Here is a 115,343-nt window from a genome sequence, read left to right as displayed (position 1 = left end):
GCCAAATGGGTGAGGGATGGAGAGGAATACCGAGCTGAACTGACAGAGGCCGGTCTTAGAGTTCTTAACTCGAATTGAAACTTGGCGGAGGGGTGATTAACGGCTTACCGAAATTAGTAGAGAAAACGGTCAATAACAAAAAGGTCAATATCGTAGTGTCTTATATGTTCCCGTTTTCTAAGGTGGATCGGTGGGAAGGATGAATTGAACATGGGGTGGAAGACGTTTAAGCAGTATTTTGGAATTAAGCATCAAGTATGTGTGCGGAATGGGAGGATCATTATTGGTTCTCCTTTTGTAAGTGATATTGCTTCAGTAGATATGAATACAGGATGTGTTTCGTGCTCCCAGACTTTCCCGGATTTTCTCCGCAAGAATTATCCCTCTCTTGCAAATGCTGACCCGGCTGAAATTTTAGAGTGTATTCTGGCGGAAGATGTTTTTGAGAAGTCGGTGCGAATTTATGTTTTGGAGGGACATGACGTTGTCGAAAAATTCTGCGAGAAGCCTTGCTACCCCAACGTGACGCATGATGGCGTCTTGATTTATGATCGCGATTTTTTTTCCGTTGATCGGGATGTTGTTGTTCGTGCAGCTAGGGCTTATTTCGATCGTCGGTGTGAGAGTGCGGCCGAGATTATTGAGAAGAGAAGGGCCGAAATAGCTGAGCAGGAGAGATCTATCGCTGAGTGGAAGATTGCCAGAGATAAGTTGTCGGGCGTGTCGTGAAAGCTGGGTAAAGATGCGGACGTGTAGCGGCTGCTTTTTTAGAAGATTACCGGATGCGCCGTAAAGCCCCGTCATTCATGGCGGGGATATAAGGCGCTGTGGTATTGTCGGCCAGGCCCCCCATAACCCTTAATGCATCCTCTCAGGGCTGAGAGGTTCAGAGCTTGCAGGCCTGAAAAACGGGTCAGGGTGCTGGAGCTTCTAACTCCGTCGATGGTGCCTGCTCTGGATCCTCTATCTTATCTTCAAGGTCCCCAGGCTCAATCGTGGCATCTTCACACAACCATCCGCCACTTGACCAGCTCTGCACATACCATTTAGTGCCATCACCTGGAACTCGGCGTTCCAGTTGCACGATGCTTCCATCAGATGTCTTAAAAAACTGGCCGGGCTCAAGTTCATTCCGACGCTCATACCAGTCTGGCCGGGCTGTACCATTTTCCATCCCGTTCTGATCGTAGGACCAAGTGTCAGCTATGTCTGAACTTCCAGGGGGGAAGCGGATGCCAAAATAGCCTTTCACCGTATCTCCATCACCATCGGGTAGGAATACTGTTCGGCGCAACTCATTGCCTTCGCTTTCCCATCCTGAGGCCCCTTCAGGGATAACCTCGAAGCGAAAATTCTCGTAAACCCATTCCGCCGTATCTCTCCGCTCTCCTTCCAATTCAGGAGATGCACCAATAGAGGACCACGCATCTCGTGATTCTTGAGTGATCAAGGCGGAAGTTTTTCTCCCTGCTTCTACGATTTCATCATGGGTCATGGGCTTGTAGCCGCGGCTTGCGTGCATCCTATGAGTCTCCTGTGTATTCTTCTCCCAAGAATGTTAACATGTGCATATGCAAGCTAGGGTGGCATCTCAAAGCTTCGGCCCCCCCACATTGTTTGACGGCATAAAAGCATGTCTTCGCCTCATTGCCATAGCTTGATGGTAACCAATCCTTTTTTCTACACTCGCTATCTCTTCTGGCACCCCATGGGGGAGAGGGAATCTCTTTTTCCCCGACCACCCTACTGCTCTGCGAGCATAGTTTTCCTCAGCGGTCTCTGCGTTACCGTGCCCGACCATGGCTGATATCTCAGTCTCAGGAATTCCGGCCATTTTCCAGTTGGCAATGGCCTGATGCCGGGCACAGTAGAGCGAATAATTTTTTTTGGAGATTTTTTTACCTTCTCCAGCAGAGGTGTCAGGCCATAGCACCTTAACAGCGTACTCAAGGACATTGCTTATCTGGTTTTTCAGCCGTTTGAACTCACCTCTTTCTTGGTAGGATCTGCCGGTCTCAGATGCCCTCTGGATTAGATTGATTTGAGCATCAGAGAAATTGGTAATGTCTAAGGTCCGAACGATGCCGTTGCCTCTATTATTTGTCGTTTTGGCACTCATAACGAGCAGCCAGACCTTATGATTCCTGCCTGATTTGGATGCTGGGGGAGGTGTATGTTGAGGCAGTGGCTGCTGGATAGGCTGACTGGACGGGCTCTGAACGACGCATACCTCAGTCATTTTCCACTCATCAGGACGTAAGGCTGTCATAATACCAGCCGCAAAAAAGTCAGCAGTGGTATTGGCCATCCGTGAGCGACTTGCTCTCCTCAGATAAGTGATGAGGGTTTCATAGTCTTTATAAGGCACGCGCTTAGGGGATGCGGCGGAAGTTTTTTCGGTCCCATCTCTCTTTTTGCGTGTAGAGTTTTTTTCCCCGACATTGTGGACACGGTTGTGAATGTCAGATGCGATGATCTGCAGGGCCTTATGCGTATTGTCATGGGGCCATTCTTGAAGGAAATATTGGAGTGCGCAGCGATAGACGCGCCATGACGCACTGAGTAATTCTTTTTTCCCGGCCATCATCCAAAGAGTGAAGTCAACTGGGTCAATTAATTCCAGAGGGGTGGGGAGAGGTATACAATTCTCAACCTTATATGTGTCGATCTTTGAAAGCGTTCTGCGCCTGTAATCTGCCAGAGTTTCAGGATTGATGAATTTTTTCTGCCCGGTCGTCTTTTCATATTCAGGGGAAGAGAGAGCAGGTATAGAACCCTCGGTCGGCCTGACTGCTCCATCTGAAGAAAGGAGCTCATCCTTCAGTTGCTTTCTGATGGTCCGGTCATGGTCAGAGATATGTCTTTCTAATTTATCGTGACCTGCTTGCAATGGGTTAATAGGATCTGTTTTGTATGACACCGGACAATTCCTGTTTCACCAATTTTGTGGTCTTAACAAAGGCATCCCTCTACCTCTTCCAGGGGGGCGGAGAATGCCAACGTAATTGAAGTCCAATCTGAATTAGATAGTTAGACCTTCAATGCATGTCTTTTGGCGAAGAGAAGGGCGGAGGGCACATTTCTTTTACAGCATTCACGAATAATTTGCAGACATTTATCCCTTGGAATGCCGCGAGATTGATCCATCAGCCCCCTGATTGCCATTATAGTTCGAGCTCCTAAGTGGCCTTTATCTGAAGCTTCCTTATAAAGTGTGTCAGCTTCTAGTTGGCTTGCTGGGTCATTCGTTTGAGACGCCTTAAAATCAGCTAAAAATGCCGAAGCTTCTATATGGTTCTGCCTTATCGACTTTCTAAGGAGGCTTTCACCTTTACTGATTTCCTTCTCTACAAGGATTAAATGCTTACCGAAGAGATAAAGGCCGTCCGAATTACCTTTTTCGGCAGCAAACTTCATGTAAGGCAGGGGGTCTCCGGTTATAGATCCTGCGAGAATAAGCTTGGCCATACATACACTGGAAAGAGGGGCAGGTTCGCCCCTTTGCAGCCAATAGGCAATAGCGTCCTCTTTTGTTTTGCCTTGCAGGGCCACCTCCTTCGAAGCCTTGCAGGCAAGGATCATTACCATACGAGCCCAGTCATCTTCTTCATTCTGGGCAGCAAGAGAACAGGCCTCAAGGAAAAGGGTATCGTCAGTAGTATTACCTGGTCTGGCTATTTTCTGAAGAATTTTAGCCTTGAGTGACAGGCACCCATGGACTTTATGGATAACTCCGCGGTCAGCTAATGATAGAGCTCTATCGAGATTTGGAATTTCGGTATCGAGAAACCTTTTTTCATACGGACGTGAAGCAAATACAAAATGTAATTCTGCAAGGTCACGAAGGCTTTCATTGTCCCCGCCGGCGATAGCTTGATTAAACCAGAAACAGGCTGGAAAAAAAGCGGAAGACACTGCGTAGATCTGAGCTAGTTTCCGTGCAGCGATAGGATCACCTCTTGAAGCTTGATAGGCAGCGGCACCCATTAGTTTTTTGTCATAGATCTCTTTAGCTGCCATCGCTGAGAAGTCGTATTTGGTTTGGCGGCGGTCATAAATCTTCTCCAGAAACCATCCCAACATTCAAACTAACCTCATGACACCATATTCAGCTTCGGGTGTGTAAAGCCTTTCACAGACCCTACATCTGCACTTAAGATAGCGAACACTAATCATTTTTCTTAGATTTTTTCTCCTTAACAACTCATCTGAAACCCCTGCTTATAAGAGTAATCGTGAGGTTAATATGGATTATCTGGCAGACTGTAATGATCGCATTTTCATATTTCTCCATACTGAAATATCTAGACCTACAGAAACACCCAATAAATATACTGAAGAAGATCTCAAATCAGTCTTAGAGTTAATTCAAAAAATATCTGCTCATCATGCAGAGGCGAGAATTTGCATCATAGTGCCAGAAGACCTCTCCGTCTGGAGGGATATTACGCCGGAAGATCAGGTTTTATTCTTGGATGCGATCTCACAAGCAGGCAAATCAGATCAGGTGGAGGTGTTGCGGACAGAGGCCTGCCCAAGTTGGTTCATTGACAGTTTTAAAAGAACTATCCGAGTGTCTGATGCCCTGGAAGACCGGGTGGGAATTCTTGGATATACTAATGCCGAGTGTTTTTTGCGTTCGAGGATGCTGAATAAGGCATTGCTGGAATTATCTCAAAAAGAAAGTGAGCTCATGAGCAGGGATAATGACCAGGAATTTCCTTATCCCTTATTTTGCAAAGACTTACTCGATGAAGATCAATTCCGAAGGAAGCGGGATTTCCAATTTCCTTGGGAGAAAAAAAATAAAAAGAGGGGACATTCCAAAAAGTGCAAAAAATCTAGACGCTGATTTCGAAGATAAATTCTTAGATAATTGTTTCGGTTTGCTACATTGATTGGTGGAACGCAATAAAGAGTACCATCGCACATTGAACGCTGGGAGAAGATCAATGGCCTGTGCCGCTATGGTTGCGCAATATTTTAGAGGTCTAACAAAGGGTCCTTCCCCAGCAACGATTAGCTTACCTATGTCTCAAGGTCGGAAGCGGGAATTTAGAATTGAAATATTAAATTTTGATGGTTCTACAATAGTTGCCAATCTAATCTGGGCAGAAGTTGATAGTTCAGGGAAGAGGGTCAGAAATACCACTGGCGAACATAAAATGATCGTCAAGGATGTATCTGAAGCTTCAAATGCATCTGAGGCCCTCACGATGATCATTTTCGGATCTAAAGATGCCTCTAATGGCTTATTAAGTGGCGGAGGGAGTGGGGAAGGAGGCTATAGTAGAAAGGATAATTGCGGCTCTTGCCTGGAAAGCGTGACAAAAGACCTTAGGTGTCTAGCGAGTGGTAAAGGGCTAGGACCAACCGACATGGCGCCAAACAATGAAAGCGCTCTTGCTGCTCTTACTTACTTCGAAGTGAACAGTACACTGCGTCCACCTGAGTTGTTTTCGAATGATAAAGGGGTCGTTCGTGCGAGATGGAAGAATGTGGCAAAAGGGTTAAACTTCTGGCTCAGCTTCATAAAGCCAGGTCAAGTAACGTGGTCGTTTACTTTTCCTGATCCGCGATCTATTTCGGCCTCTGCTCTCCCCGCTGGATTGATACGGGGAAGAGGAAAGAATGCTGGGAAAGCCCCATCATTGAAATCCCAAAAGAACACTTGTCGGGTTGATGGACGTATCATCAAAGGCAATGGAACGGCTGTCGATCCGGTCATGCTCGCTAGAACTATGGGGATTGATGTTTAGATAGCGAGGAGGGCATCCCGCCTGACAGGCGGGATTTTTGTGGGATGATGCGTCTATTTTTCTCTGAAGATAATAGGGATCGCTTTATTTATCGCCTTAGAAAACATCTCATCAGAATCATTTGTATCAATAATTTTATCGCTAAGATCAACGCTATCTAAGGCACGTAAAAGGTCAGACAGGATGCCTGGAAAAGCCTTGAGGTATTGATTTACAATATCATTGATTTCTGAAGATTTTTCATTCGATGTGGCTGCATTTTCAGCGTACCAATGCATTGCCATTTTTTCGATGGTAATCCCTGAAATTGCATCACTTAGCTTGATATACATTTCATTGGAAATAGCCCCTACCTGCCAAAGCCGTGAGATGAGAAGCCGAGCATATACACCTAAAGTTATTGCCCGAAGTCTTCTTCTGTTAATTTTCAGGATATGGGGGTCTGATGGGATTGGTAGTGTGTCTAAAAACCAAGAAGCCACATCAAAGCAGGCTGATAACATCCCGATTTCGGATGAATCTTTTTCTGAGCATTCTTCGAGCATTTGCTCTGGAATGAATGAGATAATAATTTCTTCGTAGTGGGTGGGTGGAGGAGTTGGAAGATGTTTGACAATGTTATTGTAGATATCGTCGTTGCCTGTTCCATCTTCTTTGGTCATTAGGAAACGCCGCCATTTCCCAGACATTGATCCAGGTTTCTTCGGTTTATCGAACGGCCATTTGCCTTTAACGATAACCGGGATCACCCTTAAACCCATACCAACAAGACCAGTAGCCTCAAGGTATGAATGGATCACAAGTTTCGTTTTTTTCTGAATAGATTTTGGATGGTAGACTTCCACCCGTTTGGTCTCACCATCAATAGAAAACAGCATTATCTCATTCTCAATTTTGTTAACCCATGCATTGACCACCAAGAGGAAGGAAACTGAAGAATATATTGGATGGTATTCCCACCCTATATATTCCACCCACAATAACATCCCTTTACAGGAATGAAATTGTGAGGTCTCCCTACGACTTGAAGATCAAAACCTGACCATTCCATTCTATATATATTCCTAAGAAAAGTACATGATATGAATCATTGTTGGTGCAAAATAATTGGTATATGGCATCTTACCAAACATGGTTTGCACCTGAAATTTTATCCCTATTTTGAACAAAGTGGGAAAAAGTATCCTCCATTAAAATAAATCATGCCAGTTCAGTTCTATCTGTGTTCTGTGGAATAATAATTCCTGAAGAAGAGAGAGTTTCCCCGTCTTCTAAGAAGTTATCAATTCCCTCAGATAGGTCGGAATAGGCTTTTTCCAGACCCTCCGCTTCCACATCATCCATCGAAGATCTATTCTGGTTCTGGATATCTCCGATCTTATCATATTTGAAGTATGTCGTATGAGTATCAACATTTTTAGTCGTCGTTGAATTTGCAAATATCTGGGGTATTTGTACTTCCGCTTCAGGTATCTTTATCAGCCTCGCTATTCTTTTTTTGTCGGTTGCTGGAGCCACATAGTTCGACCAGCTTTTATGTGTTTTAGGGAAATCGATATTGAAGTGTCCCGAATTTAGCAGTCTCCTGCGCCAGATTGTCATATAGTCATTCATCATATTAAAAATATCATGTATGGAATGGCCATCTATTTTGAATGTGTTATCTCCTGAGCGTAATTTATTTATTGCTTCCTGATCTATTCCGTGAAGCCATGCAACTGACTTACGACAAATTTCCATCATTCTGTCTGACAACATGTCTTCTGACAGGAAAGTCCTGATACGAACAACTGGCGCCAATACACCCGGATCACGTGGCGTAATTGCCATGCTGGCGTGCACATCTTTTCTAGGACGAAGATGCCATTCCAATTCGTTTCCAATTTCAGTCGTGGCGATGATTTCGGATCCTCCTGCGATAACACCTCCAGGCACAGGAATCATAAAATCGAAAGGCTTAATTATTTTTGGAGGATCAGGTTCTGTTTTTTTATCAATCTCTGATCGATTTGGAATGTTAGGGCCTTCACGCTCTTTAAATGTTTCAAATGCGACCGATTGCAGGGCATACAAAAGAGGGGCGGCGTGATGGATTGCTTGGCAGATGTCTATATCTTCGACAGATTTTGGGCGCCTTGAAAACCACCGGGCGAGGCAACATTGATCAACTATAACATGACTGTTCATAGCCCTATACGACACCTTGCCTCCATAATGACTAAATGAGTCTCCGGCCATTACGAAAGATGTTGAGCGTCTGTGTTCACCTGGGGAAGTCAGATGATAAATTTCCCTTCTTGTGAATCCGAATATGGATAAGCCGCCATAATTAGATGTACTTGAAGGCCCTGATTTGCTGGTGAATTTTTTTTCAATTGATGGATCGTTAGGTAGCTGATTGAGAAGGGATTTCAGTCTTGCATTCATCATGCCTACACGCACTTTCTTGGCATTCCCTGTCTGCGCGTTGCAGGATGACATAAAAATTTCTTGGGAGTTCTGATAAATTATTCGTCTACATTTATCGTATTCATTGCTCGCGTGTAAGGCGTATCTTCGCGCTATTCCATAAGCTGACGAAATATCAATTAGCATTGCAATCATCCATAGATTTGAGGCCACTCCATAATAACAAGATATCTCTTTTGGCATCAACAATCTGACAAGGTTTAATTCAGAAATGGCCTTTGAGATGTCTATATGAATAGAAGAAATCCATCCCCCAAGGCCAACTGATCAAAATTAAAGGCGCCCAATTCATTAAGCTCGCCTATATGTCAACGCCAACGACTGACCTTCATGCCACCTGAAAGCCTTATGGCATCAATTAAGGAGTGGTGACCCAAACTTGTTGGGGAACAGTTCCCATATGGACCCATAATTATTAAGGAGTGGCCCAAGCTCATTTCGTAACCCACTTTGGCGGGTTCAATTGTGCGATGTGGGGGAAGCGTGCTGGTACAGGCGGCGATGGTTATCGGGTGTCGAATAGATCTTGGTCTCGAATTGGGCCTAGAGGGCTTTTCGTCTTAAAAGGTCGCCGTGATTTCTTCTGCTTCAAATTAAGGAGTGGCGGCGCCTTGCCGGAGCTGTGCTTCGGTTCGAGGTTGTTAGCGGCCGGGCAGGTGGGTGCTCGTCTTTTAAGGTGGTCTCTCTTCCTTGGCTGTTTGGCGGCTTTCTGCTGATGATTTGCCGTCTGGATGCGGTATGAGGCCGCGGATGGGGCATGATGGTTTGCCTTGGTTGTCTTAGTTGGCTAATCGGCTGTGGTAGGCGTAAGAGGGCGGGCACCGCGCCGGCGCTCTTGGTTTTCTGCGGATTTTAAGGCGCCTCTCTTGTCTGTTTCCTCTTCTTGTATGTCGTCTGCATCTGGCAGTCGGGGGGCTAGTCGGGGGGCTTGTCTCTGCATTAGGGTGCCTATCTTTTTTATGGTGCCAGAGATACGAGCAGATCTCGGGGCGTGTTTGAGGCTGGCTTTAGTTCTTGTGCGGTGTCGGATCCGATTGGTTGCCAGTCGCGGTGTTAGTTGGCTTTTTTTAGTTTAGATTGGTGCCCGGCACTGGTGATAGAGGCCGGTTAGGGGTTGGGTGGCTACCAGTTAGTGGTGCCTGGTTTATGTGGCAGGCATAAGGAAAGAAGGCCGCCTTCTGGGGCGTTTTTGCCCGCCAAAATCAGTTTTGGGGCCGAACAGTAGGCGGTCGCCAATATTGGTTGAGGCACCCATGGGGGGCTTGCCCCCCCCATAACTACCAAAAAAAAGTTACGCACCCTCCGAATTTTGGTAACGCACTGTCCCGAATTTGCAGATTCCTGGGATTGGGTTTTTTGGAATTCAAAATATCTCGGTCAATTGGGTGGCTATGATAGTCGGGAAAATCTCTCTTTTTTGTGTGTTTAGGAGAGGTGAAAAAATCATGATATCCAAACATAAAAATACTATATTCCAATAATTTAGGGTCATATTGGTTACGCACCTTCCGAAAAATTGGTAACGCATTGGCGTTTTTTGGTAACGCATTCGAGGCGTTTTCTCTCCACATCTTTCGATTTTGTGTGCGAGTTGCCCTTATGGCCTCTGATTTTGCCTTCAGTGTTTGCTCAATGTGTAGCACATATCGCGCTAGGAATGGATAATGTACCGTACATCACGGTACAGCACTCCAAGGACGAATGGGGCTAGTATTGATCTCGTGGGTAGAGGAAAAACACGCATCCTCTGTGTTTTTAGGCGCCGGAAATCGCATTTTTCTGGGCCTTGGAAAGATAGTTCCAGTCTGACCTTTTGTACTGTGGGGAACAGTACAGTACTCCATTGCGTCAATTTTTTAGGTATCGCTCTCAGATCAGGAAGATCTCGGGGATCATTTGCTCACACTGTTCCAAAGCGCCTCAGGATGCCGAGGTCTATGGATTTATTCATTCCCCACTTGGCTAGTTGGTGCAGCATGTATGACTGGATAAAGTGACATTGTACAGTACAGGAACAAGTGAAACGGGTAATGAAAGGGTCTGGACAATGTCATTATTCGGTATCTGACCTTATCAGGTCATACAGTACAGTACGACTTAGCAGACAAATCCCGAATTAAAGACGCATAACCTTTTTGGGTCTGGCCTATAAACCTGGTTGGTGGATGGAGACTGTTCGCGAGCAATTTAACCTTGCCCAAAAGTCTATGCGCAGAATTTTGGCCTGTACTGTTATATGTCGTACAGCGAGATATTTTATCTGGCCTTTCTCTTGTGCGTTTAAGCTGCATTTAAGCCTTGAATTTATGTCTTTTGGACTGTTTCCTTGAGGTTGAAATAACCATAATCATTGCAATGGAATTCAGAGGCCATGCCGTTTTTGAAATCTCGTTTTTTCCATATGGCCGCCGCTTTATCTTTTACGAGTTTCTTGGCTGGATGTGGGGGAGAAAAGTACGAAACTTACCGCGCCCCATCACCCATTGATGTCCCATATTCCCCGGAAATAAGAGAAGAAGCGGATCAAATGCTGGCAGAATCCGCAGCAAGAGTTAAAGACGCTCAGACGAAATTGGCGATGGTTGCTGCTGCCAGAACCCCACCTCCGGCATCTAGTGTTGATGAGTCTTCCTTGCCGCCAGAACTGCAAAGTAAAACCACAGTGGACTTTACCGGGCCGGGATACGAGATAGCTAAAAGTCTGGCACAGAGTATTGGTTATGGGTTTATTATGACCGGAGGTGATCCTCTTATTCCTGGCATTGTAACAGTTCAAATGCAGGATATGTCCGTGGCAAAGGTTCTGGAGGATGTCGGGCTCCAAGTTCAGCAGTACGCCACACTTATTGTCGATCCATCTCAAAAAAGGATCGAATACAGAAATGAATCTGCCCGGCGCAAAGACTACCCTTCAAGCGCACCGAAGCCGCAAGCCAGACCGGTTAAAAAGGGCATCGCCAAAAGAAAGTCGGTTACAAGATTCAAACCTGCTGATTGTAAGTCATTGTCGACTTCTAGCTCCTTGCCGGCCGGATTTGTCGCGGCAGGTGGAGGAAACTGAATGCATCATCGCCGCCTAATCCCAGCTTATGCTGTTGCCGCAGTCTCTCTATTTTTTTGCGCTCCTGCTTTTGCTGATTCCGGTGACGCTCCTGAAGATATTTATAGTGTTGATGGCTCAGGCCGACCGTTGCCAATCAACCCCACCTATAGGCCGGGTCAGTTAAATCAGAGGCCAGTGGCTCTTCCAAGTCTGCACGATTTGGAAGGTCTTAAAGGTGGCTCTACTGATAAAATGTCTCAGAAAGAGCAATTGCATATGGGGGCAATGCGCGATGCTGCGATCTCATATGGATCTAGAGTTGGGCATGCCTGGGGATCTCAACAGGTCAATGCGATGCTTGATTCAAAAGCCGGCGACTTGTCAGTCATATTCGATTTTAACCGTCTTATTGTAGTTCAACCTGGCGGTGTCGCAATTCTTCCCCCCGTTATTTCGGAAAGTCAGGACACTTTTGAACAATCTGATGCCGGGGCGTCTGTGCGTGTTGCAGACAGATATTACAGAATACTGTCACCTGCTAGACTAGGTAAGACAGCCCCAACATGGGCAAGCTATCTGCGTCAGCATGTTCCCCAGAAAGCGCCTGCACTCCCCTCTGAAGAACTGCTTCCAAAGAATGATTCAGAAAGAAGTTTATGGAAAGCTTATGTCCATCAGGGATGGGATGAGGGCCAGCACCTCGCCTTTATGAATTACAAAAGAAGTCTTGCGCGCCTGGAACGCGATTATAAGGGAATGGTGCGGTACAAGCTTCTTCTGGAAGAAAATAAAGTGAGCGCGCCGAATGTCGCCACAGGTGATCTTGGTGTCACCGGCACAGGCATGGATATGCGTGAGAATGACCGTACCTATCGCATCACGGCACCTTCTCTTCTCAATGTAAGGCATCCTGAAAATGAAAGAGCGGTACCGTCACAAGATCCACCTGAAGCCGCGGCTATCCCTCCGGGCCATGTGAGCATGGAGAACCTGCCAGATCAGAATAAAGATCCTTGGCCTGAAGCAACTCCATAATGAGTTAAGTGAACCTGCGAAAATGTCTGATATTGAAGATGATGAATCTCTCCAGATAGCTAAAGCCATCGAAGCCGAAAAGACGAAAAATTTATTTTCAAAGGGAGCAAGCATCGGCTTTTTCCCGGATTTCCCGCCACTTCTCATCGGAGAAGATATCGACACTGTTTTGGATTGGTGCATCCAGAACCAGGTTAAAGATACAACGATTGAGACGGGAAAACAGATCTGGGTGCTCGTTGGCGGGCGCCGAGAGGCCATAACCCATCGACGTCTTGATGCCGATGAAGTGGCAGGAATTCTCAATTATTTATACAATGCAGATAATGCCGCCGGTATGGTCGCTGGCGGTGACCCCATTGATTTTGGTTACAATGTCAAAATCGGGAAAGATAAAAAAAAGAAAATCAATCTACGTGTAAATGCGACCGGAGGGCGCTTTTCTAAGACTGGAGGTGTGGCGCTACAAATCACACTGAGGTCGACATCTGATAAGCCCATTCCTCTCGATTACCTTAATGTTCCTCCCGATATTCCGCGCTATTTTAGAGCTGCCCAAGGCCTTAATATTATAGCCGGGCCAACTGGTTCAGGTAAGTCTGTCTTGATGTCTTCTCTCATTGATTGGAGGTGTAGGCAGAAGGGGGCATATGAGAAAGTAATCGAATATGCGGAACCGATTGAGACTTCATATCCAGACAATGAATACCCGGATAGCGAAGTGTTCCAGAGTGAAGTCGGTAAGCACATCACTATCAAGGGGAAGATAAACCCAGACCCTGCGCTAATGTGGGCGGCAGCAACAGCCAATGCCGTGCGTAGGGGGCCATCTATCATTGTTGTTGGCGAAGCCCGCGGCTACGTGACGATGGATGCCATGCTGCGTGCTGCCCAAACTGGACATCTTGTGACATCAACTGTTCATACAATTGGCGTCGCAGAAACGATTAGTCGTATCGTCATGGAGTTCCCGATAGAAAGTCGGAGAACTGCAGCTCTCGATCTATTGGCAGCTCTTAATTTAGTCGTCTGTCAGTTGCTCGTCCCTAGAATTGGTGGGGGTGTTGTAGCAGTTCGCGAGTACATGCTCTTTGATGATCGCATCAAATCAATCTTGCTGGCTTCGGACTATGCTGATTGGGCATCCATTATCAGAGAGGTTCTCAAAAGCGGGCGAGCTATAGGTCAGACCATGGCGCAGGACGCCTCTAAACTCATGTCCGAAGGCTTGATAACCTGGGATGTATGTGAGTCAGTTTCGGCGCGAACAAGTACTGACACACCGATAGAGAGATTAGCTCGTGCTCCAAATATTTTAGAGAGGATTGAGGAAAGAGAAAAAAAACCATCGGCTGATAGCTCTTCCGATAGCTTGGATATGATCCGGTTTTTGAAGAGGCTTCAGGATGACAAGGCCGATGATCTCATACTTAACGTAGGTATTCCCGCGAAGCTAAAAGGGGCTAAAGGAACCTTCAATATTTCCTCCTCTCATTTAACTGACAAAGCGATGGATACTATGGCCGGGAGTATGCTTCTGGCCTCTCATTTGTCATCATTTATCAAAACAAAAGAGTTCAATCGTTCACTGGAATTGCCGGGAATAGGTCGTTTCCGTGTGAATATGTTCGTGCAACTCGACCACACTGGGATGGCTATTCGTCGTATCAGTACGGAAATGCCGACATGTGAACAACTTCACTTACCGGAGATTTTAAGACAGATTGCGTTAATGCGACGCGGGATATTCCTCGTAACTGGTGAGACAGGTTCAGGTAAATCCACCACTTTGGCAGCACAGATTAATTGGCGAAATAGACATGCCGAGGGTGAGCATATCATCTGTGTCGAGAACCCTGTTGAATATGTCCACAAGCCAATAAACTGCATCATTACTCAGCGCGAAGTAGGACGTGACACGGAATCTTTCGAGGCTGCGATTGTCGCGGCTTTGAGACAAAACCCTGATTGCCTGCAGATTGGTGAAATCAGGACCCTGGAAGTGATGAGGCAGGCTCTCATCGGATCCGATACAGGTCATCCAGTCTTTGGTACCCTGCATGCAAATGCTGCTGACGTGGCAATAAATCGTATTATTGCTCTCTTCCCTTATCAGGAAAGAGAGATGGTTTTTCTAACCCTTTCCTTGAATCTTAAAGGGATTATGACACAACGCTTGTTGAAAAGAGCAGATGGTGAGGGTCGCGTTCTTGCATCAGAAATGCTGCTGAACAAAGGCAAGGTGACTGAACTGATCCGCAAGGGGAAAATACACAAGATCAGGGAAGTTATGCGTCACTCAGATGAGATGTGGACCCTTGAGCAATCCATGGCAGATCTCGTTAAAGCAGGTCTGGTAAATCTAGAAGATGCCCTTGCCGAAAGCGATTGGCCGGAGGAACTGATGTCTCTGGTCTCACCCTCCGCCACCGACAAAACTAACACTCATATTCCGTTAGAGATCTCAGACGATAATACTCATGCAGATCAAAATGGCGATGAGGATGAGTTAGGCGAGCCAGTGATTTAAGGGGACTGTAAGAGTGCTGCTGCCTGTGCGGCAGTAAAAGACAAGATATGAGTCCTTCTATCCGTCTCTAAGCTGCCTGTGCGGCAGAAGTGCCTTTTTGTATCAGAATGGCTCAGGGCTTTCAGCTTCTATTTCAGGATCGGTTTCATCGGAAGTCGGGATAAAATGGTTGGGCAAGATGACCTTATTAGGGTTCTTGTTAAGGAAATTTTCCGATATCTGGACGTTGTCGCATCCTAGGAGGTCAATATAGTCCCCGACATCAATGGTATCAGGGATTTTTTCCAAATTCTTGCAATCTTGCAGACTTAGCCACTTTGTAACGTAAAGGTCTTCTGGCAATGAAGTCAGTTCATTGCATTTTCGTGCGACTAGCCATCCGTCTATCTTCAGCCCTTCAGGCAGAGACATGATGGAAGTTTCACTGATATTGATTCCTCTTTTGACCGAAATATCTGCAGGCAAATGTTGAAGGCTATGGCACCGAATTAGATTGATTGAGAAGGCTTTGATGCCATTATCCAAATGCTGAAGTGAAAAGCAATCACTGGCCTCTAATGACGCTCCAACGTGGACGCGCGAGATGGATTTCAGAGATCGACACCCGCTTAAGGAGAGATGCCCTGGAATTATGCCAGGAACATCAAATACCACCTCGTTGAGTTTGGTGCAGCAATCTAGAGATAAATTCTCTCCAACGACCATTTTATCCGCCACGAAAGACGTCAGTCCGTTGCAGTGAGAAAAATCGGCAGATCCCCCAACAAGTATGTTCGGGCCAATATGGCTGAGTGAACCGCAACCCTTGAAGGTCACATTGCCATTTACCCGGAGGTCTTGGATCGATTTAAGGCCCTGACACCCCCTCATATCCAGATCGCCATTCACTACAAGGCCAGGGGGCAGGGACTCAATTAAGTCGCTGTTCGCTTTGGTACCGTCCAATATAATGCTTCCGTCCTTGCGGAAGGCTTCAGGGAATAAAGCACGGAACTCTTCTATGGTTTCCAGGCGCATTGATGCCCACCCCTATTTAATTAGGATTTTGGGCACAATTAATTCTGCCCTTCATGGGAAGGGTAAGGAGCGTTCATGCAAGGCACAAAGGAGCGGAAGCCTTGTGCACTCAGGATTGAGCACTGATCTGCTAACCTGCCTCCAGGCCCTTAGTTAGCCTGGAATTTCTCCTGCCTCTTGGCTTATCAGGGCGTATTAGCGTGAGGCCCTGCTCCTGCACTTCCCTCCGGCTCATACGGAGGGAAGGAGGGGCTTAGCATTAGGTGGAACACTGAGTTTCAGTCATCACTGGATAGCAATTTTTCCACCTCTGCGAGATTCTCTGGATCTAAGTTTAACTCAAAGTTTTTATGTGCCGTCATGATGGCCTTCACCTTATCAAGGTGCTGGCGGTATTTTTCGTTCCCAACACTCGTTACCTCGACAAGCTCAAGTGAGTGAATCCGGTTTGAGGGGTCTGTCGTTTTTTCCGCATTCAGATTAATGCCGAGAATGCAAAAAGCCTTCATAATCAACCCAAGCTCGGCTGAATCATTGCCTTTTTCGGTGCGGATTACCCATTGCCTCGTAACATCCATTCGTTCGGCAAACTTGGCCTGTGTCCATCCTTTGGCTTTCCGTGCCTCCCGGATGCAGATTCCAGCTTCATAAGATGACTTCATTTGCACGTCATCTCTCCATTATGTTGAGAATCATTGACCGTGATCGTGTAACCTATTCTGAACATTCATCTGATGTAATCTAAAACGAACATTAGTGCAATGTTCTATTTGTATTACATCCACTACAAAGCTACATAGAAACTCCGCGAATGGGAAAGGTATCCGATGATGGTCGATTTGGCAGTTCTCGTTTCAGGAAAGGTGTGCGCCCGCGCGACAGATAAGGGGGGATCACCACGGATTTTCTATGACATGGATTCAGAAGGGGTTCGAGAAGGGCATTCTCTCTCTCTTTCGATGCCACCACAAAAAGAAGCTTATGGTGGAGGTGTGGTTGTAAATTGGCTTAGGAACCTACTGCCTGAAAGCAAACAAGATTTAAGGGCGATCGCTCAGGATGAAACGGGTGATCTACCGGTTTGCTCAGTGAATAATCCTCTTAGATTGCTTGAAAAGATAGGTGAGGATTGTGCTGGTGCTGTGCAAGTCGTGCAGGAAGATCGTATCGCTAAAGTGAGGGAGGAAGGGGGAATTATTCCGGTTTCTGAAGATGAAGTAGAAAAGATGATTCATGATATCCGTTCTGGCAGATCTGTAGCTGGTAGGATACCCGAACACAACAATGGTCGATTTAGTTTGGCTGGGGCACAAAAGAAAACTGCGCTGAGAAGATTGCCAGATGGGTCATGGGGCATTCCCTATGGTAAAGAGCCTACAACGCATATCATGAAGCCGCCTATGCCTGATATGAAAGGTCAAGTCGAGGCTGAGCACTTCTGCCTCACATTATGCCGCGGGATAGGGCTTTCGGCTGCAAAAAGTGAGGTTCTTCAATTCGGAAGCGAGAAAGTTATTTGCGTTGAAAGGTTTGACAGGTGGCGTGACGAAAAAGGTGATGTGCATCGCCTTCATGTCGAGGATATGTGTCAGGCTCTAGGCATTGATCCGGCTCGAAAGTACCAGAGTGAAGGCGGCCCAGGAACTACCGATATTAGTGGGCAAGTGTTGAGCCGGTCTATGGACCCTGATGTGGATCGGGAGGCTCTGATGCGCGCGATGGTTGTTAATTGGGTACTGATGGGTACGGATGCTCATGCAAAAAATTATTCGATTTACATTCACCCATTGGAAACATTGCAATCGGAACAAAAGGTGAGTTTGGCGCCTTTATATGATGTCAATACGTTTGCACCATATGAAGGAGCTTCCTGGTCCACCAATTCAATGTCTATGTCGGTAGATGGGAAATACGTGTTCTCAAAAATCCATAAAAGACATTGGCAGATGGCTTGTGAAAGAGCAGGGTTTTACCCTCCTGATGGACACGATAAGTGGCTGGAACAGACTGTGCGCAGTATCAGGGATGTTGTTCCAAGTGTTCTAGGCATAATGCTTAAGGAGGGGCTTGATCCTGAATGGATGGCGAAGATATCTAAATTGACGCAAAATCGGGCCGACATGATCCTTAATGATATGTTTCGTTCATCCTCGACATGAGAGGTAGCCCTGAATGCCGTTAAAATCAGAGATCGTTAATGCCCTACAAGGCCGTAACAGAATTTCTAAAGAAAGAGAAGAAAGGCAGTGGAAGGCCTTGCAGCATGCAATCTCACGCCTGTCTGCATTGGCAGGCAGACAGGAGGGTAGAGATCTAAGCTTTATGGTCATCAGTCACATTGTGTCTGAGACCGGAATGGAGTTTTTGCCAGATGAGATTGTGCCTATAATTGGAGAGCTTGTTCGCCGCAAAATTCTCAAACCGAAACCTTGGATATCTCAAGATTCTTCAGAAGAAATTTATCTGGAGCAGGGACAAAGTTATAACTCGCTAATTGATGTTCTGTCCGGCAAAGAGTGCGCGGTGAACCCTGAAACAGGATTGTTCATCCGATCTGAAGATATCTTTTTAACATTTGAAGTGTGTTCAAAGGATCAGTAAAGGTAGTCAACCTCTGTTTCCTGGACTACAGCGCCATCAGGAATGTCCACCCCGGCAAAAGGTGAGGCTAAAGGTAAAGGCTCACCACCTGGGACATAACCAAATTCCTGTCTGCTGGCATCATAGACGCCAGAATGGACAGTATCCCATGTTTTTGTGCGGATATAGTAAGCAACGAGACCTGAGAAGTTGACTGGGTAATTTGCGTCTATCGCATCTGGTGTCCAGTAGGTAACAAGCCATTTCCCATCAGTTACACTGGTAAAAGTGCCTTCATAGGAGATGGACTGACCCATTTCTAGAGATGCAATGTCAGGTGTGACTATTCCTGAGGGGCACTTATTAGCCTTGACTGTGCTTCCAGTGGTAACTGGCCAGCATTTTTCGAGACTAAGGCTATGGTAGTGCTCCATCTGGAGGGCAACAACAGATGCCCTCCGATCGGCTTCTTCTTCTGAACTTGCGTCCGTTAACGGCTTCATCGAAAAAATGGCCATTAACATGAACAGCAAGATGTAGAAGATATACATTCAATATACTAAGAATAGAGGAAGAAGCCGGATTAGTTACCCGGCTTCATTACATAAACGAATGTGAATGTGGTGCTGTCATTTCCGCTTGCAGCGCATGCCCCTTCAGCTTCGTTTGCAGTCATAGCTGGCTGTGCGCCTTGCGTGCCGTTGACTGACAAACTGATAATATCACCGCCAAGGTGCTTTGTGGCGAGTGATTCACATGCACCTGCTGTAACGCCAGGTACGGTGATAGTAAGAGAGTCATTGGACTGATCGGTCGTTGCAGGTTCAATTGTGACCGAAGAGTTGAACGGGGAAATGATCTGATCTTGGTTGGTGTCCGTGTAGGTTTTGGACAAGCCATCCTTGGCAATGGCGCCAACGTCAATGTTACAGCCGTTCCCAGAACCATAGTCACCATTAGGGCAGAGATCTGCCGCAGATTGGTTAATCTGGGCCAGCATCGTAAGTGTGGACTGCACTTTCTGGCGCGTAAACATCGTGCCGATTTCAGTCACAGCGAGGCCAACAAGAAGGGCCACCACCAGAAGGCCTGCGCCAATCTGAAGGGGGGTGTAACCTGCCTGATCCTTGCGAGAAGAAAGATTGTTCTGGTGGTTGCCCAGCAGTCTTTGCATTACGCTCGGCACGACAGCACTTCGGCTACTTGTGGAAATGTAATGTCCATGACTGCCGGTGGAAATGGAATGTCCATTTTTTCCCTCCAGACAGATTGCTCCTTCTGCATCGACATCATACATAGACGTACATCCTAGATATTTGCCCCATCCTGACGATGATGAGCCGGTATAGGTTACGGGATAACCGGCACGAGCAAGATCAAGTAAGACGTGGCCGGCATTACTTTATAGATGTTAAGGAGAAATAAGGCCGGAATCCAAGATAAAATGGCCTTGTTAGTTTTGCGTCATGAGTTGTAGTTCAAGCAAGGATAGTACAGCCCCAAAGAAGGCGATGACACCGTAAAAGAAAAGTTGGATTATCACTCCAAGGGTAGAAATTGTGTTTTGTGTTTTTTGAACCCCGTCCTTGAGCCATTCTCTTCCAACGATTTCTAGCTTTTCGTCAAAAGTGGAAGGGTTTCTGGCGTAGGCCCGGAGCACGATCGTTGTGTCTTTGGAAGGGAATTCCAGTCCAGATTCATAAAGAGCATCGCCGAGATTTTTGTTACCAAGCGCAAGGATATGACGTGTTGCCATGATGCGCTCCATAAGCCATGGGCTTGCACCTTTGGTGAGTAAGGTCAGGATATTGTTGTCAGAAACCCCCGACCTTTTAAGGGATGAATAAGTGAGTAGGAAGCTTCCGCCAATAAGGATGCGGTACACAGACCAAGGTGGGATATTATCAAAAGTAACTCGTATCCGCCCTGTCCATCGAGGAATAGAAAAAATTATCGCGATAATAATAAAAATCATGATGAAGACGGCAGGGATAAATGTCTGAGCAAGATGCTCACTTAGCCAGAGAGCCACATAGGGAAGTCCACCCCATTTATCCTCTGGCAAAATTGTTTTGAATTGTGGAATAACGTCTGTCGCAAAGACGTAATACAGTGCAAAGGACATGACCAAATACATGGCCGGCTCCTTAAGAGCGCCTTTAATAGCGGACTTAATAGCCTGTTCGCCTTTCATGATAAAAATTACATCACGTAAAGCTGCTGCGATATTCCCAGTTTTGCCGCTTGCAGAAATAGCCATTCTCTCACGGGCAGGAACCCATTCGGCCACAGCATCAGAAAGAGGCACGGTTCCTCTAATTTGGTCGTACCAATCCTTTGTAATGTAGGCGAGGAGTTTATTAGGCTTCTTTCCGTCTTCTGAGGTGATTTCATATACGAGGGCCAAGGCATCATTGATTGAGTTGCCTTGAGACGTAAGGCTTTCCAACATCTCATAGACTTTGATGCGCTTGCCAGCATTAAATCTAATCTTACGGTATTGGAGCATCATAGATGCAATATCTATATGCAGGCCAAAAGGAAGATTGAGGTTTAATGCCATTAGTAAGGTTTACCTGTTAGATTGTCAGATCACTGAATTGAAGCGCCATACCATTTTTCGGCTTTCTCACTTAAAAGCCGGGACGTTCTCGCCAGGTCAATTTCATTCGGTGATTCCACAACCCCAAGAAGATCGCGAGGATCGATAAGGCCAAAGCAAGCTTTGAAAAGGCAGTTTTCGGCGAGAGATGTGCCATTAAGTTTTTCTAGCCAATATTTTTCAGCGTCTTTGTCTTGCCCTTTTCTCAGCAATTCCATGAACTCCTGATCTGGCTCAATGACCTCCGCGATGATAGTCGCCCCGGATTGTCCATATCGGCATCCTCGCTTCCCGCAGCCATAAAGCCTTTCAGCCATATCAGGGTTCACCATTTTAAGCTTAGGGAAGTATTCTTCAGGAACAAAGTTTTTGACGCTTTCGCATTCAAATTTCGTTCTTTTATTCAGTCTTATACCTTCTTCATAAGATAAACCGCAATGTGGACAAATTACCCCTACGAGCCTTTGAGAGACCCATAGCTTCATTATTGATCCGTCCAGTACATTCAGCCGATCCACTCCCATATCTATGATACGTCTTGGAATGGTTAATGCCCTACTGCAATGTGTAGTGGTCATCATCAGATGACCTGTTCTGGCCGCCTGAATGGCCTGATCAGAGGATGGCCCGTCACGCATTTCCGACACTACAAGAACATCAGGATCTGAGCGCACCATGGCTTTCAGGCCATCTTTGTATTTTGAACTCGGAACGGAGGTCTGACAGGCGCCAATGATTGGTTGTTCAACGGGATCTTCGAGAGTGTTAATTGCTATGCGCGTATCGCGCTCATAATAAAGGATTGTCGCATTCATTGTCAGGGTGGTGGTCTTACCTGAACCAGTCGGCCCAGATAGGATAAGCATTCCATCCTTTTTCTGTCTGAAACGTCTGAAAGCATCATCCTGATCTGGAGTGAAGCCAGCCTTTAGGAATGGAGCGTCTTCAATTCGGATCCTTTTTGGTTCCTTATTAAGACGAATGACGACCTGTCTGCCTTCATCGGATAGGGGGTTCCAATGAAGGCGTAGGCTTTCGATACCTCTGGGGAGCGTAAACTCACCAGGCCGCATATTTTTATCCTGAAACTGTGAGGTGTCGTAATGGCTATCGCCTTCCGTAGCTACAATCGCGGCGATGTGGTTCAGCCTTAAACCTGTTTCATATGTCTCGTGTTGGAAGGGACGAATTTCGCCGTAAATGCGGAAACTGATACTCGTACCCGCTTTCGTTGCGTCTATATGAATATCGGATGCGCCGGCTTTTGCTGCCTCATCATATATCTGGAACAGTTTCTTTTGGATGCTATTGAGTTCTTCGCCTGTAAGGCTCTGGCCTCCAGCTTCACCCATCAACTGTGATGTGCCAAGACTGTTGATTATGGCGATCGTCTTGATCGGAACAGTGACGTCACCAGTAATTATATAGCCGCTCTGTTCGATGAGGGTTTTAGCTTCAACGACGATTGGATCAAAACGTTTTTTGTCTGGATAGATAAATTGCCCTTTTTTGTCGTTCCCATCCCCTGCATCCAGCACGAAAGCTGCCATTTCCCGGTGTCGGTTTTCAAACCCGGAAACCGGGGTGCCTAGGCCAGTGATAATGGTGCGATCTTCCTCTTTGATATTATCAATCAGAGAGTCGACGTCTGTCTGGGATTCAATTTTACGCAGTAGGGTCTTGGTTTCTGTATTCTGGTCGCTGCCCTGTGCAATGTGAGGTGTTCTTCGGCGTGTGCGAGCTTCTTTTTTTTTAGTCGATGTGTTGTTTTGCGGCTTTGTATCTGTTGTGAGCCAAGCGATGGCGGCGTTAATCCGCTGCATCCAGCCCTGGATTACATTCCCATTTTTCTTTTTTGAACTCTTCTTTGATTTTGAGTTCTTATTTTTTTTCTTAGGCATGAATAATCATCCATTATTTGTGGATGAGCCTTGCCGATCAAAGGATTTATCCATTGAACGGTGGTGCCAATGGAGGGGCGAGACTTGGCTGATAAGCATGATTGTTTTGAGTATGGGTTTTCTTGCTTGTCCGGTTTCCACCTGTCGATTGGGATGAGGCTTTGTCATTGTTTTCAGCAGTTTCCGGGGAAGGTCGTTCTCTCGGTACAGAATCTCCCCAGGCCAAAGGAATAATACGACCGGAGTGTGAATCCTTGATGGTCACTGTTTTTCCAGAAATGCTGTTGATAGTCACACCATCCTGCACCATGTCACCGGTCGAGACTTTCATCTCACCGGAATAGGGGACAAGAATATTAGCTTCCATCCCTCCGTCATATGTGGCGTTAGTGCTTGTAACTACAGGGTAAGGATCTTGCTGCTGGCTTTTTATGCCTACAGAGCCTTTATTGGCAGTTTCCAAGGATTGCTTGAGGGATGCTATTTCGCTCTTCAAAGTCTCCAGATCATGATCATTGTCGGCATTTCCATGATCTGAACCCTGAGATTGACTTTCTCCCATACCTTTTTTGGCATCAATTGTTTCGCCAGCGGCTGCTTGTTCTTTGTGAGGGTCAAAAGCTTCGGCCCACGTTTCGATAGCGACTTTAAGGCGCCGTTTTCTGGCGTCCAAAAGTTTGATCTGTTTTTCTTCTTCAGTCAGTTGATCAATCAGGGTTTTGTCTGATGGACTTAGCTTGGTCGGCTTAAGGTCCCCATCGCCTATAGAAAGACCTTTCAGGCGGTCTGAAATCTGGCCATTCATACGATTTAGAGTTGCTTCTACCCTGCCATTTTCCTGAGATATGGGCTGACTGGCCAGAGGGAGAGAAGGGGGCGGAGCGGGGCGCGGTTTGCCTCGGCCACTATCAACAGACATAAGACTGGCGAAGGGCACTCCAGCGTTAGGCTCTGCAGTGGCGAAATTTTCGTTGTTTGATGTATGCTGTGCTCCAGTCTGTTTATCGTCAATCGAAGCAGCCGACGCAAATGATGAAGCGCTAACAATAGCCCCTCCCGCGAGGAGAATAATCAGACCACTCGACAAGATTTTATTGGGCACCACTGTTCACTCCTGACTTACTGGCTGACTTCATTCCACTGGAATTGGGTACTGGAGCCTGATTTTTACTTTCAGTAGGAGCACCACCTCCAGCTTCACTCTTCTTGATTTTTAGTTTTGCCCTATGTTCTTCTAAACTCTCCTGAGCGAAAATTACCCCTGAGATAACTGGTATAGGTAGTCTTTCGTAAGCCGTTGCCGAAATTTTCCATGTTAAAGTATTTGGGTCAAATGAGACCTCATCCGCCCTAAGGGCCGGAATTGGTGCGATATATTGGTACAAGTCTACAGGATCAAAGGATGTTTCAAAGGAAAAAGAGACATGCTTTTCTATGCTAAAGCGATCCGTTCTCCCGTGTGTTCCCGGCTTACGGTAAGTCGTTCCCACGATTGTATCTGAAGTGATTGGGACACCACGTTCTTCGAAGTTTTCAATAAGGTGACGCCTAATAACGATTGTTGAATCAGTTTTTATGTCGTGGCCCATGACATTTTGCTTGGGAAAGTGAAAATGAACAGGTCTCGACACAACGAAGTTTTTGCCAGCCTCTTTTATGCTTGGATGCGCATTGCCGACATTAAATTCATAGGGGAGCCAAGAAATAGAGCCATATGTTCGATCCAGAATGGATTGGATCTCCCAGAGGTTGTCGGAAGGATCAGTGTCATTGACCGGTCGACAAGAGATAACCTTGGTGTTCCATCCTGCCAGAACAATCGGGGTCTCTTTGATCGCCTCAATGCAGGCATCTATCGGGTAAATTCCATGCACAACTCCCTCCCAGGGGAATACTGGCAGGGGGACAATAACTCCGACCTTCTTGTGTTTTTGCTTGGCCTTCATTTCAGCTAAAATTGCTGCTTTTCGCTTACTCTCCTCGTGACGTTCGTACATCCAATAGATGCCGCCGATAACCACGCCGAGGATTACGGTTGCTGTGAGATAATTTACGAAGTTGCTGCTGTCCGCAGATTTAAGAGTGATGCTGAATTTTTTTACATCGGAGAACAGGTCTAGGAGAGTGGTCGTCGTCAGTTCGGCGTCTTCTGCCATCGAGATTTCAGAGGAGATGTCCTCGAATTCTTGACTGACAATGATCTGATCCCACTCAACCTCGTCAGAAAGAAGTTCAGCCAGTGCGGAACGAGCTGCGTCAAGGCCGTTGATCAAGCCATCATGAGATGACAGGATCGCACCTTCTCGTATTGCGACCAGGTAGAACTCGTCATCTGCCCCTTGGTCTGTATTGAGACAGGCGAGGATATTGCTTCCATCAGCGACCTGTAGGAAGGCGGTCGCCAGTGGTGGCATCTTCGGCTTCTGGTGATCCGCTGTAGAGCCAAGGCCGCACTGAATTGAGGATCCGTCAACGTATTTGTTCAGACAGTATAAGTCGCATCCCGTAGCGTGGGCTTGACGTTTGGCGCTTTCCTTGGCTCGTTCATGGGGAATGAAATACCAGGTTAGGCCAATAGCGAACTGTTTCCCTCCGACATCGAGGAAACTGCCACGGTGCTCGGTGTTGTCTCCCGAATTCAATGAAGCATAGGCGTCAGCCATTTAATCCTCCAGATTAGTAGGAAAGGGCTGGTTCGTCTTTGCCGTCCCCATCGGAGGTTATCGTTTTGGGGGCATCAGAGAAGATAACCGGTGTAACGAGCACAAGATAAAGGGTCTGCACATGCTTGCCGACCTGCGAGCCACCTAATCCAAGGAAGTTAGCACTTCCGACACCGCTGGCTGATGTATTGTTCGCATCCTGCATGAACCCGGCCATTACTTCGGTGCTACCAGACGGTATCCTTACCTGATTGACGCTATCCTTATAGTCTACGTCCTTCAGCATCAGGGATACTGACTTGTCAGGGGTTGTATAATCATCGAAGCCATAATTATCGGAGCCGGTACGCTCAGAAAGGTTTGTAGCGAACTGCAGGAGAACATGGTCCCCATCCCCAGTTATCCGCGGCAGTACCATCATAGAAAAGCCAGTTGTCAGATCATCCACGTTAACCTGAGTTCTCTGTGTGCCGCTAAGGTCACTGCTTGAGGTTGTGGAGTCAGAAACCTGCATATCCTTGACGTAGCTCTGTGTGTGAGCAACCTGCAGGGGGGCTGGCATTCCATTAAGGGTCAAGACGGTGCCCATGGATCTTGTCCGTACTCGGGCTTGCGTTCTTACTGCTGATGCGATGGCTTCACTAGCATTGAATTTCGAGTTCGGGTTTGTCATCGACACAGTAAAGGAGCTGATACCTTCTACTGCTGCGGCGGTGGGAGATGAGTAAGACAATCCATATTTAGATGCCTTGTCGAGGATGCCTTTGAGGTTAACACTGGTATCATCTGAATCTGTAAAGGTAAGGGCCATCAATTCCACTGATATGCCGATTTCCTTACTCAAGCGTGCATTCTGGCCTTCAAGAAACCGCTCTACCTCCGCCATAACGGAAGGTGGCGCAGAAACCGTAATCGTGCCTGTACTCATTGTCGGAGAGACACGGCCGTAATCTGAAACTATAGAGCCCAGCGTCTTGGTGATTTCATCCCATACGGCAATCGATATTTTAGAGGAGAGGGTGTCAGTGGTGGCAGCATTCTGGCCACCAGAACTCGACCCACTTGAAGATGAACCGCCAGAATTCATGGCGCTGTTCAATTCATTGGCGGAGGGAAGCGCGTGAACAGTAAATGTTCTGGTGATCATCCTGAAAAATCTGATCTGACCTTCATCAAATTCCCAGGATACTGAAAAGTGAGACGCGACAGATGAAAGGAAATCGTCAAGAGAGCCGGAGTAATTGCTAATGCTCATCGTGACGGGAGATTGATGTTCCTCTGTTATCGCCCCTCCCATTCCCATATCAGAGAGAAGGGAGTTCATTCCCTGATTGTTTACAGGGGTCGGAGCCATTGAGACGGTAGGCATCATCCCGCCGCCTTTTCCGCTGCTCCCTGACCCTCCACTTTTAGGAGTAACACCTTGAGCCATATCTAGGATTTCAGGTGCGAATGTTACGGGGATATGCGTTTGCTCAGTAACAAGTGCGGCGATCTGGTAGAGGGGGATGGCTTTAGGATGGTTGTATTTAAATGCCCCTGGCTTCAGCCAACGGCGAGGCAGAGGCACCCCATGCTCAGATCTTACGACCTTTGTGCCAACATATGCCCCTTGCATATAGTGGGACGCCTCAGAGTCATCATCACCACCTCTCAGGGCGTTGTGCATAATTTCAGTTGAATCTTTGATCGTGGCGGAAGAAGCCCGGTTCCCTTGCTCTACCGTGTACAGTCCAGAACAACCCGTTAGAGTTAGGGCTGATGAAGAAAGGAGCACTACGGACAGGAACGTGGAGAAATGCTGCCGCAAATTCTGCTTTAATGAGCGCATATTTTAATCCTGTAGTCCTCTGTGCGTGACAATGACTGCTGTTCGGTTTTTCCAGAAGTAGATATCTGGGAAAGGTTTTTCCGCCCCGGCCATTTTGATCTGCTGCTGGATCTGATGGATCATAGTCCAGGCTGCATGGGGAAACGTGCCTTCAAAGTCGCTGTCAGCACTGACCTCATAGAGCATCCGAGTGTCGTAAACGACTTGCCAGCCGGCCTTCTCGCCCCATTCTTCAATGATGTCAGAGAGATATTTCCCGCCTGTTGCATGCCATATCTGGGAAGGCGAACTATTGTTGTCCGCCATCTCAGTTGATTTTGAACTCCCAGTGCTCGATCCATCAGGTGAATAATCTTCCCCGCCTGAAGGATTGATTGGAGACAGGGAAGGGCTATCTACCTGATGAGCCAAACTGGAGGATGAAGCTCTCAAGTCGATTGGCTTTTGTGGTGCCTGAGTAGCAGCTACTGCGTACGGCTTATTTGACGGCTGAATAATTGGGGTAGGAGATGATATCGGTGGTGGAGAAGGCGGGGCAGTAAGGAATGTTACGCCCGGCGCCCGAATGGCGGCACTTCCTCCAAAAACTATGGGCTGCGGTTTAGAAGGTGAGTAGGATGATGAGGCGGTGGTGGTCGGGCCGCTGGCACTATCTGCCGCGGCGTTTAGGTTTCTAACTGAAACTTCATATCCACTTACGTTGAAGCCGTAGTCAGCTCCACTTTCTGAATGGATTGAATTAAGCGTCTGTCGCCAATCTGCGGATCCAGTCCATGACACCTTATCAGAAGGATCAACTCCCCCTGTGATGGCAATGTTGTATCCAGAAGGCACAATCAATTTTATCGCATCATACAGAGGGACTGAATGACCAAACCCATGCGAACCGCTGGAACGCGCAAATGCCTGGGAAGAATTAAGTGGCGCATAGATGGCTGTGCTCACAAAAAGGCTAAAAGCCAATAGTTTACCATTAAGCCCCATTCGAGATTTCCGCCTTCGCAATCATCCAGTCTTATCAAGGCCTATGATAACGAAAAATAGCCTTGATTCCCTATTGAAAGAATTCCGATCAGAGACCTTAAAATCAAGGTTAAAAGACTTGTCGGTGTAAGAATTCATAAAGGACGAATGATGAGTATTGAAATTAGTCTTCAGAACAAAGCAAAAAATTGATTGGAGAACCAGTTTTCACTTCCTGAAGGGAGAAAATCTCTAAAAGTCAATGATGCGGTAGTATCGAAAGTTACGACTGATGCCATCACCCCACTTGTGATGTCACTTACTTCATTGTCTGTGGGAATTCTGCGAGATGAACTGTATTTTATGGAAGGGTAATCACTTTTATTTTCATTAGATTTATACGCACTATTAGACAAAAACTGATCAAAATGGTTCGAGTTTCTGCCTAATATCTAGCTCAATATGGGATTAAATTAAAAGGCAGCCTGATAAAGATCGAATTGCTCTTTCTTAAAGCCTACTCTTGCTACAGTTTGCCTGATTTTAGCTTTCCAGTTTGGGTTTGATTTGGCTTTAGGGTGATCAGCCACAAAGCCATATAGGTCTGCCATAGAGAAGCTCTTCTTCTTCATGCTTTGCACGGCATCGATAATTACTTCTCGCCACGTAGGAATAAATGATTGATCATTTTCCGTATCATTGGATGATCCAGAAATGGCATAGAGCATTGTGACACGGTTAAGGGGAATAGCTGCTCCAGGCAGCACGCCATCAAGCAGCAATTCCGCATCGCTTTCTCCATAAGAGACCAATGCAAGTGGAGCGCCACAATTCTCCTTTGATACTGTGCCATCACCGTGATGAAAGTGAGGACGGCCCTTGAGAAAAAGGATAGCTGATGCCTCACTCCAGATGGTTTTGAAATAAACTTCAGTTTCAACGCGAGCGAATAGCAGAGCCAACCCATGATTATGGTGAGCCATTTTGCTCATCCATTTCATGAGGCCGGAATTTGTATATGGCGGATTAAGCCAGATCCGTCCGAACCAAGGTAAAAGAAGGCCATCCTGCTTTGGGGCTGTGTAGTGTGTTTCTGCCGTAGGCCACAGGTTAGGATCGGGTGCAGAGCAGGGGTCGAGGTCAAATTTACCTAGAGGCTCAAGGATATCCCTTGGCGTTAACCAGGTTGTTGTTCCAGGAGCAGATGAGTGGTGAGAGCTCATACCCCTTTTTCTAGGGGACTTCTTCGGGTTTAAATCAGGACTTGCAGAAAGATTTGGGGTTTTTGGGGCTGCTAGAAATGTCTTTTGACTTGCCATCGTAAAACTCTACACAAAAAAAATGTGGTTGGTAGGCTAATTGAGCCTGCCAACCACATAAACATCATGCGAGGAAGTGGTGCTGATAAGATTTATCAGCCTCGACAACCTGTCGCAGGGCATGAAGACGGTTGGGGGGCGCCATCGCGGGTGATTTCACCATCATGTATTTTAAATTTTACTATCTTATTGAGTTCCTGACGGTCACGCACTAACGGCATTTGAATGGTAAATGTTTCCGTTTCTTTGTCGAAGGTGGTGCTTTTTGCATCAGCACAGGTTCCGAAAAACGCTGTGGGATGAGCGCCAGATGCATCGACTGACGCGATGGCATAACGAGAGGGGCATCCTTCGCCACCAATGGATTTGAGAACAGCGTAATCCTTGTTATCATGGCCTTGATAGATGGCTGAAATTTCCAAATGGTTATTGCCCTTTGCAGAAGGCTTACTTTCTTTGCCATCCAGATACAAATGGTTCGGTGGCAGCGAACCGCCGTAATCAGATGTAGTCAGTTGCCCAAAGCGGGTCTCTTTGTGGGAATATACACCATTTTCGGCATGACTGGAGGGACTGGTAGCGGCGACAAAAGACGCCAGAGTGCCAAATGCCAATAGTGAGCGGAATAGGGCCTGAATTTTCATTCGATTTATCCTTCATCAAAAACTTGATGAGGTTATTTTGGCATGTATTTAAAAGGCTATTCAACCCATCTAATTAGATATCAAATACGAAAAAGTATGTGTGTATATATAGGACAAAGTGTGCTAGGCAAAATCTATACTGCCATAAAATGATCTTATCGATACTAAGCTCGCAACTCTATTTTTGAGATAGATCGCTTTCAGCTAACATTTCATCAATTGCCTTTACAATTGTCATTGCAGAAAATGGTCTCCAACGGTTTTCCGTGCACAATGACCTTATTTCCCCCAAACTGTCCTCAACCCCCTTCTTGTAAATGGCCTTATCATGTAAATTCATTTCTTCAGGAGATAGGATCGGCCCCTCATAAGTAATTTTCTGATTATCTACTGATATTGGGGACGCTTTTTCTGGGTCGGATGAATCCATATATTGCTTTGATGCAGCTCGCCAAAACGCCGCCATTTTCTCAGTATTTATTCCCTTCTGCATGCTCAAAACATGCCATCCATTAAATGCAGCCCAATGGCCAGAAGGTTCGATGCTTTCATCACATCTACCTAAAGGGGAAGATTGAAAGTCTGTGGCGATTTTCTTGAAGTGTGAGTTCTTGGCAAGCAATCCTAAGGTGGACGCTACCTCTGGAATGTTGTTCTTTTCGCCGGGGTTATTTGAATTGACGTTACCGCATTGTATTGCGGCTGCAGACTTAAGTGCCTTTTGAAGGATGTCTTTAATAGATGATATTTTCTTGTCTGTTGAGGGTTCAGAACCTGTGCAGATGCTAATGGCAAGATCAGCAGCAAGAATGAGGCGGCATATTATTTCATCGCAGTCTTGGCTTTCTGCCAGGGTTCTAACCCTACCTGCGTAATTGGCCACTTCAGATAGAGCCTCAGGCGTGACGGCGTTACCATTGATGTGCCAGACCTGTTTGATCTGGTCGTAACGTGCTGGGTATATCTCTAAAGACCCATGCTCATTGCCCATTTCTTCGGGGAATGTGATCCAAAAGAATTCATTGGATTGATTTCCCTGACACTCGGCCAGATGGGAAGGAATCCCGCTCCATTCTTTGTGGGATATGCCATTCAACATGAGTGGATACACCTTAATTCAGAGGGGTATTTATCCCCTCCCTCTCATATTGTTGCAGGAGAGGGAGGGGCGGCCGGGAAACAGGTGAAAGAGAAAAAATTTAGTGGGAGGCGGTTGGCTGGGCCTGCCCGCCGTTTGGTTGGCCAGCCTGCAAGGCACGGATCTGGCTTGCCAGTTTTGCGATTTCTGTACGAGTTTTAATGCCCTGATGGATTTGATCAGGCGTAAGGAGATTGTGGATTTTCGCTGTGGCTTCGACCTGAACGCTATCAATCTTATTATGGATTGCCTCTTCCTGATGGACGATATCCTGAAGATGGGCAATATCGATTTTGGCCGTGGACTCAAGATTTGAGTTGATCTCTTGTCTCAGTTTGGCCACTTGATCGCGAGTGCCTACAATTTTTGACCGGGCTTCCCGCAAAATCTTTACTACTTCGTCCTTTTGATTTTGAGTCAGGGAAATCCCCTCAAGCATTGGCACTCTGAAAACTTCCCGTTGTAGAGAAGATGGGTCGCCACCGGCTTTGTTGGATGCTTTCGACTGGCTCGGCGCAGTTGTTGGTGTGCTGCCCTGAGAATTGGCTGCGGCTGTGGAGGGAATTTTTGCTGAAAGTGCTGGGATCTCACTTGCTATCGCCTGAGGTGCAGAGAGCCGAAAGCCTGGAATGGCCAAGGAGATCGTCAACAGGCCGACTAAGGCTGCCCCAGTGGTGAACGCTATTTTTTGGGTTTTCAGAGACATGAGGTGCTAATCCAATTACCTTGTTTCAGGATGAGACAAATCAAGCGCAATCTGTGCTTCAGAAGGAGCTTCTTCCTCAACAAGTTGCTCTTTGCAGGACTCTGGAATGGGTGGCGAGATTGGTAGCCAACCTCCAGTCCAGGTTTCTTGATCATGCTTCCTTTCGAATACATACCAAGAATATGGTATTTTGCCGCCGGTCGGTTTCATGTCACTTTTACCTGGCGGCAAAGAAACTCTTTTGGAGAATTGCCAGAACCGCGCAAGTTTCTTTGTGGAGAGATACCAAGAAAGACGGTTTTGGCCTTCCAAAAATCGAGAGGGCAGGAGGAGATAGACGATTTCTGTGTCCACATCCCACGCCGCATCAACAATTTCCTCCCATTGTGAAAATGGCGGATTGCTGACGATTATTTCAGGTCTCCAGTGTTTAATCGTATCTCGGAAATCTTTAACGCACAGTGCTCCTTCCCATCGTGGATGAAGATCGCCGCCGTGAGCATTGACGCCGTATTTGCGGAGGGTAATAGGGATATTCCCGCCACCACAGCACGGATCTATGACATATTTCCCAAGAAGATTATGACCTTCCTTGGCCATGAGGCAGTGAACTTCAAATGGGGTTTCTGTGTAATAGTCGTCAGGATCTCTTTTGTGTCTGGAGACTTTTTTAGTACGTTGAGTCGCCTTGGGTTTGCGTGACTTTTTTTTGGATACCCTTTTTTTTCTCTTCACCTTTACAGCTTTAAGAGGAGAAGCGGCATCCTGAGTGTGGGGGAGATTGCTGTCACCGAGTACTTTCGACTGATCCGGTTGTAAAGTCAAAACCCGGCGCTCCAATCAGATGGAATGCAAAGAAAAGCGCGCCATAACAAAGCGCGCTGTGTGAAGTAGATAAAAGGTTCGGCTAAAATGGGATCTCATCATCAAGATCACCCGAACCGCCAGAGCCAGAGGCATCCCACCCGCCGCCGGCTGAGCCAGAATTGGCGGGCTGACCTCCGTAAGTTGAACTTCGTGAGTTTTCGCCATTATTGGGAGGAGGGTAATTCCCACCGCCCTCCGAATTGCCTTTGTTATCCAGCAGCACCAGTTCACCCCGGAAGCGGTCAACGATAACTTCCGTTGTAAATCGTTCCTGCCCACCCTGATCAGTCCATTTTCTGGTCTGCAGAGAGCCTTCCAGATAAACTTTACGGCCTTTGCGCAGGAAGCGTTCGGCCACATCTGCCAGACGTTCGTTGAAAATAACTACGCGATGCCATTCTGTGCGCTCACGCCGTTCACCAGATGCTCGGTCATTCCACGTGTCGCTGGTGGCCAGAGAGAAGGAGACAATCTTTGAACCGCTCTGGCTGGAGCGCACGTCCGGGTCCTTGCCCAGATTGCCGACCAGAATGACCTTGTTAACGCTGCCGGCCATCACTATTCCTTGCTAAAAGATTAGAAAAAGTTTGTCTGAGAATATTTTAACAAGGCTATTTTGATATGATCAAAAAAAAATGTCAAATCCATCTTTCATTAGATGACGAATATATTAGGAAGAAATTGATTCAGTTTTCTTTGAGTAATCAGTGTGTCTTTTTTGGCACGCTTCTCCTATAGTCAGCCACTTCATAAGTTGTTAAATGCTTCCTCCTTTGCTGTTTGTGGCAACAGCAAGGCAAGGCTAATTACGTCCTAATATAGATCAATTTATCCTTGCCATTGGGACCACTTCTCTCGATCTGACCTTCGGGGAGTCTTTATATGACGGGCTTTTCATCGTCATCATCTTTCGATGCCGGCCATATTTCCAAAGATAGCGATCGTGCCAGAGGGGAGCCAGACGCTTCTTCCTCACAAGTCCAAGATTCACTTGAGACGTATTTCTCTGATGTACGAAGGAATAAGCGTCTTAGTAGGGAAGAAGAGGCTGAGGCCTCAAAAAGGATGTCTGAATATCGTGGGGATGTTATCGCGATTATCTGCAAGCTGACATCTTTCCCCTCCGCCATTGAAGGTTTCATACAAGAGTTAGGATTAGGTGAGTCCCACATAAGATCTCTCGTTGATGTTAATGCGCCAAATTTTGAGCCCAATAAAATTTTAAGCCTTGCCGCTAAAGAACTCCCATCCATGCCCGAACGTAACGCGGGTGATTCTTTACAATGCTATGCAGGTATCTGTTCTCTTAAGCTTTTCTTGGACTGGTTATCGAATAACAAGAAACAGCGTGCCAAGTTTACACGTGATGACGTGGACGAGGTCGTTACTGATCTCCAGATTTCTTGGTCTTTATTTGAGCGATTTGCTGGCACCATAGCTCAGGCGGAACAGCAATTTAGAGAAGAAGAGCGAAAATTCCTCTCATTAATGCGCAAACATGGCATTACGGGTGAGATTTTACGTCCACATTGGCGAGGACGGGAATGTCGAGATGATTGGTCAAATTCAGAACTTCTTCAAACTATTGGCGTAAAAGATAAAAAATTCAGCATTTCTGATATAAAAACGATTAAAGCCTGCCAGGCTAGTATGAAGCGGGCAGCAGTTTCAGTTTCAATGACACCGCGGATTTTGTTAAAAGCGCACAGGGAGATTTCCCTTGCGATGTCAAAATATGCGCAAATGCGGCGTCTTATGATCAATAGCAATCTTAGGCTGGTTATAAAGGTCGCAAGAGGTAAGTCTTCCCCTGAAATGAGCCTGAAAGATCTTATTCAGGAAGGGAATATAGGCCTGATGAGGGCTGTCGAGAAATTCGACTATAAATTGGGATTTGCCTTCTCAACCTATGCAATCTGGTGGATCAGGCAAGCAATTTCGCGAGCTACTGCCGAGCAGAGCAAAACTATCCGTATCCCTGCCCATGTGCAGGAAATGAAGCGGGTAATCATGAAAACAGCAAATGAATTTAAGGAGCGCTTTGACCGAGATCCGACTGAAGAAGAACTTGCAGAATTGTCTGGTTATTCAGAGCATAGAGTACGTGATGCTCTTTCAGCGGCAGATCGCACAGAAAGTATTGATGAGGTCCTGCCGGACAAGCCAACTTCTGAACGATATTTGGTCGATGATAAAGCCGAGTGTGCTCTTGATAACATAATGACGAAGGAAGGGGTTTCTGCAGTTACGGAAGCCGTGGATTCATTGAGCGAAAGAGAGCGGCTGGTAATACGCATGCGCTACGGTCTGGAGGGGGAAGCAGAGGCAACCCTTGAGGAAATTGGTGACAAGCTAGGGGTTACACGGGAGCGTATTCGTCAAATTGAGGTTGCTGCTCTGGATAAACTTCGCCACCCAAGACGCAGAAAGATCATGCAAAGAGCCATTCCGGGCATTGCCTGAAAGATGGTGCTCGCCTAGTGCTCAATGTTTATGGTGCAATCCATAGGTCTCTCTGGGGCAAGCTTTCTAAAAAATAGCCTTGTCTTTTTTATTGTTGCTATCGGGTGTGGATGCCTGTTTCTTTGTATGCACAAAGAAAATTAGCCTTGTGTATTCCTTTAAGGACGTGACGGGGGGAAAGTATGTCAGGAACAGCAGCTAATTCTGAATCGGGACAGAATTGTGCAACTACTGTTTTCGCGGCGGGTTCGCAGATAACCAAAATGCGCTGCATCAGCGAGGGTATTGTAGATATCCTTGGCGAAATCCGTGACTCTGCGTTGACTGCGAAGAGAATTAACGTGAAGGGGTTTGCTTCGGGTCAGTTCCAGGCTGAAACCATCGTTATCAATGGCCGTTTGGAAAATGCTACGATCCAGGCCGCGAGAGTATTTATCGTTGATGGTGCGCATGTAGAAAACTGCGAATTTAATCTTTCCTCATATCAGGTTGGCATAGGCCAGAACGCACATCTGACCGGGCGTATTGTTTTTAACATGCCTACAGCCGCAGATCTGGCGGCTAGACAGCCGCAACAGGTCTCAGCAGTGGCGCAAGGATCAGCTTCACCTCAACGGGGCGCTCCTCCGCAAAAAGAGGATGATGATGAGCTTGTGCTTACGCCTGAAATGAGATCTGGTGAATAATCTTCTTCTGACTATTTTGAAGGTTAATTTCGTCGGTTTCCTATCCGAAGGGTGGGGCATTACTCATCCAGCGGATGAATAGTGGCCTGATCGTGATGAAAGACAAACTCCCTTGCTCCTTAGCGGCCTGTCTCTGAGTAAAATTGTGAATATCTCATCAGCACTAATGACGGTTTTGCTCGCTCTTAACCTTCATTCTCTTGCCTCTAAATTTGGTGATGCTGGAGAAGATCAGGCCACAATTTCTCCGGCATCTGCCCCAGAAAAAAAAGAGAGCGGGGAGGTGAAGTCTTCCAACCAAGCAGAAGATGTGAAGTCAAACGCTACTACTGCGTCCCAAACAACAGAGGCTTCGGCCAATCTTACACAACGGCAGAAGCTGAATATGCTTGAGGGGTGGCAGGCATATGATGCGGCATCAAAACCTTCAGATCATGCTGATGGCGGGCCGGGCTCTTCACCGGCTGACGCTGAGGATATAATGGAAACGGATCCTCGCGTGAAAACTGCAGCACAGGATATTATGGGGGATATTAAAAGCCATCAGCCTCAAATTGAGAGCCAAAACAAGGTTTATGAGGCACAACAGAAAAACCTTGAAACAGAGAGGCGGGCTCTGGATCAGCAAATTCAAAATCTGAAAAACTCAGAAGCTGACCTTGATGCCAAGCGGACAGAGCAGAAGAAGGCATTTGAAACAGAGGTTGATCGCCTTGCACGTGTATATGAGCAAATGCCTCCAAAAGATGCTGCCGTTGTGTTTAATATTCTTGATATGCACGTGATGGTGCCTGTCGCATTGCATATGAACCCTCGAAAGGCCTCCGCCATTATAGGCAATATGTCTCCTGATCGTGCAAACATTCTGTCACAGTATATGGCAGGCATCAGGACAATCTCATCACCAGAGCCAGGCAAAGAATACCAGTCAGAAATGGCGACCATTGGTGGTTTAATTGCCTCGGAAGGTAAGGCTGGGAGAGGGGCGGGCAATGACATGCAGACGTTCAGCCAAAAGCCGGATTCCCCCCCTTGGCAGGCGGATGCATTCAAATCATCCCGACAATAGTCATGACACTCTCCCCGCTCTGAATGGACGTGGTTTTCCCCCAGCATCTATGCATCAGGATGCACAGGCTGTGGTTGCAACGCCGAACACCTCACGCCAGCGGGAAACAACCATTCCGCGATCACCTCTATCGGGGTGAGCATAGATATCTAATAGGGCTGTTTCCCCGGCCACCATTGGATGAGCACATTCGCTCCTGCATTCCTGAGAGTTGGCAGAGGTAAAGCAAAATCCAAAATGTGCAATGTGTAGATCATTAGTCTGCGACTAATGCGCAAGACCTAATGCATTAACGAAATACCCTCCATCCCTCTCTCAAGTGACAAGGGGACGTCATTCCCTCACATAGGCAATGAGGGAATGACGTTAGGGGCTTGGTGAGGCGTCATACCCATTTTCCAGTTCCTCAACTTCTTGAACGCTATCAACACCAAAATTGTTGTCAATTTCATATGAGCATTTGGGCTCGATATGTGGCTTTATGGCGATAGGTTTCATCAAGGACGGAATGCCAGCAATAGCTGTATTCATGTCGATAGAGACAAGAAAGTGCTTGGGGTCATCCATTCTGGAGACAAAGAAGGCAAATCCATCTTTGTGAGGCCCTACATCCATTACGACTGGGCAGTTGCCCTTATTGGATAGGAGCCGGCCACCTTCAGGGCTTATTGTCCATTCGCCTTCATTGGGATGGGCATGCGCAAATTCTAGCAAAGCTAGTCTGTAGTGATTATGCTGATGATTCCCAGCGATCATTCCTGTCATAGACAGAAATTCATCAATGATCATATCCAAGGCATCTGCAGGAAGATCAGCCGCGACCTTTTCTACCTTGTGAGCCAGGCGGTCAGCACGAGGGAAAACTTTTGCAACGGCGGCCAGGTCCACCCCAGTCTTTTCATGGAATAGAGATCGGGTGGAAACGCGATTATCTGCGCTGACAGTCATTGTGAGGGTCTCCTGGCGTAGGCGTATAATTCATGATTCTAATAACCTGAACCTATGCAAGAGACCGATCTAATATTCAAAAAAACACACACATTATGCAGGCAATGGCCAAACCATTTTATTACTTATGGCCGATACCCCAGTGACATGTAATGACTTATTCAATGTCTGTCTCTTTTTATCATCGACCGATATAGATTGATAAATATCCACCTCACAGATGAGGATGTCGCCACTCTCTATGGTTGGAATACCATTTTTATTGTGATTCTGACGAAAGAAATCAAAAAAATCCGCGCATTTATCGAAATTGACTGACACAAGGCCATTACCGTCAGACATTTTCCATATATAGCCATGTTCAGGTAGAGGCGAACGCACCTCCAATGCCATTGCTATTTTTTGCGATGGATAATTTTTCAAGGCAGAATTCCTTATCTTTGCGGTCGAATGTGCCGGAGGTCTCAGATTTCAAGCGCGAGGCGTTGTCACGAAATTGATGTTGTTATTCATGAGCCTGCGGATCAATTCTGGGTTTGCTTCGCACCATTTGCGTTCACTCTCTGTGAGAGATTTTTGGGGCTTAAGGAGTGATGTTCTTGGCCAGTAAAGGGTCTTTCTCCGATTTTTGGCCCCTCCGCTGACAATATAACTGGTGTGATCGCGAGGAGTGGCGGTGCCCAAGCGGCGATATTCAGGAGAAATTTCGTATGGTGTCTTTCCTGGCGGCACGATCGCGATGATAACGCCACTCTTTTGTGTGCAACTGCTTTTCCAGGAGACTGGTGTTCCGATTTTAAAGTCAGTCATATCTTGCGATCTCCGCTAAGCTGTCAACCTTCTGGGTCTAGGTTCGAGAGTGAAGGTTTGAAGGTTAAATTAAGCCTAGAATAGTAAGACCTTTCTTCGGAGGGCTTAGACAAAAAAGAAGTATGCCATCTATGACTGATCGGGCCAAGATCAGGGTTAAGGTTAGTTTCGCATTTAAGGCCTTTTTCATCATGTTTTATGAATTTTGTGAGCAGGCTATTTGAATAGAAATATCATCGGTTGAGTATTTGTCCTTAATCGCGATTTTTTTTTCATTACCCTTTGTTTGAATTGATGCCTTCAGCGCGCCGGTCATGTGCCTGTGCGAGAGGTTTTCTGGCAAACAAAGTACGCCATGGAATATTGAAGAGGATCGCCCTTCGTCATGCTGAACTGGCTTTATACAAAGGCGCCTGCCCGCGCGAAAATAAAGGTCGCCATGCTAATCATGGAGGCATTCCTACTCTTGCAGATGATTGTGGGGGTATCGGAGTTCTTCCTGCATAAGTCCGCTCCTCAGATATTTGTGGGTGAAATGGCCACGCTGGCTGTAGAGCAGATTGTATTGCTGGCCATTTGGGCAGTAATGACGAAGATCATCACTATCCCGCTGGAGACACTGGCCAGTCTTGGCGAATCCCTAGGTCGTGGAGATATCCCAAAAGAAATCCCTTATGTGGATAATGCCGACTGCGCTGGTCGGCTGGCACGGATACTCTCTTCATTTTCTGAGCGGGTACGCCAAGGCAAGATCAATGAAGACAAGACGCGCGTAGTGGCACAGAAGGCTGAAGCTGACGCCGAAAAGATCCGCATACGTGATGAAACCACGCGCAAGGTTGTTAAGGCAGTGGGGGAGGCCCAGGAGAAGCTGTCCAACGGGGACCTTACTGTAAGACTGAATGATCCCATTTTTGATGGTGAATTTTCTGGTCTAAGAGATTCATTTAACAGTACAGCCAAATATTTGGCAGATGCTTTGGCCCAGATATCGGCAAGTTCTGAATCTATCGCTGATGGGGCATCAGAAATATCAACTGCTTCTGATGACTTGGCACAGCGCACCGAGAGGCAGGCATCAAGTCTGGGGCAGGTGTCCGCTTCGGTTAATGAAGTCAGTGCCGGCGTTAATGAGACTGCCGAGGCGTGCTCTGGGGCTCTGGAAGAGACGATCAAGGCGTCACAAAAAGTTCGTGAAGCATCGGATGGGATGCGCAGGACTACTCAGGCTATGAACGATATTAAGGCCTCTTCCGATGATATCGGTCAGATCACTTCTACAGTCAGTGATATTGCTTACAAAACCAATATTCTGGCGCTCAATGCGAGTGTTGAGGCTGCGAGAGCTGGTGAAGCAGGCAGAGGCTTCTCTGTCGTTGCCCGCGAAGTGCAGAACCTGGCCGAGCAGTCATCCAAAGCATCTGAAGCGATCAAGAAGAAGCTTGAGGCATCTTCTGGTCAGGTTAAGACCGGTGTGGCCCTTGTGGAGCAAACCAGTTCTCTGCTTGCCGATGTCGCTGTTGGCACTGATGCGCTGACCAAGAGGATTGAGAAAGTCGCGAAGTCAGCAGTGGATCAGTCCAATAATCTGGGCGAAGTTGCCAAAGCAGTCGGCGAAATGGATCGCATGACCCAGCAGAACGCGGCAATGGTAGAGCAGTCAACTGCCGCCAGTGTCAATCTGACTGAACAGGCCGGCAGATTGCGTGAGGTTACGTCTTCATTTCAAACTGGTTCACGTAACGCCCCGCGCAAAGAGAAGAAAGCCGGTCAGACATTCTCAGAACGGAAAGAGAAAGACCCTTCAAAGTCAATGAATTCGAGTGACCTCGTTGTACAAGACGGGAAAATGGTCGAAACGACAGCGCCTGACGATGAAACGTGGAAGCATTTCTGATGTCTGAAGTTTCAATGGTTACCAATATTCTATTGCCGCAGCGTCTTGATACCGCGGCTGCTGACAAACTGAAGGCTGATATTGATGAGGCCTTCAAGTCTGGTCTGAAAATTAATCTTGATGCTTGTCAAGTTGAATATGTCGGAGGGCTTTGCCTTCAGGTGTTGATGGCAAGTCGTAGTCCTGTTGTCAGTCCAACAGGAAAAGCTGTCAGGGCTTTTTCCCTTTTTGGTGCAGAGGTCGGACCTGATGGTGTGCTGAAAACAGCAGTTGAGGAGGTTTAACCTGTGGTCAGTGGGAAACCAAGTGTTGAGGCGCAAGCCTCTCACAACAAGATCCGCGTTCTGACTGTAGATGATTCCAAAACGATACAGGTCATGCTGCGTAAGGCTTTGGAATCTGCAGGATATGAAGTTATTCAGGGAGGCGATGGTGTTGAGGGGTTAGAGGCCCTACGTGCATCATCATCACCTCCGAACGCTATCATCACAGATATCAATATGCCCAGAATGGATGGGTTTGAGTTTATTGAAGCTGTGCGGAAAATCCCAGAATATCGGCACATTCCAATGCTCTGCCTCACCACGGAAAGTGACCCGGAAAAGAAGTTGAGGGCAAAAAAAGCCGGCGCGACAGGGTGGATAGTTAAGCCATTCAACGCGGAAAGCCTTATCGCGGCAATCCGGCGCGTCACCGACTAAAATTCTAAAAGGGCGATCTAGGCATGAGCGATGATACGGGCGATATGGAAGAAATTCTGCGGATCTTTTTTCAGGAATGTGATGAACAGTTACCGGTTCTTGAATCTGGTCTGAACGAACTTTCCTCCGGTGCCTCTAGCAAGGAAACAGTCAACGCCATTTTTCGGGCTGTCCATTCCATAAAAGGTGGTGCCGGATCTTTCGGGTTGGAGCGTGTGGTTAGATTTGCCCACGTGTTTGAGAGCGCTCTGGACTGCTTGAGGTCAGATAAGGTTGAACCAACACCTGAGATCATCAAAACCTTTCTTGGTGCGATGGATATTCTGAGTGATCTGGTCGCTGAGGCCAGAGGAACAGGTTCAGAAGTTGATGATCAAAGGATTGCTGCAAGTCAGTTAAAGCTTGAAGGAATTATAGAGCAGGGAGGCGGTGCAAAACCGTCCACGCCAGGTGAATCCGTTGTCCCTGAGGACTTTACTCCTGTAGCATTTGATTTCTCTGATTTTGGGGAAGTAGATGAGCCTCAGAAACCCGTTTTTAAGCTTGTCCGGTTTTATCCTCATGACGCCTTGTATGAACGAGGCGATGATGCCCGTGGTCTCCTTGTTTCCCTCAGTTCACTTGTCGAAAAAGATGCTGACATGTGCATTAGCTGCAAGGTGAACCCTGCAGTTTCAGATGATTTGCCACAGATTTCTGAGCTTGATGCCCATAAGTCATATCTTGAATGGCATGTTCGTCTTCCTGGTCATATTGAAGAAGAGGCCATTCGCGGCGTTTTCGACTGGGTTGGAGACGTCTGTGACTTCTCAATCTCGTCAACGGATGGTGAAGGGCCAGATGGGGGAGGAGCTGAATCATCGCCCCCGTCCTCAACCCAAGAGGGAGAGAATGGTAATCCAGAAGCCTTTCCGATTGAAAAGGATGCGTCTGGAAGTGTCGATGCCACCCCCCCTTCTTCAAAAGAATTACCTCTGACATCAAACCCTGAGAAGGGGTCAACCAAGCCTTCACCTGCTCAGCCCAAAAAGCCGGAAAAACAGGTATCAATTCGAGTGGATCTCCATCGTATCGATACGCTGATGGATCTGATCGGCGAGATGGTTATTGCCCAGGCCGCCCTGGAAGCCGTTTTGGAAAAGGGTGGTAACATTCAAGATCAAGAGACCCTGAAAAGTCTCGCGAGTATGAAGACACTTACAAGAGACGTGCAGGATGCTGTTATGGCAGTCCGCGCTCAGCCGGTGAGAGGTGTCTTTCAGAGGATGAACCGGGTTGTGAGAGAGGCAAGCTCTCTCGCTCATAAAGAAATCATTCTGACGCTTGAGGGTGAAGATACGGAGGTAGATCGTACCTTAGTAGAAAACCTTACTGAGCCCCTAACTCATATGCTGCGAAATGCTGTTGATCACGGCATAGAGAAACCTGAGGATCGGATAGCGGCCGGCAAATCACCTCAGGGAAACATTCTTTTGTCCGCAGGTCACAGATCTGGCCGAATTGTTATTACGATCCAAGATGACGGTGGGGGTATCAATCGTGAAAGGGTGCTTGCCATCGCCATTAAAAAGGGGATCGTATCACCAGACGCCAATCTGTCAGATGACGAAATAAATGACCTGATTTTTGCCCCCGGATTTTCAACTGCATCTACCGTTTCTGATCTATCTGGCCGCGGCGTAGGTATGGATGTTGTTAAGCATGCAATTCAAAGCCTAGGTGGACGTATTACGATTAAGAGCATTCAGGGCAAGGGCACAACATTCAGTCTTAGTTTGCCTCTAACCCTCGCAGTGCTTGATGGCATGGTCATTGAATGCCGTGGCTCAACAATGATTGTCCCGGTCTCTTCTGTTGTAGAGGCCATGGAAATAAAGAAGAAAGAAGACGTTTATATTTTGCCAGATGGCGGAAGTGTCGCCTCAATTCGCGATACTTTTATGCCTCTCATTTTTCTCGGGGCTGAATTATCCCTTCCTTTGCCATTGGATCGGCAGGAAGAGACTATCGGAAACTCAGTCATTCTCGTTGTCGAGAATGAGTCTGGGGCTCGTGCCGCGCTTGTGGTCGATGAGATCCGAGACCAGACACAGGTGGTTATCAAAAGTATCGAAAATAATTACCGGCATATCCAAGGCGTGTCAGCGGCAACGATACTGGGAGATGGCAGTGTTTCACTCATTCTGGACGTGTCCGCTCTGATGGCTCCTGCGACAAGACGGATTGATACCAGAGCCGCTGCAGACCGCCACAATATCGCTGCTTAAGCAGTCTTCTGCACAAAACAAGAGTAGAAAGGATTGGAAGTCTATGGGGTATGCATCCAACAATGGTGATCTGGCGGATAAGGCTGTGAGCACAAAAGAGCAGATGATCCTTTTCTCGATAGGGCAACCCGATGAGAACCAACAGGAATATTGCATCCCGATTTTGATGATCAAAGAAATCAGGGAGTTTGAGAAGCCGACAAAGCTTCCTCACAGCCCACACTATGTGGAAGGTGCAATAAATCTGCGCGGAAATATTCTACCAGTCATCAATCTGGCAACCAACCTCGGTGTGCAGCCAGAATTGAATAATCCACGCCGTATTGTTGTGATCGTTGAGTATGAAGGTAGAACCTTCGGATTGCTTGTGGATCGGGTTGTCGGGATTACAGATATTTCTAGCGGCGAAATTCAGCCAGTATCTGTTGATGCCAGCACATCCGAACTGAGCGGTCTGGTTATGGTGGAGGATAAAATGATCGGCATCCTCCGACTTGATAATATCGTAAGTCAATTGGTTGGCGGATCCGGTGGCGCGGCCGCCATGGAATTCTAAGGATAGAATGATATGCCTTCAGCCGACATAGATTTCGGTTATTCCGATGCCGATTTTCGCCGTGTGCGTCAAATAGCAATGGCTGAAGCTGGTATTAGTCTTCCAGAAACGAAGAAAAATCTGGTCTATTCCAGACTCTCAAGGCGTATAAGGGAGACTGGCTATCCCTCCTTTAACTCTTACCTAGATTTTGTTGTTACAAAAGCAGGTGAAAAGGAGAGAGATAAGTTAATTTGTGCCATCACGACGAATGTAACAAGCTTCTTTAGAGAAGGTCATCATTTCGAGCATTTGCATGACGTGGTGCTTCCGCAGATTGCTCGGAACTTGAAGGCTGGAGGGATGGGGCGCTTGTGGTCCGCCGCTTGTTCGACAGGCCAGGAGGCCTGGAGTATGGCCATGACAACAATGGATGTCATTCCTGATGCACCATCTCTAGATATGAAGATCCTTGGCACTGATATTAACCGAGATGTTGTTGATGTCGGCCGGAGGGGCGTATATCTCAGTCAAGATCTTAACGCCATTCCATCCACAATGAAAAAAAAGTGGGTCGTGGAAGACAAGGATGAACCTGGTTATTCCATGATTACCGGGGAAATAAGAGAACTCCCGGTCTTCAATATCCTTAATCTGAATAGCAATTGGCCAATTAGAAAGAAATTTGACGCTATCTTTTGCAGGAATGTCGTAATTTATTTTAGTGCGGAAACACGTGAAGCTCTCTGGAAAAGGCTTGCTGACCAACTTGTGCCAGGCGGATATCTCTATGTAGGCCATTCTGAGAGGGTTGAGCGGCAGGATGAATGCAACCTGACTGCTGAATCATCAACAATTTACAGGAAGAGAGGCTGAGTTGGTTAAGAAAATAAAGGTTCTTATAGTTGATGATTCAAAGACCATAAGAGCTCTGATCAAACACGCTTTTCAAAAGTGCCCTGAATTGGAAGTTTGTGGCGAAGCCGCTAATCCAATGGAAGCAAGGGACATTATCGTCAAGGATCAGCCAGACGTTATTACCCTTGATGTGGAAATGCCCGGCATGAATGGTCTGCAATTCCTTGATAAGATCATGAGATTGAGACCAATTCCGGTCGTAATGGTTTCAAGCCTGACAGAGCGCGGCGCGAATATCGCAATTAAAGCCCTTCAAATGGGCGCTTTTGATTGCTTTCCAAAGGGGCAGGGAGCCACAGGGGCTGATGCCTTTGCTGGCCTTGCTAGGATTGTAGTGCAGGCCGCCCACTCCAAGCCAGGTAGCCAGTCGATTAGGCGGGAGATGTCGGGGCAAGTTGGAGGAAGAATATCAGCAAATGGAACAGGGAATTGGCGCCATATGTTCGATGTGGTGGCAATAGGATCATCAACGGGTGGTGTAGAAGCAGTCGAAGACGTTCTGCGTAATCTGCCTCAATCCAGCCCTCCGATTGTCATTTGCCAGCATATGCCGCGACTGTTTACTGCCAGCTTCGCTTCGAGGTTAAACCAGATTATCCCGCAATTTGGTATAGAAGAGGCAAAAGATGGGGAGGTAATGCGGCCTGGCATGGTTCGCATTGCTCCAGGTGGGGATATGCACTTGGTGGTTGATAAAACTGGTGGAGGCATCTGTACCCGCTTCTTTAAAGCCCCACCTGTAAGCGGTCATGTGCCTTCAGTCGATGTGCTGTTCACATCAGTCGCAGAAAACATTGGTCGCAATGCTCTAGGCATTATCCTCACCGGAATGGGTCGCGATGGAGCTGAAGGTCTTTTGTCTATGCGGCGGATAGGATGCAGGACTATAGCTCAGGATAGACAATCAGCAGTTGTGTATGGGATGCCACGAGTGGCTGCTGAAATTGGCGCTGCAGAACAAATCTGTTCTTTGAAGCAAATTCCACACACTGCGATGACTATGCTTTAACAAAAAGACTTTTGAGAAGCATTTTGTCACTGTTTTGTAAGGCAACATGCGGATATAGCCTTATGATATGTGAAATCCTGCTTTGATCATGCAGATCATGTCAGTACACTGCGTTAGTTGAGAGACGTAGCCTTATTGAAAGGCTGAAAGGGAAGACAATGCCAGCGGCATCGCAAATTCGCGCACTTATTGTTGATGACCAGTCATCTATCCGTTCTGTTCTTGCAAGTCATATGTCAGAACTAGGGTTTACTGGGGTTGCACAGCGCAAGGATGGTAAGGAAGCCCTGGAATACCTTGAAACAAATCCCACCCATCTTGTGATTTCAGATTTCAACATGCCTGAGATGGATGGCCTTGAACTTTTGAAGGCTGTTCGGGCTAATCCTAAAACCAAAAAAGTCGCATTCATTATTCTTACAGGTGAAGCGAATAAAGATTTGGTGCAAAAAGCGGTTCAGGCTGGCGTAAATAACTTCTTGGCCAAACCCTATACTGTAGCCAAGTTGCGTGAAGCAATTGAAAAGGTGTTCGGGCCTCTTCGTTGATGCAAGAGAGAGATGTCACCACCGTAATTCAAGGAGAAGTGGCGATCTCCAAAGATCCGAAAGTGGTCTTTGGAACGCTATTGGGGTCATGCATTTCGGTATGCATGTATGACCCTTTTGAGCGGGTCGGGGGGATGAACCACTTCTTACTCCCTGATGGTGGTGACGCATCAGACGATAGTGAAACTGCCATGAGATTTGGCGTCAATGCCATGGAGAAATTGATAAATGGCATCCTGAAATTGGGAGGTAGAAGAGATAACCTAACCTGCAAGGTTTTTGGCGGCGCCTCAGTTATCGCTTCTTTGGGGCGAGTGGGGCAGGAAAACATCGTCTTCGTAAAAAATTACATTCGAGCTGAGGGATTGAAATGTCTGGCCCACAGTCTCGGAGGTAATAGGGCACGACGTATAAGGTTCTGGCCAACTACCGGTAGGGCTATGCAAAGCCTCGTATTGGATTCAACTGCCAGCGCAATCGGATGGCAGGAAGAAAAATATCGCCTCAAGGAACGTGAGGCAGAGCAACGTTGGAAAAAGCAGGCTGGATCGGATCTGGAATTGTTTTAGTGCCGGTTCATATTAAGGGAAATGGGCATGTCTGGAAAACCATCAGCCAATTCTGATGAGAGTATTCATTATCGCTCAATGGTGGACGTATTGTGTGCTCTGCTAAGTGATGCGCATGATAAATTGCAGGATGCACAGGAAATTATCTCACACTGTTCTGCCTGTACAGGACTGTCAAACAGTGATTTTGAACGGTTGCAAAACCTTGATTCTGCTACGCAATTGGTGGATGCCGTAAAGACTGTACTGGGCAACTCCTCAGATAATGGCATCAAAGAGTGTTTCGGATCCGCTGGATTGATGATGAATGTTAAGGACCTGGTTAAAGATGTAAAACTCCACTCTGTTGTGGAGGCAATATCAGGCAAAGATAAAAGCAAAAAGCAGAAAGGGAATGGCGACCTTTCTGGATCAGTGGAAATGTTCTAACTCGCCTGCCGGTTTGAGATAGAAGCTTAAAAATATTCTTTGAGATCGTGGTAAGGCATAGGCTTATTCCAGAAATTGAATGGGAAGGCCTTTTAAAGTTTGTTCATTTGATAATCTGGACTTTCTATATCCACAAAGGCTAAATCTTGCTAGAATAGCCTTTGCAAAATTGGTAAGGCCTTCCATGAGAAGTCAAAAATGGAAGGTAGGGAAGGATATAAGCTTGAGTTCGGCATTCAAAAGTAACAACCGTTTTCAGCCGCGTCGGAGGCAAAAATGGCGGAACCGCAAACGTAATAAAGAGAATGCGGGATTGGATGAGAAAAAAGACCTGCCTTTTTCTCCAACGTCTGAGATCGCCTCAGATGACGTTTCTCCGGTGAGTGATCTGGGGTTATTTAGTCTTCCTAAAGACCTTAATATTCAGGATATTGAAGGCTCAGTACCACCATCATCAGGCGAAAAATCTGGAAGAGTTCGCCATTTTCGTGAAAATTCCAGAAATAAACGCAATGAGCAGGATTGGCGAAGTCCTTCTCTGCTAAAATGCAATTCACATCATGTGCGACCTTTGACGTTTATTGCCGGCCCTTCAGAGACTGGTCAGCGCATCTTCATGGAAAAACTTTTCAAAGATGGGTTTCCCACATGTGGCTCAAGGCCTGAATTCTCTTCCTATGGTTTTTTGCGCTCTATTGCATCTGATGGTGGGGTGGCGTTGAGTGGATGCGCTGTACGAGTGCCTCCTGATCTACCGATGAGCCATCTTCAACTTCATCTTGATGTGCCATGCAGGGTAGTTTGGATTAATGACAACCCTGGTGTGAAAGCAACGGCTGATCAGAAGTCTGCTTTCGAATTCTTTCGCAGATTATCTGGTGGGAATATCCTGCAAACATCATCATCAGTTTTTTTTGGAAATGCTCATGACCTCCGTCAGGTGTCCAATTTCCTAAATTTCAATCTATTGGAGTTCGCCTGATGTTGAAAAAGTACTCAGCATTCCGACCTTCTAAACCGGTTATGTTGAAGACATCACTCTATGCCACTGCATTGGGTATTTTGGCCCTAAATGCAGTTCCGGTCCTTCCACAGGTTGCTCTTGCTAGAAGTTCTGCATCGTTTAAATCCAGCTCCTCTTTTAGTTCTACTCGATCCAGCAAATCCTTCAGTGCCAAAGCATCGACATCGTCTTCAACACCTAAGCAAATTTTGCGGATGAATGAGAAGGCATCAGCGAACGAATATAAGAAATTTCGCAATAATGCCGCGCTCTCGATAGCGGCAGGGACAGCGGCAGGTGTAGCAGTGCATTCTGCCAGTGAAACCCATGCTTCATCGGGGCCTTCTGGTGATGATGTAAAGCCCCAGCAGAATAAGGCCGCGGAACAATCTGTTCCTAATGTGCCTCCATCAGTTTCGAACGCGGCGCCAGTTGTGAATGGATCTCCTTCGTCTGAAACATCTTCAGCTAATGGAAGTGGCAAGGATCGAGTTGTGGTGGTGCATGACCATCATGATGATTCCAACGACGGCTCATCACAATATCTCGCAGGCTTTGTTTCTGGCTTATCTGTGGCGAATTCCAATTCTTCCCATAACCACGATAAGCAGGGTAGGGATAGTCAGGCCCCGACATCTTCAACTCCTGTAGAAACTTCTCCTTCTAGTGTTCAAACACCAGTCCAGGTTCCTGTACCTAATCCTCCGCAGCCTGCTATAACTGGTTCTCAAGAGCCTACTTTTTTTACTGGCATGGTGTTGCTTAAGATAATTCTGTTTCTAATCCTTTTCGCAATCATCGGTCTGGGCGCGTATATCTATTATAAGGCGAAGAAGCGTTCAGGTGTTTCTTCCGTTGGAAAAGCATTGAAAAAGAAGTTGTCCGGGGATGAAGATGTGGGAGAAACTTCGTCTTCACCAGTCCTGCCGGCTCTTCCCTTAGTTCGTATCGGTTCAAGCATTACTGTCCCTGTAATGGGAACGTCCAGTGACCCTTCACTGGCTGGTAAGGTGCCGGATCTGGATTTTGAGCCTAGCATTACAGGCCAGACATCAATCACTGGAATAGGTGTGATAGAGGATCAGCCAGATACTGCGGTTCTGTACACTGATCCAAACCTTGAGGATCAATTCAGGGTTTATCTGGATGAGAGCGGTAAGATTTATTGTGCATCGTTCCTATCACAACTCGCTATATATACAGCAGACAGTGATCAGTGGGATGCATGGCTGAACAAGAACGATGGCCTTTTAGGCCAGCCTGACATAGAGCATGACGGGAAGAAGTGGTTGCGAAGCATGCTTCCTCAGAAAGAGGGGCGCATTGAACCAGTATGCGAATTCGAGGCCATACATTCACTTATCAAGAATGAGCCTTTCGTATCGCGTTGGCGACACGAATACATGCTGTACGAGCGCGATACAGGTTACTCGCCCGGCTTCCCACAGAAAGAGTTTATGCTCATCCGTTCCTGCAGTGCTGTAAAGCAAGGTGAGGATTATATGTTTCTTCAGATCCTTGGTGGGGTTGAAGTCGAGCCTTCATCGTTGGATTTGACAACAGGCTAGGAAATCAAGACCTAAATCTTCTCATCTTTTAATTAGACAAGGTTTAAATGATCTCATTTAAGCCTTACTTCTTGGCTAAGAGAGAAGAGATTATCCTGGTTTGATCATTAAACTTTAAAACTGGAAAGAGGTAATTCATGTCTACTCAGGCACTGTCGTTTGCTGGAGCTATGGCTTTTCTGAAACTGAACAAGATTGTAGATGCCGGTGCATCGTTTCTGGCTACACTTGATCCACAGACGGCCACAGAAGCAGATATCAAGCAGGCAGAAAATCATCTCACTGAAGTGCTAACGAAGCGCGCTTGCGCCCGGCGAGAATATGATACTGCAAACGATGCTTCATCCAGGGCAAAGCAGAACTATGAAGCCGAGGTCGCCGGATTAAAGGTTCTGATGGACAAATCTGCTTCGGCCCAGGGTGATGAAAAACTGGCTCTAAATGCGAAGGTCAACGCATTCGAGGCTGAGTTGCAGGCCAAAAAGGGCAATGTCCAGGCATTACTGGCTACCACGAAGTCCAAGAAAGATCTGGTGGACACATACGATACAATCGTTTCTGCCGCTCAGGACAAATTCAAAACGATTCAAGCCCAGGGCCAACAGGCTATCGATCGCCTGAACATTGCCAAGGAGCAGGAGGCAATTGCCAAAGATAAGGCTGAGGCACAACGTCTCGGACGTGATGGTTCTCAAGGCAGTTCATTCGGATTGAGGGCTCTGAGTGCAATGGCTGACAAGTCCGAAATTGCAACAGAAGTCGAAAATGAAAAGGCTGCGGCCATGGCGCCTCCGGCATCAATGGCCACAGCGGATGCTGATGTGGCAGCAGCTATCGCTGAAGCGAATGGTCAAAAGCCCGCATCAGAGAAGTCTGAGGCAGAAAGATTGGCAGACCTGAGCCTCTAGTATTATCATTTCAGTGGCGGTGAAATCTGATGGGCTTTGTCTACTTGCCCGGCCGCCTTTTTCCCCATTGCCCGTTTGTCAGGAATGAGCCACTAATCACTAACATATCCTGATCATTTAAAAATGGCGTCCGTCATAAAGCGGACGCCACACATTCCATTTTATCCGGCACAGTAAAGTAAATGAGTGATAGTAAGCCAATATCAATTAAGACGCCAAATCCAGAATTTCCTGAAATCGATGGATTTAGCAAAGAAGAACTCCAACATTTCCACGAATTTATGTTTAAAAACTATCCCGATGGAACTATCCGCTATTTTCCATCAGGGCATTACACTCTCTGCCACAGCCTTATTTATCACTGGACGGTTAAGCGAGGAGCAATCTGCGACTACAACGGATACGATGACAGATATTGCTTCGCGACAGAACAACTCGCTTTAGAAGCGATCAACGCCTGGAACGACCCTACTCAGGAATGCCCTGGACACTGGCGCCGACACCCCAAAACTGGTCGCCGACGGGAATGGAACCGTGATGGAACATTCCTAGAATACGTCATGTTCTGAAATTCCAGGTGATGACGGCCTTTGGAAGGGGACAGTGCAAGGAAATTGCCTGTCTCCTTTTTTATGGGGGCAGGTTGGGATTAGGAGGTATCAGGCCGGTGCTTTCCAAAGAGAAAGCCCGCTTAGTCCACCAGACATGCTGGCCAGACTATTAGGGTATGTGTGTGGGTAGAGGCGTGTGAAGCCATTGGCCAGTAGATAACCATCCTGAAGGCCGCAATAGGCACGTCTCCCTCCTATGATGACTTTCTGCCCTGGGGCCAGCATGGATATGATTTCTGCAGATGCTTCCGGGTCTGGCCAAGAAATGAGGATGGGTGCACCAGGATTTTTCTGGATCATTTCACGGGCATCATTGTAGTCAGGGAGGCGCCAGACCCCGATCCCGTCATAACCACGGTTGAAGCATTCTGCAGTAATGACATTCAATCCTGCGGCTTCTAGCACCCGCGCCATGTATCCCGTACCTTGACCAAATTCGAGTATTTTTGTCAGAGCGAGTTTATTTTTGAGAACGTCAAGTGTTTCAGCGCAAGGGATACCCCACCCATACCAGTCCCTCAGCGTTGTCCAGACGCATTCTTCAGGCATTGATAGGCTATAGCCATCTATTGTGCGATCCCATGTCTTTGGCAGTGCGCAAATATCAGGGTGATTTGTGTAGGGCATGTAGGGGGCAAGGTTAGCCCAGAGAGCCGGTTTGCCAGTTATTATTGCCTGATCCAGGAGGCGGATCAGTTCGGGATGTAGGGCTATGCGAAGCGCAATGGCTTTGCTCATTGCTGCACATTCCTTGGAGATGAATGACCCTTCCAGATTAACGGCCTGAGGGGTTACGACATGGGGAAGAAGCCGTGACCCGAATGGAGAAAAGATTTGGTTACCCAGCATGAAAGTGCCTAATGTGATGTCCCATTTATGGACCCCCGCAAATTACGGCGTTCTGGCCGGCAAGCATATCTGCGACCTTCTAAGAAAAGTCCATTAGGTTTGACAGAAAGGGATGGGGGGTGAAGTTTCGTATCTCGAAATCAAGAGAAACTGCTTTCTCGGAAAACAAAAACACAGGTGGAAAGATCTCCCATTTGAGGTTCGGTTGAACTGCTTCGCGTTGATCTATTGAGGGGGGGGAGCATCTATTTTTTATCAGGATTATGAATTGAGGAATCCTTAGATCGAATTCTTAAAATTTTGAAAATAAAAAGTAGTCCTACAGCATCTAAAAATACTGGAATACCAAGGAAAAGGGCGCTTTTTGGTGAATGGAATATATGATGAGGTGATAAAGTAATAATATTTAGATACATTTTCCCATCATAATTTGTAATCGTGATGCGAAAGATAGAGGAGATTGCGTAAATAAATGAAAAAATAACAATTAGAGACAGTGAATATTTTAGAAAAATCACTGTTAGAGGAGTTTTTATGGAGGTGGTTACTGGAATGGGCGCCTGATCGGAGTTCGATTTGTATTCCAGATCGTTCATATCGTCCGCACAAAGTGTAATAATATACCATCTCCCTACCTAAGCAAAGGCAGGGATCAGGTCAAACCCAGTCAATAGATATGATGTGGAAGTTTATTGGTGACATATTTCGGCATGTGAGGAATCAAAGCGCGTCGGAAGGTGGTTCCCCTCAATTTTTCGATAAGGCGCAGAAAACGAATTGAAGGGGTGAAGGTTTTTTGACCATCACTTCCTTCATCAGAGGCAACAAACATCTTAGAGATCCAGTCTAGGATCAAAGTATCTCCAGGATGTGAAAAGTTGAAATTGGGAGTGGCTTTTTCAACCATTACCACCAACCCATGTTTATCCCTGCCGTCGTTACTGCCACTAAAATCGGCGAGGGTTCCGAAATATCGCAGACCACATTCTTCATCATTTTCAGCATGTCGGCTTACATCAACCGATACTGTCATACCCGTAATAAATTCCTGGATTGCTTCTGGAAAATCACCTTCCTTGGGATTTAACAAACGCTCTCTTTCTTCTTTTCTTCCCTCTTCCTTGAAGATCTCAATGACTTTTTCTAGTGCTTCTGTAGCAGATGCTTCTGACATGCCGAGCACAAGGAAGGCCGTCATAATTTCTGACCGGGCTGTTTCCAAATCCATTTCAGGAGAATTGTCTGATTTATTTGTCATATCACTTTGCCAGATTTCGTTATGTGGTGATATTTTAAAGGGAATTAGAATACAAGTAAACAAAATGAAGGCGTAATTTAAGGCCTTTCGTCATATATCAAACCATCAAGTTCTCTTCCAAGGCCTTTTAAGGCCCGTTGGTTGCGTCCTGACCATTGTTTGAAGAAGAAATGGATGTTGTTTGTTTTGCATTGATTGCGGATATGCCTGACCCATTGTGGATTTATCGGTCTGAAAGATGATCCGCTTTCGCCACCGACGATGATCCAATTGATTTTTTCGGGCTTACTGAGGGTGACTGGGCCGATTAGGGGCTCCATAGAGAGGAACCGTTTTTCCGCGGGGATATCGGATAAAACTGGGACGCGGCGGTCATATTCCGTCTGATTTTCTACCGTTGTCCCAAGCCATACATTTTTGTAGCCTTCGCTCCAGTCATGAGGGAGGAATTTCGTTATATTCTGCGGGCGTTTGGTTAGAAGTAGCCAGTCTAGGTGTTCAGTCTGGCGGATCAGGCTCCACAGATCTTCGCGCCAGGATCGGTCAATGCTTGGATGATTGTCGAAAACATCGGCCAGACTTGCACAAAAAACTTTATTCCTGACGCCCAAATGCTGCGCGATTGCATTCCACTTTTTAGGATATCCCCAATTTTTAGTACGTGTACGTGCAGCTTTAGATCCCCATCTGCTTTGTTTCGAAAACCGGTTATCATACAGTTCCGCATAGCAATTGTCGCAGGCAGAGCTAATTTTGGTACATCCAATCCAAGGATTAAATGTGTGATCTGTCCATTGAATAGAACTGTTTTCAGCCATCACTTATCCTTGTGGGAAGCAGCAAATTGTCTCTTAAAAATCTGATATAAGACGAATGCAGTCATAGCGATCACAATAAATGTTGTGTCGGAAATAATGTTGAATGTGTGAGTGTCATATAGTGACTTGCGAAACAGTTTTATGAGATAGCGTCCCACAAGCCATTCGCTTATTAAAATGACGATGGAAAAATAAATAAAGCAAGATGCAGATAATGAAGGCTTGTTTTGCCGCATTGATTTGACCTTAATCGGTTAGAAATTCTAAGATGATGATATATTAAAGGACTAATGTGATATTGTCACTGTCTTCCGCTCTTTCATCGAAGGACCTGAAATGGAAAAAATAGTCAAACCGGCTGAATGCCCATGTTGCCAAGGGCCTTCAAAAAAAGATTTGGTTTTGAGGGAAAATAATAAGGCCGCAGTGGAATGCACATTCTGTTCTCACGCTGGGCCTAGTGTGAATTTATCAGGCTATGACCTGAAAACAGAAGACGGTCAGAATGACTTGTTGGTAGCCGCAGTCGGTAAGTGGAATGAAGACTCAGCGGCATGGGCATATGGCTCTAAACGCATCATGCGGTTGCCGGAAATACCGAGCCCCTTTGAACCGCCTATTCTTCGTAAGGCGCTAAATGCAGCAGCTTAATGGCCCATTAGGCACTCGGCTCCTTGAGAGTCTAATAGAATTCACTCTCTTCAATTATGGCAGTATTCGAGATGGAAAGGGGCATATTCTATTAGATGCCCCTTTTAAGTTGCTTAATCAAAACTACAAACGCCATTTTGAAAATTGAAAATGGTATGATTTGGCCCCTTACTGGATGCGCCGTAAAGCCCCGTCCTTCAGGGCGGGGAGAATGTCAACCTAAGATGAGATGAGGTTGCTTATCCGCTTCAAATCTCGGCATGCTCTGTTAATTGGATAAGACCAGTCGAAGGGCTGTTTCTGCTGATAAATCGTCATGCTTTTGTACCATGGCGTATCAATTCGATCTTTCATCCATCGCCAGCATTGGTCATATCTGGAAAGCATTATGACCAATTTCCCCAAACCAGCGGCCAGGTGAGCTGTAGATGTGTCTACAGCCACAACCACATCGAGGTTGGCGATCAATCCTGCAGTATCCGCAAAATCGTTAATCTGTGTTGTGCGGTCTATAATCCTCATGCCAGATGGAGGGTATCCTGCCTGATCGGCTTTATCCCCAATCTGCAGACTGTAGAAAAGGGCGTTGGGAAGTGCCTGGGCCAAGGGGGCAAACGTCCCGAGATCTGTCGACCTCCGGCGATTGGCCAGCTCCGCGGTCCTAACTTCTGAATGGGCAGCTCCAGCCCATACAAGGCCAATCAAAAGAGGTCTCTTTTTGCTCTTTTTTTGCAACAAGAGCGGATCCTTCAGGTCTTCCTCTACCCGTTTCCTCCAAACTTCCTTGATATCTTCGGGTACGCTGAGATAACCGCCAGCGAGGGGGATGGTATCTATCGTTGTACCCAAAGCGAATGGAAGGCTCATTACTGATGACTGGAGGTCATGGGGTGGTGATGCTGAACCCTCTTTTTCTTCAGTGAACACTTGATCTGGGAAGGAATGGCGAAGCAGTCTTAACAGGGGCGCACGTACAGTCGTGCAAACGGCGCCACTATGGGGGGAAGATGTGATCTGAGGCAGGAAGCGGCAAAACTGCAGCATGTCCCCATATCCTCCTTCAGTTGTCACGAGGAGCGTTTTCCCCTCAAAAGGTTCACCCTTCCACTGAGGACGATCCATACCCTTGCGCTTAAGATAGGTTGTCCAACGCCATTCATATTCCCTGAATCCTTCCTCAAAATGCCCGGACTTGAGAAGTGAGAGAGCATAGTTGGTCCTGGTCTGCTCATTTTCAGGATCAAGTTTGACGGCCATTTTATGGAGATTGAGTGCAAGCTCCTCTTTCCCGAGGACATCAACGGCCATAGCCATATTGCTGATGCCAATGGCATGGAAACCGTCAATATCTAGGCACTGCTTATAGGCCGCAACTGCCTCAGGAAAGCGCTGCAACTGGGTTAAAACGTTCCCTAGGTTGCACCAAGCATCAGCAAGTTGAGGATCAAGTCCGAGAGCCTTTTGAACGGCTTTATATGCGTCATCAAACCTGTTGGCCTTATTCAGTGCCGCGGCATAATTATTCAGAAGGATCGCCTGATCTTTGGCGGACCCGGCCGATATGGCTAATTCACTCTCGAAGATCTTGATTGCCTCAAGGTTTTGCCCTCTCACATAATGGTTCAAAGCTTGCTTGTGGTTTTCACTCAGATCTGTCGGCATTTTATGGACTGACTCACACAGGGAAGTTTGAGGTTTGGCTTATCTCAAAAAGTGGAAGGGACGGCTTCAGTCTTTCGGGGGAGATTGACATTCTCCCCGCCCTGAAGGACGGGGATTCTATTGTTTCTCACTGACATGATGCCAGCAAAGATCCAACTGAGATTCCTGCTTCTCTGGCGTGCTGACGCATCGCCTCCACAGGCAGCAAGCCGTTGTCCACGGCCCGTTTGACAATCACCACCGAGGCGTTGTCGTCGGCATTTTCAGCATGCCCACACCGGACACAGGAGAACCGGGCCTGACTGGCACGGTTCTCCGCCGATATGTGCCCGCACATCCGGCATTCCCGGCTTGTGTTCGGTGCTGGAACGTCCAAACACTGCCCGCCACACGCGGCAGTCTTGTACCCGGAAAACAACCGGAGCAATCCCCAACCCTGATCGAGGATACTCCGGTTCAGTCCGGCCTTCTGCCGGACATTCCGGCCCGGTTCTGCAACCGTACCGGAAGCAGACCGCACCATGTTGCGGATCTTCAGATCTTCAAAAACCAGCGTGCCGTGGTTCTTGGCAAGCCAGTGAGAGACCTTATGCAGAAAATCCGCCCTGATCCGGCGCACCTTCCGGTGCAACCGGGCCACACGCAGAACAGCCTTTCGGCGGTTCTGCGAACCCTTCTTGCGTCTGGCAACGATATGTTGCATCCGCGCCAGACGTTTCATCGCCTTCCTATAGGCGTCAGGGCCTTTGACCCGTCCCTGACCGGAAACGGCGATGGTCGCGGCAACACCCCGATCAATACCAACTGCTGGCAAAGTCTTCCTTGCTGGCTCTGGCACGTCATGTTCATACTGGATGGCCGCAAACCACTGGCCGGCGTCACAGCGCACCGTGACATTACGGATCTGTCCTGGAATTTCCCGCCATCCACGAAACCGCACCCACCCGATCTTCGGAAGTTTCAGGTGGCCCCCCTTGCCGGTCAAGCGCTCATACAGAGCACTCTTACCATCCGGGAACCGGAAGGAAGCTCCCCGCGATTTCTTCCGAAATTTCGGGAACCCTGCACGGCGGGAAAAGAAATTCCGAAAGGCCTTTTCAAGGTCATTCAAGACCTGTTGCAGAACTTGGGACGGACAAGCCTTGAGCCAGTCCACGTCAGACCGCAACTGTGTCAGCTCCTTCGACTGACTGAACCTGTTCAGACCATGCCGCTGGCCCCATGTCTGGCGCTGTTCTAGAGCCAGATTCCACAAAAAGCGTGTCGCACCACCGATCTGGCACAGAAAGTCTTCCTGCGCCAGATCAGGATACAAACGGACAACATGCGCTCTCTGGATTTTCATTATTGTCTATTGTAGAAAATCAAAGGACAAGCGGTCAACACCCCAGCGCCTTATATCCCCGCCCTGAAGGACGGGGCTTTACGGCGCATCCGGTAAGGGATGCTTAGCCGCCACTTGTTTTCTGGAAGAGCTTCCATTTCTCCCCCTTCAGCAATTGCGGAAATGCCATCTGTAGCAGAGGAGGGGTGTTCTACTGGATTGCTAGTTTTTTTGTTGTTGTGGCGTATGAGGGAAAGGATTGATGAGGCAGTGCCCGGTTTTATATCGAAGGGAGGATGTTGACCGTCCTGAGCCAAACGAAGGGCTTTCTGAATGTGCTCCTTATCCTCTGCATCGCAATTATTCTGCATCAGGATAGAAGCGACCACATTATCTCCGAAAATAAAGTTGTTTGTTGCGCGCGGGGTGCCAGCCAGTGCTGCATCTGTCTTTTTTTGCTGCCCCTGCGCATCGAGGATGTGCTCTTCTCCCATGCCAAAACCTGTCGGTTCAATGACATTTGCAGGGATATCAGCCAGTAAATTTTTAGAAGCAGACGGAGGGGGTTGTGTGCTGCAACCACTGAGAATTGGAGCGATTAAGGAGAAGGAGACCAGTAGAGGCAAAGCGCGGGACTTTGGAAGCATAATGAGAAGTTCTCACAAGGAATGTAGAGAGGTCTCCACACCCTAAAAATAGAGTGTGGAGAAAGGGGGATAGAGGTTAAGTATCAGCCTATTAAAAGGTCTTTGAACTCTCTGGCTTCTCGGCCTTTGACACCCTGGATTTGTAGATATTGAGTTAATTCTTGCTCGGAAAGACCGGCTTTTTGAGCGAAGGCTAAAATCTTCCGAAGAACGGCGATCTGGCTTTTTGAAAAGGTTTTGGCTTGGAGGGAATATTCTTCCCAAGCTTCAAATACGTCAGGAACCCAAAGCTTAAGTATCTTGGAGATGATCTGGGCATAGACACGAATTTCATATTGGGCGTGACTATCTATCCTAAGTGAGAGGAAGTGCAAAAGGTTGTGTAGATCCACCTTCCAGTACCATTGGGTGTAGGTATTGAGGGTGAGGTTGATCCTGCCGAGTTCACGGGCAACGTCAAATCCTTTTTGATCCTCAGGAGCCAGAAGTTTTTCATAGTCAGCGTAATTCCTCTCCGCATCTTCTCGGAGGATTTTGATGACCTCCAAAGCCTTGTCCAGGGGCAACACATCCCCTCGACCTTGCTTATTGTCAGTGCTTTGACATGCGACTTTGTCGGCCGTGGGCAGGTAGAATTCATTGTCGAGTAATGAATATCGGGCGGAATACTCATTCACGCTTGCTGTGCGATGTCTTATCCATTGTCGGGCAATAAATATTGGTAATTTGACATGTAATTTAATTTCACACATTTCGAATGGTGAAGAATGTCGATTTCTGTAAAGGTAATGCAAAAGACTGGTATCTTCTGTGACTGATTTTGTCCCTTTGCCATAAGAAACACGGGCGGCCTGAATGATGGCCTCCTGATCGCCCATATAATCAATCAACCGCACAAACCCATGGTCAAGGGCAGGCCAGGCAAGACCAAGAATGTCATCAAGTTCCTGCACATGGGGGCGATCGAGAGTTTTAAAATCGTCATTGTCAATTGGCACGAGCCCCATGCTTTTCATGACTTCAAGGCCATTTGCACAATTTACAGGCACTTTTACCGGAACGCTGACATCCTTGTTAGATCTGTGCAAGTCAACTGTGGCGCCATTTACGACCATTTCACCTGTCCCCAACATCGATCCCCATGACTGTTCCTGGCCTTGAATACAGTCATTTTGACCATGGGGAGATGCAATTAGTCCCCCGTTAGGTATCTGTGTCTTTTCATTGTTAGATTTTGAGTTTGTCGAGGGGGAGTTGGGAGAGTTTTCTTCGCTATTTGTGCTATTTGTATTTGAAGTCATATTAAAGCCTGCTTTTCTCAACATGATCATGGATAGAGGCACTAGGCCTTATGAAGATTAGTTCGATCCTCATAAAAGGCCTTTTGCATCATTTGCTCCGTTCTAAATGGCTTAGTTTTCTGAATGACCGCGCCAGTTAGGATTATCGCATTTTCACCCATTAATCGGAAATTACTGATGATCCGCTAAAGGTTAAGGCTTAATCTTTAGCCATCGATGCAATGATGATCTAGTCCATATTTAAAGGATATTTCCGAAAACACCTAAAGACGAATGAGTTGTGCAGTTTGAAAAGACAAGACTTATCGTCATAGCCATGGCCATTGCTGGCCCCATGGGGCATTGTACTGGAGGTAATTCTAGTGTTTCCCCAGAAGGGGCGGGGGGAATGTCAGATCTCTTGGCATAGAGACACATTAAGAGATGAATACCGCCGGTAAAAATGAAGAAGTCTAGCAAATGGTTGAGACCTAACCACGCCCCGCAGGAGGCGGCCATGGTCATATCCCCTCCAGACATAAAGTTTGAACGGCATAGAACGGACGTAACTGTTATAACGAATGTCATTGCCAACCATGCTACAGCAGCTCCAAAAACTGCGCAGTTTACATCCCCAGATAAGGTTGAGTTCATCAATCCCAACAGGAGCATTGGTACAGTGACATATCCAGGCAACCATCTATCTTGAAAGTCGATCAGGCCAAGGGACAAGGCAAAGGTTAGCCCGATAGCCTCAAATGAACATTGATAGATATTCTGACCGTTAATAACCTGAGCAAGGTAAATCGTGCTCACAATGAACATGATTCCTGTGATCAGTTTTATGGAGATAAATCTATGGGGATATGATCGGAGGTTCCCTATCACAGGAAGCCATATAAGAGCCTTGTCAATAAGATAAGGTGCGAGGGTCAAAAGGGCCAAAGCTAAGGATGAGGCACAAATAATTTGCCAGTTGATCATAGCCTGCTTCCTTAAAAATCTTGTTTTGGCAGATTGAGTGGGGTTGCCCGATATCGAGCCTGGTCCTTCCTAAAAGGGCGCCTCAGTAGAATTCTATTCTTCCTCATCATCATCCCCACCGAATAGATCTGCGTGAATGCCGGCCGCGTCCCTAATGATTATGTTGCCGTTGGCGTCACGATCATCTTTGCCCGATGTAGGTTGTTCACTTTGAACGGTCTTTCTTTGAATGGGCTGTTGTGGTGGAGCTGAGGTCTCGACTGGGGTTTCTGAGGTGTCAATCGGAGTATGCAACTGCTCTGATGTGGAATGTTCTGCAACTTGAGTGGATTGCTCTTTTTCGGATTGTTCTGCTTGAGTGTCCGAAAGGGGGGCGCCTTCAGTTGTGTTAGTGGGTGGTAATCCATCGGTCTGTTGATCATCACTGTCTGGATTATGTGCGTCCTCTACAGGATTTTCATTTTCAGTCGATGCAATATGATCGTTTCCTTCTTCACCTTCTTCATCAGGATTTACGCCTTCAGTAGAGAAAATATTATCTAGGAATGACGCGCCACCATCCTCACTAGACTTCGCAGTGCTTTCTTCCTCTTGTACCTCATTGCCAGAGACAGTTTCGGACCCGGAGAGAGCTTCTTCCGTCTGTTCAATTTCAGAGGTTCCTTCAGCGGCCTCAGTTTCGCTATCTCTAGCGGTATTCACTTCATCATCATGATGTTCTTCAACTCTGTTCGCTGCGGCCAAGCCATCCAAGATAATCGGGTTAGCCGATAGTTTGCTACCATCATCGAATGGGATCTCTTTATCATCGACGGTCGCTTTGTGAGGTGTTGTGTTGTCCTCAGCATCGTCATCCGCCACGTCACCCCAATTGCCAAGGGCCGCCTTGCGCCTGAATTCCTCGCCTGCAGAAGACAGGCCTATGCCATCGAGCGGGTTCCTTTTCCCTGCACGTGCTGGAGGCATATCGTTGTAACCGCGAGATTCCATACGGTCAGGCAACCCAGCAAAGGAGCGGCCATTGGCCGTGCTTCCCCAGCCAGCGTTATTGCTCTCGTAATCATCGCTTTCTGCTGGCGTTAACCCTAAAGCCTCTTCCTTGCGCATGCGGATATAAGCGATTGCAGAACAGGCCACTTCAATGAGGGGTTTATTCGTGCCGCCTTCGGGATTGATGGCGCAGGCTAGATCAAGGATTTCATCGCGAGTAAACTCCTGGCCTTCATCTTCTCCAGAGTCATGCAATGAGTCCGCTTCTCTGTAGTTGTTTAAACGATTTTCTGCTGCTTTCACAGCGTTCTTCATTTTTTCGATCTGACCATCATCTACAAGCATCGCCAGAATTTGTGGATGTCTGATATCGATCTGCAGATCAGCGGGGCTAGGCCTTGGCACAGGAATAAAATAATTTGCGGAAAGCTTAATTTTCTTAAGATCTACGGTTCTCTCTGGGGCCGCATAAAATGCCTGCATGCGGATAAGTTTGCCTAAGTGGGTAAGATGACCTTCACCGGCACCCTGAGAAACAAGGTCAATCATGTCAACACGGCTAATCTCTTCATATGATGATGAATCGCCCATGTAGAACTGGTCATTAGAAGGGTCTCTGCGGTCAAATGACTGCGCGCGAGCGCGGGTAATCTTTCCCCCGCGCTTAATAGCCAAATCTGCTGTGGAGTTCGCATCCTCGATTTTCATAAAAAACTTTGTCGAGGTGTTACCGATAACCGAGTTTGCGATTTTCTGATCTATTCGCCCCATGGAGTCCACGTCCTGTGAGGCATAGATTAGACAGAAACCGCAACCGCGGGCCTGAGCTGCAATCAAATCCATACCAGGGACAAGATAGTAACCCACTTCGTCAAACACCACGACGACTGGGGAATTCGATGTTGTAACGCGGTTCTCAACGACCTGATCCCACGTTCCCTCAACCATAGAGCCAAGCGTCGCGGCCATCATCCCTTTCAGCGTTGCGACGACAATTTTCCCCAGTGCGATAATTTCGTCCATTGCCTTACCAAGCGCAGGCAACATGACAATAAGAACACGCCGGTTAAGAATGACATCATACATGTCGACTTCACCGAACTGCGTTTCAAAGATGTATCCGTAGACTTTGACCAGTGTTCCCAGAACCTTCTGGAACTGCATCAGAAGGTAGGTATGTTGATCCCTTGGCGTCTTGTCTTGCTCTGAGGCCTTTTTCTCCATGTTGACGCCAATGGAGTTCAGATAAGTCTGTACACCTTTCCTAGTTTTAGGAGGCATGTCGGGATAATTTTCCGGCTTTGCCAGTTCCATCAGTTTTTCAAGGGTCATAAAGTCTGAAATGACCCCAGCATCGAGTTCGATGATCCCTCTATCTCGCAACCAGCAAAGGGCATCCATCTCCCCGGTCAACATATCAATTGCGCGGGATTTCCACGTTGCGCTATCACCTCCGGCTTCATCCATCAGACTGGCGACCATCTGTGTGAGGTCAGCAGAACTCCCCGATGCAAAAGGATTGGTCGTATTGGATGATTTCTTGCGGTACCCGGTCATCCCCGGCAGGGCAGCGTTCATGAAATTCATGATAAGCAAGTTGTCTTCGAGACCGAGTTTCCTCAGCATTACGAAGACTTTGGCGAACAAGGATACGTCGCCCTTGCCGTCAACGTAAATAAAGCCGGATCCCCAAGATAGGGCATTCGCCCCATACCCGATTAACGTTTCAGTTTTACCGGCACCCGTTGTTCCAATTACGGTAAAATGCTGACGAGCGTCAGAGTTCGAAAGCCAGACCTCTTCACCTGTTGCCATGTCATTGCCCAGATAGAATATTCCGGCTGCAGGCCTGGCTTTCCCTCCGATTGCCTCATTAGGATCGATTTCTTTTGACTGTACAGGCTTCTTAAGGGGAAGAGCGGAGGGCTTTCCGCTCGAAATTGAGTAGATCGCAAGAGAAAATAGTATGCAGGGGATGCCAACCTGAGGAACGACAAACAGCATCACCAATGATGCCATCTGAAGCATCAAAAGATTGCTGATATCCTTAAACCAGTCACGCCGCTTCTGCGTTTTGGTTCTGATGTCAATCGTTGTTAGATCAGGGAAGACCTCCTGACCTTCAACCGCACCTCTGATTTGTTTTGTTTTGACTGCCATCAGAGGCCGCCCTCTGAGGATAGGTCGCTTGCAGATTCATCTTCATCCGCGAGAAGCCCCCAATAGTCGGCCCACATGGCGAAAGACTCAACGATCGGGGAGAGATCTACGGCGCGCTGCCCGTTTGCAAAGGACACAACGCATTTTTCCAGGCACCCCGCAACTGACATAAGGAATGTATGCGTGGATGAGGCTTTGAGATGCGTGACTGAGTATCCAAATAACGAGGTATCATCATCCCCTGGAGGGATAGATTTCAGAGCAAAAGAAAATCCTCCTTTACCCTTGTATTTAAGGACGAGTGGGGTAGCCCATTGAGCTGCAGCGACCAGAATGGCCGGCAACATGTTCAGTGGGTCCACAAGGTCATTGAGTTCAAAATACGCATCACTGTAGTAGCAGGGGCTCTCTCCTATGATAGAGGATATTGTTGCCGATAATGCCGTTAGGAGAGGATCATTGGGCGAGAGCTTTGGTAATTCCGTTGCTATTCTGCCAACTTGTGGGACGCCCTGTATTACGATGGCGTCTTTAGACGGTCTTGGAAATTCCGTCTGATTGGTGTTGATCTCTGGAGTGTTGGGAGGGGGCTCAATTAACTCATTCAGTCCACCATTTAGATCCACGACTTCATCTGACAATTCATGGGAATTGTCAGGCAATGTGGGTTCACTTCTTTGCTCCGGTGCTTCTGATGGTATATCTGCCTTGTTTTCTTCGGTGGAGATATCCGGCGGGGAGCCAATGTCACCGATTTTTGGGAGGGCTTCGTCCTCATCATCTTCATAGTCAGGAATGCTATGGTTGACCCAACTTTCAGGATCATCTGATTGAGGTTCTCCATCCTCAATGAATTCTTCCTGGCCATGTTGTTCATCGTCTCCGGCTTGATGGGGCGGAGCAGGGCCTTCTAATGCTGGCTTTTGAGTTTCTTCTTCAACCAGATCTGAAAGACCGCCAGAGTGATCAAAGCCATGATGGAGAGGATCGTTCTCTGGAACAATATCCGGCGCTCCTCCGATGTGGTCTGGGATCTCCGCATCAGAGACTGCCTCATTTCCATCGCCCGAATATGCGTCTCTATGTTGGAGACTGATGTTGTCATCTGGTTCAACTGGGCCATTATCAGATCTTGAGTTGAGGCTTGTTCCTTCAATGACTCGGCCTCCTGTTTCTTCCCCGGATTCATTTCCAGAGATTTGTTCGTTTTCTGGCCTAGACTGTTGTGGTGGCGCTTGAAGTGATTGTCTCTCGGCATTCTTTTGCTCACTCTGTGCAAGAACTTGATGCTCCAAAGGCGTTGTTGAGGGGAATGTCTCTAAAGTGTCCTGATTTAATGAGCCTGAAGGGCGCACAGTAAGGAATGATGACAGCTTTCCTGTCAGAATGTCCTCTTGTTCATAAGAGAACACGTTTTGAGATACTGCTACCTCGGAAGAAACAGGGGTTAGAGTTAACCTCAAAAAAAGATAAGGAGCGGAGGCAGCAGGCCCATACTGATCATGCAAGACTTGCATCATCTCAGCGTCAGAAGGGATATTGTCGCCGATATCTCTCTGAAACCAAATAGAAACATATTTTGTATCTTGAGGATCTGGAATTTCTACCAAAAGGTAAGACGTGCCAGAAGGAAGGCTTTTTTCCTTGAATAAAGCATCATGAGGAAAAGCGTCACGCAATCTTTTCAAGACAAAGTCTAGTTGTTCTGAATGTGACGTTTCCATCAAATCATACCTGTAACGCTCTTGAAACTTCCAGGTTGAATAAGTAAAACCTCATGGATAAACATGATGAGAACTTGTTCTTGCCTAGCGTTCGTGAATGATATGAAACAGTGTAGCGAACGAGATTTGCTGTACGCAGGAAAAACTGAACATCACGCCATAAATGGCAGAAATGCATAACTAATTTAGACTGAAGCAAGGAAAATGGGTGTGGCAGAAAATTACGTTGAAGCTGCTCTAAAGAATTATGAGGCGCCCAATCCTTCTCGCGACACTTATCGTCCAACTGTACGCTTTATGCCAAGGGTAAGGACTAATGCTTCCCTTGAAGGCAATGATATCGATAATCCTTTAGTCATATGGCTTGCAGGCCTAGATAAAATGTCAGGATTAACCGTTATTAAAAAACATGACTATGATGTTATCTATGTAACTCCGGCAATTTCGAAACGTTTTACGATTGGTGATGACGGTGAAACTGTAGAGTTCGGAGTGCAAGATCAGGACTTGCCTGCGTTTCTGGCTCCCGGTTGGGAATACGCTGGGTTTGTTAGAATGTCCAAAAATATGCCATGGCTGGCATTCTCCTCAGATGGTGTTCTCAAAGAGAATGGCGAGAGAGCATCCAAAGGTTTAAGGCTTTGGGTTCCCATTCAACCGGAACTAGCGCGTATTTGGGATAAAAAACGCACAGAAGGTGCACCAAACCAAATGCGGATTATCACAATATCCACAGTCAACCGAAAAATATTTACCGGGGAAGAACAAGAGGTCTTGCCACTAACAATGGTTGGGCCATGGAAGTGTTTGGTTGAATAAAAATAATGTTAAATGATATACTGAACGAATATTAACCAAAATGGATTTCGAAAAATGCCTACTACCTCCAGAAAGAAAATTTCTATTGACTGGCAGAGAGATGGGATTGATAGGGGTTGGTTTTATTCGCCAAGGGTTGGATCAGTTCGCAGCCCTGTCAGTTATCGAGCTGGAGGATGGTACTTCCTGCCTATGTGGCTGCCCGATCTGAAAGAGAATGATATTGGGCCTTTCAAAACGCGGGATTTGGCCTTCGCTGAAGCTGAGCGTCTCGCCGCAGTCCACATGCCAAGTGCCCCGTCATTGAGGGTGGGGTGAGTGAATGTGACCACATTTCCGTTGCCGTAGTGCACAGATCTTCCGTTAGGGGGAGCATTCGCAACGGATATTGTGTGCCTGCTGAATAATTGGGGCCAAAAGACCCTCAATGGTAATGCGGGCTTCTCTAACATCGTTGTCATCGTATTCTGAAAGAGGCCGGTCTATCGGCTCATCACCATCGTCAGCCCAATATCCGACAAGATTTTTCAATTCTTCTTCAGAGTATAGAGTGTCAGTCGAGAGGCTTAATGCGTCCGTGTCAAACACTTGGGCCACATCTTGAATGACCTCATTTTCTGGTCGAGCTCCCCTAATGTCCCATGCTAGACCACTTGTTTCGTCAAGCGCATAAACATGGAAAATTGAAGGGAGTGTATTATCTGGATCTTCGGGATCCACCCAATACGGCTCATCATAACATTCTACAACAAGCAATGGCCATCCATACTTCCTATGCAAAGCCACAGCAAGCACATGACATTCACCATACAGGAATTGAGATTCCTCGTCTTTTGTGGGCGAAGCTAGAAGGTCAGACATGACAGGTCTTTCTGCGCATTTATCGTAGGTCTCACATGATTTAGCATTTGATGATGCATGAGAGAAAAGGGGAGTGCTGACACATCTTACTGGCCAGGATAAGGAATTAAGCCTGCCCAATAGAGCATTGTGGCTGTTCATTTTTACCGGATGAGTCGTAAAGCCCCGTCCTTTAGGGCGGGGAGAATGTCAACGGGAAAGGTCGATGCACCGTTTATAGTGTGTTCTCAGCGGGAACACATACGCAAAACTCACCTTATAGTGGGCTAAGATTTTAACCCTATTAGCACTGCTCAGAAGAAAGAGCGTTGTGCTGGCATGTGAAGATCCTCATTTTCTTTGGCTGTTGATTTTGAATGAGCGCGGATGAGTTCGATTTGCCTTAGTTTTTCGTATAATTTTTTAATTCTATGCTTAATGTCACCTGTCTGCGAGAGTTCTGAGTGCTCTAGTATGGCAATTCTTTGCTTGGTCAGGAATTCAACTGGACCATATTTGTCAGTCAAAATGGCACCATTTCGAATAGCCAACTCTTTCTTTGAAAGGGATATATCAAAATGAACCCAAGATGCCTTGGGCGGCATTTGTAACCATCGCCTGTTGATTCCTATGCGTGCGGCCGCCAAGAGTAGTTCATCTTGGCTATCTGCCCACATATGGCACATGATCATTCTGCCAAAACGATGCCGAACATCATCAACGAAAACAGACATAATTTATGGATTTCCTGATCTCATTGTTCCGTTTTTTGACGGGACTGCATTCTGAAAGGGTTGGGTTTTTCTATCTTCATTTTTTTGCGTTTCATGCACAGGCCAATAGCCAGTATCATATCCAGATCGCGCTTAAAGTGTGCCTGGCGTAGAAGGGCACTAAGTTCGGCTTGATCCAGCCTATCAATCCCACCATTTACGTTTCTGCTGCCGTTCTGCTCCAGTTCTGCGATGGCAGATTTTCGTCCTGAATTTTCTGCCTGTTCTAGAGCATTGGCTATTATTGAAGTTTTACCCGCATCGGATAATGTGCCGTCAAGTAACCGCATGATCGATAAAGCTTGCAACTTGATCGACAAGGCATCCAACTGATGAAAAATTGTGTCGTCTTTAATCGTATCAGGCATTGTCCTGTACCTTCTTAATTTCGGAATGGTTCCCCCAGTAAGACTGGCCATCGATAGTGACGCATACAGTTTTGAGTGACAGAGTTTTCCGATCAAAAGATGAAATCAGACCAGTTTTCCCTACTGTGTTTGCAGGGAAACCTTCTCTTGCTCCTCCATAAGAAATTATCTGAGGGGTACAAGGAGGAGAAATCATCACCTTTTCGCCTTTTGAAAAGCCTTGGAAGGTGTTCTCTTTGTCACATTCTAGCGCACTAACCGCTGAATTTAGACACGCTCTTATGTCCTTTCCCCAGAAGTCCCGACCATCTGGTGCTACAGCTCCGTAACCGGATATAGTGGGAGATAGATTCAGTGCATGTCTGTCTAGTGCATCAAGAAGGTATGAATCAGGGTATTTGTTCATCTTATTTGGCTATCTGGCATATTGGGTTGATGGAGTATCCATCTTTCCCATTACGACCGGGATTTTCATGACCATTCCGGGCGTTTTGTGACGTCCGAGGCCAACCACTGACCACGGATGGGTTACATCCGTGGGCCGGGGGAGTGGACGGCGGTAGCCAACACGTGCGTCACGCCTATTCAGGCGGGACAGCGCGATCTGCGCCGTTTTGATTTCCCCGTGGCACTCAACCCAGCTTCCGACCCGCCCGAAATCGGGCAGAAGACCCTGTTCAGTCGCACGATCCTTCCATAGGTCATGCGGCTGGATCAGAGCCGGATCGTAGTCCGGGAGAATGCCTGACTCTCTGTCGCTGGCGCGGGCGAGGCCCCGCCGTGCGATTTCTGCGGCTGCGGCACATGGATCGGGAAGGTCGAAGACCATATTCCCGATTGTGCTGCTGTAAGCCGCCGGGACGGTTGAGACGCTCACCCCGGCCAGTCCGGCCCTGCGGGTCAGACTGGCGAGGATGATCGTCCTGCCCCAGAAATTGATGGTCCGGTTTACGGCATGGTTTTTCGTGCGTGAGCGGAGTTTCCCCAGACCATGCTCCAGCGTGATCAGCCCTGCGTTCCATGCCCGTGCGAGACGCACGGCATGTCCCGCGGCGCGGGACAGAACCTCGCGGGTGGCGTCGTCTGACGCGCTGGCCGGAATATCCAGCGTGATGCAGTGACCGGCGAGAACGCGGCAGTCCGACAGGTCGTTCGGGTTTCCCCGGTTCTCCAGCACGGTCAGACCGATGAAGTTCGGGTTGAGGTCGATGCCGACGCATCGTCCCGGTGCGGCTGGCACCGGGGCCAGCCACTGGGGATGAACCGGCCGGTCAGCGGCCGGGGTCTTCGGTCGAGGCGCGACGTATCCGGGTCCGCGGCCTCTTCCGCGCGCCCGGCGGCCCGATGCTACCAGTTCGCGATCTCTTGCCAGTGTCAGCGTTTCGCCTGGCGCCAGCCGGCGCAGGTCCATCTCATTGAACGTGAGATGGAGGTGAGAATTATCGATGCGGAACTGGATCGAGACTTCCTTGTCTGGCGCGACGATCGTCAGCGCGCGGATCAGTTTCCCCCATGTCCCATGCATTTCCGGCAGGGTCAGCGTGACCGGGACTTTATGCACAGTGAGTGTGCATACCCGGCCATTCTCCGAAAGACGGAAATGCCGGTTTCCGTTAAAGTTTCTCACGCCGATGGACGTCATGGGGCGGAGCCTCATGGTTTTCCATTCGGTATTGCTGATCAGCCCCTTCTGCCTGCGCAGAAGGTTCTTCTTTCCGCCGAAGACGATGGATTTATTCGGCAATGCGGCGGCTTCAAGGACGGCGCAATGCGCCAGCCAGTGGTCAATGCCGTTACTTCTGTGTCGATCATACAGCGCACTGGTCAGGACTTTCAGCGGTGTGCTGGGATCACGGCGTAGGGCCTGACAGGCGCTGCGCACAATCGCACCGTATCCCTGACGCCACCGCGTCAGGACGGAACGTCCTTCCGTCGAAGCTTTGTAAGGAATACTCACCGTCTGCATCAGGAGAACATACCGCGAACAGGAATATTCTTCAACCCATTATGCAGGCATTATGCAGGAAAGCCAGTATTTTCACCTATTGGCTTTAACCAATGTGACCTGCTTTCCATGGGGAATGGAGGTATTCCAACATGCTGTGGATCAGGCCATGTATTTGATGAAGGTTCGCCCAATTCAATAGTCCTTGTTAATTCTATTCTGATGCACCACGATGATCTAAAATATCCTTACCAGGATCATTTAGCACAAACAATTAAGAATCAATATATTGCATTATATAATCACGAGAAAATGGAATAGCCAACTGGTCATAAAGGCCTTTCTAAAAACGTATTTTGCCTAATCCCTAACTCCACATTGCACTGGTTGCTAGGTAGGGAAATTATTTTGGGTATTCCGAGAAACCAGATTATCAAGAGAGCGAATACAGATATCGGACAATAATAGGCCTATGCCTCCTGTTGTCTGGCTCTTGGAAAGAATTCTTTTTCTGTTTTCCACCCAAAAATCTTTAACTGCTTTTTCGCATCCGCTTTGGTACATCGCAGATATTTCTCTTATTTTATCCTTTGGAAGGCCATTTAAATTAGGAGGGGGTGGAATGTTGATACCCGCTGCCCTTCCTTTCAAAAAAAGGGTGCGCCCGTATTGGTCATTGGTACCAGCATAACCACTGGATATTGAATCCAGATCCAGTTCCGTCAGCGGGTCTCGCCATTTTCCGAGGCGCACAATCGGCTTCATGGCTGTCTGAAAACTACCGCAACCCCGACAAAAGCATCCTCCATTAAGATATGGTTTTGCATTTTTGGCCTTTCTTTCACGCAATCTGCCCCAGTAGTGCCCTCCAGCCTCAATGCATTTTCTGTATTTTTGCCAACTTCCAAAAGCGGCGCCCTCTGCTTCCTCCAATGTTTTGCCTTCTCCGCGTATGAACCCGGCGGACCCATCATTTGGGAAGGCTTCAAAGAAAGCGGTCTCATATGATTTTTTTGTAGCACTTAGAACGATGCCCGATCTTCCCCATTGAACTGTGGCGCTCTCTGGCCAGTCCATTAGTGGTCTCCATGGATCATTGGCTAAGTGTGGCCTTATTTGGGGGGGCATTGAGCTTCCTTCCATTCCTCTACTTGTGTTGATTCATTCTCAGAAGTCGCCATTTGCGGGCAAAGGTAATATGAGGAGGATGGGCATGCTGCCTGTACGGCAGTTGTCCAGATTGTGCCGATTTATGTGTCCCATCTACTTTTTAAGCTGCCTGTACGGCAGTGAGGTGAGGATTTAGTGAAAAAGGGTCGAGAGGGCCGATGTGAGGGTCATGATCGCTCCTGACATCAGAGCAGCCGCTGGTAAGGTGATAATCCATGATGCCGCCATGCGTGTGATTGTGCCCCATCGCACTCGGCCTACGCTTTGAATAGCGCCAACTCCAGCCAATGCTCCAGTCTGAACATGTGTTGATGACACCGGTATACCTAAAAGGGTGGCAAGAGATAGCACAAGGCCGGCTGCCCCTTGGGCCGATGCGCCTTGCCATGGGCGAATTCTAGTGATCCCCTGGCTGACGGCTCTAAACATTTTGCCTGATTGAGGTGCCATCGTACCAATTGTGATTGCACTTTGACATGAAAGGATGACCCAAAGTGGGGTTTGACCAGAAGGGAGGTAATGTGCAGATGCGAGTGTGAGCGTGATGATACCCATTGTTTTCTGGGCGTCATTTCCTCCATGGGCCAAAGCCAACAATCCACACGATAGGATTTGCAGTGGCCTGAAAAGGTTGTTGAGGCGGGGTGAGGCGGCATTCTTTAGGAGTTTTGCGCAGACTGCTGTGAGAATGATGCCTCCGATAAACCCCAGCAGTGGAGCTACAACGATAGCTGTCATTACAGGGGTAAGGCCTGACATAATGACGTTAGATGGGCCGGCACTGAACGTTACAGCTCCGACCAATGCGCCAATCAATGCGTGGGAACTGCTAGTCGGCACTCCTGTTTTTTGTGCAAGGAGATTCCAGATCGCTGCAGCCAGGAGAGTTACGGCTATAGTGAGAGGTGTGACCGCCTGAGGGTTCACTAAGCCATGTCCTAATGTATTTGAGACGTGCAAACCAAAGATTAGGCAGGCAGAGAATGTGCATAGCGCAGCGAATATCGTGGCGATGCGAGGCGAAAGTGTCCCTGTAGAAATGACGGGGCCGGTGATCAGGGCAGAGTCATGCCGACCATTTGTATAATCAAAGAAAAGAGCGATCAGGACGATAAGAAATATGCTCAGCATAACGACATACCTCTTTTGCCTCAGACGTAATCTGAAAGGATCCGTGCACATTCATGTGCGAAGTCCTCACATTTATCTGCAATCGCCTCCAGTTTCTCTGTAATACGCATGTCGAGCATCACAGAGATAGCATTTTGGCTTGTGCCTGATATCTTGGCTGGATCGAAATGGGCCTCAAAGGTATCACGATATGCCCTATCTGCCTCTTTTTCATGATAATGAATTTGTGAAATTGTTTTCCTAATTTCTGAACGGTTCTTCTCCATAGAACTCATGAGCGTGGCTAATTGCGCCATGAGTTTGGTTTCATCTTTGATGGCCAAAGCAGCTATGAGGTTATATTCTGTTGCTGGCTGTTGGCTTTTTGTGAGCTCGTAAGAGGTCTTTCTGATTACATCGGCGATATCATCAGAAATCTCGAATGCCCTAAGCAGCATGCTTCTGTCTATTGGAAGGAAAAAGGCATTATAGATTATATCGACACCCTCACGTTGGATGTCATCGGCCTTCTTTTCCAGAAACACAATTTTATCATGGAGTATCTCACGATCAGATGGGTCCGAGGTGAGTAGGTGATGAAGGATCTCACCAGCTTCAGCAACGATATTAGTATGTTCAATTAACTTAATAAGGCTTGGAGAAGCACTCTGACGAAGAGGGGTAAATATTTTTGATATGATATCTCGAAAGGTCATATTCTGGCCTTAGGTTATTGGATGAAAGAAGCTGATCAAATTAAAGCTACGCACCTCCGTTTAAAAACCATCTTATGGTTTTCTATCGCCTTTTGGGCGAAACGTGAAGTGCACAATCATTCATGATTCTTAATAGATAGGCTGTAAAGACCCGTCACTGAGGGGGGGCAAAGAGTAAGGTTAAAAATCATCAATTAAATCATTATCAATCTGGCTGTAGAGCATGTAAACCATATCTTCGTCATTTTTAGATAGAAGGTTTCCACCTTCCGGCGATGATGATGCTCGATCCGATATAGGCTTATTTGCAATGGAATATGAATGGGCGGGTGATTTTGCTGTTAAATAGTTTTGGCTGGGGTTCTTATCCCCAACAGCAAAATGAAGGGCAGGTGGTATCACAAATAATCCCAGCGCCAAGCCTCCACCAAAAGATAGAACTGATAAGGCTATCTCGATAATGGATAAGTCTGGCTTTTTGTCTTTGTCAGCCATTTTCATGTCTTCCAGATAAATTATAAGGCTAAATTTGTATCAATCTGGAGGAGAAATAGGCCTTAAATTGCTTTTTCGCAAGATATGGTCTTGTGAAATTAAAGGCGAAATCGCGGAGAAAGAAAAGTGACCCACCTTTATGCACGACATTGAGGGTGGGTGGTGGGTACAGAACAAAGAGGCCAATTAATTTATTGGTTCACGTTCGAGTTCATAAGCTCGACAAATTAGTGCTGCAGCAGACATTCCATAAGTTGCGCATCTAATCATTGTGGAAGGAAGGAAGTGAGCTTTCCGAGGGAGCCGCGTAAAATCAGCATTGTGACGGTTGTCAGCAATCTTGGCACAAATTCCTAGTATTTGGCTTTCTCTGGAAACATCGCTGTCAGGGGCAAGAAGCGGCATTATTTGGGGCTTGTAAGCTTCCCAAGAAGATTCAGGAGTTGACTTATCTACTTCGCGAGAAAGGTTCACTTCGTTCTTGTTTTTTGTGAGCAGTTCAATAGCTCTCACAACACGATCAGGAACCCCCATTTTAATCAGGTGTTTGGCATTTAATGGTAAAAACTCTTTCTTCCCGTCATGTGTTGAGCCAGTGCGCATAATGATTGTGACATCCTCTAAGGAGTCATGGAGTACGCCCACAGCATATTGATCTACAATCTGCGTTGGCGATGATTCAGTAAGGAAAATTGATTTTCGGATAGTACATGAATTTTCAGCTACATATTGCAAATGATCAATATAAGGCTTTCCTCCGCGATCTTTCTGACCCTGGTGAAGACTTACAGCTATTAGTAAGGCCTTTTTTTTTTGACCATGGCATTCGGCCTAGAAAATCTGTTAGGCCTTCTAAATCATCCTGTCTAACAAATGCGTCCATTTCAAAATACCCTACTTCAATGAATGGTTATCGTGAGACCGCGTCTGAACATTCTTCGGCGATTAAAAGATCAACAACGGGTTGTCTGTCTGGCTTGCACAGAAATATAGCCTTTGCAGCACCCTCTCTTATGAAGCCAAGCATTCTGTTAACATTTATCGGGTTTTTAACCAATTCCATCTTGGGCAATGTATCTATGGTTTGGGCCAGCGTTATTGCTGGGACAATATTATCCTTCTGATCAGAAACCCGTTTTATAGCTTTCTCTTCCTCCTCCCTGATATATGTGCTCCTGATATCGGGATCGATTGAAGAGGGGTAAAAGTCCAGTCGGAACACTTCTTCAATGAGATTGTAGATCAGAACAGCCTGCATCAATCCTGATTGAGTGGCATCTTTTACGGCTTCCATCAAAGCATTTTCGACCTCTGAGCTAAGATCGGAAAGCCTGATCGCTATTACTGCCAAACCAATGGAAATATCACGCAACTCAAAATCTTCACCGTCAATAGGGTCCCTGTAAGCCTCGATCTCCAAAACATGACGAGCGATATCGAGAGCATCCGATCGGGATAATATCATCGCGATAACAGTGCTTTCTGGCCTTTTCTTGTTGCTGATAATGTCTTCTGGGATCTGAAAAGCACTTTCTTTAAAGCTCTTCTGAATATTAGGCATTGTTCCGTTCTAACAAGTTTTGAGTCTGGATGGATGATGCAATCTCAAAACTGAATATGATTTTTTGCAATTACGGTTTGAGATCGAGTTAAAAGTTTAAGTCTGATTGCCTCAAGAGGGAATAGGAATTCTGCTTTAATCCATTCCCCAGCCATCAATCTATAGTGGTACGCTAAAAGGAAGTGCCAGGCCTTCTCCCGCCCTTTGAAGGTAAGGGAGAAGGCGTTTGGCTATAAGGTTTAGAGCTTCTGATGCATCGGTGTGAGTTCTGCCTGGGTCAGCGTGATACTGTAGGTTTTGCCATTTTCTGAAAATGATGTTGTCGCATTTTTGCTTTTGGGATCAAAAGGCAGGACAAACTGGCGATAGAACGCGGTTCTGGTTGGAAGATCGATATACTTTCCTGTTTTGACGAAAAATGGCGTCATGGTGGTGTTGAGTTGTTGGAGGCTTACCGCGAGCATTGGATGGTCGGCGCTGCCGAAGACGTAAGCACTTTCTGCGTTACCAGTGGTTTCCGTCATGGGCACAATGACTGTGGAGACGTCTTCGCGTAATGACCCGATATAGGGAGTGGAGTGGAAGAGATAGACCTGAGCAGGTTTTTGCGCAGTTAACCCTCCGATGGTTTCTGTCGTGGAGAACCGGATCGTATCGGGTTTCTCGTTTGGTTTGTTCTGCTCTTGGATGGAGATGGTGAAGGACGCGAGCGCTTCTGGGCCAGTGTACATTCCGTATTGTTCGGCAAATGCTGAAGCAGCACGGGCGGAGCGTTCTGAGGAATTTTCGGGATCTATGGAGAGGTAGCCGGACTGGTGTGTTTTTTCGTCGGTGCCAATAGGGATCATGAATGGATTTTCTGCGCGATTGTCCGGTTTGCTGGTCTGTTTGGTTTGTGCGATTGCCGGGTTTGTTGGCATGGCAATGGCTGGATATGCTGAGAGGCCGAGGAGAATAAAGCTTGTGTAAAACAGAATGTGTCGCATGGTTTTTGTCCTGTGTTGGCTGTTTGACGGGAATTGGCGCATTCGTCACTTCGTCCGATCTGTTCGGAGTCTGAAGGATAGGGAGAATTTCAACGTAACGAGTGCCAGATAACGCTTCCAAAGGCCTTCTCCCGTCCTTTCAAGGTAAGGGATAAGGCCTTTGGCTATAAGGTTTAGTCTTCTTCAGTCTGATGGTTCACATCTTCCTGCGATTCATCATCTTCATTTCCATGCTCTAAAGAGCTCTCATCGGCGACATCGCTGTCGATATCATCTTCATCCTGCTCTTCAAGATCATTATCGACAAATTCATCTTCTGTAGTTGGTTTGAGAACGCAGACAGATGCCACGCTATCTCCGGGTTTAATCTTCAAGAGTTTTACCCCTTTGGATGTGCGACTGGTTTTCGCCTTACCAATCCCGCCACAACCGGTGCGTACAGCCATCCCTTTATTCGTGACCAGAAGCAGTCCGTCACCATCATCAACAGAAAGCAGCCCAGCAAGACCACCTGTGGCGAGGGTGAATGTACCGATATTTACCCCTTTGCCCCCACGAGCAACAGTTCTCACCTCATAGCTTGAGAACCTCTTGCCTATGCCCTTCTCGGAGACAGTAATGAGCGTCTTTTCAGCCGCAGCCATTTGCTGCATCTGTTCAGGGGTCAATTTAATTGTGACATCAGGCTCCCCATCGCGCCCAGGGAAGAGTTTCTCCCCTCCGGCCAGATATGCCTTACACTCCATGCTTTCCGCATCATAATGCGGGACAATACATGCGCTCACACACCGCTCATTTGGGCCAAGCTTGATGCCGCGGGAGCCCACGGAGTTGCGGCTGGCAAAGATGCGAACATTCTTATCGTTGATCTGCAAACGCGCAGCTCGGCCTGAGCTTGAAGCAAGAATGAGGTCTTCCTTATCTGCCTCACAGGTGAGAACCGCAAGGATCTTCACCTCACCACCTTCTTCAAGTGGCTTCATGGCGATTTTGCCGCCCCGATTGATGTTCATAAAATCAGACATCCTGTTACGTCTGACATTGCCGTCTTCAGTAACAAACATCAGGAATTTTTGCTCAGCCTCTTCCGCTGTGGCCGGCATCTTGATAACGGCAGTTATCTTTTCGCCTTCCTTCAGCTCTACACCGTAGTTAATGATTGGTCTGCCCGGTGATTTATTCCCGTCCATCGGGAATTTTTCTGCCCTGACAGCATAGGCCATACCGAATGAAGTGAAGAATGTGATCATGTCGTGCGTCATGCAGGGCATGGCGTGAGCAACATAATCTTCATCGCGGGGCACTGGGCCAGCTTTCCGTCCTGTTCCGCCGCGGGCCTGCTCCTGAAATTCATTTACCTCAGTAATCTTTACATATGCCCTCTGAGTGACAGACAGAACAACTGGGATATTCGGCAAGAGCTGGTAATCCTCGACCTCATCTACGCCGCGCTCAATAGTTGTCAGTCGCGGGCATGCGCCATACCCAGCCATGAATTCTTCCATCTCAGCGATCATCAACTCATCCATAGCTGATTTATCTGCCAGAAGATGGAGGTTGCTCTGCATAGCTTCGCGCAGCTTGATCGCTTCTTCAGAGATTTCATTCAACTGAAGTTTGGTGAGATTGCTGAGGCGCATATCCAGAATGGATTGTGCTTGCTCGGCAGTAAGGTGAAATACCTTAGGCAGTTCATCATCTGGCTCAACCTCTTTCAGGTATTTGGCCAGTTCACTTTCCACAGGGAAATTCATCTCCTGAAGAGCCAATTTGGCGGACGGAGAATCTTCACTGTCCTGGATGATCTTGACGACATCCCTGATCTGAGTGCGTGCGGCAAAAAGACCGGTGAGTGTCCGAAGGCGCTTTCTTTCCTTCTCCAGCAGGCAGTTTGTCCGCCGCCAAAGGACTTCGCGTCTGAAGTCAATAAAAGCGTCAATGATCTGGCGTACGCCAAGGAGTTGGGGTTTCCCAGATGGCGTGCGTACCACCATATTGTAGTTAAAGTTTGTAGCGAAGGCAGTCCGTGAGGATAGATTTTTAATGATCAGGTCGGTATTTGCCCCTTTCTTCAGATCAAGGACAATCCGTATATCTTCCTTGGCGCTTTCATCCCGCACTTCAGCAATATCATTGAAGCCATAGGAGAGGTCGCCTTTGGCATTCTTCAATTCGTTGATATGGGCGACAAGCTTCGCTTTGTTCACCTCATATGGAAGGGAAGTAATGATGACTTGTTGGCGCCCAGCCTTTTTGCCGCTTTCAAAGCTCTTGATCTCATAGGTTCCGACCATATGAACAGAGCCCTTGCCTGTCTCAAAGGCCTTGGCGTAACCACCATTGTCAACTGAAATGGCGCCCGTAGGAAAATCAGGGCCGGGCATAATCTGTCGTAATTCTGAGCCGGTGACATCAGGATTACGGATGACTTCGATCGTGGCTTTGACCACTTCCTCAGGGTTGTGCGGAGGGATGCTGGAGGCAAATCCGACAGCAATGCCCTCCACACCATTGATAAGGAGAAGGGGAATTCTGGCCGGCAGGACGGAGGGCTCTATTTCAGAACCGTCATAGTTGGGGTTAAAATCTACTGTATCGAGTTCGACATCCTTCATCAATGCGAGGGAGGCCTGCTTGCGCAGTTGAGCTTCCGTGTAACGCATGGCGGCAGGAGAGTCCCCGTCACGCGAGCCGAAATTCCCCTGCCCAAGGATAAGAGGGAATCTCATAGTCCAACTACGAGCCATTCGGACTAGAGATTCATAAATAGAAACGTCGCCATGTGGGTGATATTTACCCATCACGTCACCGACGATACGGGCTGATTTTACCATGCCCTTAGAATGTGCTGAAGCGCCGTAAACGACCCGGCGATGCACGGGCTTTAAGCCATCGCGCACATCAGGCAGCGCGCGAGACATAATAACCGAAAGCGCGTAGTTCAGATATGACTCTGACATAGTTTCGGCCATCGGGATTTCCCGAACATCACCGATCGCTTTCCCCACCACTTCATCTGCAAGGCTATCTTCCCCGCTGTCTGTTTCAGAAGCAGTGTCCACAACATCTTCCAGAACCTCAATTTCGGTTCCGATTTCTGTGTTCTCGATACCATCGCCTGTGTTTTCTGTATCGCTCATTCTCTTGTGCCGTCCGATTGTCGTGTCAAATGGTTGTCTTCAGGCCTCATAAATGAGGCCGGGCCAGTTCATTCAGCCATTGCCGCCGTCGCCAAGATCAAGGATGGCGCGATCAGCACCTTCTTCGATGAATTCTTTACGCTTAGCTGGCGCACTGCCCATCAGGCGAGATACGAGACTTGCCGTCTCAACATCATCATCGATTTTCAGGCGAACTAGAGTTCTCGTTTCAGGATTCATTGTGGTTTTGGCGAGATCTTCATAATTCATCTCACCAAGCCCTTTGAAGCGGCTGATCTTGGTGCCGATCTGGCCTCTTTTCAGGATAGCTGAAGAAAGATCAAAGGGCGTATGGAGAGGGATCTTTTCTTCCAGTTCGCCTGTCTTGGTGTGGATCTCCAAGAATGAAGATGTGCCTTTCTCTCCTGGGCCATACAACGCAAGGATTTCATCTTTCGCCGCAGCCAGGTTCTGGCCGGCAAGAGTGTTCATCACGATAGGTGAAACTGTGGCGCTCCGGCTGACATTTCTGCGCACCCAGTTGAAATGGAGTTCTCCGTTTTCTAGCGAACCTGTAAATTTAATCCGTTCATCGCCAAGACGCCGTGGCATTTCAGAGCACACGCTCTCAATTACGACCTTCATTTTTTCAGGATCATTGAAAGCTGCAGGATCCCAACCGCCAGCGAGAACAAGGCATGTGGTTAAAGCAGGGACGCGAATAGGCTCATCTGCCTGGCTGATCATTGATCCGAGCCAAAGCGCACGTTTAACAGTTGAAACCAGTTCTACGCCCTGTATGCGCTTTCCATCACGTGTGACTAATGTGCAGTCGTCAACGCCCTCAGAAATCAAGTAATCGTTCAATTCTGCATCATCGCGAACGTAGCGATCCTTTTTCCCCTTCTTAATCCGATACAGGGGCGCCTGAGCGACATAAATGTACCCATTTTCAATAAATTCAGGGTAGCAGTTGTAGAAGAAAGTGAAGAGGAGGGTGCGGATATGCTCTCCATCGACGTCAGCATCGGTCATGATGATGATGCGTTTGTAGCGCAACTTCTTCACGACGAAGGTGATCCGATCATTTTCATCAGTGTCAAAAGTGCACCCTAGGGCGCTCATCAGAGTGCCGATCTGCTCACTTTTCACGATCCTGTCCAGCGTGGAAGACTCAACATTGAGAACCTTGCCTCGCAGGGGAAGAACGGCCTGAAACTGCCTGTCGCGGCCTTGTTTCGCTGAACCGCCAGCGGAGTCACCTTCGACAATAAACAATTCGGCTTTGTCGGGATCTTTGGTCTGGCAGTCAGCCAGCTTGCCGGGCAGGTTTGCTACACCGATTGATCCCTTTTTCCGTACGCTCTCGCGTGCCCTTTTGGCGGCCAAGCGCGCTTTGCAAGCTTCTTCAGCTTTTGAGATTATGGCCTTGGCCTGGGCAGGGTTTTCGTCCAGCCAGATAGTGAAGGATTCAAGAACCTGGGTATAGACAGGGTTTTGTGCTTCACTGGAGATCAACTTTTCTTTCGTCTGGGACGAAAATTTCGGATCCGGCATCTTGATAGCAACGACGCCAGTTAGTCCTTCCCGGAAATCTTCGGCGGAGATCTGGCTGGCATCCCCCGTTGACTTGCCGGCGGAATTGGCTTGAATGTAGCTTAAAAGGCCTCGTGAGATGGCCTGGCGAAAGCCAGCAACATGCGTTCCTTGTGAGCCCTCACCACCTTTTTGTCTGATGTTGTTTGTGAAGGCCAGCACAGTTTCGTGGTGCCCAGAATTCCATTCAAAGGCAACGTCAATTTCAACTTCGATATCACGATCACCCTGCTTTGTGGGCCGGATACCTTTTGCTGAAATAGGCTCCTTGATAATGGGTTCCTGACCATTTTCATCGTCAGTATATCTGACAAACTCAGTCACACCACCTGTGGAGAGAAAATGCCGCTCAATGGGATTTTCGCCGCGGAGATCGGAGAGATTGATTGCCACGCCTGGGTTAAGGAAAGAAAGCTCTCTGAAGCGCCTCTCAAGGCGTTTAAAATCAAAAACAACCGATGAAAAGGTTGTTCTGGAGGGGGTAAAGGTAACTTTTGTGCCAGATGTGCCCTCCGTTTCTGGTGCATCAACGACTGATGTGGGGGCAACAGCATCGCCACCATGGAAGGTCACAGTGGCGCGCTGGCCGCGGCGCCACACTTCAACTGTAAGTGTGGAGGAGAGAGCGTTAACAACTGCAGAACCAACACCATGCAAACCGCCGGAGGTTTTATAGGCGTTCTGGTTGAACTTGCCGCCAGCATGAAGTTTCGTGAATATGACCTCTAACGTTGAAATGCCTTCTTCAGGATGGATGCCAAACGGAATACCGCGCCCGTTATCTACGACTGTTACAGATCCATCAGCATTGAGAGAGATATCAACCTTGTCCGCATATCCGACCTGAGCTTCGTCAACGGAGTTATCGGCAATTTCGAAGACCATATGATGAAGGCCGCTGCCATCGTCTGTATCGCCGATGTACATGCCAGGTCGGAGTTTAACTGCCTCAAGGCCTTTCAGCGCCTGAATGCTGCTTTCATCATAATCATCATAATCGGTTGCAGGTGTCGGCACTTTGTTAGTCATTGATACCCCGGATTTTGCTTTTCCCGACCATTTATTAAGATAAATAGTCATCGCAGTTGATTAGATAGTGTAGTTCTCTCGCGGAAAATTATCGCGAGATCAGGTGAATATCTATTCAGGTCACTTCGTTCAGGCCTTGTCTCTCATTTCAATTCTGCCTTGGCGGGCAGAACATGACGTGAACAGCCAAGAACATCAACCTTATTTTCCATTATGGAAGCCCTAATTCGTGATTTTCATTGGATACTATGAACGAAAGATTTCTAACAAGGCCTTTAGGTTATTTGATAAGGAATAATCGCTATTGAATGAAAAATAACAAGGCTTATCGACATAATGGAAAGGTTTGTTTAATCTATTGAGCACAAACTACATTTGTTGGATGAGAAAAAAATATGGCCATTAAAGATACAAAATGGGACAATAAGTTCCGAAAGGGTGATACCTGCGTCCGTCAGGCTCATCGACTTATTTCAATTTACAAAACCGCAAAAACAGCTCGGCTTATTAGTCAGGATCAGTGGGCATTTCTAATCGCTTGGGTGCGTGATGCTCTCTCTGCTGAATCACATCCGCCTATTGCCTCCTTGGAAACGATAAATGCTATCCGGCAATGTGCCTCTGACCTGATCACTTCATGTAAAATCCTCGCACCGGGTGCTGCATATCCGCCTACAGATTCCGGGGAAAAGAGTGAATCCCTTGATAAGCTTCTTGGCTTCCTGAAAGAGTCAGCGAAGATGGGTGCCTGGGGTGGCTTCATTGTTGACGCCATGAAATTCTTTGATGTTTTCTTTCTCGCGGCCGTCAGAGGATTTTCAACATCATTTGGTGGCGCAGGTCTACCATCTCTCCGTCCTATTAAAGATAAAGACATTTCAGAAGTAGATATTGAAATAACGAAAGCTGCGCCCACAGTCATTCCGCCCATTGGGACAGCTACTGTACGTCTGATTTCAGATATTTCCCCCAACATAAAACCTGATGATTTTAAACTTGCCCTACAGATAGGGGACGATGATAATACTCTGGTTATTTGCGGAATACATCGAATTTGCGAATTTCAGGCCATTTTAGAGAGGGTTAGCGTTTATCATACGGGGGATTTAAATGGTAAATGGCTAGGTGCTAAATGGGTTTCTAATGGCACAAACATAGAGCTTAAAATGTATGATCGACCAGATCAGCATGATAAATTTCAGAGTTATTTCATATCGCCTCGGCATTGGGATCAAATATCAACAGAACTTAATTTCCTATTTACCAGCGCTGAAAACGCCGATTATACCAAAGCAGCGTATGACTTCTGGTGTCAGCGGTACGGTAAGATCTAATTGCACAACTTTCAGCTTCACCTAACATCAGGTCCATGCTCAAAGTGTCGATCAGCCTGCAATTCTGGAAGGCTTAGGTTTTCCAGAATGCTTTCCGCCCACATCCTCGCCAAAAACATATCACTTTCCACATCACCATAATTCCGCATATCGTCTCTGGCTGCTTCTGATGTGTGGAACCGCGGATCATTGTCTTCTGCAATCAGAATCTCTGGCGAGCTCATACCAAACTGATCGGCAGTCATATCGATAATTAATTCACCATTGGTGATCCATGTGTGCCAGTACAACTCCTCATCTCCAGTAGGTTGATATCCGGCCCCAAAATCAGGAGAGCCGCCTTCTATATACCAATCTCCGTGTCCCAACTTGTTGAAAAGATATAAGAGAGTTCTGGAGGTCAAGACACACATGCCTTCAGATACTATATCGGTGTCTGGCATATCGTTCTCAAAACGGTAGTTTTGCCAGATGCCTTCAAGATGCTCTCGAATTGGCCTTAGGATCTCATGCAGTTTTTCGCCTGAAAGCTTGATCATGTTGATCTCTCTTCTGTCTTAAAAAACCACGCTAGTAATATTCTGATGAAGAAGATTCAGGTGGCCAGTGATTTTCATAAATTCGCTTATTTTCTTCAAGCAGATCGTTAATATTGACGATCTGGCCCGCACCCTCTGGATAATCTTTATTCTGCGCTTGGGATTCTGTTCGGAAAAGTGCGCCATCACAGTATTTGTAGCAGATGTCGGTTTCCTTGATGAAGCCCTTAGGAATCAATCCCTCCGTCACCAGATCAAATTCTCCATCCTTAATTCTTTCTAGGATCTCACCATACAAATCTAGGCGTGACATTGAATTGTCTAAAGGAATTAACTGGACTAGCCAGGTCGTTGGTGAGAAGCAATCTTTGCGGTTGTAAGGAGATGCTTCGCTATCGAATAGAGAGTTATTATCTCCCTCTGGGATGAAGAATTCTGCTGCTGAAATGATGTCAGAGACTTCGTATGGCTTTTGGGAGTCACTGTTAAGACTATTCAGGCGGCCCCAGCCCCGTTTAATCTTTAGGACGTTTATCAAGATATTACGTGTTTCTTCGAGAGTGTCATCATTCGCAACAGGAATGGATAAAACGCAATCTCCATTGATTGGACGCAACTGTGCCGATGCACGCCTGAAATCATTTATGTCTTGGCAATTCTGAATACGGGCTACTGGACGAATAAAAATACGAGGTTGCTGGCCATGTCCTGTCATGTTTTTTGTCCCTTGTATTTTATTTAAGGGGCAGACTAAGGCCGATGGTCAAGTTGTGACGCCTGAGGCGGAGGTCACTGGGATCGATTTCACCTAATTCTAGTTGTGGACCCAAATGATCGGGTTGGCCGGTTAGCTCATATCCAGCCCAGACACCCTGGGCGTCATATAGAGTGAGGGAAGCGTGGAAGTCGGTGCAGCCGATTTCTGCGATCGGCTGAAAAATCTCTGACCAGCGAAGTACTGCAAGATCATCAGCATCGATTGTGATGTAACCAATGATCCGGTTTTCAACGATTTTGTCGCCCCAGTAGGGGTCTTTCGCCCATCCATGGATTTGTGTCATGGGGGCGGCGGCCTTGAGCCCCGCTTCTAGAAGAGAGATGGGCTTGTCTGCTGTTTCTGGCAGTTTTTTTAGATCGGTGACGGAGGAGGAAAATCTGATCATGAGTGCGCCATCTCTCTTGGAATACTTACTTAAAGGGGTTAATCATCACCATCGTTGTCGAGAAAAAAGGCTCCGTTAATAGCATCTCCATCATCGCATTCCAGTTCGGCTTTTTCTTCCATGTTCTCGCGGATAATTTTTGATGTTTGCGGGAAAAAGTCTGAATCTTCTCCTGCCTCATTCGCTGGATTAACCACAGACTGTGATGATTTATTTTCGGACATGAGTGAGCCAAACTCCTATCAGAGAGATGTCTCGGCTATGTATCGCTGAGACACAAAGAATGGTGCCAGGCCAGGATTTTCCTTAAGGCGGCGCGATAATAAATTAGCCGTTTCTATAGGCGGCAAGCCAGCTAGATGGGCATGGAGCTTCATCCTGTCATAGCCTATGGCAGATTTGAAGGTCCTATAGGCATTTGAAAGAAGATCCGGGCGTTGGATAGCTTCCTGAGCTGGGGCAAGTAAGGTTCGTGTAGGGTAGACATCATTCGGCCGCCCGGCACGGTAATTAGGAAGGCTTCTGAATATTGTTTCGGTTGAAATATTAGGTTGTAGGTAAGCCAAGAGGATAGCAGCAAGCGCGGCCGATCTTGCAACGCCCATCTTGCAGTGGATTAGAATGGATTTTGGTGATGCAGATGTGCAGAACAAGAGGAAAGAGGTGATATCCTGCGTGCTAGGATATGAAGCCTCAGGCTGGAAGTAGAAATCCTGATCCGGTATGTTTTTGTATAAGATTGATCCAGGTGATCTATTCCCAAAACGTGGCCGGCGCGCGCCCTGTTCATACACCGATACAATCTTATCAAATCCCTTATGATGCTTTTCAGCCCAGTTTTGAGAGCTGAATGTGATGTGCGTGATAGACATGCTCTCTCCGGTTGGTGCGTCACGAGTGGCGGGGGGTGATCAACTATATCTTAGGATGGTATTTCGGACATGATCTATTTGGCAGGAGTTAAGATCGTACAGACTATAGAGCCCCTCATTAATGAGTGAGATGGATTTTTTATCTCCATCTATCGCCTGGCCAGCCAAAACAGAAAGCGTGTGATCACATTTTTCTGTAATCTCTGGCAAAGGAAGGCTTTCGACATTCCCCTTCAATACTTTTAGTGTTGGGTATTTTAGAAGATAGATAAACTGACAAATGTTCGAGTTAAGGATCGCCAGTAAAGTTTTTAATGAAAAACCTAATTTCTTCGTAGGGATTAAAATGTTGGCGCTGTTAAGCGTGAGCATCATCTGATTGTCATATGCGAATACGAGATTTTTAGAGATAAACCTATAAATAAGTTTCTCAGGAGCTCTGATATACTTGTCTTTTGCAACTTGCTGTAAATTCTCACGGTCGAAACGTATATAATTACATGGAGCGGCATGAGAGTAATGGAATATGTCACTTCCCTTTAAAATTTCTTCCATCCCATCTTTTTTCTGAGAGGATAGGAACCTTTTATTGTTCCCAGTGACAATCCCCATAGCCCATTCTACCTTGCCTTTGAGATCCCCTTCAGATCTCTCGAATAAATGTCTGAAAAGGTCTAGGTCGTTATCTCTTATAATGGTGTTGAAAGATTTTATTTCATCATTCTGGAAATAGTTTTGGCGAATAGAATGTATAGAAGATCCATTATTTATTTTGACAGAATGATTTGATCCTATGTCTGTATTTGTTTTAACTAAATCCAATCTTATCACATTAGTAAAGACATTGGGGAAAGGCTTTCCAAGTAAGTGAATGTGTTCGATTTTTGAATTGGCCAATATGATTGTTCGAATATCAGAATGCATTTTAATATTCAGGATTGATTCAGGCAGAATGAACGACAAAAAGGTTCCAGCAGGGGCCTTTTTTAAGGCTTGAGCAATGAAAAGCGAAAATGTCTCCCCTGATGAGACTTCCAGAGATAAGTTGTGAGAAATTTGAGTTGTTTTTATTGCACCCCAAGGCGGGTTCGTGGCTATGGCCGAAATTTGGTCGTAAAAAGTGAAATCTAAATTATCGTGAAGGAAATCATGACGATAAATATGAGGTTTTTCGGTCATTTTTGTGTTGGAGATCAGAATATTTAATCGTGCCACTTTTACTGCAATAGGGTCCTTGTCAAAACCGTATATCCTTTCTGGCGGCAATCCTAACAATGGTATTGCGCGAAGTAGAAACTGCCCAGATCCGCAACACGGATCTAAATAGCCCGAAATAACCTCATTCTGTGATTTGATCCAAGCAAGGCTGCTTCTAACCAGCTCAGTAGGCGTATAATATGCTCCAGATATTGATTTCTCGCCCTCACGGGTTAAAGCTTGGTAGAGGAAGCCAAGAATGTCATCAGTGTCAGAGGCTCCTAATTTCAACCTATCAAATTCAATATTGAAAAATTCACCTGGTAAGCGAAGAAGCGTGTCGTATCCGAAGTCATGAAGCCATTCAGTCATTTCTTCTTTAATACATCGACGTTTCCACTCGAACTTGGCCATTTTTTTGAGGGAATGAGCATTAATTTCACCTGACATTTCTCCTCTTGCTTGGAGAATGTTTAATGCTGCCAGGAATAAAATGCATGATACCTCGTCATATGATTGAGGCTGGAAATTGCGCAAAATAGCGGAAGCTGAAGCCACCAGTTCTTTGTCTTGAATATATCCCGTGGAGATTGATGGGAGGCTTTTGTCAAATGATCTATTCGATCTCGATTGGAGTTTAGAAAGCCTGCCAGATAAGAGATTATTCTGAAGTGTTAGGATATCTGACTTTTTGTAGGTTAATGCAGGGCCATTAGGCCTTTGGATTAGATATCCTGCTTTCGTCCAATTCCTAATGGTTGATGCAGAAACGCCGAGCATTTCCGCGGCCCTAGCGGCTGAAACCAACTGATCAGGCGCCATTGGTAGTGTCGATATTTACGCGCCATGCGTAGCATGAGAACTGCATTAATAGGCCTGTAGGATATGGACTATTCTACAAGCCTAAAAATCAGAATTAAGAGAAACAAGGCCTTTTATGAGTGCAGCAAAGACTCTCCTAAAGCCTCGTCCTTCAGCCCAAGAAGTTGCTCTAAATCGCGGGACTATTTTTCTCTAAAATGCTTGACCATGATCATCCGCATCCAATGAATTTGAGATTTCAACTTTGTTGTTCCCAGCAACCTCCTTTCTAGAGCTTTTGCCAAAAGAGGGGAGGGAACGTATCTGATCCATGGTGATGGGATCCTGCGTCCATTCAGAGGGAATAAAAGGAAATGTGTAGACGAGGCTATTATTCATTTCCTGAGGGGATTCAGTGACGGTGCAGACAGATTTTAGACATTCCACTTCCAGTGCATAAGTGGGGCTACTATGCACCCATGCTATCTGGGAGTGCATTTTATTTTCAATGTCTTGACTGGCTTTCTTTTCGGCAAGAAAAGCCTTGGTCTGTTGCGCTGTGGCTCGTTTAGGGAATTCGTCTCTTACAAACCATTCGGTTTCTGGGCCATCCAGATAACAGGCTGTTCCAATCTGTTCTCCATAACTATTACCGGAGGTATTCATGCTGCATGGAACCCGGCTTTCAACGTCTGCTTGGATTGAGTGTGTATGAAGCAATTTGTCTGATGGAACTTCAGGGTAAGCCGCAAGAGCGCGGTTAATGTCTTGCCGCAAGAGCCTGTAGTCGGAGGTAGTAGGTGTGATTTCATTGCTGTAGATCTTGCGAATACGCTCTGCCTTCTGGCTGTCTGTTATGGGGTTGCCAGCAAGAGTGAGGCAGGCGGCCTGAGTGACAATACCGGCTATGCCGGCTGCAATGATTATAGTGCCAAATCTTCCCATGTTCTCTAGCCTTCCTGCAATGCGCGATTGCGTTGAGCAGTGCCTCTGAATAGGAGTTTCTCCTGATCTGCCACTTTCTCTTTTGAGACTTTTAATATAGCGGCACGGTCAAGGATATTTCTCGGCTCATATTCCTCAATCAGTGTCATATCGGCGATTGAGGCGAAAAAATTGTCACAAGCGCAACCTGAAAGCATGGTTGAGTGCCCAAGCAATGATCCCGGCAATTCGCCGATAAAAATAATAGGGCGGCTGATTTGTTCTTTTCCGAGCCAGGCTTTGGAGCAAAAGAATGTAGAGAAATCAGTGATGGGCCAGGACATCAATAGAACGTCAAATTGATCTCCTTGCCTATAAACGGCTTCAAATGAACTTGATTCAGCCACTTCACAATACATGCCGAGCTGATGTCCATCATGGCTAGAAAATAAGCTTGTTGGGTAGATCTGAACGCCTCTTTCTCGCAAAGACTTTGCGAGGAAGCCATTCCCGGCATAAACTTCCAGCACGCTCCGATTGCCGATGATTTTGGCGAGTGCATCTATAAAACCAGGTGTGAAATTCCCGTAGTTCATTGGCGGTCCATTAAGGATTGTAGAGATCGAAAAGAGCCGAAGTTAAGTATGTGGCTAGGTCTGAGAGGGGAGGGCACAAAGAAAATTAATCCCATTTAATCCCCTGAGACAGTTTATCGGCACAAGCATCGGCTTTTTTAAAATCATCCCCTTTCCAGCATCCGGGACGATCTAGCTTTATCTCGCTGAAGCGGCGGGTTGTGCCGTCGTTAGTTTTGTAGCCAATTAGCCATTTGAAGGTTGTGCCAAGGCAGACACTTTGGCGATTTTCCGGGCTTAAATGATGCCAGAAAAATTCAACCTCAGAACTTTCCTTGTCATCCCCGGAGGTCAAATCGATCAATCTGGCCAGAAAACCAACGGAAGAAATTAAGGTGACCCGGCCGTGCCATTGTTGAAGTATTTGCATACGTTTTGATGATTTGGGGACTGATCGAGAGGCCAAATACACATCTTGCCTCTCGCCATTATTTTTGCAGCCGATCATCTAAATTTTTCCGTTGATAGGGCGCTTTGGGGACCAGACAGCGCGACCGAGGTCTAAGTCGGGATATTTTTTCAATCTCCGACTTCTGGTAAGTGACTGCATCTCCTTCATCGCGGCTTGAACCGCTTGCTCACCTTCCAGCACCGCCTTCTCTGCCTCTTTGCTGGAGGCGAGTTTGCCGTGCTTCCACCAGATAACTTCAGCTACATTTTTCAGGAAAAAGCAGTTTTCTCCTGAAATGAAGTGCCAATCATTACTGATCGACATCCCAAAGATAATCGTGTTGTCTGGATCCGTACCAGCCGATCGGTGCTGTTTTTCTTCTAAGGGGGTTAATTTGTTTTTCCGTTCGTTATTGCCGGTAACAAGATAGGGGCAAACCTGCATAGCGAATTCGGCACAGTCACGGTGCATGGGAGGTTCAACAAAACACTTGCTGGCCGTCGATTTTGGCCCTCCGACAAAAGACGCGAAACGGCCCATTTTTTGGCCGCAGATCCAACACAGTTTATTGCGCAATGCAGTGCCAAAGAAGTCACGGTTCATAACCGTCAAGTTTGGTTTATCCCCTTCCCATGTGGCAAATTTAGGGATGGGCAGTCCCGAATTAAGCCGTCGGAGATTTAACATTCGAGACGGGATTGGAACATTACCAAAATGGGTGGATAGCTTATTGGTTAAACCATCAGCTTTAAAATGCGTCATCTTTGTATTTCCATTATGTATTAAATTAACAAATGAAAAATACACAAACAATGACATGGAGTAAATATGACAAGGCCTTTTAAGGCTAAGTTGTGCCATGCATGGCCTGGTGATTTAATTTCAATACGAAAATAGCTTTCCTAGGACCCTGGAGCCAAAATGGCAGACAAACTGGATCAAGATGACCTTAAGGTCTTAAAGTACTGCGGGTATAAAATGGAAGAAGGACTTTTGTGCCTTCATTTAAAAGATACGCCGCCTCATGTTTGTCCTCCTGGTCCGGCATATAATTCCATTTGCGAAGAGCGGATTGAATTAACGCCATTGCCAGATGGGAATTACAATGCAGTTTTGAAGAGCCTTGATCCTACTTCTTCAGACGTTTGTCTAATGGGGGTGGGGGTGAAGGATATTCCTCTCTTTACCGTGGCCTGTGCAAATGTTTGTGCGATGGATGGAGAATTTACAGTTCTCTATGTCAATGGTGATGATGTGGCTGTGAATAACCCTTACGCGGATATGACCTATGGGGACTGGCAAGGCCAAATTGTAGATGGTCGTGTAATTCTGGATAAGCCCACTGATCCACAGTATCTGGCTGCAGCCGAAAAATATTTTGACCACTATTTGCGGGGGGAACCCGTGATAGAGCCTGAATATGATCGAGGTTGGGATACCACTCCTACATCTCCTTCTTCAGGAAAATAATCTCTCTATCAATCCGATATCGCAGCGTTTTGCTGCAAGAGGGCTAACATGGTCTTGCAACATAATGATGGTCAATTAGACCTCTTTGATATCGCCGTTTTCGATAGTGTTGATAGTACAGAGGCCTTGAGAGACCTTAGGTCTTCATTATTAGACCAATTTGATAACGCCGTTTTCGATAGTGTTGATAGTACAAAGGCCTTGAGGGGCCTTAGGTCTTCATTATGCGAGAGAGATGAACAGGCTAATCTCTATTCCGATTATCCTGTTCACCATCTTTTTGATCCACCATCAAAGTCCGATATTCATCGCCTTAACCAAAAAACCGCCCAATATCGTAAGAAGGAGGGCGGGTTACTGGACGTGAAAACAGCCAGGCTGGAAATTGAGCGCTGGAAAGAACATGCGCAACGCCAGTTACGCGAGAATAGATCCGAAAACGCCAAGAAGGTCGTACTTTCTCTATTTGATTACACAGGTAACTGGTCAAAGCCGTGGAGAGAAGCGGGATATAACGTTTTTCAGTTTGATATCCAGTCGGATCCTGAAGTGGGCAATGTTTTTAATTTCTCCCCTCAGTTTTTTGCTGATTATTTTGGCGACTTCGACGGATTGGATATTTACGCGATATTGGCAGCCTGCCCGTGTACAGATTTTGCATCTTCTGGTTCCAGACATTTTGCAGCCAAGGATCTTAATGGCACAACCCAAGTCAGCATTGATCTTGTTCATCAGACTTTGGCTACGATTGAGTATTTCCGGCCAGCAATGTGGGCGATTGAAAACCCAGTTGGTCGCATCGCGAGCTTAACCGGCCTGCCACCTTGGCGGACATCATTCGACCCTAATGATCTTGGAGACCCTTATACGAAAAAGACCATACTGTGGGGACGATTCAATGGAGATCTTCCAATAGCTCCCGTTGAACCCACTGAGGGGAGTAAGATGTGGAAAAAATACGGAGGGAAGAGCCAGGCCACCAAAAATGCGAGAAGCGTTACGCCGGAAGGGTTTAGTTATGGGTTCTTTATGGCCAACAATGCCGTTGATCATCCGTCATTAGAAGCCAGAATGAAATATGACAGACTAGACCCAGAACTTATGTCGGACGCCATTTCTAATGGTTACACTGCTGAGCAAATAGGCGCGCTTATAGATGATTTTTATTACATCGAAATGGATGATGGCGCGGCTGAAAAAGCGATACGAGATCTGATTTCATCAGAGCCTGGACAGCAACTCCAGCCTTAGCTTAGCACGATTCACTCAACGATCCGGGTTGTTCTTTTTTGGGCGCCAGCACGGTGTGATGCGCGGATCATCAGGCGGCACGCCGTTTGCGACTGCCATGTCATAATAATTGTCGAAAAGGGGAGCTTCCCCTTTTTGTACTCCAGACAAAACGTCTTCACCTCTCATCTGGGCCATTCTCAGCGACAGATTATGGTTTGAGGATTCCGCAAGCAGGAAGCCTGCACAGGTTGAGGGGGCCTTAAGACCTGTCTTGTGGCATGCAAAGGTCGAGGGCATTTCCCCTGAAGCGATCAGCTCAGGAATATCATATCCTGTTGGTGCAGAATGTCTGAAAGCTTCAGCAGGGAAAATTCCAACTTTATCTTTCCGCCAGGGGCAGGTTTTGCACGGCCTCTTTTGCCTATTGCGGTTATCATCTTGGAGGGTGAACGTCACCACCTGATGGTTTTCGTCAGCCTTTCTGGTTTTGATAATGGTTTTCGACATCGAGGAATAACTTTCAATATCAGTTAGATAGAATTGTTTTTTCAAACACTTGTAGTGATGCGCAAGGAGCGGAATTGCCACTCTCAGATGTTGGACCATTGTTAAGGAGCTTAGATTTTAAACGCGAAAGAGTTCCTTGTGAATCCCCCTGAATTGGCCTTTGCCTTTGCCTCTGGTTGTGATGATAGGTTTTCTGCAGGGTTGATTGCAGTAGTAGAGGAATTTGCCGTCTGAGAAAAAGATTGAGATAAAGATGATTGGTATTTTATTAGGTTAATTAGACGACCAGGCATCAGGCACGTAGGCATCAGGCAGAGAATGGCAATCAAATAAACCCCTGCGAAACATGAAATGCACTCCCGGATAAAGTCGATAGGAGGTAGAGGAGGATGCTTTGTTTTTTTGAGCGAGGAACCGATCTGATACGCAATTATCCACAGTGTTGCTGCGAAGCCTGCGACAGGAGGAATTATGGAAGATAGGGAAAGAGAAAGGGCGTAGATTACCAATATAGGAAGAGGTATATGGGCCATTGCGTAGTGCCCAAGAAATGTAGTTCCCGATGGGATGAGAGACGAAATTTCTGGCAAATGCATATGACCCTGCATTCCTTTTTAAGGACAAAGTGTATTTTGTATATCATTCACACTTAATTTACCAAACTTCAATCTTTTTGTCCTTGTCTACTAAGGAGATAATTAAATGCGTTGGCTGACGAGCGCAGATCATCATTATTATCATCAAGCCGTTATCACGTATTCAAAGCGACCATTTTCGTCTTTAGATCATATGCATGAAGTATTCATCAGGCGCTGGAATAGCACAGTCGAAGATGATGATCGTGTCATTTATGTTGGCGATTTGATTTTTGGCAATGACATTTCAATTCTAAAGGAATTGCGTGGGCACATCATTGTCAATACTGGAAATCATGACAAACATTCTGCCATGAACAAGGCTTTAAGGCAGGGATATGTTCAATCCGTTCAGAGTTACACAGGGCTTTACCTAGCCGGCCAAAACTATCATTTCCAGCATTTCCCGGCATTGGATTGGCCAGGAAAGGATAAGGGGGCAATTCTTGTTCATGGTCACATGCACAATAAATACCCTCCGACAGAGCAATCCATCGATGTGGGCGTAGATACACCGTGGGCGAATTTTGCTCCAATTCCTATCGAGAGAATTCCATCTTTAATTAGAAAATATGGCCCGAAGGTTTCTTCGTCCTAGGCCGCCACATAGCGATAAGGGTGAGTGTGTATAGATCTTTCAACCTAAAAAGATGGCTGTGGAACATCTGGCTCCTGTTTGTCATGAGCCTTGGGTTCTTCGTTGAAATCGATCCCCGGAACCTTCGGCCGGCCAAGTTTCAGCGCATAACTTGTCTCACTGTTTTCGAATGCCAAATGATAATCCCTGATCTGACTGGGGTTAAGCCCTACGGCCTTGGCTTCTAATTTCCAAGTCGAGGAAATTACCTCTGCCATGGCGCAGACCTTTTCCGCGGCATATTCCCGTGTAAGCCCAAACCATTCGGCTGCGTCTATCAGAGCCTCGATGGAGGCAGAAGGCCCACTTTCCTCTGATATCCATGTTTTAAGGTTTATCTGATCCTCGGCTCTGTCTGGGTCAGGGTTAACATCGAACATTGGGGAAAGTTCCCATTTGTTGGGGGATGTTAGCAGGAAGCCCATGTTCTTCAGATGATCATCTGAATTTGAGACAAGTATTGTGAAAGCTACGCGGCCAAAAAGTTCATGCAATTGTTGTTCAGGTTCGGAGGCGTTGTGACGGAGTTGATCCGCGATTTCCGTATATGTGCAATTGTCCGCTGCTTGGGGTGCATCCATAAATGTCTGCGCCGAGATATAAAGGCGGCGATTACCCTTCGCTGTTCTGTCAAAACGCTCAATGAGTGCGATTGGCTCTTTGTCAGATAAGCAATACAAACTGGCTTTTGAAGCATTTAGCTTAACTCTTGAGGCTAAATTAAGCGTTAAGACCTCAACTCTTTCAGTCGGTTTTGTTTCGCCCGCTCCAGTGAATTTCGCTATGAGAAGTTGCCCTTTGGCCGTGTCATAGACAGATGCTTTAGGTCTTGCTCCGCCAAGAGATGCTCCATGTCTTAGAAGAATATCAAGGTCGCCTTTGTTTTCCTCTGATCGTTCTAGAGCCTTTGCAGCCTCGGCAAGGCGATTTAACCATAGCTTCGGAGGTGGTGCCTGAAAGCTTTTAAACAGTGATCTGCTCACAAATTCGCCTTGGTCGTCCATGTATCGAAGTGCACCGACCCTTGTGAAGTCATCGATAGCCGCCAAAATATCAAAGTCGTTAATTTTTCTTTTAACCGTGCCGCATCTCAGGGCATTCCGAATAATTTTCGATCCCCAGGAATCTGGGCATGAGTCGCAGATTGAGAGGGGGAGTGCCAGAGATTGGTTTAGGGCGTTAGCAAAGAAACGTCCTGTTTTGAGGGGCATGGAAGGGGAGATGCTAAAGCTGTCTTGGTCTTCCCTCCAGCTTTGTGTGTAATCAAAAACAGAATTCTGGCGCCCATTCAAATCTGTGAAATTGAGTGTTCCGATCTGTTTTCCAGTGCTTCCTAGAAAAACCCTCAGTCGGGATGGGGAGTTGATCATCAGAACCCATCCTTAAATTTTCCTTTGCAGGGTCTTACTCGTTTTGGGAGTTTTCGGACGTCCAGAGCCAAGCCCGTAGCATCATCTGAGATGTCGATCAGATTGTATAATCTATTGTCCTCACCGAGCGTGCGCATGACCTCGCAAAGCATTCCGATTGAAGATCCCGGGTGACCTGCTTCTAGCCTCCTGAGAGCTCCAATCGAAAATCCAGTTGCATCGGACATATCCTGTAATCTGAAGCCTCTCTTTCTTCTGGCTACAGAAATGTCGGAACCCAGTTTAACTAAAGACCTCTGTGATTTTGGCGGGAGTACTTTCATGAAGTTCGATGCCTGATAAGGGATTATATATGGTGTTTTATCGCTTATAATGAGGGCAATATCACGCTCAATAACAACCCGCAATAATCTTATAACAGTCAATATATGATATATTATGCTCTATAAATATCTATATACGGACACTCATTTGATAAGGGCCTTTCAGAAGGGAATGTGCGTTCGGTTTAGTTTTGGCTAATATCAGGAATTAATCGGTGATTTTGGCGCCTGGCACACACTGTCTCACAATTTTCATCAGGCAGTTGTCGCAAATATCTGCCCTAATGGTCTTCGTGTCATAATCGGAAGCAAATCCACAGGTATGGGTTAAGGAGAACACAGCATCGTCGGAGGCAGCGTACTCCTTGTTACAGACATCACACCTGAACCCGACTACATCGTCTTTTAATACCTTCTGAATTATTTTGGCCAATCTTCCGTTTCCCTTAATATTCAGTTCATATTTTTCGTTAACCTTTAAGTAGTATTTATTTATTCCTTGCCTCTTGCAAGTCTATCCATCACCTTTTTGACAAGTAAATTCTTATAATTAAGTGCCGCAAGGGTCAATTCCATGGGTTCTTCTCAAAATCATTCCCGCGTCAAGGATTTCGCTGAACGCGGTAAAACCGAGATACTGAAGGGTTTGATTGTGGATGACCTCGTTAAAGGAAAAGGCCTCGGCAAGTTTGGTCTCGGTCCTGGGGTAACGAAAGATATTATTTCTGCTGGGAATGTCGCCTCGACAGCGGCCCAGATGATCGGGAAGGCTTTCAATTACAGGCCTACGATTGATTACACACTTCCAGATGAAGAGACCGATCCTGTGGTGCGCTTTGATATGGCCGCCAAACATTATGAACTGACAAAGCAGAAGGCCTGCCGGATACAGGATGCCAAATATAAGAATTTTTGGACTTTGTGGTGTATTCTTATCTGCATGCTGTCACTCTTTGCGTCAGCCTATATCCAGCACCGCTTGAGTATCCACATGACCTTTATGTGTGTGGCGGTTTCTTGCTGCATTTTGTCACAGATGTTCATTGCGTCATTTTACAATTGGCAAATTCGTTCTCGGCGCTTGGGGTCCTTGTCTGAATTTGCGTCTCTCCCCAATGAGTGGCTTCCAGTGGCCATTCCCAAGGGAGCTCCAAAGGCGGAAATGGAAGGATTTTTGCCCAAGTTTATTGCCAATATCATTGGTGTACTTAAATTTATCCTGAGAAAAGTGCGAAACTGGCTACCTTTCATAATAGCCGGGTGGGCAGCGCTGCATCCCATCATGGCGATGGCCGCAGATACTGGCGTGGCCGGCACATTGCTGAACCCGCTTCCAAACACAGACATTTGGGGGAGAGTTTTGGGGTTCCTGTTCCCAGATATCCCGCCAATATCAGATTTATCCGGCGCCAGGCATACGGCAATATCTAATGGCATCCAGGATGGTATGGGGGCCATGATCTCTGACCTCTGTGCGATTTCTCTTTTGGTTATTTCATACCAAATGGTCGTGGGCGCGGCAGAGACGGCACATCAGGGGGAACTACTTGGCCGCAAATGGCATACGATGTGGTCATTGCCACGTGTTTGCTATGGTTACGCTGCCCTGGCCCCTGTTGTGAAAGGGTTTTGCCTTCTTCAGGTGCTCATCGTTTACGTCATTGTCGTGTCAGGAAATATGGGGAATACCATTTGGTCATCATTCGTTGATGGCCTTATTCAGCCTGAAGCGATAACCCCGGTCAGCGCAAATACAGATGAACTCGCACTTAACGCTTTTAAGGTTGAGACTTGCTTCGCGACATATCGTGAAATGCAGAAAAACAATGGTGTCGGTGAGCCAGACTTTCCTACAAAAGTCCAGACTGAAAGCAATATCGCCTATCAAGCGTTCCATACCATCATTTCAGGACTATCATCCCTATGGAGCGGGAATGATACAAGCACATCTGGTGGGGCAACTGATAGTCAGGTCGTTACGAGTTGGAAATTCGCCCCTTGCGGCACTATCTCAATCACCTCGCCGGCCAATGCATCCGATGCCGCTGGTACACTGGCTAAAGCCCAAATTAACGCTTTTGATACATTCCTGAAGTCGCTTGAGGACCCTGCAAGATATGCTTATCTCGCTACAGTATCGGGCTCTGATGGGGTAGGGCTGGATGAAGCAAAAAACCATATATCAAGTGTGATTCAGGCCAAGAAAACCTATGACAGTGCTCTTGGAACCGCAGCAACCCAGTTTGTCCAATCAGTAAGAGGTGAAGACCTTTCTGATTTTAAAAATGCTGTCGAACAGGCTGGTTGGATATCGGCAGGCAGTTATTACATGACCATCGCGAGGATCAATACAATGATCCTTGATATAACAAAGAACATCCCAACAGTTTCTGTCGATATGGAAAACAGTATTGATAGTGATAAATTGTATGAAAAATTAAACGCCAAGCCAAATGGTCCGTTCATCATTGCTGATGATATGTGGAACTCCATTGCCTATTCGAGCGCACAGCAGGTTAGTAGTCTCGATAAGGGGGCTGACGCTATGAATGCAATGCATGGAGGAGCCATGTATTATTTGAAGCAAATTGGCTCTCCTGATTCATACGGTCAATCTGCTCTGCTTGGTCTTAGTCTGGCTGGTAATGCTGACACTTATGATACCATGCAAGACACCGTCATAATGGGGAATTACCTCGTTGATTTAGGGGAAGGAGCCCTTTTAGGTAGCGTATTGGGTATGGATGCAATCCAGTCTGCAGCACAGGCCACTCCTGAGGGAAAAATAGCAAAAGTGGCTACAACTGTGGCCGATAAGTTCTCAGGCATACAGAAAAAATTGGGGATGCTGTCCAAAGCTACAGGCTATGCTGGACAGGCCTTGTTCCTGCTATTTTTATCATTGATGCTCGCAGGCATATATGATGCCTTTATTCTTCCGATGCTGCCTTATCTTCATTTTTTCTTCGCTACAGTGGGGATAATGGTTCTGGCTGTAGAAGGGGTTATCGCTGGGCCGATATGGGCTTTTATGCATATTAGAATGGACGGCGATGAACTTTTTACCGGCTCGCAGTCGCCGGGGTATAGAATTCTATTCAACCTTTTGTTCAGAATACCCCTTACTCTGTTTGGTTTCTTTTTTTCAATGCTTGTGTTTGATGCCTGCATCTGGCTTCAACATCTTACGATTTGGCCTGCTATGGAGAGTGCAACGGCTGATGCTTCGTTTGGCTTGGTAGGGACAGTTGTCTACATGATAGTCATAACTGGCATGACATACACTATTGCCAACAGATCCTTTGCCATGATCACGGCCGTACCTGACAGGGTTACAAGATGGTTCTCAGGTGAGTCTGCTGCGTCTGGTGACGAAACCCAATTGGCAATGGCCAATGTTGGATCCATTCGTGGGAAGGTTCAAGGTGGGGTGTCCAATGCTGCAGGCATGGCATCCCGCCAAGGCGGAGGTGGCTCGCGAGGATCTTCAGAGAAAGCTGATACGGCCAGGGAAGCAGCGAATATTACATCTCCGACTGCCGCAGATGCGATGGCCGCGGAAGAAAGCACAATTGAGAATTCTGCAGAAAGCGCATCAAGGCAAGAAGATAGAGAGGGCAGGGGTAATACAGTTATAAATACCGTTAATGATTCAGAAGAATAAAAATCAATAATATATAAAATGTGCAATTGAGTGGGTGATGTTTTATTTATTTCACCACTCAATTGCACTTACATTGCAGTAGATTATTTCGCTGTGTGATTCAGTGAGCGGTTGCGATTTTGATTAAGGGTATCGAAGACTAATTTTTGCACGTCATGGCCGACGTCTTTTAAATAATTTGTGGATGCCCAATTCACATAAGCTGCTGCGAATTGAAACATTTCATCTCCATTCTGTTCTCTTATTCTTTCGAGTGATTTTTTGATGCAGGCAGTTATATGATTTGTGTACTGCTGACGTGTCCTCTCACGAAGTTCAGGAGATGCTTCAAGCACTGTTTTTGCAGCATAGGCGACTGAACTGTAGACCACAGCTTCAGCAAGTGATTTTTTCAACTGTAATTTTAGAGATTCATTTTCTTCTTCTAATACAGTATTTCGAGATTGAAGATCCGCATTCTGAGCTGCGAGGTCAGAGTTTTTCTTCTTCAATTCATCACGACGACGTCCCAGTTTCTCAACGCCATCGCAAGCTAAGTTTCTGGTTTCGATTTCTGCAGCTAAATCACTTTTCAAGATATCAATATTTTTTTTAAGCGCGATTACCTGCCGTTCGTAGGCATCACGCATTTGGTACATGAGGCTGCGTATCTCAGCATCATTTCGGGCGTCATCAAATCTAGCTTTGAGGGAATTCAGCAGGTCTGCTGCGGCCTGACCCATCAAAAAAGAATTTACTGTATCGCCCATATTAAACCCCTGACAACTGATGCTTAGTTAAAAGTGGGTAGCATTTCCCACTATCTCAGCACAATCTAGAGGCGAACGATGCAAGCTGCAAAACAGAAGGAGCAATCTATTTTGCGTGGAAGGAAAATTCTTTTTAGCGGTTAAGTGTCGGCACTTGATGGTGGGGTAGAGCTGTCTGTACAGACAGAGTGATCCTGCTCAGCAAGAGTGTGCTCTTCCTCCTCTGGATTTTGTTTGCCTGGGCCTTTGAAAAGCAATGGGTTGAATCTGCGCATAACCTCACGCCTGCAGAGAACCATCTCTGGAGTTTCATCGGAAGGGCGTAGCCGGGCCAGAATATCATTATCAGGAGTTTCATTTCCTGACTGGTTACCAACTCCTTCGGAGGATATATCCAACATGTCCATACAAGCCTATTATGCCAAGAAAACCCCGCATCATAGATAATCCAGTGGGGGCAAATTCGATGTTGGCGGGCGTTATGGTCTAAAAGGCCTTAGTTGGCAAGGCTAAAAAGGGCTACAAAACAGTTACATAGGGAAAGGCTTGGACAATTTGGTGAGATTAAGCCTTGTTGTGGAATTTGTCCTTTCGATATTTTTTTTAACTAGAGATCTCAACTGGGCTCTGGTCGGTCGAGTTCTGTAACCTGACAGAAGACCGATAAAGAGAGAATCAGGCTTCATAAGGTTGCGCCGAAAGTTGTCTCGCACAGTCTGATCTTGGAGTTGAACAAGATCTGGACGGCTGACGTGGCGCGCGCAAGACAAACCGTGAGGCTTTCGAATATTAAGAGCCAATGTGTCGCCTGGAGCCAAAATGATGGACGTTTGGGGATTTCCCCAAAGAGTAGGGGATGCCTTATCGTTATGGAAATCAGACTTGATAGCATGGCCTCCAGCAGTGAGGACGGTAATGATAGTCCAGTCTTCAATGAATACGGATGTATCAGTGTGGGCGTCAGATAAGAGGCATGATATTAGAGAGCCACCCGGCAATGGGATTACCTTAATGGTGTTGCAATAGTCTATGAGCGTATCAGGTCTGTCGAGTGAATAATTAGGTCTGAAATTGAAATCCCTACGGAAAATCGCGCTTAGGTCTTTTGTATGGTTTCGCTCTCCTAGGCGGGAACAAATTTTATTCGCTCGCTCTGCCGCGTCACGCGGGCGCCATAGGAGAAGATCCTGAGTTTCTGTCCACACAGGGAAATTGGAAGCGTTTGTATTCATGATACATTTTCTGAGATTTTGGAGCGGACAGAGGGAATCGAACCCTCCTCAGTAGCTTGGAAGGCTACTGCATTACCACTATGCTATGCCCGCGCTATGACTAAATTTATCACTTTGATTTAAGGATCTGTCAACACGCTTTTAAGCGATTTGATCTTAACGTGCCAGAAATATCTTTTTCACTTGTTTTAAGGCCAAATTAGCCAATTCATTGAGCGCACCTTCATTGGGTTTGTCTTTCAATGCACACAGAATGAAAGTGACTTTCTCGTTCAAAGTGATCTTTTTTGCGATGTCGATTGCGGCCTGATCATTCTCTGCTCTGACAATGATCATTCTTCCTGGATTGAATTTTGCTTCTATTAAAATGTCACGATGCTCAGATATCGAGAAAGGATATGAACAAACGACAACAACAGGCCTAACACCTGTAACTGCGTGATGCGCAAAAGAGCGCAAGACACTCCTAATATAATTAGCTGATCCCTTACTTTCGTTCCGTGGAATAATTTCGTTTAAACCGCAGTGAAATGAAGGAAAATTGTCATCCGGTTTCAACAAATCCAACGGAAGCGCCAATGGATCTAGCTTCTTGCTAACAAGATCAATTTCATCCTCACATAATGTGATCGCGCTACAGGTTGTTAAAGTCATCATGAACACCGGACAAACAAAACAAGAACAATCTCGTTATAGTCGGCTTCTTTTGTCTTGTATATAGCCTGGTATGGGATTAGTGGAATGTGGCATCCATCTGTTTAGACTGAAGGTTCCACATGAGCCAGAATACTTCTTGCCCGGCCGATAAGCATTTTACTCCAGATCAGATTGCTGTCCTTCAAAGCGAATTAAAGGAATTAGGTCGTTCCCTATCAACTTTATCTGGGCTGCTTTCGGAACAATCATCATTTGATATCAAGGTCAGACAAGAGGTGGTGCCTCTCGCATACAATGTTGCTTCATCACATTTTGATAGGATTGGCAAAATTCTCGGGATTGAAACCGAAACAGCATCTCAGCGAAACAGGCGTTCAGAGAGCCTTAGGAATGCCAATATGCGGATACGAGAGCTAGAAGATCTTATTGGCAAAGGGGTGCAGCCCGGCTCACTTCAATCAGCCTTAAAAATTGGAGAGAAGACCATCGCAGACTGGTGGCACGATTCAGGCTTTAGCTTTGTTCGAGCGACAACATTCAAGCCCTATGAATGCGCCGTACAGCTTTCCTGCGCCATAAGAGAACCTTCAAGATATTCAGAAACACCAGTAACAGACAAAAAGAACGCAAAAGATGCACAGGACGTGCTGCGAGATAAAGGCTTTGTACTACTAGAGGAAGAAGAAGGGCGCGGCGATTTCGTTCTTGTAGACTGTGATCAGACAAAGGCCGCTCTCCTTAGACTGATTAAGGAAAGATTCCCTTCTGCTTTCGTTAAAAGCTTTGAGAACCGCACTATGAGATACTTTGGTGGTGGGGATACTGATTGTTTTTCGATCAAATCAGTGGAACTTTCCATCAGAGATTACAAAGAAATCTTTCTGCCTTCAAATTGATGCTTTAATTTGGCGGTAGAATTCAATCTAATGCGACATGGCTTCATGTCCCAAAAGCTATTTTAAAATGACATTCTTCCCGCCTAGATGGCCGAGGATTATAAGCCAATTTGTTATGGCATATTCTATTATCTAAGGCTTATTCGTTCCTGCCTGAGGCTTATATAGCCTGATAAGTCTTTATTGGTCTTGTTGAGACATAAAGTATGTGAAATAAACAAGACCAATTGGAACTCAGGTTGATTGTATATGACTGCATCTGACAAAATTGAAGCCTTTAATGGCTTATTGAAAGATTTTGTGGCTTATAGGCTGAGGAAAAAGAAGGTTATTAATGAATCTGATTTGCCGTCACATGAGCAGATAGCAGAGTATATTTATGACCTTTCTTTTCGCGCCAGACACGTTTTCCCAGCCACACATATCTCTAAATGCATTCACCCATCGTCAAGGTCGCGGAATATTCGTCTAGATCGCAAAACTGCCATACATCATGGTTTTGTAGGGACATCTGAAATATTAAAATCAAAAGATGTCACGATTGATGTCGCCGCTGGGGCAGTTAATCAGGATGTTGCAGCGTTCTTAAGCCTGGAAATTGACGGGAAACTCCTTGCCGACCTTATTTCTGAAGGCGATGAGGATATTTACTATGTTCTGGGTCTGTATGCTCAAGAGGTGGACCTTGTAATGGGCCGGTTATCATCCATTGATGATCGACCTCCGTCACCTTTCGATAAGCAGATATTTTGGATGAACGGTAATGATGCCTGTTCAGATCAAGACTATGTTGTCCTCCAGCCTGTTTTCCCATCCACTTTGCTGCACTATCTCCACACCCAAATCAAAAATGCCAACAGCAAAGAGAACGGTCAGGCTCGGTCAGCGAGGCGGGACAAAGAGCCTTGCGACACATCATTTATCATGTTCCCTGGGCTGGCTCTCCGACAGATTGGAGGCACGAAGCCCCATAACATTTCCTATCTGAATGCCAAGCGCTTCGGAGAGAATTTTCTTCTACCTTCATTACCGCCAAAATGGTCTTCTACAAAAAAGACCTTCTCTCTGATGAAGAGCGAAAGCGGGGTGACCGCGTTTATTTCACGATATGACCGCAAACTCAGCAAATTGGCGGACTTGCTACAAAAAACACCTCCATTCACCATGTTTGATCGCCGCAGGAAAGAGCGTATCGAACACAGTTTGATAGCTGGTTTTATTCAATTCTCAGCCGAAATCCGTTCCACCCATCCCGAAGGATGGACCAAGAGAAAAGATCACTCCATTCAAATGCATGAATGTGAGAAGCTATGGTTCGATCCTCCGAGAGATGCAAAAATATCATCCACAAAAGAATGGCTACAGGTTGTAGAATTTATAGCTAAGAGGCTGTCAGAGCACGTCGTTCAATACGTTGTTGGCCATGGAGCAAGCAACGTAGGCAAGTCTGATCAGGATCATTTTGAGAAGCTGGCCATGCGCTGTCTCCTCCTCTCATCGACAGGGGTATCTGCGCTATGACATGCCCAAGCAATGTTTCATTTTCACACTTTTTGGTCATCCCTCGTGTTACTGTCACTGGCGCAAATGCCATTTCCAGTCCCATTACCTATGGCTTCCCTTCAATAACCAATTTCCTTGGTATGATGTGGGCACTTCAGCGCAAGGTCTCTTCTGCCGGCCTGTCTGATGTCACGTTCCATGGTGTCGGTGTGGTATGCCATGCCTCCAGATTGCACGCGGCGAGGTTTTGGGGCGGAAGCGGTGTTGGGATGGTCAATACCTTTTCTCAGACCCGTAATCCCCTGAATTCTAGAGGACAAGTGGCTCCCATCATTGAGGAAGGCCGCATTAACCTCAATGTCAGCTTTGTTTTTTCTGTTAATTGCCCCAGATGGTCACTTGCTCCAGCATCAACTGTGAAGAGTGACCTCTCTATAATCCTTCACACATTGATGACCCTCCGCGCGGCCAGCGGGACATTGGATCAGGATCCATCAATATCACCAGTTCAGAGAGAACCCTGGCTCCTAGGTGTTTAGTCCCGGGGTTTGATGGTGTGATATTTTCACGAGAGTGGAAGGAAGCATTATGGGACAGATACGTCATGGGAGCGCCACGACCACGCACGCCGTGCGAGCAGCAATACAGCGATCGCAGGCTTCGCTCGCGGCGCTGAGCGAGGAGTTCGGGATCAACCCGAAGACAGTGGCTAAATGGCGGAAGCGACAGAGTGTCGAAGATCAGAAGACAGGTCCTAAAGAGCCGCGCTCAACGGTCCTGTCCGAGACGGACGAAGCGATGATCGTGGCCTTTCGCCGGCATACGTTGCTGCCGCTGGATGACTGCCTTTATGCCCTGCAGGCCAGCATTCCCTATCTGACACGCTCGGCCCTGCATCGCTGCCTTCAGCGTCACGGGATTTCACGACTGCCGGACATGGAGGGGGACAAAGCCAAACGCCAGCGCTTCAAACGCTACCCGATCGGGTTCTTTCATCTCGACATAGCGGAAGTCCAGACCGCTGAAGGCAAGCTGTACCTCTTCGTTGCCATTGACCGGACAAGCAAATTCGCTGTCACACAACTGGTCGAGAAAGCTGATCGGAAGACGGCCTGGGAATTCCTCGAACATCTCCTGAGCATCATCCCTTACCGGATCCACACCATCCTGACCGACAATGGGATCCAGTTCGCTGACCAACCCCGTAATCGCAATACGGCCTGGTCGCGTCCCATGCGCTTCGACATGATCTGCGAAGCCCACGGGATCGAACATCGTCTGACGAAACCCAATCATCCCTGGACCAATGGTCAGGTTGAACGGATGAACCGGACAATCAAAGAGGCAACCGTCAAACGCTTCCATTACGACAGTCATGAGCAGTTGAGGACACACCTCAACGACTTCATGGCAGCTTATAATTTCGGGCGAAGGCTCAAGACGCTGAGTGGCCTCACGCCTTACGAATACGTCTGCAAAATATGGACTTCAGAGCCAGAAAGATTCATCATCAATCCAACCCATCAAACCCCGGGACCAAACACCTAGGCAATACACCGAACATTGAATCCGAGTTTATGGAGACACGTTTCTCTCTTCTGCCCGGTTTTTCTCTGGTCAGCAGACATGACGCGCTGATTGAGCGTCTTAGGCATTTGCGTAGCACCTCAATGGTTGAAGCCAACCTGATGGACGCCCTTGTGTCGTTCTGCCGCCATGAGTGGTCATACAATCAACATGCAGGGGAATGGGAGCGTACAAGCCCAATTTCAGATGGATGGCTTGTTCCAATGCCCGTGGGATATGTCGGAATCAGTGATCTATCGGGGCCTGGCGATATTCCTGAAAGCCGGGATAATTCAGTCCCGCACCATTTTGTTGAGAGCATCTATTCCGTTGGAGAGTGGGTCTCACCCCATCGTATTTCTTCTCCAGTAGATCTCATTTGGCATGCCGATCGAGGACAAAGCGGGATTTACCGCTGTCTTAACAGTTACTCGGCAAATCGTATTCATGAAGACGACTGAAAGGTTAGGGGGATAGGCTAATGGTAGCTAAAGCAGCAAATAAGGATAAGGCGGTGGCTCCATCGCTTCTTTCCTGCGAAAGAAAGATCAATGTCTCAGATGCTGTTTTTCAGGCCGGCACATGGAATTTCAAATCTTCCATTTCGCAAGAAGGCCAGTCTGCGGACGGCTTCACTCCTATTCCCGTTGTGGAGAAATCGGTAAGAGGCACTGTATCCAACAGAGTAACTGCCCGGTCACGGTTAAATGTGGAAGCCGCCAATCTTCAGACGGTTGATTCAGCCAGTCTGCCACGTGGAAAGGACACGCTTCTCGTCTCATTTAGCGTCAGAATTCTTCCTGGCTTAGGTCAGACATCATCGTGCAATGACGGGATCTATAAAGCTGGGTTATCACGCATTGTGGAAGAGTATCAGGCCCAGCACACGCTTTCGGTTCTTGCCCTCAGATATGCTGAGAATATCGCCAACGGCCGTTTTCTTTGGCGAAATCGCATAGGAGCGTCTGATATCGAGGTAGTGGTTACGAGAAGGACAAATGCAGTCGGGAAGACCGATACGTGGCGATTTAACGCTTTGGATTACTCGTTGAAGTTCTTCAATCATGAGTGTCACAAAGTTAGATCGCTGGCGGAGGTATTTATTGAAGGGCTTACTTCGCCATTTGGCGTGGTGATCGATGTGAACGCATTCGTTCGGATCGGAGACGGGCAGGAGGTATTCCCTTCTCAGGAGCTCATTCTTCGGAAGCAGTCAGAGACGTTTCGGAAAGGGAAGGTGCTTTATAACATCGACTTTAAAGGTATAAATACGGTCGCTTTTCATTCCCAGAAGGTGGGAAATGCTCTTCGCACTGTGGATACGTGGTACCCCAGTTCAACTAAAGCCTATCCTATTCCTGCAGACCCATTCGGGGCAGTAACGTCAGAAGGCCTGGCTCACAGAGATCTCAGCAGTAAGGAGGATTTTTTCACTCTGCTGGATGAATGGGTATTAGACGGGAAACGCCCCACCGAGGGCAACCAGCATTTCGTCATGGCGGTTCTAATCCGAGGTGGCGTGTTCAGTCGGGGGGCATGAAGATGATGGAGGCATATCAGGATATCATCATTCTTGAGCAGGCCCAGTCAGAGATGGGAAACCCATTATTGACCGGGAAAGTTATGGAAGGCCTACACAAGGCTCTTGTGTCGATATCAGGATTGCGTATCGGTGTGAGTTTCCCTCTGCATACTGAAAATGACATCGGAGGTCACATTAGGCTCCACGGTAAGCCCTTTGATCTGGAACGATTGTCTAAGTGCAAAGGGATGTCTCATATAGATGATTATCTTGATATATCGGAATTTCAGCCAACACCTGCAGAACACCGTTTCCAGAACGTAAGGCGAGTTCAAAGTAAGAGTAATCCAGCACGTGTTCGTAGGCGGATTATGAGGAACCTGAATGTAAGTGAGGAGGAGGCGTTGAAAATCTATCCAGACAGCAAGAAACAGATTTTACGCCTTCCATATTTCCTAATCGACAGCGCAAGCACAGGTCAAAAATCTATTCGCGTTTTTGTAAAGCATACAATGCCTCTGGACAGGCACGCTGATGGTGATTTCGGTTCATATGGGCTCAGCCCAGTGGCCACGGTACCATTATTCTAATCTCTTACTGCTGAAGAAGTAGCTTAGAAAAAACTTTAATTACCAGATACTTGCGGGGAAGTCTTAACAGGACTTCCCCTTTTCTTCAACGAAGTCATCATTATGATGATGTTGGATTGAGTGATTGCTTAATCGCTCAGCTATGACATCACCGAAATCGATCTCGCATCCAATCCAACGCCTATCCTTTTTCTCACATACCGCAAAAGTAGTCCCAGACCCTCCGAATGGATCTAGAACAATATCACCTGGGACGGTGGACATCTCAATCACACGATCAAGGATTTTAGTTGAGAGAGAGTTCGCTCGTCGTTCCTTGGATTTGAATTTCCAATGCCTGACAGGATTGATGTCCATCCATATGTCTTTAAGGCTTACGCCATTGGGATTCATTGACTTTCGATGCCCGCCATAGTCTTTGATTTCACCATGGCAGTGCCGGCAGGTCTCAATTGGCGTGCGTATTTTGCGGAAAGTTTTAGGCTTTCCTTTCGTGTAGTAAAGCAGTCCATAGTGAGCAGGATAAAGCTTGCCTACTATGGGTAGGGAATTGCCCATACCAATAGCGATCCAATGCCGAAACGTCATGTTTTGAGAGTGCAGGTAAGACCCCAGCATAATATTCCATTTTGGAATATTATAGATGAACAGAGATCCGCCTGGTTTGAGAACACGAATGCACTCGTCAATCCATTTCTGGCACCATAAAAGATAATCTTCTTCCGAAAGATTGTCGTTGGATCGGCTGCCATAGACCTTATTTAAATTGAACGGAGGATCCGCAAACACAGTATCGATTGTATTGTCTTTAATTAAAGGTATGGCGCTGAGACAGTCGTCAGCAAACAGAATGCCAAGATCAGTAGCGAATGAGACTTTCTTTAATGATTTTGAATCTTTGAGCAGATCTGAAAAGTCAAGGCTACTTGTCATGCTTCCCAACATTGATTGATTTTCTTCAAGGCTAATTTTAAGCCCTAAGGCCATTCTAAATTCTAAAGACATAATAGCCTTTTCAGTGAGGTCTGGCCAAGATATAATGCTGGAAAGCCCTTTAATATGTCATGGTTTAATTTATGAGAATTTCAAGAAAGCAACTTCTGCTTCCTCTCATTTCTGCCCTATCAAAAGATGGCGGTGTTTCTACTCCCAAAAAAATTTATGAGGCTGTAGCTGATGAGCTTGGTCTGACGCATGAACAGCGTAAACGCCAGACTAAAGCGGATCGAAATGGCCAGACGCATAACGCCTTTGAGAGAGATGTTCGCTGGACACGACAAACTGCCACGCGGAAGGGGCTCATTGCATCACCTGAGCGTGGTGTCTGGAGTTTAACAGATCTCGGGCATGATAAGCTTCATAACGCATCCGAAGGTCTTGTGGTTACCGTATTCGAAACTCCACATGGGCAGGCCCTTTGGACAAAGCTGGAAACTGCTGTAGGCCATTTCGAGGACAATGCGATTGATCTTCTTTTCACTAGCCCTCCATATCCCGGCGCCCTGAAACAATACGCCAATGGGGATCTAGACGAGGAAAGCTGGGTTTCTTTCATGATGGATATGATCTCTGGCTTTGCCCCCAAAATGCGGGATACGGGGTCAATGATGCTTAATGTTGCAGAAACCTATGTTCCTGGCCTTCCAATTAAACAAGAGCATCTGACAAAACTGCGCATGCGCTTAGTTACAGAAACTCGGTTCCGCGTTTTAGATACACTCTATTGGCACAACACATCACGTCTTGCCTCGCCATTCCGCTGGGTTGCTCAACAGCGCATCCGGCTTAAGCCATCGGTAGAGCCTGTATTGTGGATTTCAGAAAATCCCTATGCAAAAGCCAATAACCGGAATGTGCTTCAGAAATACAAAAAACCCCCGTCAGAAACCTACCATATGGGGGGTGTCAGGCCCGGAGGCCACAGAATGTCTAGTACCGGATTCAGCAGGGATAATGGAGGTTCCATTGCACCTGTGCTGTTCTCGGCTGGAGGCAGTGCTGGCCCTAAATACTACCGTGAGGCTTTAAAAAAGGAGGGATTACCTCAGCACCCAGCTATCATGCCAGAGGCACTTGCCCAGCATTGCATTAAACTGGCTACGGATCCGGGTGATCTTGTTGTCGATCCAATGGCAGGTTCTCTAACCACAGCGCGCGCGTGCGAAACGCTGAGCCGTGACTGGATTTGTCTTGATAGCTCATTGTCCTATCTTGCTGGGGCAAGACATAAGTTCCCAGAAAGACGTGAGAATTCATCGCTTCTTGAAGCAATGCTACCTTAAGTTCACTGTTATGCCTCTTCCAGCCTCAAGCAGAAATCCCGCCTGATCGGCGGGATTTCGCTTTAAGGAGCTGGATTTTCTGGCTCAGGAGCTGGCCATACCTTCTCACCGTCAACTTTGATGACACCCAAGATTTCAGTGGCATAAAAAATGGGATCAACGGCGGCCAAATGGGGACAGTCTCCGATAATAATATCACCATGGATGCGGCTTTTGGGAGCGACTTCCTTCATGGAGGGCATTTCGAACAGTCTTAGGCTTTCCCCAACATTGATCTCGATATTCAGTTCTTCAAGATCCGCACAGCGATTGATGCTGAGGTTCCCTGGAATGTCGAGGTGCATTCCCACTTCCTTCAATTTATCGCACTGTGCGATGGAAACATCCTGCCCGACTTTTAGATTTCTAGGCATCCGCTCAAGATTGCCTAGATCAGAAATCATTAGAGAGCCTCCAATTGCCAGATATTCAGGAAGGTCGCTCAGCAAATCATTGCGTGTGATGACCATGCTTTGCCCAACGCGGAGGTCATCTGGGATATGCGACACACTTTCACAGCGCCTCATGTCCAGGGCGCCATCAATATTCAGTCTCTCCGGCAAACGAGTGAGCCCCATGCACTGTCTGAGAGATAGTGTGCCAGGCACGTGCCAGTCATTCGGCAGTTCCTCGATCTCGGATCTCCCTGTTAGATCTACAGAACCATCTTTTTTGAAGGCATTGGGATAAGCTTCCCTAAGATCCTCAACCGATTTGAATTTCATGATCAGAAGTTCTCCCGATGTCTTAGAAATATTCTACATGAGATGGTATATTGCTTCAGATAGATGCAAGGCAGGTCTCAAATAAGCAAAACCCTCGACATTTAGGGGCCGGTTTGGCTCGGAACGGCACGGAACATTTCTATTCCCGCGGCAGATGTTTGCTTCGACTTGAGATGGGCCGGGTGAATTGATCAGTATCAGCCGCCTGTTCAGCAAGAGCAACTTGCAAGGCCTCCTTCAAGCCTCGCTCTATCTTTTTGAACGCTCTGGAGGGGGGTACTGCAGTGGATCTCTTGCACTCAATCGGATTTCTAGCCAATGTTTGAATAACCTTTAAAGGATCAGGGGAAGATGCGATTTGAATTCAAAGCATCCTCCTGTGTGACCTATTTTATTTAACGGAATTTCTTTTACTATCAAGGATTTGGTGAGGTTTCCTCATAAACGTTAGAACTCTCGACAGCAGCGTCTCTGTTTTCCAAAGCGACTGGATTACCGAATGATGAGTGCACATTGTGTTCAAGGCTCTGCTTATTCCCGCTCAACTTCTGAACCGCCTCTTTCAGATGCCCTCCGTGATCAGGATGTGCATCCCAATTGATCGACTGCATGCAGAATATCAGGGTCTTGTAAGGCCCCCAGGCATTGAGCGAGGATTTGCCTGTTTCACTGTCATAATGCAGGCGTACAGTGCATTCTAAAGGGCTGATCTCTATTTCGCCACCTTCGAGGTTGCGCATAATAGTCGGGCTCCCAAGAATTTCTGCCACCTGTTCTAAAGATAATTGTGTTTCACCACCTTTCCAAAGCCCATGTTTAAGTGCCTCTCTGGCCACGGCGCTGGCTAGATAAGCGTGATCAGACATGCTCCATTGGTTTGGCGTGGCTAAAGGGTGAGAAGGGGTGTTGTCTATTCCTATCGCACGAGATCCGGCATCTGTAAGGCAGAACTCCATAAATGCCAGGCACACGATTTCTGTCGGGAAGTTTTGGAGGGAGGAAGAAAGGTTTTTCTTGAAAAAATCAGTCTGAGAAAATGCCTCCAATGCACGGTTTGCTCTTTCTTGTGATCTCGTTACGCAATTATTGAATGCCATTTCCATCGCTTTGGCCAATTGAGGCATACTGCTCTGTGGGACACTCCAACCTCCATCAATTGAGACCATGCAGATTGACTGATCATCGCTCATTCCATTCATCACAACTACGTCCCACCTAATTTTACTGATTGAGAGAAGTTTAGGAGAGTGCCATGCAAGCGAGTAATTCCTAATTCATGTCAATATCGATAAGACGCTATGGTACTGGGACGCGAAAGCATTCCGAGAGGCAAGGATCATGCCTTCAAACGCAAAAAAGCCACCCAAAGAGGATGGCTTTTTCACAGATTATCGTTCCCGTTAGCAAATTAAAGAATTGCATAAACTGAGGTAGAATGGTTTTGCCATCCCATCTCATAAGGATATTTCATACCATAATGGCCTATGTTTTATTATCAACCCCAAAAACGCCAAAAACCCATAAAATGGCCTTGTCAGTTGACATTAGGCTTAAGAAAAAATTAGTCGCGCTAAGATTAGGCGGAAGCCTGAGGGAGGCAAAAGGCCTTATCATCTGCAAGCTCTTCCATAATCATTTTATGAATAGCTTCAGGGCCTTCATGCCCAGGAATGATTGTCAGGATTTCGGTAAAATTTTTGGCTTCACGAAGCATCGCTTCGCGCACTACTGAATGATAGGCCGCAGGCTTTCTATCAAAGACATCCAAAGCCTGGCCTTCGCGGCTTCCAACTCTTTGTTTTACAGCTTCAGGGTTGAGATCTATGAGAAATGTGTGTCTTGGCAGATCAGCAATCAGATGTACCATCTGGGAAGCGAAAGGGATGGGATCTTCAGATCCTTCGCCTGCAAGGAATTTGGCGCCGTAGCCCTGCATGGAAATCGTACTTGTCAAAAACCTGTCCATAATTACCACGCCATCATTTTTTAGATGGGGAAGGATATTCATTTCAAGATTATCCATCCGCGCGGCAGTGAATAGCAGGGCTTGAGTTTTGGCAGATTCTGGGGAGTTATCGCCAAGAAGGATTTTTCTGATATCTTCGGCAGCCTTGGTTCCTCCAGGATCTCTTGTGCCAAGCACATCCATTCCTCTATCGCTCAATGCTTTAGAAAGCATTTTTGACTGAGTGGTTTTGCCAGCCCCATCAATTCCTTCTAAAACGATGAATCTGACATGGAATCTCTTACTCAACACGCTCTCCATTGACCTTTTGTAGGCCATTTTTTGGACTGCAGGGTTATTAGTTGGATAGTCGAGGGAAGTGGGAATACCCGATCTCTAACATGAGGTAGAAGAACTGCATAAACCACCTGAAACCACCCGGTCTGGTTCTCAGGATTGAACCGATGTCCCACCAGTGTTCTGCTGCCTAATCGGAGTAGCAAATCGCTGGGCTGCCAGAATGATGCCAACGATCCCAAGAACAGCCATGCCGAAGATGCGCAATACCGCCTCTGTTGCGGGGTCGAATTGCCGGAAATCGGGGCCAACATACATCGCCATATGCAGTGTCCCCATGACAAGAGCAAAGCCCCCCATCAGAGGCGCAACAAGGAAAATGGTCAGCGAACTGATCATGGCGTTCCTTCGCATCGTTTTTGTGTTAGTCATATTCGTGTCCTTCATGTTCCAACTATACGCACTCAGGCGCGCACCCTCATCAATCTTAAATGATGGATATCTACATAATCAATAAAGTGATATTAAAAAAACAGGATTTTCAAAGTCCTATTTTCTTTGAAACGCTTTTGGTCCCAAGTTTCGACCTCCGAACATATCTTCTCATAGTGCTTAGGCTTTTATGCCGAGTATGACCCATGATTTCTTCGTCAAGAGCCCCTCCGCGATATGCTGTGGTTACAAATCCTGCACGTAGACCATGAGGGGATATCGGCTCCATGAGAGACCCCTTAAGACCGGCCA

Annotated in this window: 109 protein-coding genes and 1 tRNA gene (1 of these 110 cut by a window edge); 40 read left to right on the top strand and 70 right to left on the bottom strand. The window is 46.8% G+C overall.

Annotated elements, in window-relative coordinates; genetic code table 11:
• The first annotated feature begins 210 nt into the window (after positions 1-210).
• Positions 211-729, top strand: coding sequence for a hypothetical protein (locus tag FCN51_RS01550; RefSeq protein WP_160255868.1), 519 nt, complete (start codon positions 211-213; stop codon positions 727-729).
• 184 nt (positions 730-913) lie between these two features.
• Here FCN51_RS01550 and FCN51_RS01545 read toward each other — a convergent pair whose 3' ends face one another.
• The 3 genes from FCN51_RS01545 to FCN51_RS01535 form a co-directional block, all read right to left on the bottom strand.
• Positions 914-1,450 carry a hypothetical protein gene (locus tag FCN51_RS01545; protein WP_160255867.1) on the bottom strand — a complete coding sequence of 179 codons (537 nt, stop codon included), beginning with the start codon at positions 1,448-1,450 and terminating at the stop codon, positions 914-916.
• 141 nt (positions 1,451-1,591) lie between these two features.
• Complete coding sequence (locus FCN51_RS01540) at positions 1,592-2,920, bottom strand: site-specific integrase (protein ID WP_124297528.1); 1,329 nt, start codon at positions 2,918-2,920, stop codon at positions 1,592-1,594.
• Positions 2,921-3,030: 110 nt separating this feature from the next.
• Positions 3,031-4,083 (bottom strand): SEL1-like repeat protein, encoded by a 1,053-nt coding sequence (locus FCN51_RS01535; protein WP_160255866.1) that lies wholly within the window; start codon positions 4,081-4,083, stop codon positions 3,031-3,033.
• 163 nt (positions 4,084-4,246) lie between these two features.
• On the opposite strand from FCN51_RS01535, the gene FCN51_RS01530 reads away from it, so the two are divergent.
• Both FCN51_RS01530 and FCN51_RS01525 read left to right on the top strand, forming a co-directional pair.
• Entirely contained in the window at positions 4,247-4,852 is a 606-nt protein-coding gene (locus FCN51_RS01530; protein WP_160255865.1) for a hypothetical protein, read from the top strand.
• Positions 4,853-4,952: 100 nt separating this feature from the next.
• On the top strand, positions 4,953-5,759 hold the full coding sequence (locus FCN51_RS01525; protein ID WP_160255864.1) for a hypothetical protein: 807 nt from the start codon (positions 4,953-4,955) through the stop codon (positions 5,757-5,759).
• Between the two features lie 53 nt (positions 5,760-5,812).
• Here FCN51_RS01525 and FCN51_RS01520 read toward each other — a convergent pair whose 3' ends face one another.
• Together FCN51_RS01520 and FCN51_RS01515 are read right to left on the bottom strand one after the other, a co-directional pair.
• The gene (locus FCN51_RS01520) at positions 5,813-6,637 is read right to left on the bottom strand and encodes a hypothetical protein (protein WP_160255863.1); all 825 of its coding nucleotides are present in this window, start codon (positions 6,635-6,637) and stop codon (positions 5,813-5,815) included.
• 322 nt (positions 6,638-6,959) lie between these two features.
• Positions 6,960-8,354: a hypothetical protein gene (locus tag FCN51_RS01515; RefSeq protein ID WP_236661133.1), complete on the bottom strand. Its 1,395-nt coding sequence runs from the start codon at positions 8,352-8,354 to the stop codon at positions 6,960-6,962.
• Positions 8,355-10,599: 2,245 nt separating this feature from the next.
• Between FCN51_RS01515 and FCN51_RS01510 the strand changes: the two genes are divergently transcribed.
• From FCN51_RS01510 to FCN51_RS01500, 3 genes are read left to right on the top strand one after another with little or no spacing between them, the layout of a single operon-like run.
• A complete protein-coding gene (locus FCN51_RS01510) occupies positions 10,600-11,289 on the top strand; it encodes a DotD/TraH family lipoprotein (RefSeq protein ID WP_124296520.1) in 690 nt (229 codons plus the stop codon).
• Positions 11,290-12,306, top strand: a complete 1,017-nt coding sequence (locus FCN51_RS01505; RefSeq protein WP_160255861.1) for a type IV secretory system conjugative DNA transfer family protein — start codon at positions 11,290-11,292, stop codon at positions 12,304-12,306.
• Positions 12,307-12,328: 22 nt separating this feature from the next.
• Complete coding sequence (locus FCN51_RS01500; protein ID WP_160255860.1) at positions 12,329-14,836, top strand: PilT/PilU family type 4a pilus ATPase; 2,508 nt, start codon at positions 12,329-12,331, stop codon at positions 14,834-14,836.
• A 102-nt stretch (positions 14,837-14,938) separates the two neighbouring features.
• Here FCN51_RS01500 and FCN51_RS01495 read toward each other — a convergent pair whose 3' ends face one another.
• Both FCN51_RS01495 and FCN51_RS01490 read right to left on the bottom strand, forming a co-directional pair.
• Positions 14,939-15,853 (bottom strand): hypothetical protein, encoded by a 915-nt coding sequence (locus FCN51_RS01495; protein ID WP_160255859.1) that lies wholly within the window; start codon positions 15,851-15,853, stop codon positions 14,939-14,941.
• A 278-nt stretch (positions 15,854-16,131) separates the two neighbouring features.
• Positions 16,132-16,515 carry a helix-turn-helix domain-containing protein gene (locus FCN51_RS01490; protein WP_160255858.1) on the bottom strand — a complete coding sequence of 128 codons (384 nt, stop codon included), beginning with the start codon at positions 16,513-16,515 and terminating at the stop codon, positions 16,132-16,134.
• A gap of 165 nt (positions 16,516-16,680) precedes the next feature.
• Here FCN51_RS01490 and FCN51_RS01485 point away from each other — a divergent pair, with 165 nt between their 5' ends.
• Together FCN51_RS01485 and FCN51_RS01480 are read left to right on the top strand one after the other, a co-directional pair.
• Entirely contained in the window at positions 16,681-18,012 is a 1,332-nt protein-coding gene (locus FCN51_RS01485; RefSeq protein ID WP_309402350.1) for a type II toxin-antitoxin system HipA family toxin, read from the top strand.
• A gap of 13 nt (positions 18,013-18,025) precedes the next feature.
• Complete coding sequence (locus FCN51_RS01480; protein ID WP_160255856.1) at positions 18,026-18,454, top strand: hypothetical protein; 429 nt, start codon at positions 18,026-18,028, stop codon at positions 18,452-18,454.
• Here the strand turns inward: FCN51_RS01480 and FCN51_RS01475 are convergent.
• The 14 genes from FCN51_RS01475 to ssb form a co-directional block, all read right to left on the bottom strand.
• Positions 18,448-18,984, bottom strand: a complete 537-nt coding sequence (locus FCN51_RS01475; protein WP_099542260.1) for a hypothetical protein — start codon at positions 18,982-18,984, stop codon at positions 18,448-18,450. The genes FCN51_RS01480 and FCN51_RS01475 overlap by 7 nt on opposite strands.
• Positions 18,985-19,016: 32 nt before the next feature.
• A complete protein-coding gene (locus FCN51_RS01470) occupies positions 19,017-19,730 on the bottom strand; it encodes a type 4 pilus major pilin (protein ID WP_160255855.1) in 714 nt (237 codons plus the stop codon).
• A gap of 156 nt (positions 19,731-19,886) precedes the next feature.
• Positions 19,887-20,996, bottom strand: coding sequence for a type II secretion system F family protein (locus FCN51_RS01465; protein WP_160255854.1), 1,110 nt, complete (start codon positions 20,994-20,996; stop codon positions 19,887-19,889).
• Between the two features lie 29 nt (positions 20,997-21,025).
• A complete protein-coding gene (locus tag FCN51_RS01460) occupies positions 21,026-22,936 on the bottom strand; it encodes a GspE/PulE family protein (RefSeq protein ID WP_124296509.1) in 1,911 nt (636 codons plus the stop codon).
• Between the two features lie 46 nt (positions 22,937-22,982).
• Complete coding sequence (locus tag FCN51_RS01455; protein WP_160255853.1) at positions 22,983-24,038, bottom strand: hypothetical protein; 1,056 nt, start codon at positions 24,036-24,038, stop codon at positions 22,983-22,985.
• Positions 24,028-25,599 carry a type 4b pilus protein PilO2 gene (gene pilO2 / locus FCN51_RS01450; protein WP_160255852.1) on the bottom strand — a complete coding sequence of 524 codons (1,572 nt, stop codon included), beginning with the start codon at positions 25,597-25,599 and terminating at the stop codon, positions 24,028-24,030. Before pilO2 ends, FCN51_RS01455 begins: the two co-directional genes overlap by 11 nt.
• Positions 25,600-25,612: 13 nt before the next feature.
• Positions 25,613-27,430 carry a secretin N-terminal domain-containing protein gene (locus FCN51_RS01445; protein WP_309402348.1) on the bottom strand — a complete coding sequence of 606 codons (1,818 nt, stop codon included), beginning with the start codon at positions 27,428-27,430 and terminating at the stop codon, positions 25,613-25,615.
• A 3-nt stretch (positions 27,431-27,433) separates the two neighbouring features.
• Complete coding sequence (locus FCN51_RS01440; RefSeq protein ID WP_160255849.1) at positions 27,434-28,414, bottom strand: TcpQ domain-containing protein; 981 nt, start codon at positions 28,412-28,414, stop codon at positions 27,434-27,436.
• A gap of 452 nt (positions 28,415-28,866) precedes the next feature.
• The gene (locus tag FCN51_RS01435; RefSeq protein ID WP_236661130.1) at positions 28,867-29,712 is read right to left on the bottom strand and encodes a DNA N-6-adenine-methyltransferase; all 846 of its coding nucleotides are present in this window, start codon (positions 29,710-29,712) and stop codon (positions 28,867-28,869) included.
• Positions 29,713-29,807: 95 nt separating this feature from the next.
• Positions 29,808-30,356: a hypothetical protein gene (locus FCN51_RS01430; protein ID WP_099540753.1), complete on the bottom strand. Its 549-nt coding sequence runs from the start codon at positions 30,354-30,356 to the stop codon at positions 29,808-29,810.
• A 178-nt stretch (positions 30,357-30,534) separates the two neighbouring features.
• Positions 30,535-31,455: a hypothetical protein gene (locus FCN51_RS01425; RefSeq protein WP_160255848.1), complete on the bottom strand. Its 921-nt coding sequence runs from the start codon at positions 31,453-31,455 to the stop codon at positions 30,535-30,537.
• Between the two features lie 100 nt (positions 31,456-31,555).
• Positions 31,556-32,200, bottom strand: coding sequence for a Spy/CpxP family protein refolding chaperone (locus FCN51_RS01420; RefSeq protein WP_160255847.1), 645 nt, complete (start codon positions 32,198-32,200; stop codon positions 31,556-31,558).
• 15 nt (positions 32,201-32,215) lie between these two features.
• Positions 32,216-33,025: a TRM11 family methyltransferase gene (locus tag FCN51_RS01415; protein ID WP_160255846.1), complete on the bottom strand. Its 810-nt coding sequence runs from the start codon at positions 33,023-33,025 to the stop codon at positions 32,216-32,218.
• An 82-nt stretch (positions 33,026-33,107) separates the two neighbouring features.
• Entirely contained in the window at positions 33,108-33,623 is a 516-nt protein-coding gene (gene ssb / locus FCN51_RS01410; RefSeq protein ID WP_160255845.1) for a single-stranded DNA-binding protein, read from the bottom strand.
• A 326-nt stretch (positions 33,624-33,949) separates the two neighbouring features.
• On the opposite strand from ssb, the gene FCN51_RS01405 reads away from it, so the two are divergent.
• The 3 genes from FCN51_RS01405 (at position 33,950) to FCN51_RS01395 (ending at position 37,285) form a co-directional block, all read left to right on the top strand.
• Positions 33,950-35,530 carry a sigma-70 family RNA polymerase sigma factor gene (locus FCN51_RS01405; RefSeq protein ID WP_124297617.1) on the top strand — a complete coding sequence of 527 codons (1,581 nt, stop codon included), beginning with the start codon at positions 33,950-33,952 and terminating at the stop codon, positions 35,528-35,530.
• Between the two features lie 182 nt (positions 35,531-35,712).
• Positions 35,713-36,216 (top strand): hypothetical protein, encoded by a 504-nt coding sequence (locus tag FCN51_RS01400; RefSeq protein WP_124296500.1) that lies wholly within the window; start codon positions 35,713-35,715, stop codon positions 36,214-36,216.
• 166 nt (positions 36,217-36,382) lie between these two features.
• Positions 36,383-37,285: a MotE family protein gene (locus tag FCN51_RS01395; RefSeq protein ID WP_236661128.1), complete on the top strand. Its 903-nt coding sequence runs from the start codon at positions 36,383-36,385 to the stop codon at positions 37,283-37,285.
• A 366-nt stretch (positions 37,286-37,651) separates the two neighbouring features.
• Here FCN51_RS01395 and FCN51_RS01390 read toward each other — a convergent pair whose 3' ends face one another.
• The 3 genes from FCN51_RS01390 to FCN51_RS01380 form a co-directional block, all read right to left on the bottom strand.
• Positions 37,652-38,233 carry a hypothetical protein gene (locus FCN51_RS01390; RefSeq protein WP_160256139.1) on the bottom strand — a complete coding sequence of 194 codons (582 nt, stop codon included), beginning with the start codon at positions 38,231-38,233 and terminating at the stop codon, positions 37,652-37,654.
• A gap of 93 nt (positions 38,234-38,326) precedes the next feature.
• Positions 38,327-38,656: a hypothetical protein gene (locus FCN51_RS01385; RefSeq protein WP_160256138.1), complete on the bottom strand. Its 330-nt coding sequence runs from the start codon at positions 38,654-38,656 to the stop codon at positions 38,327-38,329.
• 48 nt (positions 38,657-38,704) lie between these two features.
• Positions 38,705-39,043 carry a hypothetical protein gene (locus FCN51_RS01380; protein WP_124297622.1) on the bottom strand — a complete coding sequence of 113 codons (339 nt, stop codon included), beginning with the start codon at positions 39,041-39,043 and terminating at the stop codon, positions 38,705-38,707.
• Between the two features lie 385 nt (positions 39,044-39,428).
• Here FCN51_RS01380 and FCN51_RS01375 point away from each other — a divergent pair, with 385 nt between their 5' ends.
• The 14 genes from FCN51_RS01375 to FCN51_RS01310 all read left to right on the top strand — a co-directional run bounded on the left by FCN51_RS01375 (position 39,429) and on the right by FCN51_RS01310 (position 51,964).
• On the top strand, positions 39,429-40,940 hold the full coding sequence (locus FCN51_RS01375) for a methyl-accepting chemotaxis protein (RefSeq protein ID WP_160256137.1): 1,512 nt from the start codon (positions 39,429-39,431) through the stop codon (positions 40,938-40,940).
• A complete protein-coding gene (locus tag FCN51_RS01370; protein WP_124297624.1) occupies positions 40,940-41,224 on the top strand; it encodes an STAS domain-containing protein in 285 nt (94 codons plus the stop codon). Before FCN51_RS01375 ends, FCN51_RS01370 begins: the two co-directional genes overlap by 1 nt.
• Positions 41,225-41,227: 3 nt before the next feature.
• Positions 41,228-41,641: a response regulator gene (locus FCN51_RS01365; protein ID WP_268919996.1), complete on the top strand. Its 414-nt coding sequence runs from the start codon at positions 41,228-41,230 to the stop codon at positions 41,639-41,641.
• A gap of 23 nt (positions 41,642-41,664) precedes the next feature.
• Complete coding sequence (locus tag FCN51_RS01360; RefSeq protein ID WP_160256136.1) at positions 41,665-43,908, top strand: chemotaxis protein CheA; 2,244 nt, start codon at positions 41,665-41,667, stop codon at positions 43,906-43,908.
• Between the two features lie 43 nt (positions 43,909-43,951).
• Entirely contained in the window at positions 43,952-44,464 is a 513-nt protein-coding gene (locus FCN51_RS01355; protein WP_160256135.1) for a chemotaxis protein CheW, read from the top strand.
• 12 nt (positions 44,465-44,476) lie between these two features.
• A complete protein-coding gene (locus FCN51_RS01350; RefSeq protein ID WP_160256134.1) occupies positions 44,477-45,319 on the top strand; it encodes a CheR family methyltransferase in 843 nt (280 codons plus the stop codon).
• Position 45,320: 1 nt separating this feature from the next.
• Positions 45,321-46,370, top strand: coding sequence for a protein-glutamate methylesterase/protein-glutamine glutaminase (locus tag FCN51_RS01345; protein ID WP_160256133.1), 1,050 nt, complete (start codon positions 45,321-45,323; stop codon positions 46,368-46,370).
• 158 nt (positions 46,371-46,528) lie between these two features.
• Entirely contained in the window at positions 46,529-46,918 is a 390-nt protein-coding gene (locus tag FCN51_RS01340; protein WP_160256132.1) for a response regulator, read from the top strand.
• A complete protein-coding gene (locus FCN51_RS01335) occupies positions 46,918-47,487 on the top strand; it encodes a chemotaxis protein CheD (protein WP_124297629.1) in 570 nt (189 codons plus the stop codon). Before FCN51_RS01340 ends, FCN51_RS01335 begins: the two co-directional genes overlap by 1 nt.
• A 27-nt stretch (positions 47,488-47,514) precedes the next feature.
• The gene (locus FCN51_RS01330) at positions 47,515-47,916 is read left to right on the top strand and encodes a hypothetical protein (RefSeq protein ID WP_160256131.1); all 402 of its coding nucleotides are present in this window, start codon (positions 47,515-47,517) and stop codon (positions 47,914-47,916) included.
• Positions 47,917-48,139: 223 nt separating this feature from the next.
• Complete coding sequence (locus tag FCN51_RS01325; protein WP_160256130.1) at positions 48,140-48,898, top strand: hypothetical protein; 759 nt, start codon at positions 48,140-48,142, stop codon at positions 48,896-48,898.
• Positions 48,898-50,487, top strand: coding sequence for a DUF2491 family protein (locus FCN51_RS01320; RefSeq protein ID WP_160256129.1), 1,590 nt, complete (start codon positions 48,898-48,900; stop codon positions 50,485-50,487). Before FCN51_RS01325 ends, FCN51_RS01320 begins: the two co-directional genes overlap by 1 nt.
• A gap of 137 nt (positions 50,488-50,624) precedes the next feature.
• Complete coding sequence (locus tag FCN51_RS01315; RefSeq protein ID WP_160256128.1) at positions 50,625-51,395, top strand: hypothetical protein; 771 nt, start codon at positions 50,625-50,627, stop codon at positions 51,393-51,395.
• 182 nt (positions 51,396-51,577) lie between these two features.
• On the top strand, positions 51,578-51,964 hold the full coding sequence (locus FCN51_RS01310) for a hypothetical protein (protein ID WP_160256127.1): 387 nt from the start codon (positions 51,578-51,580) through the stop codon (positions 51,962-51,964).
• A 90-nt stretch (positions 51,965-52,054) separates the two neighbouring features.
• Here FCN51_RS01310 and FCN51_RS01305 read toward each other — a convergent pair whose 3' ends face one another.
• The 3 genes from FCN51_RS01305 to FCN51_RS01295 form a co-directional block, all read right to left on the bottom strand.
• Positions 52,055-52,744: a hypothetical protein gene (locus FCN51_RS01305; RefSeq protein ID WP_236661126.1), complete on the bottom strand. Its 690-nt coding sequence runs from the start codon at positions 52,742-52,744 to the stop codon at positions 52,055-52,057.
• Positions 52,745-53,522: 778 nt separating this feature from the next.
• Positions 53,523-54,113 (bottom strand): hypothetical protein, encoded by a 591-nt coding sequence (locus FCN51_RS01300; RefSeq protein ID WP_160256125.1) that lies wholly within the window; start codon positions 54,111-54,113, stop codon positions 53,523-53,525.
• Between the two features lie 77 nt (positions 54,114-54,190).
• The gene (locus tag FCN51_RS01295) at positions 54,191-54,931 is read right to left on the bottom strand and encodes a DUF5131 family protein (RefSeq protein WP_160256124.1); all 741 of its coding nucleotides are present in this window, start codon (positions 54,929-54,931) and stop codon (positions 54,191-54,193) included.
• A gap of 336 nt (positions 54,932-55,267) precedes the next feature.
• On the opposite strand from FCN51_RS01295, the gene FCN51_RS01290 reads away from it, so the two are divergent.
• Positions 55,268-55,582, top strand: coding sequence for a hypothetical protein (locus FCN51_RS01290; RefSeq protein WP_160256123.1), 315 nt, complete (start codon positions 55,268-55,270; stop codon positions 55,580-55,582).
• 219 nt (positions 55,583-55,801) lie between these two features.
• Here FCN51_RS01290 and FCN51_RS01285 read toward each other — a convergent pair whose 3' ends face one another.
• The 7 genes from FCN51_RS01285 to FCN51_RS01255 all read right to left on the bottom strand — a co-directional run bounded on the left by FCN51_RS01285 (position 55,802) and on the right by FCN51_RS01255 (position 66,353).
• Positions 55,802-57,244, bottom strand: coding sequence for a tetratricopeptide repeat protein (locus FCN51_RS01285; RefSeq protein WP_160256122.1), 1,443 nt, complete (start codon positions 57,242-57,244; stop codon positions 55,802-55,804).
• Between the two features lie 127 nt (positions 57,245-57,371).
• On the bottom strand, positions 57,372-58,589 hold the full coding sequence (locus tag FCN51_RS01280; protein ID WP_160256121.1) for an RNA-guided endonuclease InsQ/TnpB family protein: 1,218 nt from the start codon (positions 58,587-58,589) through the stop codon (positions 57,372-57,374).
• A gap of 50 nt (positions 58,590-58,639) precedes the next feature.
• Positions 58,640-59,062, bottom strand: a complete 423-nt coding sequence (locus tag FCN51_RS01275; protein ID WP_310254818.1) for a hypothetical protein — start codon at positions 59,060-59,062, stop codon at positions 58,640-58,642.
• Between the two features lie 236 nt (positions 59,063-59,298).
• Positions 59,299-60,222: an FAD-dependent thymidylate synthase gene (thyX, locus tag FCN51_RS01270; protein ID WP_374727182.1), complete on the bottom strand. Its 924-nt coding sequence runs from the start codon at positions 60,220-60,222 to the stop codon at positions 59,299-59,301.
• A gap of 534 nt (positions 60,223-60,756) precedes the next feature.
• A complete protein-coding gene (locus FCN51_RS01265; protein ID WP_160256119.1) occupies positions 60,757-61,479 on the bottom strand; it encodes a prepilin peptidase in 723 nt (240 codons plus the stop codon).
• Between the two features lie 93 nt (positions 61,480-61,572).
• On the bottom strand, positions 61,573-64,629 hold the full coding sequence (locus FCN51_RS01260) for a TraM recognition domain-containing protein (RefSeq protein WP_160256118.1): 3,057 nt from the start codon (positions 64,627-64,629) through the stop codon (positions 61,573-61,575).
• A complete protein-coding gene (locus FCN51_RS01255) occupies positions 64,629-66,353 on the bottom strand; it encodes an ICP22 family protein (protein ID WP_160256117.1) in 1,725 nt (574 codons plus the stop codon). Before FCN51_RS01255 ends, FCN51_RS01260 begins: the two co-directional genes overlap by 1 nt.
• A 210-nt stretch (positions 66,354-66,563) precedes the next feature.
• On the opposite strand from FCN51_RS01255, the gene FCN51_RS01250 reads away from it, so the two are divergent.
• Positions 66,564-67,172, top strand: a complete 609-nt coding sequence (locus FCN51_RS01250) for a hypothetical protein (protein WP_124297736.1) — start codon at positions 66,564-66,566, stop codon at positions 67,170-67,172.
• 363 nt (positions 67,173-67,535) lie between these two features.
• On the opposite strand, the gene FCN51_RS01245 is transcribed toward FCN51_RS01250, so the two are convergent.
• From FCN51_RS01245 to FCN51_RS01185, 13 genes are all read right to left on the bottom strand, one after another.
• Positions 67,536-68,033, bottom strand: a complete 498-nt coding sequence (locus FCN51_RS01245) for a hypothetical protein (protein WP_099542245.1) — start codon at positions 68,031-68,033, stop codon at positions 67,536-67,538.
• Positions 68,034-68,326: 293 nt separating this feature from the next.
• On the bottom strand, positions 68,327-68,746 hold the full coding sequence (locus FCN51_RS01240; RefSeq protein ID WP_160256116.1) for a DUF4031 domain-containing protein: 420 nt from the start codon (positions 68,744-68,746) through the stop codon (positions 68,327-68,329).
• Between the two features lie 20 nt (positions 68,747-68,766).
• Entirely contained in the window at positions 68,767-69,153 is a 387-nt protein-coding gene (locus FCN51_RS01235) for a hypothetical protein (protein ID WP_160256115.1), read from the bottom strand.
• A gap of 415 nt (positions 69,154-69,568) precedes the next feature.
• The gene (locus FCN51_RS01230) at positions 69,569-71,119 is read right to left on the bottom strand and encodes a hypothetical protein (protein ID WP_160256114.1); all 1,551 of its coding nucleotides are present in this window, start codon (positions 71,117-71,119) and stop codon (positions 69,569-69,571) included.
• A 369-nt stretch (positions 71,120-71,488) separates the two neighbouring features.
• On the bottom strand, positions 71,489-72,175 hold the full coding sequence (locus FCN51_RS01225) for a hypothetical protein (protein WP_160256113.1): 687 nt from the start codon (positions 72,173-72,175) through the stop codon (positions 71,489-71,491).
• Positions 72,176-72,400: 225 nt separating this feature from the next.
• Complete coding sequence (locus FCN51_RS01220) at positions 72,401-73,399, bottom strand: inorganic phosphate transporter (protein ID WP_236661125.1); 999 nt, start codon at positions 73,397-73,399, stop codon at positions 72,401-72,403.
• Between the two features lie 20 nt (positions 73,400-73,419).
• Positions 73,420-74,094, bottom strand: coding sequence for a DUF47 domain-containing protein (locus FCN51_RS01215; RefSeq protein WP_160256111.1), 675 nt, complete (start codon positions 74,092-74,094; stop codon positions 73,420-73,422).
• 180 nt (positions 74,095-74,274) lie between these two features.
• Positions 74,275-74,589, bottom strand: coding sequence for a hypothetical protein (locus tag FCN51_RS01210; RefSeq protein WP_160256110.1), 315 nt, complete (start codon positions 74,587-74,589; stop codon positions 74,275-74,277).
• Between the two features lie 186 nt (positions 74,590-74,775).
• Positions 74,776-75,192, bottom strand: a complete 417-nt coding sequence (locus FCN51_RS01205; protein WP_160256109.1) for a hypothetical protein — start codon at positions 75,190-75,192, stop codon at positions 74,776-74,778.
• Between the two features lie 307 nt (positions 75,193-75,499).
• The gene (locus FCN51_RS01200) at positions 75,500-76,150 is read right to left on the bottom strand and encodes a hypothetical protein (protein WP_160256108.1); all 651 of its coding nucleotides are present in this window, start codon (positions 76,148-76,150) and stop codon (positions 75,500-75,502) included.
• Between the two features lie 239 nt (positions 76,151-76,389).
• On the bottom strand, positions 76,390-77,136 hold the full coding sequence (locus tag FCN51_RS01195; protein ID WP_160256107.1) for a hypothetical protein: 747 nt from the start codon (positions 77,134-77,136) through the stop codon (positions 76,390-76,392).
• Between the two features lie 173 nt (positions 77,137-77,309).
• Positions 77,310-80,276, bottom strand: coding sequence for a DNA gyrase/topoisomerase IV subunit A (locus tag FCN51_RS01190; protein WP_160256106.1), 2,967 nt, complete (start codon positions 80,274-80,276; stop codon positions 77,310-77,312).
• A 72-nt stretch (positions 80,277-80,348) separates the two neighbouring features.
• The gene (locus FCN51_RS01185) at positions 80,349-82,901 is read right to left on the bottom strand and encodes a DNA gyrase subunit B (RefSeq protein ID WP_160256105.1); all 2,553 of its coding nucleotides are present in this window, start codon (positions 82,899-82,901) and stop codon (positions 80,349-80,351) included.
• A gap of 395 nt (positions 82,902-83,296) precedes the next feature.
• On the opposite strand from FCN51_RS01185, the gene FCN51_RS01180 reads away from it, so the two are divergent.
• A complete protein-coding gene (locus FCN51_RS01180) occupies positions 83,297-84,235 on the top strand; it encodes a hypothetical protein (RefSeq protein ID WP_160256104.1) in 939 nt (312 codons plus the stop codon).
• 17 nt (positions 84,236-84,252) lie between these two features.
• Here FCN51_RS01180 and FCN51_RS01175 read toward each other — a convergent pair whose 3' ends face one another.
• The 10 genes from FCN51_RS01175 to FCN51_RS01130 all read right to left on the bottom strand — a co-directional run bounded on the left by FCN51_RS01175 (position 84,253) and on the right by FCN51_RS01130 (position 91,519).
• Positions 84,253-84,774 (bottom strand): hypothetical protein, encoded by a 522-nt coding sequence (locus FCN51_RS01175; RefSeq protein WP_160256103.1) that lies wholly within the window; start codon positions 84,772-84,774, stop codon positions 84,253-84,255.
• Between the two features lie 31 nt (positions 84,775-84,805).
• Positions 84,806-85,489 carry a hypothetical protein gene (locus FCN51_RS01170; RefSeq protein WP_160256102.1) on the bottom strand — a complete coding sequence of 228 codons (684 nt, stop codon included), beginning with the start codon at positions 85,487-85,489 and terminating at the stop codon, positions 84,806-84,808.
• A gap of 19 nt (positions 85,490-85,508) precedes the next feature.
• Positions 85,509-85,937 carry a hypothetical protein gene (locus FCN51_RS01165; protein WP_160256101.1) on the bottom strand — a complete coding sequence of 143 codons (429 nt, stop codon included), beginning with the start codon at positions 85,935-85,937 and terminating at the stop codon, positions 85,509-85,511.
• A 38-nt stretch (positions 85,938-85,975) separates the two neighbouring features.
• Positions 85,976-86,161, bottom strand: coding sequence for a hypothetical protein (locus FCN51_RS01160; protein WP_160256100.1), 186 nt, complete (start codon positions 86,159-86,161; stop codon positions 85,976-85,978).
• An 18-nt stretch (positions 86,162-86,179) separates the two neighbouring features.
• On the bottom strand, positions 86,180-86,809 hold the full coding sequence (locus FCN51_RS01155; RefSeq protein ID WP_160256099.1) for a dual specificity protein phosphatase family protein: 630 nt from the start codon (positions 86,807-86,809) through the stop codon (positions 86,180-86,182).
• 39 nt (positions 86,810-86,848) lie between these two features.
• On the bottom strand, positions 86,849-88,786 hold the full coding sequence (locus FCN51_RS01150) for a TaqI-like C-terminal specificity domain-containing protein (RefSeq protein ID WP_236661123.1): 1,938 nt from the start codon (positions 88,784-88,786) through the stop codon (positions 86,849-86,851).
• 234 nt (positions 88,787-89,020) lie between these two features.
• Entirely contained in the window at positions 89,021-89,752 is a 732-nt protein-coding gene (locus FCN51_RS01145) for a hypothetical protein (RefSeq protein WP_160256097.1), read from the bottom strand.
• 5 nt (positions 89,753-89,757) lie between these two features.
• Positions 89,758-90,327, bottom strand: a complete 570-nt coding sequence (locus FCN51_RS01140; RefSeq protein WP_124297914.1) for a hypothetical protein — start codon at positions 90,325-90,327, stop codon at positions 89,758-89,760.
• An 85-nt stretch (positions 90,328-90,412) separates the two neighbouring features.
• Positions 90,413-90,814 carry a hypothetical protein gene (locus tag FCN51_RS01135; RefSeq protein ID WP_160256096.1) on the bottom strand — a complete coding sequence of 134 codons (402 nt, stop codon included), beginning with the start codon at positions 90,812-90,814 and terminating at the stop codon, positions 90,413-90,415.
• Positions 90,815-91,519: a hypothetical protein gene (locus tag FCN51_RS01130; RefSeq protein ID WP_160256095.1), complete on the bottom strand. Its 705-nt coding sequence runs from the start codon at positions 91,517-91,519 to the stop codon at positions 90,815-90,817.
• A 159-nt stretch (positions 91,520-91,678) separates the two neighbouring features.
• Here FCN51_RS01130 and FCN51_RS01125 point away from each other — a divergent pair, with 159 nt between their 5' ends.
• Both FCN51_RS01125 and FCN51_RS01120 read left to right on the top strand, forming a co-directional pair.
• Positions 91,679-92,227, top strand: a complete 549-nt coding sequence (locus FCN51_RS01125; protein WP_124297917.1) for a hypothetical protein — start codon at positions 91,679-91,681, stop codon at positions 92,225-92,227.
• A 48-nt stretch (positions 92,228-92,275) separates the two neighbouring features.
• On the top strand, positions 92,276-93,478 hold the full coding sequence (locus FCN51_RS01120) for a DNA cytosine methyltransferase (RefSeq protein ID WP_160256094.1): 1,203 nt from the start codon (positions 92,276-92,278) through the stop codon (positions 93,476-93,478).
• A 15-nt stretch (positions 93,479-93,493) separates the two neighbouring features.
• Here the strand turns inward: FCN51_RS01120 and FCN51_RS01115 are convergent, their stop codons facing one another.
• Entirely contained in the window at positions 93,494-94,048 is a 555-nt protein-coding gene (locus tag FCN51_RS01115) for a DUF6283 family protein (protein WP_199798624.1), read from the bottom strand.
• A gap of 621 nt (positions 94,049-94,669) precedes the next feature.
• On the opposite strand from FCN51_RS01115, the gene FCN51_RS01110 reads away from it, so the two are divergent.
• Complete coding sequence (locus tag FCN51_RS01110; protein ID WP_160256093.1) at positions 94,670-95,200, top strand: hypothetical protein; 531 nt, start codon at positions 94,670-94,672, stop codon at positions 95,198-95,200.
• 44 nt (positions 95,201-95,244) lie between these two features.
• Here FCN51_RS01110 and FCN51_RS01105 read toward each other — a convergent pair whose 3' ends face one another.
• Both FCN51_RS01105 and FCN51_RS01100 read right to left on the bottom strand, forming a co-directional pair.
• Entirely contained in the window at positions 95,245-96,609 is a 1,365-nt protein-coding gene (locus FCN51_RS01105) for a type II toxin-antitoxin system HipA family toxin (protein ID WP_160256092.1), read from the bottom strand.
• Complete coding sequence (locus FCN51_RS01100; RefSeq protein ID WP_160256091.1) at positions 96,609-96,932, bottom strand: helix-turn-helix domain-containing protein; 324 nt, start codon at positions 96,930-96,932, stop codon at positions 96,609-96,611. The genes FCN51_RS01105 and FCN51_RS01100 overlap by 1 nt, the downstream gene beginning before the upstream one ends.
• Before the next feature lie 574 nt (positions 96,933-97,506).
• Here FCN51_RS01100 and FCN51_RS01095 point away from each other — a divergent pair.
• A complete protein-coding gene (locus FCN51_RS01095; RefSeq protein WP_160256090.1) occupies positions 97,507-100,596 on the top strand; it encodes a DotA/TraY family protein in 3,090 nt (1,029 codons plus the stop codon).
• Between the two features lie 83 nt (positions 100,597-100,679).
• Here the strand turns inward: FCN51_RS01095 and FCN51_RS01090 are convergent, their stop codons facing one another.
• The 4 genes from FCN51_RS01090 to FCN51_RS01075 all read right to left on the bottom strand — a co-directional run bounded on the left by FCN51_RS01090 (position 100,680) and on the right by FCN51_RS01075 (position 103,234).
• Entirely contained in the window at positions 100,680-101,345 is a 666-nt protein-coding gene (locus FCN51_RS01090; RefSeq protein WP_160256089.1) for a hypothetical protein, read from the bottom strand.
• A gap of 140 nt (positions 101,346-101,485) precedes the next feature.
• Positions 101,486-101,746 carry a hypothetical protein gene (locus FCN51_RS01085; RefSeq protein ID WP_160256088.1) on the bottom strand — a complete coding sequence of 87 codons (261 nt, stop codon included), beginning with the start codon at positions 101,744-101,746 and terminating at the stop codon, positions 101,486-101,488.
• An 850-nt stretch (positions 101,747-102,596) separates the two neighbouring features.
• Positions 102,597-102,670: transfer RNA gene (locus FCN51_RS01080), tRNA-Gly, on the bottom strand.
• 63 nt (positions 102,671-102,733) lie between these two features.
• Entirely contained in the window at positions 102,734-103,234 is a 501-nt protein-coding gene (locus FCN51_RS01075; protein WP_124296401.1) for a hypothetical protein, read from the bottom strand.
• A 119-nt stretch (positions 103,235-103,353) separates the two neighbouring features.
• Here FCN51_RS01075 and FCN51_RS01070 point away from each other — a divergent pair, with 119 nt between their 5' ends.
• The 7 genes from FCN51_RS01070 (at position 103,354) to cas6f (ending at position 109,311) form a co-directional block, all read left to right on the top strand.
• The gene (locus FCN51_RS01070; RefSeq protein WP_160256087.1) at positions 103,354-104,130 is read left to right on the top strand and encodes a hypothetical protein; all 777 of its coding nucleotides are present in this window, start codon (positions 103,354-103,356) and stop codon (positions 104,128-104,130) included.
• Between the two features lie 249 nt (positions 104,131-104,379).
• A complete protein-coding gene (gene csy1, locus FCN51_RS01065; RefSeq protein WP_309402328.1) occupies positions 104,380-105,651 on the top strand; it encodes a type I-F CRISPR-associated protein Csy1 in 1,272 nt (423 codons plus the stop codon).
• Entirely contained in the window at positions 105,648-106,172 is a 525-nt protein-coding gene (locus tag FCN51_RS27120) for a type I-F CRISPR-associated protein Csy2 (RefSeq protein WP_160256084.1), read from the top strand. The genes csy1 and FCN51_RS27120 overlap by 4 nt, the downstream gene beginning before the upstream one ends.
• 49 nt (positions 106,173-106,221) lie before the next feature.
• The gene (locus FCN51_RS01060) at positions 106,222-107,181 is read left to right on the top strand and encodes an IS481 family transposase (protein WP_035350857.1); all 960 of its coding nucleotides are present in this window, start codon (positions 106,222-106,224) and stop codon (positions 107,179-107,181) included.
• The gene (locus FCN51_RS01055) at positions 107,115-107,660 is read left to right on the top strand and encodes a type I-F CRISPR-associated protein Csy2 (protein ID WP_268919994.1); all 546 of its coding nucleotides are present in this window, start codon (positions 107,115-107,117) and stop codon (positions 107,658-107,660) included. Before FCN51_RS01060 ends, FCN51_RS01055 begins: the two co-directional genes overlap by 67 nt.
• Positions 107,661-107,680: 20 nt before the next feature.
• Positions 107,681-108,739, top strand: coding sequence for a type I-F CRISPR-associated protein Csy3 (gene csy3, locus FCN51_RS01050; protein WP_160256082.1), 1,059 nt, complete (start codon positions 107,681-107,683; stop codon positions 108,737-108,739).
• A 2-nt stretch (positions 108,740-108,741) separates the two neighbouring features.
• Positions 108,742-109,311 carry a type I-F CRISPR-associated endoribonuclease Cas6/Csy4 gene (gene cas6f, locus FCN51_RS01045; RefSeq protein WP_236661121.1) on the top strand — a complete coding sequence of 190 codons (570 nt, stop codon included), beginning with the start codon at positions 108,742-108,744 and terminating at the stop codon, positions 109,309-109,311.
• A 63-nt stretch (positions 109,312-109,374) separates the two neighbouring features.
• Here cas6f and FCN51_RS01040 read toward each other — a convergent pair whose 3' ends face one another.
• The gene (locus tag FCN51_RS01040; protein WP_236661119.1) at positions 109,375-110,316 is read right to left on the bottom strand and encodes a DNA-methyltransferase; all 942 of its coding nucleotides are present in this window, start codon (positions 110,314-110,316) and stop codon (positions 109,375-109,377) included.
• Between the two features lie 71 nt (positions 110,317-110,387).
• Here FCN51_RS01040 and FCN51_RS01035 point away from each other — a divergent pair, with 71 nt between their 5' ends.
• Positions 110,388-111,593, top strand: a complete 1,206-nt coding sequence (locus tag FCN51_RS01035) for a site-specific DNA-methyltransferase (RefSeq protein WP_124297552.1) — start codon at positions 110,388-110,390, stop codon at positions 111,591-111,593.
• Positions 111,594-111,655: 62 nt separating this feature from the next.
• On the opposite strand, the gene FCN51_RS01030 is transcribed toward FCN51_RS01035, so the two are convergent.
• From FCN51_RS01030 to FCN51_RS01010, 5 genes are all read right to left on the bottom strand, one after another.
• On the bottom strand, positions 111,656-112,357 hold the full coding sequence (locus FCN51_RS01030; protein WP_160256080.1) for a hypothetical protein: 702 nt from the start codon (positions 112,355-112,357) through the stop codon (positions 111,656-111,658).
• 416 nt (positions 112,358-112,773) lie between these two features.
• Positions 112,774-113,547 carry a hypothetical protein gene (locus FCN51_RS01025; RefSeq protein ID WP_160256079.1) on the bottom strand — a complete coding sequence of 258 codons (774 nt, stop codon included), beginning with the start codon at positions 113,545-113,547 and terminating at the stop codon, positions 112,774-112,776.
• A gap of 386 nt (positions 113,548-113,933) precedes the next feature.
• Positions 113,934-114,611, bottom strand: coding sequence for a dTMP kinase (gene tmk / locus FCN51_RS01020; protein WP_160256078.1), 678 nt, complete (start codon positions 114,609-114,611; stop codon positions 113,934-113,936).
• 141 nt (positions 114,612-114,752) lie between these two features.
• Positions 114,753-115,031, bottom strand: a complete 279-nt coding sequence (locus FCN51_RS01015) for a hypothetical protein (protein ID WP_160256077.1) — start codon at positions 115,029-115,031, stop codon at positions 114,753-114,755.
• Between the two features lie 109 nt (positions 115,032-115,140).
• Positions 115,141-115,343: the 3' portion of a site-specific integrase gene (locus FCN51_RS01010; protein ID WP_160256076.1), read on the bottom strand. Its footprint extends 748 nt past the window's final position; 203 of the gene's 951 nt are visible here — the last part of the coding sequence; the start codon falls outside the window, past its right edge; the stop codon is at positions 115,141-115,143.

Source organism: Acetobacter pasteurianus (assembly GCF_009914215.2).
Lineage (GTDB): Bacteria > Pseudomonadota > Alphaproteobacteria > Acetobacterales > Acetobacteraceae > Acetobacter > Acetobacter pasteurianus.
The sequence above is the reverse complement of the archived record's forward strand: the minus strand, read 5'-3'. Positions and strand labels throughout refer to the sequence as shown.

Coding starts and splice junctions, on each gene's coding strand:
- cas6f (WP_236661121.1), top strand. CDS start 108,742: ATGATGGAGGCATATCAGGATATCATCATTCTTGAGCAGGCCCAGTCA.
- FCN51_RS01335 (WP_124297629.1), top strand. CDS start 46,918: ATGCAAGAGAGAGATGTCACCACCGTAATTCAAGGAGAAGTGGCGATC.
- ssb (WP_160255845.1), bottom strand. CDS start 33,623: ATGGCCGGCAGCGTTAACAAGGTCATTCTGGTCGGCAATCTGGGCAAG.
- thyX (WP_374727182.1), bottom strand. CDS start 60,222: ATGGGGCTCGTGCCAATTGACAATGACGATTTTAAAACTCTCGATCGC.
- FCN51_RS01090 (WP_160256089.1), bottom strand. CDS start 101,345: ATGGGCGATACAGTAAATTCTTTTTTGATGGGTCAGGCCGCAGCAGAC.
- FCN51_RS01275 (WP_310254818.1), bottom strand. CDS start 59,062: ATGGGAGAAGAGCACATCCTCGATGCGCAGGGGCAGCAAAAAAAGACA.
- FCN51_RS01300 (WP_160256125.1), bottom strand. CDS start 54,113: ATGACAAATAAATCAGACAATTCTCCTGAAATGGATTTGGAAACAGCC.
- FCN51_RS01290 (WP_160256123.1), top strand. CDS start 55,268: ATGGAAAAAATAGTCAAACCGGCTGAATGCCCATGTTGCCAAGGGCCT.
- FCN51_RS01105 (WP_160256092.1), bottom strand. CDS start 96,609: ATGATCAACTCCCCATCCCGACTGAGGGTTTTTCTAGGAAGCACTGGA.
- FCN51_RS01130 (WP_160256095.1), bottom strand. CDS start 91,519: ATGACGCATTTTAAAGCTGATGGTTTAACCAATAAGCTATCCACCCAT.
- FCN51_RS01505 (WP_160255861.1), top strand. CDS start 11,290: ATGCATCATCGCCGCCTAATCCCAGCTTATGCTGTTGCCGCAGTCTCT.
- FCN51_RS01035 (WP_124297552.1), top strand. CDS start 110,388: ATGAGAATTTCAAGAAAGCAACTTCTGCTTCCTCTCATTTCTGCCCTA.
- FCN51_RS01470 (WP_160255855.1), bottom strand. CDS start 19,730: ATGTATGATGTCGATGCAGAAGGAGCAATCTGTCTGGAGGGAAAAAAT.
- FCN51_RS01465 (WP_160255854.1), bottom strand. CDS start 20,996: ATGGCATTAAACCTCAATCTTCCTTTTGGCCTGCATATAGATATTGCA.
- FCN51_RS01420 (WP_160255847.1), bottom strand. CDS start 32,200: ATGTCTCTGAAAACCCAAAAAATAGCGTTCACCACTGGGGCAGCCTTA.
- FCN51_RS01485 (WP_309402350.1), top strand. CDS start 16,681: ATGATGGTCGATTTGGCAGTTCTCGTTTCAGGAAAGGTGTGCGCCCGC.
- FCN51_RS01160 (WP_160256100.1), bottom strand. CDS start 86,161: ATGTCCGAAAATAAATCATCACAGTCTGTGGTTAATCCAGCGAATGAG.
- csy3 (WP_160256082.1), top strand. CDS start 107,681: ATGGTAGCTAAAGCAGCAAATAAGGATAAGGCGGTGGCTCCATCGCTT.
- FCN51_RS01060 (WP_035350857.1), top strand. CDS start 106,222: ATGGGACAGATACGTCATGGGAGCGCCACGACCACGCACGCCGTGCGA.
- FCN51_RS01110 (WP_160256093.1), top strand. CDS start 94,670: ATGCGTTGGCTGACGAGCGCAGATCATCATTATTATCATCAAGCCGTT.
- FCN51_RS01530 (WP_160255865.1), top strand. CDS start 4,247: ATGGATTATCTGGCAGACTGTAATGATCGCATTTTCATATTTCTCCAT.
- FCN51_RS01240 (WP_160256116.1), bottom strand. CDS start 68,746: ATGTCTGTTTTCGTTGATGATGTTCGGCATCGTTTTGGCAGAATGATC.
- FCN51_RS01185 (WP_160256105.1), bottom strand. CDS start 82,901: ATGACTAACAAAGTGCCGACACCTGCAACCGATTATGATGATTATGAT.
- FCN51_RS01205 (WP_160256109.1), bottom strand. CDS start 75,192: ATGCGCACTGGCTCAACACATGACGGGAAGAAAGAGTTTTTACCATTA.
- FCN51_RS01350 (WP_160256134.1), top strand. CDS start 44,477: ATGCCTTCAGCCGACATAGATTTCGGTTATTCCGATGCCGATTTTCGC.
- FCN51_RS01535 (WP_160255866.1), bottom strand. CDS start 4,083: ATGTTGGGATGGTTTCTGGAGAAGATTTATGACCGCCGCCAAACCAAA.
- FCN51_RS01030 (WP_160256080.1), bottom strand. CDS start 112,357: ATGAAATTCAAATCGGTTGAGGATCTTAGGGAAGCTTATCCCAATGCC.
- FCN51_RS01235 (WP_160256115.1), bottom strand. CDS start 69,153: ATGCCTGATACGATTAAAGACGACACAATTTTTCATCAGTTGGATGCC.
- FCN51_RS01500 (WP_160255860.1), top strand. CDS start 12,329: ATGTCTGATATTGAAGATGATGAATCTCTCCAGATAGCTAAAGCCATC.
- FCN51_RS01490 (WP_160255858.1), bottom strand. CDS start 16,515: ATGAAGTCATCTTATGAAGCTGGAATCTGCATCCGGGAGGCACGGAAA.
- FCN51_RS01125 (WP_124297917.1), top strand. CDS start 91,679: ATGGCAGACAAACTGGATCAAGATGACCTTAAGGTCTTAAAGTACTGC.
- FCN51_RS01405 (WP_124297617.1), top strand. CDS start 33,950: ATGACGGGCTTTTCATCGTCATCATCTTTCGATGCCGGCCATATTTCC.
- FCN51_RS01430 (WP_099540753.1), bottom strand. CDS start 30,356: ATGAAAATTCAGGCCCTATTCCGCTCACTATTGGCATTTGGCACTCTG.
- FCN51_RS01260 (WP_160256118.1), bottom strand. CDS start 64,629: ATGGCAGTCAAAACAAAACAAATCAGAGGTGCGGTTGAAGGTCAGGAG.
- FCN51_RS01395 (WP_236661128.1), top strand. CDS start 36,383: ATGACGGTTTTGCTCGCTCTTAACCTTCATTCTCTTGCCTCTAAATTT.
- FCN51_RS01180 (WP_160256104.1), top strand. CDS start 83,297: ATGGCCATTAAAGATACAAAATGGGACAATAAGTTCCGAAAGGGTGAT.
- FCN51_RS01280 (WP_160256121.1), bottom strand. CDS start 58,589: ATGAAAATCCAGAGAGCGCATGTTGTCCGTTTGTATCCTGATCTGGCG.
- FCN51_RS01400 (WP_124296500.1), top strand. CDS start 35,713: ATGTCAGGAACAGCAGCTAATTCTGAATCGGGACAGAATTGTGCAACT.
- FCN51_RS01120 (WP_160256094.1), top strand. CDS start 92,276: ATGGTCTTGCAACATAATGATGGTCAATTAGACCTCTTTGATATCGCC.
- FCN51_RS01230 (WP_160256114.1), bottom strand. CDS start 71,119: ATGCAGACGGTGAGTATTCCTTACAAAGCTTCGACGGAAGGACGTTCC.
- FCN51_RS01435 (WP_236661130.1), bottom strand. CDS start 29,712: ATGGCAAGTCAAAAGACATTTCTAGCAGCCCCAAAAACCCCAAATCTT.
- FCN51_RS01550 (WP_160255868.1), top strand. CDS start 211: ATGGGGTGGAAGACGTTTAAGCAGTATTTTGGAATTAAGCATCAAGTA.
- FCN51_RS01480 (WP_160255856.1), top strand. CDS start 18,026: ATGCCGTTAAAATCAGAGATCGTTAATGCCCTACAAGGCCGTAACAGA.
- FCN51_RS01340 (WP_160256132.1), top strand. CDS start 46,529: ATGCCAGCGGCATCGCAAATTCGCGCACTTATTGTTGATGACCAGTCA.
- FCN51_RS01355 (WP_160256135.1), top strand. CDS start 43,952: ATGGGGTATGCATCCAACAATGGTGATCTGGCGGATAAGGCTGTGAGC.
- FCN51_RS01285 (WP_160256122.1), bottom strand. CDS start 57,244: ATGCCGACAGATCTGAGTGAAAACCACAAGCAAGCTTTGAACCATTAT.
- FCN51_RS01265 (WP_160256119.1), bottom strand. CDS start 61,479: ATGATCAACTGGCAAATTATTTGTGCCTCATCCTTAGCTTTGGCCCTT.
- FCN51_RS01510 (WP_124296520.1), top strand. CDS start 10,600: ATGCCGTTTTTGAAATCTCGTTTTTTCCATATGGCCGCCGCTTTATCT.
- FCN51_RS01495 (WP_160255859.1), bottom strand. CDS start 15,853: ATGCGCCTGGAAACCATAGAAGAGTTCCGTGCTTTATTCCCTGAAGCC.
- FCN51_RS01070 (WP_160256087.1), top strand. CDS start 103,354: ATGAGCCAGAATACTTCTTGCCCGGCCGATAAGCATTTTACTCCAGAT.
- FCN51_RS01200 (WP_160256108.1), bottom strand. CDS start 76,150: ATGCCTAATATTCAGAAGAGCTTTAAAGAAAGTGCTTTTCAGATCCCA.
- FCN51_RS01165 (WP_160256101.1), bottom strand. CDS start 85,937: ATGATCAGATTTTCCTCCTCCGTCACCGATCTAAAAAAACTGCCAGAA.
- FCN51_RS01140 (WP_124297914.1), bottom strand. CDS start 90,327: ATGAACTACGGGAATTTCACACCTGGTTTTATAGATGCACTCGCCAAA.
- FCN51_RS01255 (WP_160256117.1), bottom strand. CDS start 66,353: ATGGAAACGTCACATTCAGAACAACTAGACTTTGTCTTGAAAAGATTG.
- FCN51_RS01220 (WP_236661125.1), bottom strand. CDS start 73,399: ATGCTGAGCATATTTCTTATCGTCCTGATCGCTCTTTTCTTTGATTAT.
- FCN51_RS01245 (WP_099542245.1), bottom strand. CDS start 68,033: ATGTCTGACCTTCTAGCTTCGCCCACAAAAGACGAGGAATCTCAATTC.
- FCN51_RS01195 (WP_160256107.1), bottom strand. CDS start 77,136: ATGCGACACATTCTGTTTTACACAAGCTTTATTCTCCTCGGCCTCTCA.
- FCN51_RS01040 (WP_236661119.1), bottom strand. CDS start 110,316: ATGTCTTTAGAATTTAGAATGGCCTTAGGGCTTAAAATTAGCCTTGAA.
- FCN51_RS01055 (WP_268919994.1), top strand. CDS start 107,115: ATGGACTTCAGAGCCAGAAAGATTCATCATCAATCCAACCCATCAAAC.
- FCN51_RS01515 (WP_236661133.1), bottom strand. CDS start 8,354: ATGCTAATTGATATTTCGTCAGCTTATGGAATAGCGCGAAGATACGCC.
- FCN51_RS01320 (WP_160256129.1), top strand. CDS start 48,898: ATGTTGAAAAAGTACTCAGCATTCCGACCTTCTAAACCGGTTATGTTG.
- FCN51_RS01315 (WP_160256128.1), top strand. CDS start 50,625: ATGTCTACTCAGGCACTGTCGTTTGCTGGAGCTATGGCTTTTCTGAAA.
- FCN51_RS01145 (WP_160256097.1), bottom strand. CDS start 89,752: ATGGGAAGATTTGGCACTATAATCATTGCAGCCGGCATAGCCGGTATT.
- csy1 (WP_309402328.1), top strand. CDS start 104,380: ATGACTGCATCTGACAAAATTGAAGCCTTTAATGGCTTATTGAAAGAT.
- FCN51_RS01175 (WP_160256103.1), bottom strand. CDS start 84,774: ATGATCAAGCTTTCAGGCGAAAAACTGCATGAGATCCTAAGGCCAATT.
- FCN51_RS01095 (WP_160256090.1), top strand. CDS start 97,507: ATGGGTTCTTCTCAAAATCATTCCCGCGTCAAGGATTTCGCTGAACGC.
- FCN51_RS01075 (WP_124296401.1), bottom strand. CDS start 103,234: ATGATGACTTTAACAACCTGTAGCGCGATCACATTATGTGAGGATGAA.
- FCN51_RS27120 (WP_160256084.1), top strand. CDS start 105,648: ATGACATGCCCAAGCAATGTTTCATTTTCACACTTTTTGGTCATCCCT.
- FCN51_RS01460 (WP_124296509.1), bottom strand. CDS start 22,936: ATGCCTAAGAAAAAAAATAAGAACTCAAAATCAAAGAAGAGTTCAAAA.
- FCN51_RS01370 (WP_124297624.1), top strand. CDS start 40,940: ATGTCTGAAGTTTCAATGGTTACCAATATTCTATTGCCGCAGCGTCTT.
- FCN51_RS01425 (WP_160255848.1), bottom strand. CDS start 31,455: ATGTTGAATGGCATATCCCACAAAGAATGGAGCGGGATTCCTTCCCAT.
- pilO2 (WP_160255852.1), bottom strand. CDS start 25,599: ATGGCTGACGCCTATGCTTCATTGAATTCGGGAGACAACACCGAGCAC.
- FCN51_RS01015 (WP_160256077.1), bottom strand. CDS start 115,031: ATGACTAACACAAAAACGATGCGAAGGAACGCCATGATCAGTTCGCTG.
- FCN51_RS01085 (WP_160256088.1), bottom strand. CDS start 101,746: ATGTTGGATATATCCTCCGAAGGAGTTGGTAACCAGTCAGGAAATGAA.
- FCN51_RS01390 (WP_160256139.1), bottom strand. CDS start 38,233: ATGACTGTCAGCGCAGATAATCGCGTTTCCACCCGATCTCTATTCCAT.
- FCN51_RS01445 (WP_309402348.1), bottom strand. CDS start 27,430: ATGCGCTCATTAAAGCAGAATTTGCGGCAGCATTTCTCCACGTTCCTG.
- FCN51_RS01155 (WP_160256099.1), bottom strand. CDS start 86,809: ATGTCTATCACGCACATCACATTCAGCTCTCAAAACTGGGCTGAAAAG.
- FCN51_RS01305 (WP_236661126.1), bottom strand. CDS start 52,744: ATGAGCAAAGCCATTGCGCTTCGCATAGCCCTACATCCCGAACTGATC.
- FCN51_RS01380 (WP_124297622.1), bottom strand. CDS start 39,043: ATGACTGACTTTAAAATCGGAACACCAGTCTCCTGGAAAAGCAGTTGC.
- FCN51_RS01440 (WP_160255849.1), bottom strand. CDS start 28,414: ATGGGGCTTAATGGTAAACTATTGGCTTTTAGCCTTTTTGTGAGCACA.
- FCN51_RS01375 (WP_160256137.1), top strand. CDS start 39,429: ATGCTGAACTGGCTTTATACAAAGGCGCCTGCCCGCGCGAAAATAAAG.
- FCN51_RS01360 (WP_160256136.1), top strand. CDS start 41,665: ATGAGCGATGATACGGGCGATATGGAAGAAATTCTGCGGATCTTTTTT.
- FCN51_RS01215 (WP_160256111.1), bottom strand. CDS start 74,094: ATGACCTTTCGAGATATCATATCAAAAATATTTACCCCTCTTCGTCAG.
- FCN51_RS01100 (WP_160256091.1), bottom strand. CDS start 96,932: ATGAAAGTACTCCCGCCAAAATCACAGAGGTCTTTAGTTAAACTGGGT.
- FCN51_RS01210 (WP_160256110.1), bottom strand. CDS start 74,589: ATGGCTGACAAAGACAAAAAGCCAGACTTATCCATTATCGAGATAGCC.
- FCN51_RS01520 (WP_160255863.1), bottom strand. CDS start 6,637: ATGCTGTTTTCTATTGATGGTGAGACCAAACGGGTGGAAGTCTACCAT.
- FCN51_RS01295 (WP_160256124.1), bottom strand. CDS start 54,931: ATGGCTGAAAACAGTTCTATTCAATGGACAGATCACACATTTAATCCT.
- FCN51_RS01475 (WP_099542260.1), bottom strand. CDS start 18,984: ATGTATATCTTCTACATCTTGCTGTTCATGTTAATGGCCATTTTTTCG.
- FCN51_RS01310 (WP_160256127.1), top strand. CDS start 51,578: ATGAGTGATAGTAAGCCAATATCAATTAAGACGCCAAATCCAGAATTT.
- FCN51_RS01150 (WP_236661123.1), bottom strand. CDS start 88,786: ATGCTCGGCGTTTCTGCATCAACCATTAGGAATTGGACGAAAGCAGGA.
- FCN51_RS01190 (WP_160256106.1), bottom strand. CDS start 80,276: ATGAGCGATACAGAAAACACAGGCGATGGTATCGAGAACACAGAAATC.
- FCN51_RS01330 (WP_160256131.1), top strand. CDS start 47,515: ATGTCTGGAAAACCATCAGCCAATTCTGATGAGAGTATTCATTATCGC.
- FCN51_RS01025 (WP_160256079.1), bottom strand. CDS start 113,547: ATGAGCGATGATCAGTCAATCTGCATGGTCTCAATTGATGGAGGTTGG.
- FCN51_RS01135 (WP_160256096.1), bottom strand. CDS start 90,814: ATGATCGGCTGCAAAAATAATGGCGAGAGGCAAGATGTGTATTTGGCC.
- FCN51_RS01170 (WP_160256102.1), bottom strand. CDS start 85,489: ATGACAGGACATGGCCAGCAACCTCGTATTTTTATTCGTCCAGTAGCC.
- FCN51_RS01225 (WP_160256113.1), bottom strand. CDS start 72,175: ATGGACTGGCCAGAGAGCGCCACAGTTCAATGGGGAAGATCGGGCATC.
- FCN51_RS01525 (WP_160255864.1), top strand. CDS start 4,953: ATGGCCTGTGCCGCTATGGTTGCGCAATATTTTAGAGGTCTAACAAAG.